This window comes from Rhodanobacter denitrificans, assembly GCF_003335105.1.
GTDB lineage: Bacteria > Pseudomonadota > Gammaproteobacteria > Xanthomonadales > Rhodanobacteraceae > Rhodanobacter > Rhodanobacter denitrificans_A.
Window position 1 is genome coordinate 1 of the sequence record NZ_QFWQ01000004.1, and the last position, 110,686, is coordinate 110,686.

At 69.0% G+C, this 110,686-nt stretch carries 108 protein-coding genes, 1 tRNA gene and 2 pseudogenes (1 of these 111 cut by a window edge); 72 read left to right on the forward strand and 39 right to left on the reverse strand.

The annotated features are described in order from the left end of the window. Positions 1-25 precede the first annotated feature (25 nt). The 11 genes from DEO45_RS05685 to DEO45_RS05730 all read right to left on the reverse strand — a co-directional run bounded on the left by DEO45_RS05685 (position 26) and on the right by DEO45_RS05730 (position 19,174). Positions 26-358: a hypothetical protein gene (locus DEO45_RS05685; protein ID WP_114341338.1), complete on the reverse strand. Its 333-nt coding sequence runs from the start codon at positions 356-358 to the stop codon at positions 26-28. Positions 359-465: 107 nt separating this feature from the next. Continuing rightward, positions 466-906: a hypothetical protein gene (locus DEO45_RS16480; protein ID WP_147269684.1), complete on the reverse strand. Its 441-nt coding sequence runs from the start codon at positions 904-906 to the stop codon at positions 466-468. Between the two features lie 164 nt (positions 907-1,070). Further along, complete coding sequence (locus DEO45_RS05690; RefSeq protein WP_114341339.1) at positions 1,071-2,762, reverse strand: alpha-amylase family glycosyl hydrolase; 1,692 nt, start codon at positions 2,760-2,762, stop codon at positions 1,071-1,073. 42 nt (positions 2,763-2,804) lie between these two features. Next, positions 2,805-4,277, reverse strand: a complete 1,473-nt coding sequence (locus DEO45_RS05695; protein WP_114341340.1) for an MFS transporter — start codon at positions 4,275-4,277, stop codon at positions 2,805-2,807. Next, complete coding sequence (locus DEO45_RS05700) at positions 4,274-6,472, reverse strand: Six-hairpin glycosidase-like protein (RefSeq protein WP_114341837.1); 2,199 nt, start codon at positions 6,470-6,472, stop codon at positions 4,274-4,276. Before DEO45_RS05700 ends, DEO45_RS05695 begins: the two co-directional genes overlap by 4 nt. A gap of 320 nt (positions 6,473-6,792) precedes the next feature. Beyond that, positions 6,793-8,346 (reverse strand): GH39 family glycosyl hydrolase, encoded by a 1,554-nt coding sequence (locus DEO45_RS05705; protein WP_114341341.1) that lies wholly within the window; start codon positions 8,344-8,346, stop codon positions 6,793-6,795. Positions 8,347-8,548: 202 nt separating this feature from the next. Continuing rightward, on the reverse strand, positions 8,549-10,573 hold the full coding sequence (locus DEO45_RS05710; RefSeq protein WP_114341342.1) for a glycoside hydrolase family 13 protein: 2,025 nt from the start codon (positions 10,571-10,573) through the stop codon (positions 8,549-8,551). A gap of 95 nt (positions 10,574-10,668) precedes the next feature. Continuing rightward, positions 10,669-12,990 (reverse strand): TIM-barrel domain-containing protein, encoded by a 2,322-nt coding sequence (locus DEO45_RS05715; RefSeq protein WP_223250797.1) that lies wholly within the window; start codon positions 12,988-12,990, stop codon positions 10,669-10,671. 11 nt (positions 12,991-13,001) lie between these two features. Next, positions 13,002-14,585, reverse strand: a complete 1,584-nt coding sequence (locus DEO45_RS05720) for an alpha-amylase family glycosyl hydrolase (protein ID WP_114341344.1) — start codon at positions 14,583-14,585, stop codon at positions 13,002-13,004. Positions 14,586-14,619: 34 nt separating this feature from the next. Next, entirely contained in the window at positions 14,620-16,137 is a 1,518-nt protein-coding gene (locus DEO45_RS05725; protein ID WP_114341345.1) for a tryptophan halogenase family protein, read from the reverse strand. Positions 16,138-16,258: 121 nt separating this feature from the next. Beyond that, complete coding sequence (locus DEO45_RS05730) at positions 16,259-19,174, reverse strand: TonB-dependent receptor (protein WP_114341346.1); 2,916 nt, start codon at positions 19,172-19,174, stop codon at positions 16,259-16,261. 432 nt (positions 19,175-19,606) lie between these two features. Here DEO45_RS05730 and DEO45_RS05735 point away from each other — a divergent pair, with 432 nt between their 5' ends. Then, a complete protein-coding gene (locus tag DEO45_RS05735; RefSeq protein WP_114341347.1) occupies positions 19,607-21,229 on the forward strand; it encodes an alpha-glucosidase family protein in 1,623 nt (540 codons plus the stop codon). Next, a complete protein-coding gene (locus tag DEO45_RS05740) occupies positions 21,229-22,206 on the forward strand; it encodes an alpha/beta hydrolase (RefSeq protein WP_114341348.1) in 978 nt (325 codons plus the stop codon). The genes DEO45_RS05735 and DEO45_RS05740 overlap by 1 nt, the downstream gene beginning before the upstream one ends. Before the next feature lie 203 nt (positions 22,207-22,409). Here the strand turns inward: DEO45_RS05740 and DEO45_RS05745 are convergent, their stop codons facing one another. Continuing rightward, positions 22,410-24,062: a M28 family metallopeptidase gene (locus tag DEO45_RS05745; protein WP_114341349.1), complete on the reverse strand. Its 1,653-nt coding sequence runs from the start codon at positions 24,060-24,062 to the stop codon at positions 22,410-22,412. A gap of 105 nt (positions 24,063-24,167) precedes the next feature. Next, positions 24,168-24,452: a PepSY domain-containing protein gene (locus DEO45_RS05750; protein ID WP_223250798.1), complete on the reverse strand. Its 285-nt coding sequence runs from the start codon at positions 24,450-24,452 to the stop codon at positions 24,168-24,170. 267 nt (positions 24,453-24,719) lie between these two features. Here DEO45_RS05750 and DEO45_RS05755 point away from each other — a divergent pair, with 267 nt between their 5' ends. After that, positions 24,720-25,817, forward strand: coding sequence for a glycosyltransferase family 9 protein (locus DEO45_RS05755; protein ID WP_223250799.1), 1,098 nt, complete (start codon positions 24,720-24,722; stop codon positions 25,815-25,817). Positions 25,818-25,877: 60 nt separating this feature from the next. On the opposite strand, the gene DEO45_RS05760 is transcribed toward DEO45_RS05755, so the two are convergent. The 5 genes from DEO45_RS05760 to DEO45_RS05780 form a co-directional block, all read right to left on the reverse strand. Then, the gene (locus DEO45_RS05760; RefSeq protein WP_114341352.1) at positions 25,878-26,312 is read right to left on the reverse strand and encodes a PepSY domain-containing protein; all 435 of its coding nucleotides are present in this window, start codon (positions 26,310-26,312) and stop codon (positions 25,878-25,880) included. Positions 26,313-26,526: 214 nt separating this feature from the next. Beyond that, positions 26,527-27,591 (reverse strand): ACR3 family arsenite efflux transporter, encoded by a 1,065-nt coding sequence (arsB, locus tag DEO45_RS05765; RefSeq protein WP_114341353.1) that lies wholly within the window; start codon positions 27,589-27,591, stop codon positions 26,527-26,529. After that, positions 27,581-28,090 (reverse strand): arsenate reductase ArsC, encoded by a 510-nt coding sequence (locus DEO45_RS05770; RefSeq protein ID WP_114341354.1) that lies wholly within the window; start codon positions 28,088-28,090, stop codon positions 27,581-27,583. The genes arsB and DEO45_RS05770 overlap by 11 nt, the downstream gene beginning before the upstream one ends. A gap of 7 nt (positions 28,091-28,097) precedes the next feature. Further along, the gene (locus DEO45_RS05775; RefSeq protein WP_114341840.1) at positions 28,098-28,565 is read right to left on the reverse strand and encodes an ArsI/CadI family heavy metal resistance metalloenzyme; all 468 of its coding nucleotides are present in this window, start codon (positions 28,563-28,565) and stop codon (positions 28,098-28,100) included. Continuing rightward, a complete protein-coding gene (locus DEO45_RS05780) occupies positions 28,565-28,903 on the reverse strand; it encodes an ArsR/SmtB family transcription factor (RefSeq protein WP_114341355.1) in 339 nt (112 codons plus the stop codon). Before DEO45_RS05780 ends, DEO45_RS05775 begins: the two co-directional genes overlap by 1 nt. A gap of 103 nt (positions 28,904-29,006) precedes the next feature. Here DEO45_RS05780 and DEO45_RS05785 point away from each other — a divergent pair, with 103 nt between their 5' ends. After that, positions 29,007-29,540 (forward strand): FHA domain-containing protein, encoded by a 534-nt coding sequence (locus DEO45_RS05785; protein ID WP_189339686.1) that lies wholly within the window; start codon positions 29,007-29,009, stop codon positions 29,538-29,540. Further along, positions 29,537-31,246 (forward strand): protein kinase domain-containing protein, encoded by a 1,710-nt coding sequence (locus DEO45_RS05790; RefSeq protein WP_114341357.1) that lies wholly within the window; start codon positions 29,537-29,539, stop codon positions 31,244-31,246. The genes DEO45_RS05785 and DEO45_RS05790 overlap by 4 nt, the downstream gene beginning before the upstream one ends. Before the next feature lie 8 nt (positions 31,247-31,254). Here the strand turns inward: DEO45_RS05790 and DEO45_RS05795 are convergent, their stop codons facing one another. Both DEO45_RS05795 and DEO45_RS05800 read right to left on the reverse strand, forming a co-directional pair. Beyond that, positions 31,255-32,175 carry a LysM peptidoglycan-binding domain-containing protein gene (locus DEO45_RS05795; protein WP_114341842.1) on the reverse strand — a complete coding sequence of 307 codons (921 nt, stop codon included), beginning with the start codon at positions 32,173-32,175 and terminating at the stop codon, positions 31,255-31,257. A 25-nt stretch (positions 32,176-32,200) separates the two neighbouring features. Further along, the gene (locus tag DEO45_RS05800) at positions 32,201-32,479 is read right to left on the reverse strand and encodes a 2-hydroxyacyl-CoA dehydratase (protein WP_114341358.1); all 279 of its coding nucleotides are present in this window, start codon (positions 32,477-32,479) and stop codon (positions 32,201-32,203) included. A gap of 541 nt (positions 32,480-33,020) precedes the next feature. On the opposite strand from DEO45_RS05800, the pseudogene DEO45_RS05805 reads away from it, so the two are divergent. Both DEO45_RS05805 and DEO45_RS05810 read left to right on the forward strand, forming a co-directional pair. Beyond that, positions 33,021-33,904 (forward strand): annotated as a pseudogene (locus DEO45_RS05805) (IS3 family transposase); the annotation flags it as partial. Positions 33,905-34,010: 106 nt separating this feature from the next. Further along, positions 34,011-34,919, forward strand: coding sequence for a tyrosine-type recombinase/integrase (locus tag DEO45_RS05810; protein ID WP_223250800.1), 909 nt, complete (start codon positions 34,011-34,013; stop codon positions 34,917-34,919). A gap of 14 nt (positions 34,920-34,933) precedes the next feature. On the opposite strand, the gene DEO45_RS05815 is transcribed toward DEO45_RS05810, so the two are convergent. From DEO45_RS05815 to ftsY, 5 genes are all read right to left on the reverse strand, one after another. Continuing rightward, a tRNA-Phe gene (locus DEO45_RS05815) sits at positions 34,934-35,009 on the reverse strand. Positions 35,010-35,091: 82 nt separating this feature from the next. After that, on the reverse strand, positions 35,092-35,370 hold the full coding sequence (locus tag DEO45_RS05820; protein ID WP_114341360.1) for an oxidative damage protection protein: 279 nt from the start codon (positions 35,368-35,370) through the stop codon (positions 35,092-35,094). Further along, a complete protein-coding gene (gene mutY, locus DEO45_RS05825) occupies positions 35,367-36,482 on the reverse strand; it encodes an A/G-specific adenine glycosylase (protein WP_114341361.1) in 1,116 nt (371 codons plus the stop codon). Before mutY ends, DEO45_RS05820 begins: the two co-directional genes overlap by 4 nt. Continuing rightward, on the reverse strand, positions 36,479-37,537 hold the full coding sequence (locus DEO45_RS05830; RefSeq protein ID WP_114341362.1) for an AsmA family protein: 1,059 nt from the start codon (positions 37,535-37,537) through the stop codon (positions 36,479-36,481). Before DEO45_RS05830 ends, mutY begins: the two co-directional genes overlap by 4 nt. 23 nt (positions 37,538-37,560) lie before the next feature. Continuing rightward, positions 37,561-38,703: a signal recognition particle-docking protein FtsY gene (gene ftsY, locus DEO45_RS05835; RefSeq protein WP_114341363.1), complete on the reverse strand. Its 1,143-nt coding sequence runs from the start codon at positions 38,701-38,703 to the stop codon at positions 37,561-37,563. Positions 38,704-38,777: 74 nt separating this feature from the next. On the opposite strand from ftsY, the gene rsmD reads away from it, so the two are divergent. The 7 genes and pseudogenes from rsmD to DEO45_RS05870 all read left to right on the forward strand — a co-directional run bounded on the left by rsmD (position 38,778) and on the right by DEO45_RS05870 (position 44,779). Further along, the gene (gene rsmD / locus DEO45_RS05840) at positions 38,778-39,359 is read left to right on the forward strand and encodes a 16S rRNA (guanine(966)-N(2))-methyltransferase RsmD (RefSeq protein WP_114341364.1); all 582 of its coding nucleotides are present in this window, start codon (positions 38,778-38,780) and stop codon (positions 39,357-39,359) included. A 39-nt stretch (positions 39,360-39,398) separates the two neighbouring features. Then, positions 39,399-39,938 (forward strand): pantetheine-phosphate adenylyltransferase, encoded by a 540-nt coding sequence (gene coaD, locus DEO45_RS05845; protein ID WP_114341365.1) that lies wholly within the window; start codon positions 39,399-39,401, stop codon positions 39,936-39,938. Next, positions 39,931-40,434, forward strand: coding sequence for a hypothetical protein (locus DEO45_RS05850; RefSeq protein ID WP_114341366.1), 504 nt, complete (start codon positions 39,931-39,933; stop codon positions 40,432-40,434). Before coaD ends, DEO45_RS05850 begins: the two co-directional genes overlap by 8 nt. A 99-nt stretch (positions 40,435-40,533) precedes the next feature. Continuing rightward, positions 40,534-40,842, forward strand: a pseudogene (locus DEO45_RS05855) (YfhL family 4Fe-4S dicluster ferredoxin); the annotation flags it as partial. Continuing rightward, positions 40,839-42,563 carry a gamma-glutamyltransferase gene (gene ggt / locus DEO45_RS05860; RefSeq protein WP_114341368.1) on the forward strand — a complete coding sequence of 575 codons (1,725 nt, stop codon included), beginning with the start codon at positions 40,839-40,841 and terminating at the stop codon, positions 42,561-42,563. The pseudogene DEO45_RS05855 and the gene ggt, both read left to right, overlap by 4 nt. Before the next feature lie 309 nt (positions 42,564-42,872). Further along, positions 42,873-43,745 (forward strand): MBL fold metallo-hydrolase, encoded by an 873-nt coding sequence (locus DEO45_RS05865; RefSeq protein ID WP_114341369.1) that lies wholly within the window; start codon positions 42,873-42,875, stop codon positions 43,743-43,745. A gap of 23 nt (positions 43,746-43,768) precedes the next feature. Then, positions 43,769-44,779, forward strand: coding sequence for a TMEM43 family protein (locus DEO45_RS05870; protein ID WP_223250801.1), 1,011 nt, complete (start codon positions 43,769-43,771; stop codon positions 44,777-44,779). A 42-nt stretch (positions 44,780-44,821) separates the two neighbouring features. On the opposite strand, the gene DEO45_RS05875 is transcribed toward DEO45_RS05870, so the two are convergent. From DEO45_RS05875 to DEO45_RS05895, 5 genes are all read right to left on the reverse strand, one after another. Beyond that, the gene (locus DEO45_RS05875; protein WP_114341371.1) at positions 44,822-46,120 is read right to left on the reverse strand and encodes an EAL and HDOD domain-containing protein; all 1,299 of its coding nucleotides are present in this window, start codon (positions 46,118-46,120) and stop codon (positions 44,822-44,824) included. A gap of 108 nt (positions 46,121-46,228) precedes the next feature. Continuing rightward, on the reverse strand, positions 46,229-46,675 hold the full coding sequence (locus tag DEO45_RS05880; RefSeq protein ID WP_114341372.1) for a flagella synthesis protein FlgN: 447 nt from the start codon (positions 46,673-46,675) through the stop codon (positions 46,229-46,231). Beyond that, a complete protein-coding gene (gene flgM, locus DEO45_RS05885; protein ID WP_114341373.1) occupies positions 46,672-46,995 on the reverse strand; it encodes a flagellar biosynthesis anti-sigma factor FlgM in 324 nt (107 codons plus the stop codon). The genes DEO45_RS05880 and flgM overlap by 4 nt, the downstream gene beginning before the upstream one ends. A 109-nt stretch (positions 46,996-47,104) precedes the next feature. Beyond that, positions 47,105-47,812 (reverse strand): flagellar basal body P-ring formation chaperone FlgA, encoded by a 708-nt coding sequence (gene flgA, locus DEO45_RS05890; protein WP_114341374.1) that lies wholly within the window; start codon positions 47,810-47,812, stop codon positions 47,105-47,107. After that, complete coding sequence (locus DEO45_RS05895) at positions 47,809-49,113, reverse strand: methyl-accepting chemotaxis protein (protein WP_114341375.1); 1,305 nt, start codon at positions 49,111-49,113, stop codon at positions 47,809-47,811. The genes flgA and DEO45_RS05895 overlap by 4 nt, the downstream gene beginning before the upstream one ends. Positions 49,114-49,308: 195 nt before the next feature. On the opposite strand from DEO45_RS05895, the gene DEO45_RS05900 reads away from it, so the two are divergent. The 44 genes from DEO45_RS05900 (at position 49,309) to DEO45_RS06115 (ending at position 90,927) form a co-directional block, all read left to right on the forward strand. Further along, positions 49,309-50,247: a chemotaxis protein gene (locus tag DEO45_RS05900; protein WP_114341376.1), complete on the forward strand. Its 939-nt coding sequence runs from the start codon at positions 49,309-49,311 to the stop codon at positions 50,245-50,247. A gap of 168 nt (positions 50,248-50,415) precedes the next feature. Next, positions 50,416-50,817, forward strand: a complete 402-nt coding sequence (gene flgB / locus DEO45_RS05905; protein WP_114341377.1) for a flagellar basal body rod protein FlgB — start codon at positions 50,416-50,418, stop codon at positions 50,815-50,817. Next, positions 50,817-51,236 carry a flagellar basal body rod protein FlgC gene (gene flgC / locus DEO45_RS05910; protein WP_114341378.1) on the forward strand — a complete coding sequence of 140 codons (420 nt, stop codon included), beginning with the start codon at positions 50,817-50,819 and terminating at the stop codon, positions 51,234-51,236. The genes flgB and flgC overlap by 1 nt, the downstream gene beginning before the upstream one ends. Positions 51,237-51,261: 25 nt before the next feature. Further along, positions 51,262-51,909, forward strand: coding sequence for a flagellar hook assembly protein FlgD (locus tag DEO45_RS05915; protein ID WP_114341379.1), 648 nt, complete (start codon positions 51,262-51,264; stop codon positions 51,907-51,909). Positions 51,910-51,946: 37 nt separating this feature from the next. Then, entirely contained in the window at positions 51,947-53,170 is a 1,224-nt protein-coding gene (gene flgE, locus DEO45_RS05920) for a flagellar hook protein FlgE (protein ID WP_114341380.1), read from the forward strand. Positions 53,171-53,290: 120 nt separating this feature from the next. Continuing rightward, a complete protein-coding gene (gene flgF / locus DEO45_RS05925; protein ID WP_114341381.1) occupies positions 53,291-54,028 on the forward strand; it encodes a flagellar basal-body rod protein FlgF in 738 nt (245 codons plus the stop codon). Positions 54,029-54,077: 49 nt separating this feature from the next. Continuing rightward, positions 54,078-54,863, forward strand: coding sequence for a flagellar basal-body rod protein FlgG (gene flgG, locus DEO45_RS05930; protein WP_114341382.1), 786 nt, complete (start codon positions 54,078-54,080; stop codon positions 54,861-54,863). Between the two features lie 11 nt (positions 54,864-54,874). After that, positions 54,875-55,555: a flagellar basal body L-ring protein FlgH gene (gene flgH, locus DEO45_RS05935; RefSeq protein WP_114341383.1), complete on the forward strand. Its 681-nt coding sequence runs from the start codon at positions 54,875-54,877 to the stop codon at positions 55,553-55,555. Between the two features lie 38 nt (positions 55,556-55,593). Continuing rightward, positions 55,594-56,688, forward strand: coding sequence for a flagellar basal body P-ring protein FlgI (locus tag DEO45_RS05940; RefSeq protein ID WP_114341844.1), 1,095 nt, complete (start codon positions 55,594-55,596; stop codon positions 56,686-56,688). 14 nt (positions 56,689-56,702) lie between these two features. Further along, positions 56,703-57,773 (forward strand): flagellar assembly peptidoglycan hydrolase FlgJ, encoded by a 1,071-nt coding sequence (flgJ, locus tag DEO45_RS05945; protein ID WP_114341384.1) that lies wholly within the window; start codon positions 56,703-56,705, stop codon positions 57,771-57,773. Between the two features lie 72 nt (positions 57,774-57,845). Further along, positions 57,846-59,720: a flagellar hook-associated protein FlgK gene (gene flgK / locus DEO45_RS05950; protein ID WP_114341385.1), complete on the forward strand. Its 1,875-nt coding sequence runs from the start codon at positions 57,846-57,848 to the stop codon at positions 59,718-59,720. A gap of 3 nt (positions 59,721-59,723) precedes the next feature. Then, on the forward strand, positions 59,724-60,923 hold the full coding sequence (gene flgL / locus DEO45_RS05955) for a flagellar hook-associated protein FlgL (protein WP_114341386.1): 1,200 nt from the start codon (positions 59,724-59,726) through the stop codon (positions 60,921-60,923). Positions 60,924-61,046: 123 nt separating this feature from the next. Then, complete coding sequence (locus DEO45_RS05960; RefSeq protein WP_114341387.1) at positions 61,047-62,489, forward strand: flagellin; 1,443 nt, start codon at positions 61,047-61,049, stop codon at positions 62,487-62,489. 62 nt (positions 62,490-62,551) lie between these two features. Beyond that, entirely contained in the window at positions 62,552-63,949 is a 1,398-nt protein-coding gene (fliD, locus tag DEO45_RS05965) for a flagellar filament capping protein FliD (RefSeq protein ID WP_114341388.1), read from the forward strand. A gap of 12 nt (positions 63,950-63,961) precedes the next feature. Further along, complete coding sequence (gene fliS, locus DEO45_RS05970) at positions 63,962-64,378, forward strand: flagellar export chaperone FliS (RefSeq protein ID WP_114341389.1); 417 nt, start codon at positions 63,962-63,964, stop codon at positions 64,376-64,378. Continuing rightward, positions 64,375-64,653, forward strand: coding sequence for a flagellar protein FliT (gene fliT / locus DEO45_RS05975; RefSeq protein ID WP_114341390.1), 279 nt, complete (start codon positions 64,375-64,377; stop codon positions 64,651-64,653). The genes fliS and fliT overlap by 4 nt, the downstream gene beginning before the upstream one ends. Continuing rightward, on the forward strand, positions 64,619-65,293 hold the full coding sequence (locus DEO45_RS05980; RefSeq protein ID WP_223250814.1) for a PilZ domain-containing protein: 675 nt from the start codon (positions 64,619-64,621) through the stop codon (positions 65,291-65,293). Before fliT ends, DEO45_RS05980 begins: the two co-directional genes overlap by 35 nt. 345 nt (positions 65,294-65,638) lie before the next feature. Further along, entirely contained in the window at positions 65,639-67,063 is a 1,425-nt protein-coding gene (locus DEO45_RS05985) for a sigma-54 dependent transcriptional regulator (RefSeq protein WP_114341392.1), read from the forward strand. A gap of 127 nt (positions 67,064-67,190) precedes the next feature. Further along, the gene (gene fliE / locus DEO45_RS05990) at positions 67,191-67,520 is read left to right on the forward strand and encodes a flagellar hook-basal body complex protein FliE (RefSeq protein WP_114341393.1); all 330 of its coding nucleotides are present in this window, start codon (positions 67,191-67,193) and stop codon (positions 67,518-67,520) included. Between the two features lie 47 nt (positions 67,521-67,567). After that, on the forward strand, positions 67,568-69,268 hold the full coding sequence (gene fliF, locus DEO45_RS05995; protein ID WP_114341394.1) for a flagellar basal-body MS-ring/collar protein FliF: 1,701 nt from the start codon (positions 67,568-67,570) through the stop codon (positions 69,266-69,268). 16 nt (positions 69,269-69,284) lie between these two features. Then, positions 69,285-70,274 (forward strand): flagellar motor switch protein FliG, encoded by a 990-nt coding sequence (gene fliG / locus DEO45_RS06000; RefSeq protein WP_262982186.1) that lies wholly within the window; start codon positions 69,285-69,287, stop codon positions 70,272-70,274. After that, positions 70,274-70,903 (forward strand): FliH/SctL family protein, encoded by a 630-nt coding sequence (locus DEO45_RS06005; RefSeq protein ID WP_114341396.1) that lies wholly within the window; start codon positions 70,274-70,276, stop codon positions 70,901-70,903. Before fliG ends, DEO45_RS06005 begins: the two co-directional genes overlap by 1 nt. Continuing rightward, the gene (fliI, locus tag DEO45_RS06010; RefSeq protein WP_114341397.1) at positions 70,900-72,279 is read left to right on the forward strand and encodes a flagellar protein export ATPase FliI; all 1,380 of its coding nucleotides are present in this window, start codon (positions 70,900-70,902) and stop codon (positions 72,277-72,279) included. Before DEO45_RS06005 ends, fliI begins: the two co-directional genes overlap by 4 nt. Beyond that, positions 72,276-72,701 (forward strand): flagellar export protein FliJ, encoded by a 426-nt coding sequence (fliJ, locus tag DEO45_RS06015; RefSeq protein ID WP_114341398.1) that lies wholly within the window; start codon positions 72,276-72,278, stop codon positions 72,699-72,701. The genes fliI and fliJ overlap by 4 nt, the downstream gene beginning before the upstream one ends. A 64-nt stretch (positions 72,702-72,765) precedes the next feature. After that, the gene (locus tag DEO45_RS06020) at positions 72,766-73,848 is read left to right on the forward strand and encodes a flagellar hook-length control protein FliK (RefSeq protein ID WP_114341399.1); all 1,083 of its coding nucleotides are present in this window, start codon (positions 72,766-72,768) and stop codon (positions 73,846-73,848) included. Positions 73,849-74,133: 285 nt separating this feature from the next. Next, entirely contained in the window at positions 74,134-74,637 is a 504-nt protein-coding gene (locus DEO45_RS06025) for a flagellar basal body-associated FliL family protein (RefSeq protein WP_114341400.1), read from the forward strand. Between the two features lie 14 nt (positions 74,638-74,651). Next, positions 74,652-75,668 (forward strand): flagellar motor switch protein FliM, encoded by a 1,017-nt coding sequence (gene fliM / locus DEO45_RS06030; protein ID WP_114341401.1) that lies wholly within the window; start codon positions 74,652-74,654, stop codon positions 75,666-75,668. Beyond that, on the forward strand, positions 75,665-76,012 hold the full coding sequence (gene fliN, locus DEO45_RS06035; protein WP_114341402.1) for a flagellar motor switch protein FliN: 348 nt from the start codon (positions 75,665-75,667) through the stop codon (positions 76,010-76,012). The genes fliM and fliN overlap by 4 nt, the downstream gene beginning before the upstream one ends. A 4-nt stretch (positions 76,013-76,016) precedes the next feature. Continuing rightward, positions 76,017-76,433: a flagellar biosynthetic protein FliO gene (fliO, locus tag DEO45_RS06040; protein ID WP_223250802.1), complete on the forward strand. Its 417-nt coding sequence runs from the start codon at positions 76,017-76,019 to the stop codon at positions 76,431-76,433. Then, on the forward strand, positions 76,430-77,176 hold the full coding sequence (gene fliP, locus DEO45_RS06045; protein ID WP_114341403.1) for a flagellar type III secretion system pore protein FliP: 747 nt from the start codon (positions 76,430-76,432) through the stop codon (positions 77,174-77,176). The genes fliO and fliP overlap by 4 nt, the downstream gene beginning before the upstream one ends. A gap of 775 nt (positions 77,177-77,951) precedes the next feature. Beyond that, the gene (gene fliQ / locus DEO45_RS06050) at positions 77,952-78,221 is read left to right on the forward strand and encodes a flagellar biosynthesis protein FliQ (protein WP_007506969.1); all 270 of its coding nucleotides are present in this window, start codon (positions 77,952-77,954) and stop codon (positions 78,219-78,221) included. After that, positions 78,218-78,988: a flagellar biosynthetic protein FliR gene (gene fliR / locus DEO45_RS06055; protein ID WP_114341404.1), complete on the forward strand. Its 771-nt coding sequence runs from the start codon at positions 78,218-78,220 to the stop codon at positions 78,986-78,988. Before fliQ ends, fliR begins: the two co-directional genes overlap by 4 nt. Before the next feature lie 3 nt (positions 78,989-78,991). Continuing rightward, positions 78,992-80,128, forward strand: coding sequence for a flagellar biosynthesis protein FlhB (gene flhB, locus DEO45_RS06060; protein ID WP_114341405.1), 1,137 nt, complete (start codon positions 78,992-78,994; stop codon positions 80,126-80,128). Positions 80,129-80,143: 15 nt separating this feature from the next. After that, complete coding sequence (gene flhA / locus DEO45_RS06065; RefSeq protein WP_114341406.1) at positions 80,144-82,237, forward strand: flagellar biosynthesis protein FlhA; 2,094 nt, start codon at positions 80,144-80,146, stop codon at positions 82,235-82,237. 124 nt (positions 82,238-82,361) lie between these two features. Then, positions 82,362-83,639, forward strand: coding sequence for a flagellar biosynthesis protein FlhF (flhF, locus tag DEO45_RS06070; RefSeq protein WP_114341407.1), 1,278 nt, complete (start codon positions 82,362-82,364; stop codon positions 83,637-83,639). Between the two features lie 14 nt (positions 83,640-83,653). Further along, positions 83,654-84,589, forward strand: a complete 936-nt coding sequence (locus DEO45_RS06075; protein WP_114341408.1) for a MinD/ParA family ATP-binding protein — start codon at positions 83,654-83,656, stop codon at positions 84,587-84,589. Further along, positions 84,586-85,314 carry an RNA polymerase sigma factor FliA gene (locus tag DEO45_RS06080; protein WP_114341409.1) on the forward strand — a complete coding sequence of 243 codons (729 nt, stop codon included), beginning with the start codon at positions 84,586-84,588 and terminating at the stop codon, positions 85,312-85,314. Before DEO45_RS06075 ends, DEO45_RS06080 begins: the two co-directional genes overlap by 4 nt. Before the next feature lie 67 nt (positions 85,315-85,381). Beyond that, positions 85,382-85,789: a chemotaxis response regulator CheY gene (locus DEO45_RS06085; protein ID WP_068095690.1), complete on the forward strand. Its 408-nt coding sequence runs from the start codon at positions 85,382-85,384 to the stop codon at positions 85,787-85,789. Continuing rightward, positions 85,786-86,427, forward strand: coding sequence for a protein phosphatase CheZ (locus DEO45_RS06090; RefSeq protein ID WP_114341410.1), 642 nt, complete (start codon positions 85,786-85,788; stop codon positions 86,425-86,427). The genes DEO45_RS06085 and DEO45_RS06090 overlap by 4 nt, the downstream gene beginning before the upstream one ends. Continuing rightward, positions 86,428-88,272, forward strand: coding sequence for a chemotaxis protein CheA (locus DEO45_RS06095; protein ID WP_114341411.1), 1,845 nt, complete (start codon positions 86,428-86,430; stop codon positions 88,270-88,272). 5 nt (positions 88,273-88,277) lie between these two features. Then, the gene (locus DEO45_RS06100; protein WP_114341412.1) at positions 88,278-89,018 is read left to right on the forward strand and encodes a flagellar motor protein; all 741 of its coding nucleotides are present in this window, start codon (positions 88,278-88,280) and stop codon (positions 89,016-89,018) included. Continuing rightward, positions 89,015-90,076: a flagellar motor protein MotD gene (motD, locus tag DEO45_RS06105; protein WP_114341413.1), complete on the forward strand. Its 1,062-nt coding sequence runs from the start codon at positions 89,015-89,017 to the stop codon at positions 90,074-90,076. The genes DEO45_RS06100 and motD overlap by 4 nt, the downstream gene beginning before the upstream one ends. 28 nt (positions 90,077-90,104) lie before the next feature. After that, positions 90,105-90,584, forward strand: coding sequence for a chemotaxis protein CheW (locus DEO45_RS06110; protein WP_114341414.1), 480 nt, complete (start codon positions 90,105-90,107; stop codon positions 90,582-90,584). Then, the gene (locus DEO45_RS06115) at positions 90,574-90,927 is read left to right on the forward strand and encodes a DUF2802 domain-containing protein (RefSeq protein WP_114341415.1); all 354 of its coding nucleotides are present in this window, start codon (positions 90,574-90,576) and stop codon (positions 90,925-90,927) included. Before DEO45_RS06110 ends, DEO45_RS06115 begins: the two co-directional genes overlap by 11 nt. A gap of 37 nt (positions 90,928-90,964) precedes the next feature. Here DEO45_RS06115 and DEO45_RS06120 read toward each other — a convergent pair whose 3' ends face one another. Then, the gene (locus DEO45_RS06120; protein WP_114341416.1) at positions 90,965-91,219 is read right to left on the reverse strand and encodes a flagellar biosynthesis protein; all 255 of its coding nucleotides are present in this window, start codon (positions 91,217-91,219) and stop codon (positions 90,965-90,967) included. Next, complete coding sequence (locus DEO45_RS06125) at positions 91,216-92,358, reverse strand: flagellar hook-length control protein FliK (RefSeq protein ID WP_114341417.1); 1,143 nt, start codon at positions 92,356-92,358, stop codon at positions 91,216-91,218. The genes DEO45_RS06120 and DEO45_RS06125 overlap by 4 nt, the downstream gene beginning before the upstream one ends. A 160-nt stretch (positions 92,359-92,518) precedes the next feature. On the opposite strand from DEO45_RS06125, the gene DEO45_RS06130 reads away from it, so the two are divergent. From DEO45_RS06130 to DEO45_RS06175, 10 genes are all read left to right on the forward strand, one after another. Further along, positions 92,519-92,878, forward strand: a complete 360-nt coding sequence (locus tag DEO45_RS06130; RefSeq protein WP_114341418.1) for an STAS domain-containing protein — start codon at positions 92,519-92,521, stop codon at positions 92,876-92,878. A 13-nt stretch (positions 92,879-92,891) separates the two neighbouring features. After that, positions 92,892-93,254, forward strand: coding sequence for a response regulator (locus tag DEO45_RS06135; protein WP_114341419.1), 363 nt, complete (start codon positions 92,892-92,894; stop codon positions 93,252-93,254). A gap of 17 nt (positions 93,255-93,271) precedes the next feature. Continuing rightward, entirely contained in the window at positions 93,272-95,236 is a 1,965-nt protein-coding gene (locus DEO45_RS06140; RefSeq protein WP_114341420.1) for a chemotaxis protein CheA, read from the forward strand. Between the two features lie 115 nt (positions 95,237-95,351). Then, entirely contained in the window at positions 95,352-95,879 is a 528-nt protein-coding gene (locus DEO45_RS06145; protein WP_114341421.1) for a chemotaxis protein CheW, read from the forward strand. Positions 95,880-95,897: 18 nt separating this feature from the next. Next, the gene (locus DEO45_RS06150; RefSeq protein WP_428992429.1) at positions 95,898-97,613 is read left to right on the forward strand and encodes a methyl-accepting chemotaxis protein; all 1,716 of its coding nucleotides are present in this window, start codon (positions 95,898-95,900) and stop codon (positions 97,611-97,613) included. Between the two features lie 2 nt (positions 97,614-97,615). Next, positions 97,616-98,500 carry a CheR family methyltransferase gene (locus DEO45_RS06155; protein ID WP_114341423.1) on the forward strand — a complete coding sequence of 295 codons (885 nt, stop codon included), beginning with the start codon at positions 97,616-97,618 and terminating at the stop codon, positions 98,498-98,500. Further along, positions 98,500-99,150 carry a chemoreceptor glutamine deamidase CheD gene (cheD, locus tag DEO45_RS06160; protein WP_189339687.1) on the forward strand — a complete coding sequence of 217 codons (651 nt, stop codon included), beginning with the start codon at positions 98,500-98,502 and terminating at the stop codon, positions 99,148-99,150. Before DEO45_RS06155 ends, cheD begins: the two co-directional genes overlap by 1 nt. Before the next feature lie 78 nt (positions 99,151-99,228). Continuing rightward, positions 99,229-100,320 (forward strand): protein-glutamate methylesterase/protein-glutamine glutaminase, encoded by a 1,092-nt coding sequence (locus DEO45_RS06165; protein WP_114341424.1) that lies wholly within the window; start codon positions 99,229-99,231, stop codon positions 100,318-100,320. A gap of 17 nt (positions 100,321-100,337) precedes the next feature. After that, positions 100,338-101,516 carry a methyl-accepting chemotaxis protein gene (locus DEO45_RS06170; RefSeq protein WP_114341425.1) on the forward strand — a complete coding sequence of 393 codons (1,179 nt, stop codon included), beginning with the start codon at positions 100,338-100,340 and terminating at the stop codon, positions 101,514-101,516. A gap of 10 nt (positions 101,517-101,526) precedes the next feature. Further along, positions 101,527-101,826 carry an STAS domain-containing protein gene (locus tag DEO45_RS06175; protein ID WP_114341426.1) on the forward strand — a complete coding sequence of 100 codons (300 nt, stop codon included), beginning with the start codon at positions 101,527-101,529 and terminating at the stop codon, positions 101,824-101,826. 70 nt (positions 101,827-101,896) lie between these two features. Here DEO45_RS06175 and DEO45_RS06180 read toward each other — a convergent pair whose 3' ends face one another. Continuing rightward, positions 101,897-102,259: a hypothetical protein gene (locus DEO45_RS06180; RefSeq protein ID WP_114341427.1), complete on the reverse strand. Its 363-nt coding sequence runs from the start codon at positions 102,257-102,259 to the stop codon at positions 101,897-101,899. 196 nt (positions 102,260-102,455) lie between these two features. On the opposite strand from DEO45_RS06180, the gene DEO45_RS06185 reads away from it, so the two are divergent. After that, complete coding sequence (locus tag DEO45_RS06185; protein ID WP_114341428.1) at positions 102,456-102,806, forward strand: hypothetical protein; 351 nt, start codon at positions 102,456-102,458, stop codon at positions 102,804-102,806. A 78-nt stretch (positions 102,807-102,884) separates the two neighbouring features. Here DEO45_RS06185 and DEO45_RS06190 read toward each other — a convergent pair whose 3' ends face one another. The 6 genes from DEO45_RS06190 to DEO45_RS06215 all read right to left on the reverse strand — a co-directional run bounded on the left by DEO45_RS06190 (position 102,885) and on the right by DEO45_RS06215 (position 108,284). Next, entirely contained in the window at positions 102,885-103,448 is a 564-nt protein-coding gene (locus DEO45_RS06190) for an NUDIX hydrolase (RefSeq protein ID WP_114341429.1), read from the reverse strand. A 68-nt stretch (positions 103,449-103,516) separates the two neighbouring features. Further along, a complete protein-coding gene (locus DEO45_RS06195; protein ID WP_114341430.1) occupies positions 103,517-104,533 on the reverse strand; it encodes a magnesium and cobalt transport protein CorA in 1,017 nt (338 codons plus the stop codon). A 72-nt stretch (positions 104,534-104,605) separates the two neighbouring features. Continuing rightward, positions 104,606-105,814, reverse strand: a complete 1,209-nt coding sequence (locus tag DEO45_RS06200; RefSeq protein ID WP_114341431.1) for a DUF4105 domain-containing protein — start codon at positions 105,812-105,814, stop codon at positions 104,606-104,608. A gap of 6 nt (positions 105,815-105,820) precedes the next feature. Continuing rightward, positions 105,821-106,660, reverse strand: coding sequence for an HlyC/CorC family transporter (locus tag DEO45_RS06205; protein ID WP_114341432.1), 840 nt, complete (start codon positions 106,658-106,660; stop codon positions 105,821-105,823). Between the two features lie 185 nt (positions 106,661-106,845). Then, positions 106,846-107,307: an rRNA maturation RNase YbeY gene (gene ybeY / locus DEO45_RS06210; protein ID WP_114341433.1), complete on the reverse strand. Its 462-nt coding sequence runs from the start codon at positions 107,305-107,307 to the stop codon at positions 106,846-106,848. Beyond that, positions 107,304-108,284, reverse strand: a complete 981-nt coding sequence (locus DEO45_RS06215; RefSeq protein ID WP_114341434.1) for a PhoH family protein — start codon at positions 108,282-108,284, stop codon at positions 107,304-107,306. Before DEO45_RS06215 ends, ybeY begins: the two co-directional genes overlap by 4 nt. A 109-nt stretch (positions 108,285-108,393) precedes the next feature. Here DEO45_RS06215 and DEO45_RS06220 point away from each other — a divergent pair, with 109 nt between their 5' ends. The 3 genes in view from DEO45_RS06220 to DEO45_RS06230 are tightly spaced (at most 23 nt apart) and all read left to right on the forward strand, a layout consistent with a single transcriptional unit that may run on beyond the window. Beyond that, positions 108,394-109,068: a TetR/AcrR family transcriptional regulator gene (locus DEO45_RS06220; protein WP_114341852.1), complete on the forward strand. Its 675-nt coding sequence runs from the start codon at positions 108,394-108,396 to the stop codon at positions 109,066-109,068. Then, a complete protein-coding gene (locus DEO45_RS06225) occupies positions 109,065-110,039 on the forward strand; it encodes an HlyD family secretion protein (RefSeq protein ID WP_114341435.1) in 975 nt (324 codons plus the stop codon). Before DEO45_RS06220 ends, DEO45_RS06225 begins: the two co-directional genes overlap by 4 nt. A 23-nt stretch (positions 110,040-110,062) precedes the next feature. Beyond that, positions 110,063-110,686, forward strand: the 5' portion of a protein-coding gene (locus DEO45_RS06230) for an ABC transporter ATP-binding protein (RefSeq protein WP_114341856.1). The gene runs 309 nt beyond the window's last position; only the first 624 of its 933 coding nucleotides appear in the window; its start codon is at positions 110,063-110,065; its stop codon lies off the right edge, out of view.

Below are 110,686 nucleotides of genomic sequence, written 5' to 3' on the forward strand. Positions count from 1 at the left end.
GACGGGGAAGTCTCCTACGGAATTGTTAGGCGCGCGGCCCGTCTAGTGCAACGAACGCCGGCGAGGCCTGAAGAGCAGCATAGATTGCTTCGGGCATGGGTTGATCTTCCGAATAGATCAAGACGCCCTCGCCCATGCCCTCGAATTCTTGGCTGAGCATCAGGTCGCCGCAATTGGTCACGAGCCGACTGATTGTTTGGGCCGGAGCGACAGAAGCCAGCACTGGCTCTTCCGCCCGGACAACAATGCCCACGCCGGCCAGCGCCGCCAACAACGCCGACTTGTCGAAGCCCGCGATCTCGTTGATTGCGATGGCGCCCGAGTGCGAAACGATTTGGTAGTGGCACGGAAGACTCAAAAGTTCGCTCCTATAGCTCGCGAGAACCGAATGGCTGCACCCGCCGCCTAACGCTGGAGTTAAGCGGCGGCGTAGCCGTCCGCCTTGAACGACTGGTTAGGTGCAGCCTACATTGCCTCGGGCTCGTTGAGCACCCACGGCACTGCAGTTGCATGGAACGCAACCTCAACCAGGGGAAGACCTTGGAGGCTTGCGAGAGGTGGCGCGCTCTTGCTCGCAAGCCAAGCCTCGAAATTTTCGGACATTGCTACTGCAGCAAAATCGCCGGTCTTTTCTAGCGTACCCACAAAGTGAAACCAGCCGCCATAGTCGTGACGCCCTGGACTGAGACGCGCGTTGTGGTACGCCTCACCGTCTTTGTGAAAGTCGATGCCTAGCGACTCAAGGAATGAAAGGAAAGCCGGCGGGTATATAGAATCGCGTGCGATGGTGAAATTGCGGCAACCTTCGCAGCTACAGCTGGCTGAACCGCCATGCTCGGCGCGCGCGTACGCGGCTGCCGTGGCTTCGCGATCGACTGTAAATTCCCACTTTCCGAAGGTAGTCACCGCGGCACCTAACGCTGGGTAGATTTCAAAACGCAGTCTAATCCCGCAGCCTATCCCGTGCCATCGAGACAGACATCGTTGCGCCGAGCCTGAGAAATCAACCTATTAGCTTCTTGTTGCCGCCTAATCCGGCCGCCTAATCCCGCAGTGTCGAACCGGGTGGATCAGTGCGTGGGATGCCCACGCTCCTGCATCAGCCGCGTCAGCTCCGCCGCCAGGTCCGCCCGCTTCGCCGTGGCATCCAGCAGATAGACCTGCACATCGTGCGCGGGGACGCTGGCGTGCAGGCTGCCGCCTTTGGCCACGTCGATCGCGGCGCCGCCGAGCGCCGGTGTCCAGCGGCCGGGCTGCAGATACTCGCCGATGTCGAATGACGCGACGGCATCGCCCTTGTTGAGCAGCACCAGGGCGATTTGGTGCGTGTCGCCTTTCTGGTACACGCGGTAGAACGCGGCCTGGTTGCCGGCGAAGCGCAGCGGCAGCATCAGGCCGCGCTGCAGCGCCGGCGTCTTTTCGCGCAGCAACGCGATGCGTTTCAGCTGGCGATAGATCGGGCTTTTCGATGCCGCGTCTATGCGCTGTTGACCGTAGTAGTTGCGGTTGCCCTGGTGTTCCGCCTTGCCGCGTTCGAAGCCGGTTTCGGAGCCGTAGTAGATGGCGGGGATGCCGCGGGCGGTGAACAGGAAGTTGTTGGCGTCGATGAAGCCGGCGTCGGTGGCGTTCAGACGGGCCATGTCGTGGTTGTCGTAGAACGTGACCAGCTCGTACGGGTTCTGGTACGGGCCGTTGGTGAGGTAGAGGCGGTCGAGCAGGTGGGCGTAGTCGCTGTCCGGGTGCTCGAACACGTCGCCGAGGCGGCCGCGCAGCGGGAAGTCGAGCACGCTGATGGCGCCGTTCTCGGGCCAGGTGTACTGGCCGATGTTGTCCGGGCTGTAGTCGAACGCCTCGCCGAACATGAAGAAGCCGGGGTGCTTTGCGCGGATGCGCGCGCTGAACTGTTTCCAGAACGCGGTGGACATGTGGCTGATGGTGTCGATGCGGAAGGCATCGGCGCCCTCGCCGATCCACTGCTCGTAGGCGCCCACGAAGTAGTCGAGCACGGCCGGGCTTTGGTCGTCGTTGTTGGACAGCTGCACCAGGTCGTCGTAGGCGTGGTAGAAGCGGTGCAGCGGGTTGCGTGCGGGATCGAGCTGGTATGGCGGCAGGTTCTGCTCATCGGCGATCAGCCTGCCGTCCTTGTCGAAGATCTGGCCGTACTGCGGCTGCCGCACCGGCATGCTGAAGGCGGGCGAGCCGTGGTTGACCACGATGTCCTGCACCACCTTCAACCCGGCCGCATGCATCTTCGCGGTGAACTGGCGGAAGTCGAGGCCTTTGCTGGGCAGGTGTTCGTCGAGCTTGTAGAAGTTGACGCCCCAGTAGCCGTGGTAGCCGGTCTTGCCGCGGTCGGTGAACTTCGAACCCCAGCTCACCGGGTCCCCGCCGGTGAACGCCTCGTCGGGGTTGTCCACGATCGGGGTGATCCATACCGCGCCGAAGCCCATGCCGCGGATGTAGCCGGCGTTGTCGAGGACGCCCTTGAAGTCGCCGCCGAGGTAGCCGATGTTCGCGCTCTCGCCCTTGGGCGCGCCGGGCACCGGGATGTCGAAGGTGCGGTGCGGGCCGCCCTGGTCGCGGTGGTCGTTGCTGGGATCGCCGTTGACGAAGCGGTCGGTCATCACGAAGTAGATCGCGTTCGACGCCATCGGCGCATCGGTGCCGACGAATTCCGGCACCGATGCGGCCGGCGCGGCGGCATGGGCGAGGCCGCAGGCGAGCGCGGCGACGAGGGCGGTGAGCAGGCGTGACTTGGGCATGGTTCGGGATCCGCGATGCAGGATGGGTGGCGGGCGGCGCGGTTACGCGGCGTTTTCGGGCAGCGGCACGCGCAGCGTGCACAGGCCGGCGACGAGCAGGCTCACGCCGCCCAGGCCCAGCGCCCAGATCGGCTGGTTGTGGAAGAACAGCTTCAGAAGCACGCCCAGCACACTGGCGGCCAGCAGCTGCGGGATCACGATGAAGAAATTGAAGATGCCCATGTAGATGCCCATCTTCGCCGCAGGCAGGTTGTCCGACAGCATCGCGTAGGGCAGCGAGAGGATCGAGGCCCAGGCGAAGCCCACGCCCACCATCGAGGCGACCAGCCAATGCGGGTCGCGGATGACGAGGAATGACAGCAGACCCAGCCCACCCAGCCACAGGTTGACCAGGTGGCTCATGCGCAGCCCGCAGGCGCGCACCAGCAGCGGGATCAGGATAGCGGCCAGCACGCCCACGCCGTTGTAGGTGCCCATCAGCACGCCGGCCCAGTTGGCGCCTTCGTTGTAGGCGACCGAGGTGGTGTCGCTGGAACCATAGAACGTCTGCGACACCGCCGAGGTGGTGTTGATCCACATCGCGAACATCGCGAACCAGGAGAAGAACTGCACCCAGTTGAGCCGGCGCATCGGCAGCGGCATGCCGTGCAGGTCGCCCATGATGTGGCGCAGCGGGCCGTCGCTGCGGGTGCCGCTGAGCCACACGAACAGCGCGCCGAAGCCGGCCAGGCCGCCGGCCAGCAGATACAGCTCCTGCTCCAGCGCGAAACGCCGGATCAGGCCCAGCAGCACGAGCCCCAGCACCAGCAGCAACGCGCCGATCTTCCACGCGCCGGCCACGCTGCCGGGCGCCTCCTCGATACGGTTGTCGGAGAACGACTCCAGCTGCTCCGGCGGGTACTCGCGGGTGCCGAGGATGGTCCACAGCATCGCGCCCAGCAGCACGAACGCGCCGGCGTAGAAGGCGTACTTCACCGAGTGCGGCACTTCGCCGGCCGGTGCCGTGTTGGCCACGCCGAAGTGGGTGAGCACGTAGGGCAGGAACGAGGCGACCACCGCGCCCACGCCGATGAAAACACTCTGCATCGCGTAGCCCAGCGGGCGCTGCTTCGGCGGCAGCTGGTCGCCGACGAAGGCGCGGAACGGCTCCATCGACACGTTGAACGAGGCATCCATGATCCACAGCAGCCCCGCGGCGATCCACAGCGTGGGCGAGTTCGGCATCGCCAGCAGCGCGAGCGTCGCCAGCACCGCGCCGGCGAAGAAGTACGGCCGGCGCCGGCCGAAGCGGTTCCAGGTGCGGTCGGAGAAATAGCCGATGAGCGGCTGCACGATCAGCCCGGTGAACGGCGCGGCGATCCACAGCACTGGTATCTGGTCCACGTTCGCGCCCAGCGTCTGGAAGATGCGGCTGACGTTGGCGTTCTGCAGCGCGAATCCGAACTGGATGCCGAGGAAGCCGAAGCACATGTGCCAGATCTGCCAGAACGACAGCTCGGGTTTGGCCTTGCTCATGGTGCGCTGTCCCCGGTGGTGCCGGCGCCCAGCGGCGCGATGACGAGGCCGCCCACGTCGGCGGCGTTGAGCGGGCCGTTGCTGCCGCCGACGCCCCCGGTGTAGTGGGCGAAGTGGCCGAGATAGCTCATGTTGAAACCGTCCTCCAGCGCGAAGCGGCAATGGGCGCCGGCGCGGGCGGCGAACTCGCCCCAGGTCGAGCGCTGCTGGCGCACGCTGTGCGGCATCACGATCGGCAGGCGCTGTTCGGCGCCGCCGTCACAGGCGACGGCCAGCATCTTCACCGCAGCGGTGATGCCGGTGTTGATCGGGCCGTGCTCGTTCGCGTAGTCCAGCGACACCCGGTAGCGGCCGTCGGCCGGGGCCGTCCAGGTGCGCGGCCAGGCGCCGGTGACCGGGGCGAACTCGCCGCCGCAGGTCGCGGGGCTGTGCAGCGATTCGAGGCCGTCTGCCGACATGCGCGTGGCGCTGACGCAGGCGAGCGTGCCCTGCCTCGGCAGCGTGCCGCTGCCGTCGATCGCCTGCGCGCGCCGGCCGTTGACATACAGCTGCACCTTGCCGTCCGCCCGCACCTTCCAGTGGTCGCCGTCGGCGGCGAGCACGGGTGCGGGCGGCGCCTCGGCGGCGAACAGCGGCGCGTCGGTGCGCAGCGGAACGTCCTTCACCGTGATCGCCTTCAGCGTCACCGTGGTTGCCGTGCCCCGGGTCGTCACGCGGTCGGCGACCAGCAGGTTGCCCTGGCGCTGCTTCGGCAGCTCCAGCGTGATGGAGCGGTCGGGCAGGGTGAGCGAGATGGCGGTGCGGTCGCCGAACAGCATCGGCAGCAGCGACGTCGGCAGCTTCGGCTGCACGGTGCCGTTCTCGTTCAGGCCGAACACGCCTTCGGTGACCACGGCGAAGTACGCGGCGACCGACCACAGCTGGCGCGGCGAATTCACCACCGGTCCGCTGAGCCTGCCCTCGTCCACGTGCTGGCCCTGGGTGAGCAGCTCGTAGTTTTCCATGTTGGAGCCGTACAGCGCGGCGCCGCGCATCACCGACGTGATCTCGTGGGCGATGCGCGCGGGCTGCTCCACCTCGCGCGCGGCACGCAGCGCGTAGGCGCTGACGAACGGCCAGATCGCGCGGTTGTGGTAGATCGGCTGGTCCTTGCGCTCGGGCCACATCACCGGGCTGCCGGCGGGCCAGGTCGGATAGTTCGCCAGCGCCTCGGCGGCGCGCGCGCCATCCGCCACGCCGCCGGTGATCGCCAGCGCGATGCCGAGCAGGTCGTAGCTGTCGTTGGGCGTGCCGTCGCCGCCGAGGAAGCTCATGTACATGCCGCGGTCGGCGCGCCAGAAGCGGGCGTTGATCGCGGCCTTGAGCGCTGCCGCCTTCGAGCGGTAGTCCGCCGCGGCCTTGCCGTCGCCATGTTGCCCGGCCAGCTGCGCGGCCATCGCCAGCGCCTGGTAGTGCAGCACGTTGGTGGACAGGGCGAACGACTGGCCGATGAAGGTGACCTCGTCGAAGGTCCAGGCCGGGTAGCTCTGCTCGCGCCAGTCCATGAACGATGTTTCGCCGCGGTACAGCCCGAACGCCGGATCGAAGGCGTACTGGCGGTCCTGCGCCAGCGTGTCGCGCAGCGCGGCGTAGACGTCGGCGGCGAACGCCCGGTCGTCCAGCAGGTGCCGCGCGCCGAGGAACCACACCACGCGGTCGGTGCTGATCGGCCAGCTGCCGCCCGAGCCGGTGTCCTGCATCACATAGCTGCCCTGCGGCGCGGAGGGCACGCGCACGCCGGAGAGCTTGAAGGCCAGGCCGTTGCGCGCGCGCGCGGCGTCGAAGCGCCACAGCCCGAGGTCGATCGCGTACGAGAGGTCGCGCGTCCACACGTACGGCCACTTGAGGCCGGTCACGAAGCAATGGCAGGGAATCGGCTGGCCGTGGTCGAAGGCGCCGTCGCGGATCGCGTCGACCGAATCCTGCGCGAGGTCGTCCTGCGCCATCGCGAACAGGCCGTCGAACAGCAGGCTGGCGGTTTCCGTGCGCAGCGGCTGCGCCGCGACCTCGCGCTGGCCGTAGGGCCAGGCCAGCGTGTAGCGCTGCTGCGCATCGTGGCTGATGGCGACATGCACGCCGTGCCAGTCCAGTCCGTCGTGCCAGGCCGGCGCCGCCGTGGCGGAGGCCAGCATGGCGGCCGCGACGATGCTCAACATGCGCGTGCCGCCTGCGGCCCGCATTGGATGATGTGCCCGGTCGGCATGCCCCCTCCTGCAACTGATGTGGTGTCACGCCTGCATGTTGCCGACGGATGCAACAGGCCGGTGCGTGCTGGTGATCGCAGCATGGTAGATAGCGTCGCACCGCAGCAACCAGCCCATGCATACGTATTCATGGGGGAATGGGGCGGGGCGCCGGCCCGACGCCACCAGCGCCGTTCCGTAGGGCGGACATTGTCCGCCGGCTTTTGGCCGAGGCCTGGAGCGGCGGGCGGTGCCCGCCCTACCGAGCTGCCAGGGGCGGTGCGCAAGGCGGTTCAGCGCAACTCGACCACCACTAGTCCCTGCACCGGCACGTCGATCGCGAACTTGCCGTCGTGCACGTCAATCGACTCCGCCGCGGCCAGTTGGCCGGCTTCGCGCAGCTGGATAATCTGCGCGCGGCTGGGGGAATCTGGGCGGCCCATGCGGTCGAACGCGGCGACGGCGTTGCCGTGGGTTTCGTCCACGCGCCAGACGGTGGCGCGGGCGGCGACGGGCAGGTTCTTCACCGCGATCTCGAAGCGCTTCGGCGCGCCGGCCGGCTTGCCCGGCGTGTAGCTGGCGGTGTCGCCGACCGGCGGTGCGTAGTTCCACAGCGCGATGATGACGGTGCCGTCGTCGCGGCGGGTGACCAGGGCGGAATCCGACTTCGTCGCCAGCTGCCGGTCGCCCAGCTTGTGCAGGATCGCGAACGCGTTGAACGCGGGCTTGGCGATGCGGTTGGCGGCGATCAGGCCGAAGCCGCCGTAGAACGGGTTGCGCACCACACCCTGTTCCTCGAACACGTCGGAGAACGACCAGTAGCTCATCGCCTCGACCTTGCCGGCGCACTCGCGGATGGTGTTGGCCAGCCACGGGCCCATGAACACGGTGTCGGTGACGTTGGGCAGGTTGGCGTAGCTGGCGTTGTACTCGCTGAAGATCAGCGGCAGGTGCGGGTACGGCGAGGCGGCGATCTCCTTGTGCACCTTGTCGACCGAGCGGCAGACCATGTCCGCGCGCGGGATCTTCTCGCTGGTGTGGAACACGTTGTCGGCGGTGTCGTCGCCGTAGACGTGCGTGCTGACGAAGTCGACCGGCACGTTGTTCTTGTGCACGTGCGCGAGGAAGTCGGTGGCCCACGCGGCCTGCGCCGTGGCCGGGCCGCCCACGCGGATGCGCGGGTTGACCGCCTTGAGCGCGCGCACGGTGTGGTCGTACAGGGTGAAGTAGGTGGCCTGGGCGGGCCTGCCGGCCCAGAAGCCGATGTTCGGCTCGTTCCACACCTCGAAGTACCAGCTGGCCACTTCATCGATGCCGTAGCGCTCGACCAGGTGCTTCGCCAGCGCGCCGATCATGGCATCCCACTCGGCATAGTCCTTTGGCGGCGCGACGTTCGGGTGGTACCAGAATTCCTGCAGCGCGGCCGGGTTGGAGGTGAATTCCGGCGGCATGAAGCCGAGTTCCACGAACGGCTTGAAGCCGTGTTCGATCAGGCCGTCGTAGATCTGGTCGATGTAGGAGAAGTTGTAGGAGATCTTCCCTTGCGCGTCGCGCTGTACCAGGCCCACGTCGTGGTCGAGGATGCCGTGGAAGCGGATGTAGCCCACGCCGGTGGCCCGGTGCACGGCGTCCAGGTCCTTGCGGTAGTCGTCGCGCAGGGCCAGCGAGGCACGGCCGGAGCCGAGCATCTGTTCCCAGAAATGCGGGAAGGGCGTGCCTTTCGCGCTGGCGTCGACCTGCAGCCGGGTGGCGGTCGCCGCGGGCGGAGCGGCGGCCGCCGTGCCGGCGAGCAGCAGGGCGGCGCAGACGCCCAGAGCGAGGTTTCGTAACTGTGCGGAGAGAGACATGGCGGGGTCCTGTTCGACGCATGGGGTGGCGCGGAAGCGGGCCGGGCAAGGCCGGCGATGGCCAGGATGTAAACGTTTACATCGAGGCGCAGTTTCCTACACGCCGGAGGCCGAGTCCAGCGGTTTGCCGGTAGTGTCCGCAGGTTCCGGAGCGAAGTGCGGCGACGGGGCGCGCTCGCCCCGCCGCCGCCGCGAAGCGGGCCTACTGCGCCAGGATCGCCCCGTAATGGCCGTTCACCGTCACGCTGACCTGGCCGTTCTGCACGGTGTACTTCGTGCCGGAGATCAGTTCGGTGAGCGTGCTGCCGTTGGTCACGCTCAGCTGCCACACCGGTATGGTGACGGTGTGCGCCACGCTGTCGTTGTTCAGCGCCACGGCGATGCGGTTGGTCGCGTCGAAGCGGCCGTAGGCAAACAGCTTGTTGGTGTCGTCGGTCAGCAGGGTCAGGAACGAGCCGGTGCGCAGCGCCGGATAGCTGTTGCGGATAGCGACCAGCTTCTGGGTCAGCGCCACCGCGCTGTTGGTCGAGGTGCCCACGGTCCAGTCGAAGGTGCGGCGGTTGTCGGGGTCGGCGCCGCCCTGCATGCCGTACTCGTCGCCGTAGTAGATCGTGGGCGTGCCCACGTAGGTCATCTGGAAGAACAGCGCCAGGTAGGTCTTCCAGATGTCGCCGCCGGCGCGGTTGCCGAAGCGGGTGACGTCGTGGCTGCCCAGGCCGTTGCTCATGACCTGCTGCACGTTGGTCGGGTAGTTGGCGCGGGTACCGTGCAACCAGCTGTCGAACTGGCTGGAGGGAATCGAGGCGGCATTGCCGTTGTAATCCTGGCCGGTGATCCACTCAGATACCGGCTGCATGAAGCCGTCGTAGTTCATCGCGCCGTCCCATTGGTCGCCACCGTCGGTCCACGGACCGGCGTTGCCCCAGAACTCACCGAGGATGTCGGCGTTGGGGTTGACCGATTTCACCGCGTTGCGCAGCTCGGCCATGATCTGGTGGTTGGTGGTGTCGCTGCCGTTGTTGCCGCCGGCGTCCAGGTATTGCGCCGCGTCGAGGCGCCAGCCGTCGATGTTGTACGGCGACTTCAGGTAGGTCTGCACCACCGAGGTGCTGCTGCCGTAGATCGCGTTGCGCACCGCCGAGCCGCTGGCGCCGTAGTCCAGCTTGGGCATGCTGGAGATGCCGAAGAAGGCGGAGTACGTGTTTGGCCAGGTCTGGAACGTGTAGTAGCCGTACCACGGGCTGGACTGCGACTCGTAGGCGCCGGTGGTGGTCCACCAGTTGTACTTGTCGAACCACTGGTGGGTGTCGCCGGTGTGGTTGAACACGCCGTCGAGGACCAGGTAGCCCTTCGGCCCGTTGGCGGTGCCGTGGATGTCGGCGGCCAGCGTCTGCAGCAGCGTGTTGCTGCCGAACGCCGGGTCGACCTTGGTGTAGTCCTCGGTGTCGTACTTGTGGTTGGTCGGCGAGAGGAAGATCGGATTGAGGTAGATGATGTCGGCGCCGATCGTGTTCTTGATGTAGCCGAGCTTCTGGTCGACGCCGGCCAGATCGCCGCCGAAGAACACTGCGCTGTTGCAGCCGCCGACGTTGGACACCACGCTCGAATCCCACGCGTGCTGCTCGGTGGCGCAGCCGGCATAGGTGTACTGGCCGTTGGTCACGTCGTTGCTGGCGTCGCCGTTGTAGAAGCGGTCGGGGAAGATCTGGTACATCACGCCGTTCTTCATCCAGTCCGGCGTCTTGAAGCCGGGGATGATATAGAAGTCGCCCGAGGAGGGCTCGCTCGAGGTGATGCCCGCCGCGTTGTACCAGGCGGTGGCGGTGCCATCGTTGATCTGCAGCCGGTAGTACTTCTCCGAGGCGCTGGCCGGCACCGTGCCCTGCCAGAGATCGAACGTGCCGGTGGCGTCGTTGGCGGTCCAGTGCATGGCCACCCAGTGGTAGGTGCCGTCGGCGCTGTCGTAGTACTTGATGTTGGCGCTGGTGATGTCGTTCTTGAAGGTACGCAGGGTCAGGGTGACCGCCTGGGTCGCGCCCGGTTCGGGGTTGCTGTCATAGAGCGTGCCCTGGTCGTGGAACAGGCCGTTCCATTCCACGTTGTTGTCGTTGCTGGCAGCCCGCGCCTGCTCGTGGATGGCCGGCAGTGCATAGAGCGCCAGCGCGGCCGCGAGTGCGCACGCCAGGGTGGGTTTCGAGCGGTGCTTCGTGTCGCCTTGATTGCCCATCGAACATTCCTCCGCGGTTGGGTGGATCCGGCATGCCGTGTGGCATGCCGGGGTTCTTGCGCCTTCAGGAAACTTTCGGAACTGACGAGCCGGAGCTAACGGGTGAGCGTGATCTGCGCGGCGCGCGCCGCGGCCACGCGTACCCAGGTGACTTCGCCGTAGCGGTCGTGGCCGCGCGCCCAGCCTTCGCCGCCGCCGCGCTGCAGGGTGTCGAGGCTGTCGAACGCCGGCAGCTTGCCGCTGACGCCGGTGGCCGCGTCACCGTGGATTTTCAGCAGGTAGAAGCGCAGCGCCGGCTTGAAGCTGCCGCTGGCGGCGCCGAGCTCGATCTGCACCGCATCGCCGCGGCGCTGCACCGAGAGCGACTGCAGGAAGTACGCGCCGTGCTCGTAGCCGTAGGTGGCGCCGTCGTCGTCGTAGTAGTCGAACGTGCTGCGCTGCGCGGCGGGGAACACGTCGACGCCGAGCTCGGTCAGCGGCCGCTCGCCGACGTAATCCATCGGCGGCTGGGTGGGAATGATCGCGCCGTCGCGGATGAACAGCGGGATGTCGCCCCAGCCCTTGCTGTCGATCGCCAGGTGCACGGAGCGGCCGCCCTCGTAGGCCTTGCCGCTGAACCAGTCGATCCAGCGCCCGGCGGGCAGGTAGACGTCCTTCGCGGCCTGGCCCTGCACCACCACCGGCGATACCAGCAGCCAGTCGCCGAACAGCCAGCTGTCGACGTCGTTGCGCACGTTCGGGTCGTGCGGCCAGTCGAACAGCAGCGGACGCACCAGGCCCACGCCGGTGGCGCGGCGCACGTGTTCGTAGCTGTAGATGTACGGGATCAGCGCCTGGCGCAGGCGGATCGCGTCGGTGGCGGCCTTCTCGGCGAGCGGGCCGTACACCCACGGCTGGCGCTTCTGGCCGAGCTCGCCGTGCACGCGGAAGATCGGCGTGAACGCGCCGAACTCGATCCAGCGCGCGTAGTTCTCCGGCGTCGGCGTGCCGTTCTTGAAGCCGCCGCCGTCCATGCCCCACTGCATCGCGCCGACGTTGACCGCGCTGAGCATGCGCGCACGCTGGCCGGCCATGCTGGCGAAGCCGGTGGGGATGTCGCCCGACCACAGGCCGTAGGCATAGCGCTGGGAACCCAGCCAGAAGTTGCGGTTGATCGACCACACGCGCAGGTTGGAGTGCGCGCGTTGGCCGTCGTAGGTGGCGCGCTGCATGTTGAGGAACTGGGTGTTGCTCTTGGTGGTGTCGGCCTCGTCGTTCCACCAGCCGACGATACCGGTGTCGAAGCTGTGCGCCAGCTGCGGGTTGAACCACCACGCGCGCGCGGCCGGCTTGTCGAAGTCGATGTCCTTCACCGGCTTGTGCGAGAAGTAGTCGGGGCTGGTCTTCTCGCCGGGCAGCCACAGGTCGTGCGCGGTGGCGTAGCGACCTTCCACGGTGTCCACATGCACACGCGGCTTCATGATGCCGGTCATGTGCACGCCGAGCGCGGCCATGTCGGCTTTCAGCTTGCCGCTGGGGCCATCGGGGAATTTCACCGGGTTCCAGCTGAACTCGCCCCAGTCCTTGCCCCAGTCCTTCCAGTCGAAGTCGAAGGTGAAGGCGTCGAGCGGGATGTGCTTGGCGCGGTAGGTGGCGACGATGTCGCGGAACTCCTTCTCGTCGATGCCCCATTGGCTGTTGGTGAAGCCCATCGCCCACTTCGGGAACAGCGGCGTGCGGCCGCTGAGCTCGGCCACCGCGCCGAAGAGCCGGGCGGGCGTGCCGAGCAGGATGTAGACGTCCATCTCCTGGCGTGTATCGCTGGCGTCGATCGTGCCGGGCCGCAGCGTGAACGTCGCGCCATCGCTGTCCAGCAGCACGCCGTAACCGGCGGTGCTCCAGACGAACGGCGCGCCGGCGTGGCCCTGCTCGCCGGCGGTGGCCACCTGCCGGCCGCTGCGCAGCAGGCCGGCGGAGGCATCCTGCGTCGCGTTGTAGCCGCCGATGCCGTACAGCGCGTCGCCCGGAGCGTGGCTCAGCAAGAGATGGCCCTGTGCCAGCGCGGCGAGGTCGAGCGTGAGCAGCGGATGGTGTTGCGCGTCCTGCAGTTCCAGCGTGTTGGCGCTCTTGTGCCAGGTCGCCGTGAGCCGATCGCTGGCGATGGTGAGCGTGGTGCCGTCGTCGTGCACGCGTGCGTTGCCCGTGGCGGCCGGTTTCGCATCCGGATCGAGCACCAGCGTGTGCGTGTCGGTGGCGCCATTGGGCAGCGCCTGCACGTGCACCACGCCGGCACCGTCGAGGTGGATCGACACCTGTTCGGCACCCAGGCGGAACGCCACACCCTGCGTGTCGGCGCGCACGGTGGAGGCCATGGGTGCCGTGGCGGACAGCGCCGGTACGGAAACCGGCAGCCCGGCGGCCAGTGCGATGGCGAGCATGCGCCGGCCCATCACTGCAACACCACGCTGGTGTAGGCCGGCACGCTCAGTGTGCTGCCGTGGATCGCCGCGCCGGGGCCGGTCTGCTTCAGCACGCGGGTGTAGTGCGGCTCGCCGGGCACGTCCAGCGCCATCGTCTGCGGCTGATTGGAGAGGTTGTGCACCACCAGCACGGTGTCGCGGCCATCGCTACGTTCCCAAGCGGCGAGGTGGTCGCTGGCTTCGGGGTAGGCACGGAAGCCGCCGTCGCGCAGCGCGGGCACCTCGCTGCGCCAGTGGATCAGCCGCGTATAGAAATGCAGCAGCGAGTGCGGATCGGCCTGCTCGGCCTCGACCGAGACGGCCGCGCCGTTGGCGGGGTTGCCGGTTTTCCAGCGGGTCTCGCCCTTCGCCCTGGTCGCGCGCTGCCAGCGCATCGGCTCGCGCAGCGCGGGGTCGGGTTTCTTGCCCAGCGTGCCCAGCTCTTCGCCGTAGTAGATGTACGGCTCGCCCGGCAGGGTGAGCAGCATCGCGGCGGCGGTGCGCATGTGTTGCGGGTTGCCGTCGAGCTGGCTCATCACGCGCTCCTGGTCGTGGTTGGACAGGAAAGGGGCATCCTTGATCGCCTTGCCGCCGACGGCCTCATAGGCGGCATAGCTGCGGTCGAGGGTGGGACCGAGCCCCTGGTTGCGCTCGCTTTTCGCGGCGTCGATCAGTTGCACCGCCAGCGGGAAGTTGAACACCGCGTCCAGCGGCTTCAGGTAGGGCGCGAGCATGGTGGCCGCGGGCTGCGTCACCTCGCCCACCAGGTAGGTATGCGGGTTCACCGCGTCGAGGCCGCGGCGGTATTCGTTCCACCAGTCGAGGTTCTTCGCCAGCGCGGCGGGATCGTCCACGTCCCAGGGGAAGTTCTCGTAGATGTGCCGGGCGGCGTCGAGGCGGAAGCCGTCCGCGCCCAGCTTCAGCCAGAACTGGCCGGCCTTGATCATCTCGGCGCGCACGGCGGAGTTGTCGTAGTTCAGGTCGGGCATCTCCGCCGTGAAGATGCCGAGATAATGTTGTCCGGGAGCCGCTTGCTTGCCCGCTGCATGCCAAGCCTGGCTGCCGGCGGCGCTGCCGCTTTCCAGGTCGGTGTACTTGTCGGCCCAGCTGTACCAGTCGTGGTAGGGGCTGCTCGGATCCAGCGCGGCCTTGAACCACGGACTCTCGTTGCTGGTGTGGTTGATCACCATGTCGATGATGATCCGGATGCCGCGCTTGTGCGCCTCGTCCGCCAGGCGGCGGAAGTCGGCCAGCGTGCCGTATTGCGGGTTCACCGCCTCGTAGTCGGTGACGTCGTAGCCGTGGTAGCTGGGCGAGGGGTTGATCGGCATCAGCCAGATGCCGCTGACGCCGAGCGACTGCAGGTAGTCGAGCTTCGCGGTGACGCCGTTGAGGTCGCCGGTGCCGTCGCCGTCGGTGTCGTACCAGCTGCGCACGAAGATCTCGTACCACACGCCGGAGGGGGCCGCTGCGGCAGGGGCGGCGGGCGCGGCTGCGGCCGGCGCGGGGCTGCCCAGCGCCGGCTGCGCGGCGAGCAGGACGAACAGCAGGGATGAAGCGAGGGATCGGATCATGGTTGGCTCCGGCCGCGGCGGCATGCCGCGGCGCTCATGTGACGGGGCTGCCGGCCGCGCGCGCCACGAAGGCGTGGTGCGCCGGCAGCGTGTTCTTCGCGCGGCCGACCAGGGTGCGGATGTCGGCAAGGAAACCGTCCAGCTGCGGCGTGGTCAGCGCGTCGGCCAGCGGGTGGTGGCGCTCCGGTTCGATGCGCTGGCCCAGCAGCACCTGCACCCAGCCGGTTTCGGCGAACAACTCGTCGCCTTCGCGGAACACCATGCCGGTGCGGCGGAACAGCTCGATCCGGCGCGCCAGCGACGGCGGGATCTCCATCGCGCCGCACTGCTGCCAGAACGGCGTGTCGGTGCGTTCGGTGGCCTTGTAGTGCAGGATCAGGAAATCGCGCACATGCTCGTACTCGAAGCGCGTCTGGCGGTTGTACTCGTCCACCAGTGCGCTGTCGCAGTGGCGGTCGGGGAACATCGCCAGCAGGCGGCTGATGCCGGACTGCACCAGGTGGATGCTGGTCGATTCCAGCGGTTCCATGAAGCCGGCGGCCAGGCCCAGCGCGAGGCAGTTGCGGTTCCACGCCAGCCGGCGCATGCCGGTGACGAAACGCAGCGGGCGCGGATCGCCCAGCGCTTCGGTTTCCAGGTTCGCCAGCAACTGGGCGGCAGCCTCGTCGTCGCTGATGAAGCGGCTACAATATACGTGGCCGTTGCCCACGCGGTGGCGCAGCGGGATGCGCCACTGCCAGCCGGCGGTGCGCGCGCTGGCCTGGGTGTACGGGCGCATCGGGCCGCCGGGGGCGCTGGCCACGGCCAGCGCGCGGTCGCAGGGCAGCCACTGCTGCCAGTTCTCGTAGCCGGTGTTCAGCGCGCCCTCGATCAGCAGGCCGCGGAAGCCGGAACAATCGACGAAGAAGTCGCCCTCGACGATCTCGCCGTTGTCCAGTTGCAGTGATTCGATGAAGCCGTCGCCGGCGCGCAGGCGCACGTCCACCACCTTGCCCTCGATGCGCTGCACGGCACCCGGCGCGATGCGCTCGCGCAGGTACTGGGCGTAGCGCGTGGCGTCGAAATGGTAGGCGTAGCGGATGCCGCCGAGCGGGTTGTCCGGTACGGTTTCCAGCGGTGCAAAACGGTTCTCGGCGGCGGCTGCGGCGTTGAGCGAATACGCCCACAGTCCCTGCGCGTCCGCGTGGCCGCGTTCCTGCACGGCGCGCAGCCAGTAATGGTGGAACGGCGTCAGCCCCAGCGGCAGGCCGAGGTCGCCGAACGCGTGCAGGTAGGAATCGCCCGGGCGGGTGAAGCCGTTGAGCTGCACGCCCAGCTTGTAGGTGCCATGGACGAAGCGCAGCAGCTCGTCCTCGTCGATGCCGAGGAAGCGGTTGATGTGGCGGATCTGCGGGATGGTGGCCTCGCCCACGCCGACGGTGCCGATCTCGGCCGACTCGACCAGGCGGATGGCGACGCCCGTTCCGAGCGCCTGCGCCAGCAGCGCCGCCGCCATCCAGCCGGCGGTGCCACCGCCGACGATCACCACCTGGCGGATGCGGGAGTCGTTCATGTCATCGTTCCTCGGCACCCTGTCGATATTGCCGCGCCACTCTCGCCGCGCGGATGATGAAAAAAAAGCCCCGCTGGAAAAAACACAGCGGGGCACCATGGGGAGGTAATGTCGATACGGCTTACTGGAACTTGTACGAGGCACCCAGGGAGTAGGTGCGACCGTAGCGTTCCCACATCTGCACCTGACGCGGGTCGTTGTTCTGGAACGTGGTGAAGATCTTGTTCGACAGGTTCGAGCCCTGCGCGATCAGGGTCAGGCCCTTGAAGCGGCCGCTGTCGAACGTGTAGCTCACCTGTGCGTCGAAACTGCTGCCGCCCTTCAGCGTCTGCTCGATGCGCGTGGCGCTGATGCCCGACACCTCGCCCAGGAAGTTCGAGCGGTAGTTGTCGCTGATGCGCGCCTCGAAGCCGTTGTGCTGGTAGTACACGGTGCCGTTGGCGACCCACTTGGACAGACCCGGCACGGTGATCGGGGTGGCATTGCCAGGGTAGACCAGCGAGCTCTTGGTGCGGTTGGCGGTGAGGATCGTGCCAAAGCCGTCGAGCACCGGGGTGAGCAGGTTGAACGGCAGGTTCAGCGTGCCCTGCAGGCCCTTCACGTAGCCGCGGCCTTGGTTGGTCGGGCCGCTCACGATGCCGTAGGGGGTGCCCAGCTGGCTCAACTGCGCCGGGCTGAGGGTGAACGGCAGGAAGGAGCTGAAGTTGTACAGGAAGGACGAGTTCGGGTTGATGTAGTCGTGCAGGCCGATGAAGTAGCCCGACACCGAGAAGTAGCCGCCACCGCCACCGCTGCGGCACAGGTCCGAGTTCTTCTGGTCGGCGGAGTTGCACTCGTAGCCCGATGCGGGGCCGGAGAAATAGTGCTCGTAGCTGACGTTGAAGTTGTCGGCCATCGTCGGCTTGAGCTTCGGGTTGCCGCCCGAGGCGCTGAAGTAGGCCTGGTTCGGGTCGGTGCTCGCCAGGTGCGTGACGTTGCCGCTCACCCCGAGGCCGGCGTTCATCTGGTCCATGCGCGGGCGGGCCAGGGTGCGGGCCGCGCTGAAGCGCAGGTTGTCGTTGTCGGTGAAGCCGAAGATCAGGTTCGCGCTGGGCAGGTAGCGGGTGTAGCTGGTGCTGCCGGTCACCGGGATCAGGGTGATCCCGTTGCCGGTGATGGTGCTGCCCGGCGCCACGCGCTCGCCGGTCGCACTCTGCGCGGTGTGCTGCGCCTGCATGCCGAAGTTGCCGCGCAGGCTGACGTCGCCCAGGTGGGTGTCGATGTTGAACTGCACGTACGGAGTGAAGACGTTCTCATGCGTCTTCCAGTCCGGCGGCGTGCCGGTGTTGGAGCCGAACGTCGGCACGTTCACCAGGGAGCCGTTGTCGATCAGGGCGAACGGGTTGTAGCAGATCTGCGAGCCGATGCCCATCCACGACAGCGGATCGCAGCTGCTGCCGCCCTGGATCGGTGCGGTCTTGACCGCATTGCCGCCGCTGAGGGTGCCGCCACCCAGCGTGAGGAAGGCCTGGTCGATGTGGTAGGTCTTGTTGCGGCGGCTGTTGCTCACGCCGAACTCCACGCTGGAGAACGGACCGCTGGTGAAGCTGCGCTCCACCGCCAGGCGCACGTTGGCGAGGTAGTCGACGGTGCGCGGCGCGTTGATGAAGCCGGCCTGCACCACATCGTTGCCGGCGCCCCAGCCCTGCGGATCGGTCAGCACCACGCCCTGGGTGTAGTTGAGCGACGGGCTGAGGTTGAGCAGGCGATTGCCGAGTTCGCTGAAGCCCACGGTGTCGAGCGCGCCGTTGGCCGGGGTGTAGCCGGTGCCGGAATAGCTTTCGAGATTGACGCTGTGGTTGGTGGCACGCGAATAGTTCGCGTTGGCGTTGATCGTCCAGTTCTCGTTGATGGTGAACTTGTTTTCCCAGTTGAAGTTGTAGACCCGGGCGCTGGTGCTGTTGTAGTCGTTGCGGATCACCGGCTTGACGTTGCCGTAGGTGCCGCTCTGCACGAAGCCGTTCTGGGCGACGGCGCCCGGCAGCAGCTTGGCGGAGCTCCACCACAGCGGGAACTCCATGCCCTTGGCCTGCTGGGTTTCCTTGAAATTGTCGTAGGTCAGGTCGATGGTGCCGGTGTAGAACTCGTTCGGCTGCCACTGCACGGTGGCCAGCGCACCGTTGCGCTTCATCGAGTCGGTGATGCCGTAGTTCTTCGAGCCGCCGATCACCGCATCACCGTTCGCGTCGGAGGGGTAGCCCCACGGCGCCTGATGCTGGATTTGCGTGGGGTTGTCCTCCAGGTCCACGCCCAGGGTCACGCCGAACGTGTGGTCGGCAAACTGGTTCACCCATACGCCGTTGACGTTGTGGCCCGTGTTGCCCACGCCCTTGCCCGGTGCCAGCTCGGACATGCTGTTCCAGATGTACTTGGCATTCACCGCCGCCTCGGGGCCGCTCTTGTCCAGCGGACGGATGGTGTGCATGTCGACCGTGCCGGACAGGCCCTGGCCGATCAGGTCGGCCTGGGGGCTCAGGTGCACCACCACGTTGTCGAACCAGCTCGACGGGTACTGGTCGAACTGCACGTCGCGGTTGTTCGAGGTCGACACCTGCTGGCCGCCGTTGATCAGGGCGGTGGAGAAATCGGGGCCGAGGCCGTGGATGGTCAGCACCTGCGGGCGGCCGTTCAAGGTCTGCACGGCGAGGCCGGGCAGGCGGCCCAGCGTGTCGGCGATGGAGGTGCCGGGCAGCTTGCCGACCTGTTCCGCCGAGACCGCCTCGACGATGGAGTCGGCGTTCTTCTTCAGCGCGGTGGAGTTCTCGATGCTGCTGATGAAGCCGTTGACCTCGACGGACTGCAGCTGCTTCTGCGACTTGCGCTTGCCGTCGGCGTCCTTGCTGTTCTGGTCGGCCTTGTCGGTCGACGCCGCCGGCGCCTGATCCTGCGTGCTCTGCTGCTGGCCGGACAAGGGCGCGGTCGCGGCGTAGGCCGTGGCGCACATGCCAAGGCACACCGATGCGATCGCCATCGCCAGCACGTTATGTTTCAGAACCATGTAATCCCCTCCCACAAAGGTGTGTCGCCGTCGATCTTGATGGATAGATGCCCCGCGCTTCCGTCGGCGACGACCGTCGGCAGGTGCGCAGCCGAGGTTTTCGGCGGCGTGTATCCATGGTAGGCCGGGGTTTCTGCAGCGAAGCATTTCCTGCATACGTATTCATGCCGGGTGCCATCGAACGTTTATTGCGTTGCAACATCACATGTGTATGGAACCGGGCCACGCGGCGTGGCCCGCGGTGCGGCTTGACATGCACCATGGCGTATGCACCGCGGCCGCTCGTCACGCCGATGTCGCATGTCGCACCTGCAGCACGAATGAATACGTATGCACATCCGTGCAAGTCGCAACAGGGCTGCGGCTAAGCTGATCCGCATTCAACGACGGGCGATGGAACGCGCCCGCATCATGTGCTGGGGACACGTTTAAATGACCGATGCACCCTGGTGGCGCGGCGCCGTCACCTACCAGATCTATCCGCGCAGTTTCCTGGACACCAACGGCGATGGCGTGGGCGACCTGCCGGGCATCATCGATCGGCTCGACTACGTGGCCGGCCTCGGCGTGGACGCGATCTGGATTGCGCCGTTCTTCAAGTCGCCGATGGCCGACTTCGGCTACGACATCGCCGACTACCGCGACGTCGACCCGCTGTTCGGCACGCTGGCCGACTTCGACCGGCTGCTGGCGAAGGCGCACGCGCTGGGCCTGAAGGTGATGATCGACCAGGTGCTCAGCCATACCTCGGCCGAGCACGCGTGGTTCCGCGAAAGCCGCGAGAGCCGCGACAACCCTAAGGCCGACTGGTACGTGTGGGCCGACGCGAAGGACGACGGCAGCGCGCCGAACAACTGGCTGTCGCTGTTCGGCGGCAGCGCCTGGCAGTGGGAGCCGCGCCGCGGCCAGTACTACCTGCACAACTTCCTGACCTCGCAACCGGACCTGAACTTCTACCACCCGGATGTGCGCGCGGCGATCCTCGACAGCGTGCGCTTCTGGCTGGACAAGGGCGTGGACGGCTTCCGCCTGGACGCGATCAACTTCTGCTTCCACGACCGCGAGCTGCGCGACAACCCGCCCAAGCCGAAGGAAAAGCGCACGGGCCGCGGCTTCAGCCCGGACAACCCCTACGCGTTCCAGTACCACTATTACAACAACACCCGGCCGGAGAACCTGGCGTTCCTCGGCGAGCTGCGCGCACTGATGGATCGCTACCCGGGCGCGGCCACGCTGGGCGAGATCTCCTCGGAGGATTCGCTGGCGACGATGGCCGAATACACGCGCCCCGGCCGGCTGCACATGGGCTACAGCTTCGAGCTGCTCACCGACGATTTCAGCGCCGCGCACATCCGCGGCACGGTGCAGGCGCTGGAAGCGCAGATGACCGACGGCTGGCCGTGCTGGGCGATCTCCAACCACGACGTCGAGCGCGTGCTGACGCGCTGGGGCAGGGGCCGGCCGTCGGCGCAACTGGCCAACCTGCTCACCGCGATGGTCTGTTCGCTGCGCGGCTCGGTCTGCGTGTACCAGGGCGAGGAGCTGGGCCTGACCGAGGCCGAACTGCCCTACGAGGCGCTGCAGGATCCCTACGGCATCGCGTTCTGGCCGCAGTTCAAGGGCCGCGACGGTTGCCGCACGCCGATGCCGTGGAGCGACGTCGACGCGCAAGCCGGCTTCAGCGGCGGCATGCCGTGGCTGCCGGTACCGGCGGAACATCACGCGCTGGCGGTGAGCCGGCAGGAGGCCGACCCGCATTCGGTGCTGAACGGCTTCCGCCGCTTCATGCACTGGCGCAAGTCGCAGCCGGCGCTGCGCTGGGGCGACATCGCCTTCATCGACACCGCCGAGCCGGTGCTGGCATTCACCCGCCGCCTCGCCGGGCAGACCGTGCTGGTGGCGTTCAACCTGGCCGATGCCGAAGTTGCGATCGACCTGCCCGCGGAGCTCGGCGAGCAGCAGCCGCTGGACGGCCACGGCCTGGTCGCCGGCCGCCTCGACGGCCGCCGCCTGCATCTGCCTGGCCACGGCGCATGGTTCGCCAGCGTGGCGTGATGACGCTTCGCCTCGTCGTCCTGCCGTGGCTGCTGCTCGGTGCCTTGATCGTCGCCGGCAACGCGGTCGCGTCGGAGGGCGGCGCCGCTGACGCACCGGTGCAGCTGCAGCTCGACGCGCCGGCGTTCGCGCCGGAGCGGATCAAGCTGGCGGTCTACCTGCCGCCCGGCTACGCGGACGCCCCGCGCCGCCGTTACCCGGTGCTGTACGCGAACGACGGCCAGGACATGGCCGCGGTGGACCTGCAGCCGACGCTGGCGAGGCTGTACCGCGAGCGCGCGATCGAGCCGGTGATCGTGGTGGCGATCCGCATGCTGGACGACCGCGCCAGCGGCTACGGCCTGTTCGATCGCGCCAGCGCGCGCAGCCTCGTCGGCGGTTCGCGGATCGGCCCGATCGGCGTGCGCGCGCAGGACTATTCCGCCTGGGTCGCCACCGTGCTGGTGCCGTATGTCGACGCGCACTACCGCACGCACCGCGCCGCGCGCGGACGCACGATGCTAGGCTGGTCGCTCGGTGCGCTGAACGCCTTCAGCCTCGGCTGGCAATATCCGGAGGTGTTCGGCCGGGTGGGCGCCTTCTCGCCCTCGTTCTGGCTGGCGGCGGACCGCAGCAGCGCCACCGCGATCCAGCACACGCGGCTGGCGCAGGCGATGGTCGATCGCGGCCCCCGGCGCGCCGGCCTGAAGTTCTGGTTCGCGGCGGGCACGGCGGAGGAAACCGCCGACCGCGACGGCGACGGCGTCAACGACACGATCGACGACGTGCAGGATCTGCTTGAAGGCTATAGCGGTGCCGACGGCTTTCGCGCGCGCGGCCTGAGTCAGCTCGGTTATTCGATCAACCTGGACTACGCGGGACATCCGTCGCGCAGGGCGGATGCCTCGCTGTTCCTGTTGCCGGGCGGCCAGCACAACCAGGCGTCATGGAAGCAGATGTTGCCGCTGTTCCTGCGCTGGGCCTACGGCCGGCGTTGATCCTGGCCTTGCTCCTCCCTGCGTATAGCGGGAGGTCGTGACGGAGAAGGTCAAGGGTTGAACCCACCTCAGCCTCCCCTGCGAAGCAGGTCCGTAGGGCGGGCACCGCCCGCCGGCTCTCCGGCATGCCGGAAGTGCGGCGGGCGGTGCCCGCCCTACTTCGTCAAGGCGGGTTCGCTACACGAACCCGGCGACAGCGTGGGTTACTTCCGCTCGGCGGCGCTGGCGTCGCGGATGCCGCGGAACTCGGAGTCCTTGCTCCAGTCCGGCCACTGGTCGGAATTCGCCAGCTGGCTGCCCACGGTATAGAGCAGCCGCAGGTCGCGCGCCATGCCGGTGAACGACCAGCTGGCCTGCCATTCGTCGGACGGCTGGTGGTAGTGCCTGGCGACGTACTCGTCCTCCGCCGCCTTGCCGGCCTTCAGGCCGCCATTGCCCCAGTCGTTGCCGGAGCCGAACGAGATCGCCGGCACGCCGCGCTTGGCAAACGAGAAGTGATCGGAGCGGAAGAAATGGCCGGCTTCCGGCTTCGGGTCGGCGGTGTAGCTCATGCCGTACTGCTTCGCATCGGCGATCAGGTCGTCCAGCAGGCCCAGCTTGGCGCTGCCGGAAATGGTGAAGTTGCGTGCCGGGCCGTGCGGGTCGAGTGCGTCCATGTTGAGCACGCCGGCGGTGGTGGCCAGCGGGTACAGCGGATTGGCGGCGTAGTACTCGGAGCCGAGCAGGCCCTTTTCCTCGGCGGTGACGTTGAGGAATACCACCGAGCGCTCGGGACGCGGCCCCTGCGCGAAGGCGCGGCCGAGTTCGATCAGCGCGGCGGTGCCGGTGGCGTTGTCGACCGCGCCGTTGTAGATGCGGTCGCCCCTGGCGTCGGGCGCGCCGACGCCGAGGTGATCCCAGTGTGCGCTGTAGATCACCGTCTGCTCCGGGTGCTTGCTGCCCTCGATGCGGCCGACGATGTTGTGCGAGGTGATCACGCTCTTGTCGACCTTGAAGCTGGCAGACAGGCTCTCGCCCCTCAGCGTCACCGGCTTGAACGCGCGCGTCTGCGCCTGTTTCTTCAGCGCGTCGAAGTCCAGCCCGGCGTGCTTGAACATCGCGACCGCCAGGTCGCGCTGGATCCACGCTTCCAGCTGCGGATGCACGGCGGCCGGCTGGTCGCGCACGATGTCGAACATCGTGTTGATGTTGGAATTCTTCACCGTGGCCCAGCCGTACGAGGCCGGTGCGGTCTCATGCACGATCAGCACGCCCAGCGCGCCCTTGCGCGCGGCTTCCTCGTACTTGTAGGTCCAGCGGCCGTAGTAGGTCATCGCCTTGCCGCCGAAATCGCCCACGCCGGTCTCGAAATCCGGGTCGTTGATCAGCACCACGGCGATCTTGCCGTGCAGGTCGACGCCCTTGAAATCGTCCCAATGCCGCTCCGGCGCCTCGACGCCGTAGCCGACGAACACCAGCGGCGCATCGGCGATCGCCACCGCGGTGGAGCCATCCATCGGAGCGCGCACCGCGATCTGCTCGCCCTGGGTCAACGCCTCGCGCTTGTCGCCGAGCGCGAGCGTGAGCTTCGGCGCACCGACGATCTCGCTGCGGAGCAGCGGCACCGCCTGGGTCCAGCTGCGCTTGCCGTCCTTGAGGTCGCCGCCGGGCTGCAGGCCCGCGGCCTTCATCTGCGCCACCACGTAGTCGATGGTCTTCGCCTCGGCCGGCGTGGCCGGGCCGCGACCCTCGAACGCGTCCGAGGCGAGTGTCTTCACGTCCGCCGACAGGCGCTCGGGGCTGAAGGTCGGGGCATCGGTTGCCTGCGCGGCGGCGCAGGCGGACATGATCAGGGCGCACAGGAGCAGTCGCTTCACGGGCAGTCACCAGTCGGGGATGAAGGGTCCGCCGATAGTAGTCAGTCCGGTGGTGCCGGTCCATTCGCGCACCGGCGACCGCGCCGTGCGGTGCCCGCTGCGTCTTCAATCGCTGTCCTTGCCCTCGACGGAGTTTTCCAGGAGCTGGCCGGTCACCGCATCGATGCCGACCTCATGGGTGGCGTTGCCGTTCGCGATGTCGAACGAATAGCGCAGGCCGCTGCCTCCCTTCTCCTTTTCCAGCTCTTCCTTGACGATCTTTCCCGGATAGGCCTTGAGTGCGATTTCGCGCGCCTGTGGCAACTTGACCCGGGCGTGGGTCTCCGATGGGGTGGCCGGTGTGGCGTTGGCGGCGAAGGCGCCCGCGGCCAGGCCGGTGGAGGCAAGCATGCAGAGGAGTTTCTTCATGTCGATTCCTGCAGTAGGCGGCGGGCGTCGCCGCACGACCTTTTTGCCTCAGTTCACTTAGCGCGTGCTTAGGGATCGGCGGCCGGTGAAATCTAAGTGTTGGCTAAGTGAATCCGGCTAGTATGGCGCCATCCCCATGGGGCCTGGTGCGCGCAAATGGTTCCATCCGCTTTGCTTCCGCAAGATGCTCCCGCTCCCCCGCGCATCGCCTCGCGGTGGCGGGATGTCTTTCGGCGCCGGGTCCTTTCGTTGTTTCTGGGGCGTCTGTTCGCGGCTGTCGAGCGCCAGTTGTGCGAGCCGGGCCAGCTGCCGGCGCGGGGAATCCACCGCATCCTGATCTGCCGGCCCAACCACCGGCTCGGCAACGCGATCCTGGTCAGCCCGCTGCTCGCGGAGGTCGAGGCGCTCTATCCGGGCGCCGAAATCGATCTCGTCGTCGGCGGCGAGGCGGCCAGCCACCTGTTCGCGAACCGTTTCCAGGTCCGCCGGATATTCAGCCTGCCGCGGAAGATCGCGCGGCACCTCTGGCGCACGAGGGGGCTGTTGCGGGAGCTGCGGCGGAATTCCTACGACCTGGCCATCGACAGCAGCCAGGGTTCGCAGTCGGGCCGCTTGCTGCTGCTGATGGTCAAGGCCCGCTTCAAGCTGGGGTTTCCCGACCCGGAGACCAAGCCCGGATCGGCGTGGCACGGCTTGCCTTGTCCCGACCACCTGGCCCAGCGAGGCGTATTCCTGCTGCGCGCGGCGCGGGGGCAGGAGCAGGGCCGTCCATACCCTCCGCTCAACCTGGATTTGTCGGACGGCGAGAAGCAGCAGGCGCGACGGGCATTGGCGAACATTCTCGGCACGTCGCCGTTGCTGCCGGCCGGACGCACGATCGTCGGCATCTTCGCCAACGCCACCGGCGCCAAGTGCTACGGCGAGGATTGGTGGCAGCGCTTCGTCGGCGCGCTGATGGAGCAGCGGCCGGACGTGCTGCTCGTCGACGTGCTGGCAGAGCATGGCAGGTCGCAGCTGGGCGGGGACTTCGCCCCGTACTACACGCGCGACCTGCGTCGCCTTGCCTCGATGGTGGCGAACATGGACGGCTTCATCAGCGCCGATTGCGGCGTGATGCACCTGGCGGCCGCCAGCGGAACGCCGACGCTGGGCCTGTTCTCCGTCACCGCTCCGTCGAAATATGCGCCCTACGGTGGACTCAATGGAGCCATCGATACCCATGGCATGAGCGCCGCCGAGGTCGCCGGCATGGCGGCCGACTGGCTCGGCGGGGTAGTGCCTGCCGCGCAGCCGCAGCCAGCCGTGCCGTCGATGCGCGACGGTGCAGCCTTTCCGTTTCGCGGATGAGCCGGCGGGCGCGCCGGATCGCCGGTGTGCCCGCCGCGCAGGTCGTCCGCCCGCCGCAGGCTAGTCGATGCCGATCACCTTGCCGCTGCGGGGGTCGACCTTCAGCCTGACGTGGTTGCCGGAGGCATTGTCGGCCTTGGCCTTCCACATGCCGTCGCGAAAATCCAGGTCGTGCACGTGCGTATAGCCCTGGGTTCCCAGTGCTGCGCGCACGTCCTGTTCGCTCAGCCGCGATACCTGCTCGTCGGGGTAGATCTCGCCGCTCTTCGCGTCGATGCGCAAGTCGACGCGATCGCCGTTGGCGCTCTTCGCCTTGGTGTACCACATGCCCTGCTTGAACTTCAGGTCATGCACCTTGGTGTAGCCCTCCGCAGTGAGCTTGTCGTGCACCTGCGGCTCGGTGAGCGCCTGCTGGGCCAGGGCGATGCCGGAGACTCCCTGTGCCAGCGTCCCCAGCGCCAGCGCAAGAGTCAGTGAAGTGAGCTTGTTGGTCATGGGGCGCTCCTCGTTGTGTGGAAGCCCGAGTCTTGGAGCGTTCCGACCAACGTCCGATGAATAGGCCGACCGGAACCCGCGCCCGTTCAGCTGCATTCGCGGCGTATGCGGCCCATTGCCCGGCGTTTCGCGGGTTTTCCGCGAGTAACGCCATCGCGAGCGGCTTTGCGACCGCCGACGGCCGCGCTGGTGCGTCGGCGTGCGCCGCGCCGGCTCAGGCGTGTTGGCGATCGAACCAGGTGGCGCTGCGGTTGACGATGTGCACCACCGACAGCATCACCGGCACCTCGACCAGCACGCCGACCACGGTGGCCAGCGCCGCGCCCGAGCGCAGGCCGAACAGGCTGATCGCGGCTGCCACCGCCAGCTCGAAGAAGTTGCTGGCCCCGATCAGTGCGGCCGGGCCGGCCACGCAATGCGGCACCTTGAGCCGGCGACCGAGACCGTAGGCGATGCCGGCGTTGAGATACACCTGGATCACGATCGGCACCGCCAGCAGCGCGATCACCAGCGGCTGCGCGAGGATCGCCTCGCCCTGGAAGCCGAACAGCAGCACCAGCGTGGCCAGCAGCGCGGCGGTGGACCATGGGTCGATACGGCGCAGCAGCGCTTCCAGCGCATGCGGCCCGCGCCGGCGCAGCAGCCAAACGCGCCAGAGCTGGGCCACGACCACTGGCACCACGATGTACAGCAGCACCGAGAGCAGCAAGGTGCCCCACGGCACGCGGATCGACGCCACGCCCAGCAGCAGGGCCACGATCGGCGCGAAGGCGACGATCATGATGGTGTCGTTGAGTGCCACCTGGGCCAGCGTGAAGTTCGCGTCGCCGCCGCACAGCCGCGACCACACGAACACCATCGCCGTGCATGGCGCCGCGGCCAGCAGGATCAGGCCCGCAATGTAGGCGTCGTGCTGTTCCGCCGGCAGCCACGCGGCGAACACGTGGCGGACGAACAGCCAGCCCAGCAGCGCCATCGAGAACGGCTTGATCGCCCAGTTCACCAGCAGGGTGATGCCGATGCCGCGCGCCTGGCGGCGCACGCCGGCCAGCTGCGCGAAGTCGACCTTCAGCAGCATCGGCACGATCATCAGCCACACCAGCGCGGCGACCGGCAGGTTGACGTGCTGCAGCTCGATCGCCGCCAGCATCTCGAACGCCGCCGGCAGGACATGCCCCAGCGCGATGCCGGCGGCGATGCACAACGCTACCCAGACGCTCAGATAGCGCGCGAAGAAGCCAAGTTGCGCCGGTGCCGGCGCCGCGAGCTCAGCGTTCATCCGCAGCCGCCGTCTGGCCGATGGCGCGCAGCTGCTGCTGCAGGGCGAGCCGGTCGAGCTTCTCCAGCGGCAATGCCAGCAGCAGGTCGATGCGCCTGCGCAGCCTCAGCCAGGCCGCCTCGAACGCGCGCCGACGCGCCTCCTCGTCGCCTTCGGCCGCCACCGGGTCGGGCACGCCCCAGTGCGCGGTCACCGGCTGGCCGGGCCACACCGGGCAGACCTCGCCGGCGGCGTTGTCGCAGACCGTGATCACCATGTCGATCGCCGGCGCGCCCGGTTGCGCGAACTCGTCCCAGCTCTTGCTGCGCAGCGGCGCGTGGTAGCCGAAGGCCTGCGCCAGCTCGGCGGCGGGCGGCTGCACCTTGCCGCTGGGGAAGCTGCCGGCGCTGAAGGCCTTGAAGCGGCCGTCGCCGAGCACGTTGAGCATGGCCTCGGCCATCACGCTGCGCGCGGAGTTGCCGGTGCACAGGAACAGCACGTTGTACGGAGGAGCGTGCATGTCCATCTCAGCAGCAGTTCGCGGCCGGGCCGCAGCAGGCGGCAGCGGAATCGCCGGAGGGCGCCGGGCCGCAGCAGGCGGCGCCGCTTTCCTGTGCCGCGCCGGCATACGTGGTGGCTTCGCCATGGGTGCGGAAACTTTCCCAGCGCACGCCCTGCGGATCCTCCGCCCAGAACTTGTCCGAGCGTGCGTAGCAGCAGGTGGTGGCGCGTTCGGCCAGCGCGACCGCATCGGCCGCCTGCAGCCGGGCGCCGATCGCGGCGAGCTCGGCGTCGTCCTCGGCCTGCACGCCGAGATGGTCCACGCCGGCCTGGCGGCCGCGCTGCGAGATGGCGAAATTGACGCGCGGATCGTCCAGCATCCACTTCGCGTAGTCCGGCTTCAGCACGCTCGGCGCGACGCCGAACAGCGTGGTGTAGAAACGGATGCTGCGGTCGAGCTGATCGACGTTCACGTGCACGTGGAAGCGTTTCATCATTTTCTCCGGGTGGGTCGGCAGGTGGAGGCCGGCACGCAACCCGCGGTGGCCGAGCCTGCGCAGCAGCTCTCGGTGAGGAAGCCGAGCAGGTCGTTCATCTGCAGATAGTTCGCGCGGCACTGGATCACCCGTCCCCGCCGCTCGTCGCCGACCAGGCCGGCGCGCCTGAGGACATGCAGATGGTTCGTCAGCGTCGCGCCGGCCAGACCGGTCGCGGCGGCCAGCTCGCCCACGGCCATCCCTTCTTCGCCAGCCTGCACCAGCAGGCGGAACAGGGTCAGGCGGTGCTCCTGGGCGAGTGCGTTGAGACAGGCGAGGGCATCTATTGATTCCATGTTTCCAGAATTATGGAAATAAATATCTAAGTCAACGTCCAGTCACAAGAGTCGCACGCCGGTTGGTTATAGTTCGGCCTGGTCCACAGGGGACGAGTTTTCGATGAGTGATCGTGGTCAAGCAACGCCGAGCCAATCCGGTGATCGCACGCCGGGGCCGCAGGGCACCCGGATTTTTTCCACCGAGGCCTTGCGGCAATACGCCAGTGATGCGCAGGAGGGGCAGGCGGGCCGGATCAGTGCGCACGAACCGGTGCTGGAAGGCAGCAGCCACGGCTTCGTGGGGCGCCGCTTCGTGCTTCGCCCGGGCCGGCACACCATCGGTCGCCGGGTCGACAACGAGATCGTCGTCGACGACCTGAGCGTGTCCGGTTGCCACGCCTGGATCACCAACCAGCAGGGCCACTGCGTCATCATGAACACGCTGTCCACCAACGGCACGTTCGTGAACGACCGGCGCATCCACGAGGTGGTCCTGCGTCATGGCGACCACGTCAGGCTGGGGCAGGTCGAGTTCGTGTTCCTCACCCGCGAGCACGGCAAGCGGGTCGACGCATCCTGGCGCCGGATCGCCGGCATCGCAGTGGCATTGGCCGGGCTCGGCGCGATCGCCTGGTGGGTGCTCGGGTCGCCGTGAACGAGGACACCATCCCGGCAAGCGTCGGCCGCTACCGCATCGAGGGCATCCTCGGCCAGGGCGCGATGGCGGTCGTCTATGCAGGTTTCGACCCGGGCATCGAGCGCAAGGTGGCGATCAAATGCCTGCATCGCGAGGTCGCCGCCGACCCCGCCTACCGGCGCCGCTTCCTGGTCGAGGCGCGTGCGGCGGGACATCTGACCCATCCGCACATCGTCACCATCTTCGACGTGGGCGAGACGGTGGACGGCCGCTCGTACATCGCGATGGAGCGCCTCTCGGGCGAGACGCTCGCCAGCAAGGTCAGCCGCGAAGGTTTTCCGCCGCTGCCGGCGATCATCGAACTGGCCGGGCAACTCGCCGCCGCGCTCGACTACGCGCATGCCCGTGGCATCGTCCACCACGACGTCAAGCCCGAGAACGTCATGCTGGCCGATGGCTGGAGCTACGCCAAGATCAGCGACTTCGGCATCGCCGAGCGCCGCGGCTCGCCACATGATGGCGGCGGGCTGTCCGCGGAAATCGGCGGCACGCCGGCCTACATGGCGCCCGAGCGCCTGCGCGGCGAGCAGGCCGATGCACGCAGCGATCTGTTCTCGCTGGGCGTGGTGCTGTATTGGCTGGTTACCGGCAAGTTGCCGTGGCCGGACATCGGCAACGTGGAGCAGCTGATCAGGAAGCGCCTGCGTTCGCCGCGCCCGTCGATCCGCCCGCGCGATCCGGCGACGCCGTCGATCCTGATCAGCATTGTGCGCACCTTGCTGGCGCCCGCAGCGCAGTCGCGCTACCAGCGCGGCGCGGAGGTCATCGACGACCTGCGCCTGGCGGCACGCGAGTACGAGCGCGAGCGCGAAAACCCGCTGGCGACCCGCATCATTTCATTGCGCCTGCGCTGGGCCAGCAGCCTGGGTGCGATCCTGAGCCTGGTGCTGGCGCTGGGGCTGGCGGCGATCTACGCCAAGCAGAACACCGCGGTGACCGGCGTGGCGCTGGATTTCGGCAGCTCGATGGGGCGCATGATCGCCAGCGAATCGGCCGAGAACCTGCTGCTCGGCGACGCCGCCGCCACCCGCGCCCTGGTCGGCGACATCTCGCGCAACCGGCAGATCCATTATCTGGCGATCGCCGATCGTGCCGGCAGCATCATCGCCAGTACGCAACAGGCGGAGATCGGCCACAAGTTGCCTGCCCAGGACGGGATGAAGGACTTGTCGCGGCCCGGCGATATCCGGACCTATCTCGGCCAGGACGCGGGCAACCGCGATCAAGGGGGGATGCTGCTGTTCGACGTGCCCATCCAGTACCAGGAAAAGACGGTGGGCGACCTGCGCCTCGGCGTCAGCAATGCGGCGCTGCGTGCGGCGCAAAGGACCACGCTGTGGGTGATCGCCAGCGTGCTGGTGCTGACCCTGGTGGCCGTCGTCGGCGCGGCCTACTGGCTGTTCCGTCGGCCGCTCAATACGCTGGAGCTGCTGGGCGACGCGATGCTGCGGGTGGCGCGGGGGGACTTTCGCCATCGCATAAGGCTGGCCCGCCGCGACGAGCTGGGCCGGCTGTTCGCCGCCTTCAACGTGATGAACGGCGCGTTGCAGGCTCGCCAGCGCCAGCCCGGGGAGCCTGCGCCGGCAGCCGCCGCCGATGACGTCAGTCGACCGACCCAGATCATCCTGGCCGCGGCCGATGAAGGCGGCGCCACCAGGGCCTGAGCCGCAGATCAGTATTGCTTGAGCCGCTGCTTGAGCTCGCGCGCCCGGGTGCGGTAGACGATCGCCGGTTCGTAGTCCGGCTCGATCGCCAGTATCCGGTCCCACAGCGCGATGGCCTTGTCCAGCTGCTGGTCGCGGTACAGCACGATCGCGCGCTCGTGGTACGAGTCGAGCAGTTGCGTCCGCAGCGCGGCCGCCCCGGTTCCGGCCGGCTTCAGATGAGGGTCGATGGCCAGCGCCTGGTCGAGGCGGGCCAGCGCCTGCTGCTGTTGCCCCTGACCGAGCAGTGACACGCTCTCCTCCTGCAACCGCCGCGCGGCAGCGGCCGGTGCCTCGGTGCCGCGCACGGTCGCCGCCGGCATCGTCGCGGCGGCCGGCGCCGGCGCTGGCGCCGCGACCGCAGCCGCGGTATCGGCAGCGGACAGCGGCATGTGCAGCGTCTCCCCCACGCGCAGCCGTGAAGGGTTGGTCGAGCCGTTGTAGCGGGCCAGGATCAGGAACAGGTTCGGGTCGCCGAGATAGCGTTCGGCCAGGGTGCTGTAGGAATCGCCCGGCTGCACCACGTGCGTGCGCCAGCGCTCGCCCAGCACCTGCCGCGGATCGGCGGTGAGCTGGCGCAGCATGGCTTGCGCCGCGCGGTCGCCCGGGTGCTGTTCCAGATACTGCCGCAGGGCCTTTTCGCCTTCGGCGTAGTGGCCGGACTGGAGCCGATTGCCGATGGCGGTCAGCGGCGGTTCCCTGGATGCACTCGCCGACGATGATGCCGGCGCTGACGATGGAGTGACCACCACCGAGGAATGTCCACCGCGCAGCGTGGCGCAGCCACCTACCGCCAGCGTGGCCAGGGCCATCAGCGTCGCCAGTGTCCGCCGCTGCCGGCGGGCGGCATCGGGCGACGTGGCGCGGGTGTCGATCGGCATGCTTATCATGTAGCGGTCCTTCGTCAGCATTCGTTTACGCCTTCCGCGTCCGCCGCGGCTTCGCCTGCGCCGCCGCAATCAGCTGCTGCAGGTAGGCAATGCCTTCCTCCTCCGGGAAGAACGCCACCACATCAGCCACGCTCAGCTCGTGCCGCTTGCGCAGCGCCAGGAATTCCTCCCGCGCCATCGCCAGCCGCTGCGCCGCCGCGGCTTTCTTGCCGAGTGGCTTGGCCGGTTTCGGCTGTTCGACCTTGCGTTCGAGTCTGGCGAGTTCTTCCTGGAACTGGCGGAAGTCGTATTTCTGGGCAGTCATGAAGTGGGAAGTATCGGTGGGTGGCCCGATTTTCGCACGTTGACCGGAGATTCGCGCTGCCGCCGCGCACGCCACGCGCACCCGGCAGAACAAAAAAGCCCGCTCGTGGGAGCGGGCTTCTGCTGTTGCACATGGTGGCGGGGACGTTACCGAAAAGTCAGTTTATCTTATTGATATTAATAGATATATATATCAATATTTTGCATCAGTATCCCTAACCGTATCCCCACGGCGCAAGGCTTACGCCATCTGGGTTGATTCCTCGTTGGTTGTCCAGCGCGAGCTTGTGCGAAGGGTGACAAACGATGGGCTTGCATAGCCCCTCCCCATGCGGACCAAGCCATCAGAACACCCCCTTGATGTCATCGCGGCACACCAAGGGGCATGCATGCGTGATAGCCCCAAAATTTTCCGACCCCTCAAAAATTTAGGCTACCTTATCGCCGCCTTTACTCGTCCCTTGGGCTGTCTTCTTGGCTTGGACTGCTGCCGGTTTCACGGACACCGAGTTTAGGTGTGATGATGAGGCCGGAGGTGGTTCATGGCGACACGACGGACATTCAGTGGTGAGTTCAAGCGCGAGGCCGTGCGGCTGGTCAGGGAGCGTGGTGTAACGATTGCCCAGGCGGCACGCGATCTGGATCTGCACGAGAACGTGCTGCGCAAGTGGGTGCGGGAGCAGGCGGGTGATCCGGAGCACGCGTTTCCCGGGCAGGGGCAGATGAAGCCCGAGCAGGCAGAGATTGCGCGCCTGAAGAAGGAAGTAGCCAAGCTCAGGATGGAGCGTGACATCCTGAAAAAAGCCGCGGCCTATTTCGCCAAGGAGTCGACGTGAAGTTCGGCTTCGTGGCGAAGCACCGAGGGGCCTGGCCAGTAGGGATGATGTGCGGGGCGCTCGGTGTCTCCCGCAGCGGGTTCTATGCCTGGCTGGTGCGTCCGCGGAGCCGGCACAGCTTGAGCGACGAGGCGATCGGGCGGCAGGTCCGCCAGAGTTTCCTCGACAGTGATCGTACCTATGGCGCCCGCCGTGTCTGGCGGGATGTGCTGGAGTCGGGTCACCCGTGTGGTTTGCACCGCATCGAACGCCTGATGCGCGTTCAGGCCCTGCGGGCACGGCCGCGACGGCGCGGTTTGCCGGTCGACCGTGGTGAGCGCACCAGCACGGCCGTTGCGCCCAACCTGCTCGATCGCCAGTTCCAAGCAGCGGCGCCAAACCAGAAGTGGGTGGCCGACTTCACCTATCTGTGGACGGCCGAAGGCTGGCTCTACATCGCGGTGGTGTTGGACCTGTACTCGCGACGTGCTGTGGGTTGGTCGATGCAGTCGCAGATGACGACCCAGCTGGTCACCGATGCCTTGATGATGGCGATCTGGCGCCGAGGTCAACCCGACGCCCTGCTGCACCATTCCGATCAGGGTATCCAAGCGGGGTGATGTCTGGTGGGTCAGCTTCACCACACCACATGGGCAGCGAATACGCCGCTCTGCTGGGACTGACGACAAGACGCGGGCACTCGAATACCTCGACCGATTGAAGGTCCAGTATTGGGAGCAGCAACGCCTTGGCGTCAAACCGGATCGGAGTTGGCAGGACGCGGCAGTGCGGTGGGTGAAGGAGACCAGCCACAAGAGGACGCGCGAGAAAGACATTGCGAAGTTGCGGCGGTTGGATCGCTACCTGGGTCACTTGATGCTGAGTCAGGTGACCCGCGACGTGATCGACCAGATTGGCGAACGCTTGGCTCAAACATCGAGTCCCAGCAACGCCAATCGCTACCTCGCGGTGATTCGTTCGATCCTTCGACGGGCAAGGGATGATTGGGAGTGGGTGAGTCACATTCCCAAGGTCCAGCTCTACCGGGAACCGAAGCAGCGCATCCGCTTCCTGACCCCGGACGAAGCTCGGCGGCTCCTGACGGAGTTGCCCGAGCATCTTCGGGAGATGGCGCAGTTCGCCCTGACGACGGGACTACGGCAGCGCAACGTGTCGTACCTGCAGTGGAGCCAGGTCGACATGAGCCGTCGGGTGGCGTGGATCCATCCAGATGAGGCCAAGGCCGGGAGGGCCATTGGCGTTCCATTGAACGAGGACGCGCTCGACGTGTTGCGTCGGCGTTTGGGCCGACACGGGGACTACGTGTTTACCTACCAAGGTAAGCCCGTCGACCGGTGTTCGACCAAGGCATGGAAGCGTGCGTTGGAGCGGGCAGGGATCGAGCAGTCGTTCCGCTGGCACGATTTACGCCACACGTGGGCCTCGTGGCATGTGCAGAGCGGCACGCCGCTGCAGGAACTGATGGAGCTGGGCAGTTGGGCCAGCTACGACATGGTCCTGCGGTATGCGCATCTCGCGGCAGATCATCTGCGCGGGGCAGCGAGCCGGATCGATGGCACGTTTCTGACACACAAACAAAAGCCGCAACTGGTGCGGCTGTCGTAAGGTACTGATAAACATGGTGGCCGGGGACGGAATCGAACCGCCGACACGGGGATTTTCAATCCCCTGCTCTACCAACTGAGCTACCCGGCCGGGAACCTGGCGATCAGGGGCAGCCGCGAAGCTTGCCGATGATGCGTGGAGCCGCGCATTAGACCGAATGCACGGCTTTTCGTCAAGACTCCAGGTCGGGCGGGGTAAATCCGGCAGCCTGGTCGACGGCGCCGCCGAACAGGAATTTCTCCATCTGCTCGCCGAGGTATTTGCGCGCCTTCGGGTCGAGCGGGTTGAGCCGGTATTCGTTGATCAGGGTGGTCTGGTGGGCCAGCCACTGCTGCCAGGCGGTCCTGGATATCTCGGCGTAGATGCGCTGGCCGAGCGGGCCGGGCCAGGGGGCGAAGTCGAGGCCTTCGGCGTCGATGCCGAGCTTGGCGCAGTGGATGGTACGGCTCATGGTTCGAATCCTGATGGGACCACAGTAATGGATGCAGCTTGCCGCTCCGCTGAGGCGCTGTCGCTGACCTGCAGCAGGAGGCTGCGCACCGGGGCGGGCAGGCCGAGTGCGCCCAGTTCGCCGGCGCTGCACCAGCGCAGTTGCGGATTATCGGCGATGCCGCGCTGCGGCGTCGCGCGGTCGAACAGCAGCGGCTCGATGGCGAGCCGGTAATGGCTGAATACGTGGGTGAACGGTGCGAGCGCCCGGGCGTCGTCGACCTGCGCGTGCTGCTGCGCGAGGCGCCAGGCGCCATCCGGGTCGGTGGCTTCGGGCAGGCTCCACAGGCCGGACCACACGCCCTGCGGACCGCGCCGTTCGAGCAGCACGCGGCCGTGGCGGTCGCGCAGGATCAGCATCACGGTGGCGCGGGTGGGAATGGATTTCGCCGGCTTGCGGCCGGGCAGCTGCGCGGTGAGATCGTCGCGAAGGGCGATGCAGTCGGCGGCCAGCGGGCAGGCGTCGCAGCGCGGGCGCGAGCGCGCGCAGACGGTGGCGCCCAGGTCCATGATCGCCTGGGTGTAGTCGGCGACACGAGTGGTCGGCGTATGCGCCCCGGCGTGTTGCCACAGCTGTTTTTCCACCGAGCTTTCGCCGGGGTGCCCATGGATGCCGTGGTAGCGGGCGAGCACGCGCTTGACGTTGCCGTCGAGGATGGGAAAGCGCAGGCCGTGGGCCTGCGCCAGGATCGCGCCCGCAGTGGAACGGCCGATGCCGGGCAACGCGCTCAACGCGGCGAAGTCGCGCGGCAGCTCGCCGCCGTGCCGCTCCACGCAGAGTTGCGCGGCGCGATGCAGGAAGCGCGCGCGGCGGTAGTAGCCGAGGCCGGACCACAGCGCCAGCACGGTGTCCTCGTCGGCGGCGGCGAGGTCGCGCAGGGTGGGCAGCGCGGCGACGAAGCGCTCGAAGTAGCCGACCACGGTGGCCACCTGGGTCTGCTGCAGCATCACCTCGGACAGCCACACGCGATAGGCGTCGCGCCGGCCGTCGTCGAATGCACGCTGCCAGGGCAGGTCCTTGCGGCCGTGCCGGTCGAACCAGCGCAGCAGGCGGGAGGCCACTGTCGCGCTCATCGCTGCTTGCCGGCGGCGGGTTTCGCCGTGGTGCTGGCGGATGCCGGTGCGGCATCGCCGGCCTGGATGGTGAGGCCTTCGATGGCGACGCCGCCCACCTCGAGCCGGGCGATTTCCGCATGGCCGTTGCCCGGCGGCGTGCTCAGCTGCGGCCCCTGCGGATCGCCCAGCTGGCTCCACCAACGGGCCAGCGCCAGCGGCGGCAGGCGCAGGTCGGCGTGGTTGCCGGGGCCGTCGAGTTTCAGCGCCAGCAGCAGCGGGTCGTTCTGGTCGGCCGGGGTCAGCCGCAGCGAGATGTCGTATTGGCCGGCATTGGCCTGGTCGAGGCGGCCGGCGAGGTTGGCGGCGGCATCGGCGGCGCCGTGCCAGCGGGCATTGCCGGCGAGCGCCAGCGTGGTCGTGCCGCCCTGCGCCAGGCGCAGGCTGACGTTGTCCAGTTGCAGCGTGCTGCCTTCGATGCGTGGCGTGGCGGACAACCGCAACTGCAGCGGCGTGTGTGCCGCGGTGGTGGCGGACATGTTGAGCGGGAACGGCTGGCCGGAGATCAGCCGGCCGGCTTCGAGCGAGACGTTGTCGAGCAGCACGGCGTTGCCGCGCACCAGGCTGCCGTGGCTGATGCCGACGCCGGTGTCGATGCGCGGGATGTTGGGCGGCGAGCCCGCGGGATGCGGGGGCAGCGCGGCGAGCCATTCCTGCAGCGCGTCGAGGTCGACCCGGGGCGAGTCGATCTGCAGCTGCGAGATCACGGTGGGACCGCCGAACAGGGTATGCCACGGCAGCACGAGCTGGCCGCGCGCGGCCAGCAGGATCGGCGCACTGGCGCCCGCGGCGTTGAGCGTGATGCCGTCCAGGTCCAGCGCCGGCCGCGGGAACAGGGTGGGGCTGGCCGGGCTGGACAGGTTCAATTCGAGCCCCGCGCTGCGCGCCTGTGTCTGCAGCATGCGGGTGAAGCGCTCGGGCTGCAGCAGCAGGTAGACCGCGATCACCGCGGCCAGCACGGCCGCCAGCGCCAGGCCGCCCAGGATCAGCAAGGTCAAGCGCAGGCGGTGCGACATCTGCTCAGCCTCGCCAGCACGGTTCAGTCATGGCCGGGCGCCTCGCTGCCGAGGCTTGCCGGCAGCAGGCCGTCGACGAACGCCTCGGCCTCGAACACGCGCAGGTCGGTGGCGCTCTCGCCCAGGCCGACGAAGCGGATCGGCAGGCCGAATTCGCGCGCCAGCGCGAACACCACGCCGCCCTTGGCGGTACCGTCGAGCTTGGTCACCACCAGGCCGGTGACGCCCACGATCTGGCGGAACTGGCGCACCTGGTTCACCGCGTTCTGGCCGGTGGTGCCGTCGATCACCATCAGCACCTCGTGCGGCGCGTCGGCGTCGAGCTTCTTCAGCACGCGGGCGATCTTGCCCAGCTCGTCCATCAGGCCGCCCTGGGTGTGCAGGCGGCCGGCGGTGTCGGCGATCAGCACCTCGGTGCCGCGCGAGCGCGCCGCCTGCAGCGCGTCGAAGATCACGCTGGCGGCGTCGGCATCCTGGCCCTGCGAGATCACCGGCACGGCGTTGCGCTCGCCCCAGGTCTTCAGCTGCTCGACCGCGGCGGCGCGGAAGGTGTCGCCGGCGGCCAGCATCACCGCGTGTTTCTCATCGCGCCAGCGGCGGGCCAGCTTGCCGATGGTGGTGGTCTTGCCGGCGCCGTTGATGCCCACCACCAGCACCACGAATGGCTGCCGGCCGCGTACGTCCAGCGGCTGCCCGACCGGCTTGAGCAGGGCCACCAGCGCCTCGCGCAGCGCGGCCAGTAGCGCCTGGGCGTCGGCGAACTCGCGCCGGTGCATGCGCTTGCGCAGGTTCTCGACCAGCTCGGTGCTGGCCTCGATGCCGACGTCGGCGGTGATCAGGGTGGTTTCCAGCTCGTCGAGCAGGTCATCGTCGAGTTTCGGGTGGCGCACGAACAGCGCGCCGAGGCCGCGCGCGAACGCATTGCCGGAGAGCCGTTCGCGCCAGCTGCGCCTGGCCGGGGCCGGCGCCGTGGCGGCGGGCTCCCCGGCCGGCGCCACGAAGCGTTCGTGGTCGGGCCGGGTCTCGGCGGGCGCGGCGATTTCCGCCAGCGCCTCGTGCAGCGTCGCCTCGTCGCCTTCCGGTGCGACGGCATCGGCCGCCGGGGCCTTGGCGGCAGGCTGCCCGGCGTCCTTTCCGGTGGGCTTCTTCTTCCAGAATTTGAGCATTGCGGCGGCGATTCAAAGACAATGGGCGGCATGCTAACACTCCAACCTGTACCGCCCGCTGAGGGCGCGGCGGCATGAACGGCGGGCGCAAGGGCGCCCCGGGGCGGGTCCGCATCATCGGCGGCAGCCTGCGCAATTCGCGGCTGGAGGTGCCGGACCTGGCCGGCCTGCGCCCCACTCCCGAGCGGGTGCGCGAAACGCTGTTCAACTGGCTGGCGCCGGTGCTTGACGGTGCGCGCTGCCTGGACCTGTGTGCGGGCACGGGCGCGCTCGGCATCGAGGCGCTGTCGCGCGGCGCCGCCGGCGTGCAGTTCGTGGAGCGCGACGCCCGCGCGGCGCAGTCGCTGCGCGCGAACCTGGCGCGGCTCAAGGCTCCGGGTGGGCAGGTGGCGGAGCTGGATGCGGGTCTGTACCTGCAGGGTGCGGGGCGGCGGCACGACCTGGTCTTCCTCGATCCCCCGTTTGCACTGGACCTGTGGCCGACTTTGGCACGGCAGCTGGAGCAGGGCGGCTGGCTGGCCGCGCAGGCGTGGATCTACGTGGAATCGCCCCGTGGCCATGTGCCGGCGTTGCCGCCGGCCTGGCAGCCGCATCGCGAAGGCCATGCCGGCGAGGTGCGTTTTGCGCTCTATCGGCGCGCGCTTCCGTTAAGCTAGGGTCAATCCATCCGTCGTGTCCGTCTCGTGAGCAAACCTTTGGGCAACCCGCGCCTGGCCGTGTACCCGGGCACCTTCGATCCGATCACCAACGGTCACGCCGATCTGGTGGCGCGCGCCGCGCCGTTGTTCGACCGCGTGGTGGTGGCGGTGGCCGACAGCTCCAGCAAGGGCCCGGGCTTCAGCATGGCCGAGCGGATCACCCTGTCGCGGCTGGCGCTGGCCGACCTGCCGAACGTCGAGGTGAGCGGCTTCGATTGCCTGCTGGCCACCTTCGTCCAGCAGATCGGTGCGGGCGTGATCATCCGCGGACTGCGCGCGGTGTCGGATTTCGAATACGAGTTCCAGCTGGCCAGCATGAACCGGCACCTGATTCCGCAGGCCGAGACGCTGTTCCTGACGCCGGCCGAACAATACAGCTTCATCTCGTCGTCGCTGGTGCGCGAGATCGGCCGTCTAGGCGGCGATATCTCCGGCTTCGTGCATCCGGCGGTACAACAGGCCATGCGGCAGCGCTGGCAGAAGGGCCGGACCGGCTCCAACAAACAACCCGAAACAGAAGGTGATAACCATGCGTAAGTTCGTCCTCATTGCTGCCGTCGCACTGACCGCCTGTCTCGCCCTGAGCGCCTGCGGCAAACACGAAGCCACCGGGCCGGCCGGCCCGCAGGCCAGCCAGCAGGCGACCAAGCCGACCGATCCGAACGACAGCAAGGCGTGGAACGCCTACTTCGGCCAGATCGTGCAGAACAACATGCAGGGCATGAAGGCCGACCGCCCGTATCCGTACCTGGTGCCGGCGGGCGATTCCGAGGATGCCGTGGCCGGCCGCGGCCGCCAGCTGTCGAACGTGCAGGATGCCGTTGCGCGCGGCGTGTTGCCGGGCAACATGCTGGTGTTCGCCGGCCAGGATTCGGCGAAGACGGCCGACCTGGTCGTCGCGGCGTTCAAGGATGCCAAGCCCGGCTCGTTCAAGGACGTGATCGTCCTGTTCATCGGCGCCACGGCCGACCAGCAGCGCGTGGACGACGTGCTGAAGCCCACCGGCGCCACGATCCGCTTCGTCGCCATGTAAGCACGGCGCTGCGCCGGCCCCGCCGGCGCGGCTTCGCGCCGCCGCCCCGCGTCGCGGGAGCGGCGGCCAGGCGCTCGCCGCGGATTTCCCGGCGCGCCGGCGCGCTCCCTCCGGAGCGCCGCACTCCAGCATGTAGTATCGGCAGCCATGTCCCTGAAAATCCTCGACACCTGCGTCAATTGCGACGTCTGCGAGCCGGCCTGTCCGAACCACGCCATTTCGCTGGGTGAGGAGTTTTACGTGATCGATCCGGCATTGTGCACCGAGTGCGTCGGTCATCATGACGAACCGCAGTGCGTGGTGGTGTGCCCGGTCGAATGCATCATCGGCGACCCCGATCACGCCGAATCGCACGAACAGCTCGAACTCAAATACCGCCAGCTGATGGCGAAGGAATCCGCGGCATGACGTTTTCCCTGAACTGGCGTGTGCTGTCGTTGAGTCTGCTGCTGGTCGGCGGCAGCGCGTTTGCCGCCGACGGCGCGCCGAAGACGGCTCCGGTTGCGGCAGCCCATGCCGCTTCGTTGCGCCCCGGCCATGCGGCCGTCGCCAGCGCGAACTTCCATGCCACCGAAGCCGGCCTCGAAGTGCTGGCCAAGGGCGGCAACGCGTTCGACGCGGCGGTGGCGGTGGCGGCCACGCTGTCGATCGTGGAGCCGGAGAGTTCCGGCACCGGCGGTGGCTTCATGGCCGTGCTGCACCGGGCGAAGGACGGCCGCAACATCTTCATCGACGCGCGCGAGACCGCGCCGGCCGCGGTGAACCCGAAGGATTACCTCAATCCGGACGGCAGCCCGAACCGCGACACTGCGCTGCGCGGACCGCTGTCGTCCGGCATTCCCGGCCAGCCGGCCGGGCTGGTGCTGCTGTCCAGTCGCTACGGACGCCTGCCGCTGGCGCAGTCGCTGGCGCCGGCGATCCGCATCGCGCGCGACGGCTTCCAGCCGGACGAGCGCCTGCGCGGCGCGATCGCGGGCACGCAGAAGGATCTCGAGCGCTGGCCCGCCTCGGCCGCCAAGTACCTGCCGGGCGGCAAGCCGCCGGCGGAAGGCGCGGTCTGGCGCGACCCGGACCAGGCGCGCACGCTGGAACTGCTCGCTGCGCACGGCCACGACGGTTTCTATCGGGGCGAGGTCGCGCAGAAGCTGGTCAAGGCGGTCCGCGCCGCCGGCGGCAACTGGACGCTGGCCGACCTGGCCGGCTACCAGGCCAAGGAGCGCACGCCGATCAGCGTCGACTATCGCGGCTACAAGATCGTCACCGCGCCGCCGCCGTCGTCCGGCGGCGTGGCGATCGCCGAGATCCTCAACATCCTGTCAGGCTACGACCTGACGAAGATGGATGCCGCCACGCGCGCCCACTACATCATCGAGGCGATGCGCCGCGCGTTCCGCGACCACAACGATTACCTGGGCGACCCGGACTTCGTGCAGATGCCGCTGGACATGCTGCTGTCGCCGTACTATGCCGCCGGCCTGCGCCAGGGCATCCTGCCCGACAAGGCCACGCCGTCGTCGATGCTGCCGCGCGCCGAGGCGCCCGAGCCGGGCATGCATACCACCCATTTCTCGATCATCGACGCCGACGGCAACATGGCTGCGGTGACCTCCACGGTGAACTACACGATGGGCTCGGCCTTTGTCGCCGCGGGCACCGGCGTGCTGCTCAACGACGAGATGGACGACTTCGCGCTGGTGCCGAACAAGCCCAACGTATACGGCCTGCTCGGCAGCGCGGCGAACGCGCCGGCGCCGGGCAAGCGCATGCTGTCGTCGATGTCGCCGAGCATCGTGATCGGCGCCGACCGCACCGCGGTGATCGGTTCGCCCGGCGGCTCGACCATCATCACCCAGGTGCTGGAAGGCATCCTGCACTTCATCGACGGCGAGAGCGCGCAGCAGATCGCCGCGCACAAGCGCTTCCACCACCAATACCTGCCGGACGTGGTGAACGTGGAAGAAGGGACCTTCGACGCCGCCACCGGCGACGCGTTGACGAAGATGGGCTACACGCTCAAGCCGCGCGAATCGTGGGGCTTCATGAACGTGGTGACCTGGGACCGCAAGGCCAACCAGCTCGATGCCGCCAGCGATCCGCGCCGGCCGTCGGGGCTGGGCAAGGTGCAGTAGGCCCTTCGAAAAACTGGCCTTTGCTCGTCATCCCGGCGAAAGCCGGGATCCAGCGCCAAGGGTTTCGGTGAGCCAGAGTCACTGGGTCCCAGCTTTCGCTGGGACGACGGTCCAAATCGAGGTTTTTTCGAAGTTCCCAACAAGGTCAGACCATGGAATTGTTCTCGCTCATCGGCAATTCTCAGCAACTGGATGGTGGCGCCATGTTGTTCGGCCCATCCATGGACCTCACCCCGCGCGTTGCGCGGGGCCGCCTGCGGCGTCCGGATTCGCTCCCGGCGAATCCGTCGGCAACGCGAGATATCTGATATGGAACTCTGGTCCCTGCTCGGCAATTCGCAGCAACTCGATGGCGGTGCGATGTTCGGCAACGCTCCCAAAGCGCTGTGGTCGCGCTGGATCGCGCCGGATGCGGAGAACCGGATTCCGCTGGCCTGCCGCTGTTTGCTGGTGAAGGATCTGGACGGGCGAAACGTGCTGTTCGAGACGGGCATCGGTGCGTTCTTCGAGCCGGCGCTGCGCGAGCGCTACGGCGTGGTCGAGCCGCGGCACGTGCTGCTGGATTCGCTGGCCGAGGCCGGGCTCACCCACGAGGACATCGACGTGGTGGTGCTGTCCCACCTGCACTTCGACCATGCCGGTGGCCTGCTGGCGGCATGGGAGGCAGGCCAGCCGCCGCGGCTGCTGTTCCCGCACGCGCATTTCGTGGTGGGCGCGGAGCACTGGCGCCGCGCCACGCACCCGCACCCGCGCGACCGCGCCTCGTTCGTGCCGGAGCTGCAGCCGCTGCTGGAAGCGAGCGGCCGGCTGGAGCTGGTCGAGGGCGAACATTCGCGGACGCTGGGCGAGTCGGTGCGCTTCTTCTTTTCGGACGGCCATACGCCCGGCCTGATGCTGGCCGAAGTCGGCGGCGTGGTGTTCTGCGCCGACCTGATCCCCGGCCGCTTCTGGGTGCACCTGCCGATCACCATGGGCTACGACCGCTGGCCGGAGAAGCTGATCGACGAGAAGCGGGTGTTCCTGGAAGACAAACTGGCGCGCGACGTGCGGTTGTTCTTCACGCACGACCACGATTGCGCGCTGGCAACGGTGACGCGCGACGAGCGCGGCCGTTTCAGCACTGCCGACGAGCAGCGCGCGCTGCGCGGCATGCCACCGTCCACCCTGGCGGGAGCGGCCTGATGAGCGGACGCGGGGGAACGGCCATGCGCAGCCTGGCGCTGAACGTCGTCGGTACGCTGCTGGTGCTCGCCGGCATCGGGCTGGCGGCGATGACCGCTCGCGGCCTGCTCCATTACCGCGCGGTAGCCAGCCAGCACGGCGGCGAGGTGATCGATCTCGGTGCGGATGGGCTTGCGCCAGCCGGCGGGCATGGCGGCATGGTTCGCGTGGTAGGCACCCCGAAAGTGGTGGAGGCGCCGTACGACCCGGAGTTCAACCAGCGTGTGGACACGCCGGTGCTGGTGCGCCACGTGGAGATGTTCCAGTGGCGCGAGGTGCGCTTCGGCGGCAGCGTGCACTACGAGCTGGACTGGCTCGACCGACCGGTCGATGCCAGCCGTTTCGAGGACCCGAAAGGGCACGCGAACCCGGGGAGCTTCCCGGTCGGCGGCAAGCAGTTCGACGCCGGCCTGGTGCGATTCGGCGCCTTCACGCTCGGCCCGGTCTTGTTGCGCGCGCTGCCCGGCACGCAGCGGGTCGAGCCGGATGCGGCGGCCCTGCCGGAAAATCTGGCGGCCAGCTTCAGTCGCTACCAGGGCTACCTGGTGACCAGTGCACGGCCGGGCGATCCGCGGCTCGGCGACGTACGGGTGAGCTGGTCGGCCGTGCCGCTGCAGCAGCTGACCGTCATCGGCCGCCGGGACGGCGACCGGCTGGTGGCGGCGTCCGATGCCGCCGACGGCAAGGGCTACATGGTGCAGGTCGGCGACGTGCCGGTGCTGGACGTCTTCCCGGACTTGCCGGTACCGCCGGAGTTCGTCTGGGTACGCCAGCTCCTCGCCGTGTTGCTGGCTTCGCTGGGCGCCTTCCTGCTGCTCACCACGCAGCGCCGCCGCCCCGACGGCTGGCTCGCGCTGGGCCTGGGTGCCCTGGTCGTGGGTATCGTGGCCGGCGTGTTGTGGCTGGGCAACGACCTGTGGGCCACCTGCATGTGGCTGACGCTGGCGGCGTGCGGTGCGGCGCTCACCGGGTGGCGGCTGCGGCGCGGGCGTTGAGCCGGCGCCGGCGAATACGCGGGGAAAGGTGACGCGCAGCCGCTACTCGGCGGCCGCTTTCCCGCTGGCGTTGGCGTAGACTTGGTCGGCCCACTGCGTGGCGCCCAGGTAGATCGCGGCCATCCGCTGGATGCGCTGGGGCATGACGTGCTCACTGGTCAGCTCGCCGGCCTCCCAGGCGAGCATCTGCTGCAGCAGCGGCGCGAAGGGGCCGCCGCGGCCGGTCAGTGCGTCGCTGATCTCCGGCACCAGCCGCAGATGGGTCAGCAGGAATTCCATCGGCGCGCACATCAGCGTGTCCAGCAACGAGAACAGGCCGACGGTGAAGGCCATTTCCGCATGACCGGGGGGCATGCCGGCGGCCAGCTTCTCGCACATGTGGGCGCGGATCAGCGCGGCGCGCAGCAACTCCGGCGGGCGGTCGTCCATGCCGCACATCGCCATCGTGTCGATCCAGTTGCGCATGCGCGTGACGCCGAAGAAGATCGCCGCCTGCTGCACCGACTTCAGCTGCCGCGGCAGCGCGAAGTAGGCCGAGTTGACGCAACTGAGCAGCTTGTAGCTGAGCACCGCGTCGTCCCGGATGATGTTGCCCAGCTCGACCGGTCCCGGATTGCTTTCCTGCAGCACCCGCATCAGCCGCAGCATGCTCAGCCGGTTGGCGGTGAGCACGGGTACCGCCACCGGTTGCGGCACCAGCAGGTAGCGTCCCTGGATCGCCTGCAGCGGCAGTTCCAGGCAACGCTCGTAGGTCTGGTGATCGTTGACCTGGCCCGCGATCACGCGGATCCCACGCGCGTGCAGGTGTTCGGCGCGTTCTTTCAGGCACTCCGGCGAAAGCCGGCTGGCGTCCAGTCGAACGAGCTGCACCATGTGCAGCAGCGTTTCGAGCGGCAGGGTGCTTTCCGGGTCGGTGTCGGATGCATCGAGCACGAACTGGCAGCCACGCTGCGCCATCTGCTGCAGGCGCTTCATGAGCGGCGCGTCGTTTGCCGTGTGCGGCTGCAGCACCACGCCCAGGCGCGGCTGGTGCAGCAGCACGTCGAAGTCTTCCGGCAACAGCTCGGACGGCAGGTTGAGGAAGGCGCGGTTGCCGCGTACCAGCCTGGTCAATGCGCCGTCGGTGATGGTCGCCAGCACGTTCTGCAGCAGGGTCTGCTCATCGCCGGCTTCGCGGTGGAAGACGATCTCGTAGGCGAACAGCTGGCGTTCGCGATCGAGCATCGGCACGCGCAGCACCGGCAATGGAGCGGCGCTTGCGCCCTCGTAGCCTTGCACGCCGGGAACGGAAACGGGAGCGGTGGCGGCTGCGGGGGAGTGGGAGGCGTTGGGTGTGCTCATGATCAGTCAGTCGTCGCGATTAACGCCGAAGCATGCCGTGGCCCGCTTCGCAGTCAGTGGGAGGACCGTCTGCGCAGGCAGGCGGCGACGGTCTTGCTCATTGCCGTGTCATGCCGCGGCCAATGCGTGCGAACGCAGGCTCGCGTGAAGTTCCCCGGTGCGGCCGTAGAGTCCGCCCTCGCCGGCATGTCCGGTCAGCACCGCCAGCGCCTGACGCACCAGATTCAACCGCTGGTTGACCGCCTTGCCGTTGCGCTGGTTGAGCTGCTGGCAGAGGCGCAGCGACTGCACGATGCCGGCCCAGGCCGGCTCCAGCGCGGAGTTCGCCGGCGGCAGTTCGCGGGCCAGTTGCCGGCGTTCGGCGTCGAGCTGTTCGAGTTGCAGCAGGATCGCCTGCTTGTGCGCGCCGGCCTGGTCCAGCGCGGTGCTGTCGCCGTCGTCCAGTGCACCGCGCTCGGCTTCGAGCACCTGCGCGAGGCGGGTGACGGCCTGCTGCATGTCGCCCAGCACGGCCGCCAGCGCGTCGTCGAGTTCGTGCTGCAGCGGCTGGCTCATGCCTTGCCTGTGCCGCCGAGCTGCTGGTCCAGCGAAATCATGCGGTCGGCGATGCGCCCGGCGTCGATCCTGTAGCTGCCGTCGGCCAGCGCCGTGCGCAGCCGTTCCACCCGCTGCGGGTCGATCGCGGCGCTGTCGTCCGTCCGCGCAGCCTGCTGCAGCGCCAGCGCCGAATCGGTCAGCTTGAGCTGATCGTCGGCCTTGGCGGCGGGCGCGCCGGATGCCGCCGGTGCGGGCGCCGGCGTCGCCGCACCGTTGCCCGGGCTGTTGGCGGCCTGCGGGAATTTCGGCAGGCCGTTGTTGGAAATGGTCGTGTTCATGCGTCCGTTCTCGCTGGGATGTGGCCCTGTAATCAGGGGATCGGCCGGATTCGCGGAAACTTTAGGGTGGACAGGGATTATGGCGGAGGCGATGCCCACCGCGACCGGCTCATGGCAGGGCGAGCACCTCGCCGGGAGCGCTGACCATCGCATCGACCACCTTGCCCGAGCTTTCGTTGCGCACCCTCAGGCGGGCACCGTTGTCGCCGCTGCCCAGCGCCACGCCAGCCATGCGCACCTCGATGCCGCCAAGCCTGGCCACCATCTGCACATGGTCGCCGGCGCGCACCATGCGCCGTCCGCCGAGCGCCCCTGGGGTGAGCACGCTGCCGCTGGCCACCGCACGGTTGAGGGTGCGGCCGGCCACCTGGTCGAGATTCTCGAGGTAGCCGTAGCCGAGCCGGGTGACGTCGCGTTCCTCGGCGTGCACGTCGGCGGCGCCCAGGCCGTCGCCGCGCAGCAGTGGCCGGTTGGTCACCAGTACGGTGCGGAACAGCTGCAGTTGCAGCGGCACGCGCACGATCCAGCCGCCGGGCTGCGGGCACTGCACTTGTACGGTCATGCGCGGTGCGGCCGCGGCATGTCCGGCGACGATCGCGCGCAATGGTTCGGCGCAGGCGGCCAGTTGCAGGCGCGGGTCGAGCGGCGCCGCGGTGACGGCGATCCGGCTGCCCGGCAGCGCATAGTGCGCGCGCACGGCCTGTTCGGCCGCGGCGCGCACGCTGTCGGGCGATTGCATGGCGACGGCGGCGTGGGCAACGCCGAGCCACAGCGCGCCGAGCCAGAGCAGGCGGATGGCGGTCCGGCAGTCGCTCATGCGTCCGCCAGCAAGGCGCCGAGTTGCCCGAGCAGGGCTTCGCGCCCGGATTCGAGCTGTTGCGACAACCGCGCGGCCTGGTCGAGCTGGCCATCGCACAGCAGCGCGACGAAGCGGCTGCCCTGCTCGCGCAACTGCTCGCCGACCTCGGCCAGGCCGGCGCCGGCCGGCTTGCCCTGGTGCAGCGAGGCCAGCCGGCCGATGCTCCGATGGATCGCGTGGGTGTCAAACCAGCGCCGGTCCAGCGCGCCGGGTTCAAGCAGGGCCAGTTCCGCCGCCTGGCGCAGGTTCAGCGCGGCCTCGCGCACGGTCAGGCTGAGGCTGGCCGGGTCGTCGCCGCTGATGCCTTCCAGCCAGTCCAGCCCCAGCCGGTGGGCCAGCAGCGCGGCGCGGTGCAGCGATTCGGATTGGCGTCGCGCCTCGCTGCCGCGGCGCTGCAGCGCGCCGAGCGCGGCCTGCGCCGCGGTGGCGCGCGCATGCTGCGTATCGTGGCTCTGCTGCAGCTTGCGGATGCGTTCGCCGGCCGCGCGCAACGCGGTGCCGCCCTGGTCGAGGATCGCGCCGGATTGGCCGACGCCGGCCTGCGCCCGTTCCAGCTGCTGCAGGCCATGTTGCACGTCGCCGTTGAGCTGCAGCGAAAAATCGCCGATCGAGCCGGTGACGGCTTCGATTTCGGCGGTGGTGAGCGTGGTCTTCTCCGCCAGCTGCTTGACCTCGTCGGCAACCACGGCGAAGCCGCGGCCCGCCTCGCCCGCGCGCGCGGCCTCGATCGCCGCGTTCAGCGCCACCAGGTTGGTCTGGTGCGCGATCTCCTGCACCACGCCGGTGAGCTTGCGGATCTGCGCCACCTGCTCGGCCAGCTTGCTCTGGTTGCGGTTCATCGCGGCCAGCGCGCTGCGCAGCATCCGCAGCTGCCCGTCGAGCTCGCTGACGGTGCCGGTGCCGGCCAGCCCGGCCTGGCTGGCCTGGTCCAGGTCGGCGCCGACCTGGTGCAGGGCCGTCGAGATGCCGGCGCTCCCATCCGTCAAGCGATCGACGCTGCCGCGGCTGTCGGTCGCCGCCTTCTCCAGCGCCACCTGCTCGCGCGACAGCTGCTGCACCGCGCCCAGCACCAGGCTCTGCTGCTCCACCGTCTGCAGCGCCACCGCTGCCGGCGGCCGGCCGGCGACGCGGGCCAGCAGCGGCGCCAGCGCCTGCGCCGCGCGTGGGTACTTGCGCCGCAGCACGGCAACCTGCGCATCGTTGCCGGAGGCGGCGGCCTCCGCCAGGGCGGCGAGGTGCTGGTTCCAGATCAGGCTCATGGGGCGGACATCACCTTTTGTATGGCGCGGGAATGCAGGAGCTGCATCGTCAGGAATCCTCGAAACTTGAGGAAGCAAGTCGCATGCCACTCCGGCCGGACGATGTCGGTGGCCAGCGGCGCTCAAGCGCGCCGCATCGCGGCCGATAGCCTGCGCGTAGGGCCGCTGCGCGCGGTACGCCATCGAGGAGCCCGCATGGGCGGCACGCTGCTGGAAAAGGTGGAACGACATACCCGGCTGGCCGGTCACAACCGCGTGGCGATGCTGCTGTTCCGGCTGGGCGACGAGCAGCTGTTCGGCATCAACGTATTCAAGGTGCGCGAAGTGATGCGTCGCCCGCCGCTGGAACGCATGCCGGGCGTGCACGCGCTGCTGGCCGGCAGCTGCGACTATCGCGGGCAGACCATCCCGGTGATCGACCTGGCTGCTGCGCTCGGCTATGCGCCGCTGCGCGACGTCGAGTCGGCGCACCTGATGGTCACCGAGTTCAGCCGCTCGATGCAGGGCTTCCTGGTGGCCGACCTGCAGCGCATGGTGCAATGCGAAGGCGACACGCTGGTGGCGCCGCCGAGCGCGCTGGGCTTCGGCACGCGGGTGAATGCGGTGACCCGGGTCGACGGCATGCTGCTGGCGGTGGTGGATGTGGAGCACGTGCTGGCCAGCATCGATGCCGCGCCGGCCGAACTGTCCGAGCAGATGCAGCGCGTCGCCGGCGCCCGCTCGCTGGCGCCGCGGCGCGTGCTGGTGGCGGACGATTCGCTGATCGCCCGCCGCCGGCTGGTCAGCCTGTTCAAGCAGATGGATATCGAGTGCGTGGTGGCGAAGGATGGCCGCGAGGCGCTCGACCGCCTGCAGGAACTGGCCGCCGGCGATCCGGCTGAAGGTGTACGGCTGGTGGTCTCCGACATCGAGATGCCGCGGCTGGACGGCTATGCGCTGACCCGTGCGATCCGCGAGGCGCCCAACCTGCACCGGCTCAAGGTGGTGCTGCACAGCTCGCTCAGCGGCATCTTCAACGAGGCGATGGTGAAGGAGGTCAAGGCCGACCGCTTCGTCGCCAAGTTCCAGCCGGACCTGTTGGCGCAGGCCGTGCTGGATCTGCTCCCGGAGCCGCCGCAGGTGCCGGCGGACTGACCGTCGCACGGCGCGCGCCAGGCAGCGTCAACAAACCGTCTTTTCGCCGGCGCCATCCTCGCGTCGCCGCGGCGGCTGGCCTGCCAGCCCAGTCGCGACAAGGGTTTCCAGGTGGTGGCATGCAATTTGCTGCCAGCTCCGTGCGGCAACTGCACGCGGAGCGAAGCGATGAGCCTGACCCCTGACAACCTGTTCGGCATCCACACCCAGGCGCTGGACCTGTGGCAGCGCCGTACCGAGGTGCTGGCCAACAACCTGGCCAATGCCGACACGCCGGGTTATCTCGCCCGCGACATCGACTTCCGCAAGGTGCTGGCTGCCGCGGGCGGAAGCCCGGAGGGCCTGCCGCTGCAGACGACCGACCCGCGCCAGATCGGTTCGGCGGGGCAGGCGGCGGACGGCCTCGCCTACCGCGTGCCGACCCAGCCGAGCATGGACGGCAATACCGTCGACGCGCAGGCCGAGCAGGCTGCCTTTGCCGCCAACGGCGTGCATTACCAGGCCAGCCTTTCCTTCATCACCGCGCAGATCCGCATGCTGCGCACCGCCATCACCGGGGGGCAGGGCTGATGTCGCTCTTTTCCATCTTCAGCGTGGCCGGCTCCGGCATGGCTGCGCAATCGCTGCGCTTGAACACGGTGGCCAGCAACCTCGCCAACGCCGACAGCGTGGCCGGCACGCCCGATGGGGCCTACCGCGCCCGCGAGCCGTTGTTCGCGGCCGTGCAGAACCAGCTGGCCGGCAGCGGCGACGCGTCGGGCGGGGGCGTGCAGGTGCTCGGCGTCACCGAGAGCCAGGCTGCCATACCGAGCCGCTACGAGCCCGGCAACCCGCTGGCCGATGCCGACGGCTACGTCTACAGCAGCAACGTCAACCCGGTCGACGAGCTGGTCAACATGATCTCGGCCTCGCGTTCGTACCAGAACAACGTCGAGGTGATGAATTCGACGCGCCAGCTGATGCAGAAAACACTGGACCTGGGCAAATGAGGCATGAATCCGTGAGGTGCATGGCATGAGCGACATGAGTGTTTCCGGCGTGGGTGCGAGTGCCGCGCAGGCGGCCAGCCTGGGCAAGGAGAAGACCCTCGGCCAGGCCGATTTCCTGAGCCTGCTGGTGCAGCAGATGCGCAACCAGGACCCGACCAAGCCGGCGGATTCGTCGCAGATGGTCAGCCAGCTGGCGCAGATCAGCCAGGTCTCGGCCACGCAGGCGCTGCAGAGCTCGTTCGACAGCCTGAGCAAGTCGCTGCAGGGCAACCAGCTGCTTCAGGCCAGCAGCCTGGTCGGCCGCGGCGTCACCGTGCCCTCGGCGGCGGGCAATCTGCAGGCCGGCGGCCTGGATGGCGCAGTGAACGTTCCCGACGGCGGCGGCACGGTGCTGGTGCAGATCACCGATGCGGCCGGCAACGTGCTGCGCACCTTGAACCTGGGCAAGCCTGCGTCGGGGCTGGCGGCGTTCCACTGGGACGGCATCGGCGACAACGGCAGTGCCCTGGCGCCGGGCACTTACGGCCTGAAGGCGCAGGCCGGCAACGCCGCCGCGGCGACCTATGTCAGCGGCAAGGTCGCCGGCGTGGGCATGACCGGCAGCGACGGCGCCTACCTGGATGTGGATGGTTTTGGCGGGGTCCTGCTGAGTCAGGTCGCACAGATCAACTGATGGCCCCGCGGGGCTTCAATACAGAGGAATTACTCCGATGCCTTTCAATATCGCCTTGAGCGGTCTCAATGCCGCCTCGAAGGATCTCGAGGTCACCGCCAACAACATCGCCAACACGGCCACTACCGGTTTCAAGGGCTCGCGCACGCAGTTCGCCGAACTGTTCAACGCCGCCGGCCCCAACCTCAGCAGCAGCGAGACCGGCAGCGGCGTGCGGCTGACCAACGTGGCGCAGCAGTTCACCGCCGGCAGCATCGAGACGACCAACAACAGCCTGGATTTCGCCATCAGCGGCGACGGGTTCTTCACCCTGCGCGACGGCAAGGGCTACTCCTATACCCGCGCCGGCGCGTTCCAGAAGGACCAGGACGGCTACGTGATGAACGCCAACGGCCAGCGGTTGCAGGTCTACCCGCCGGTGGCCGGCGGCGGCTTCGACAACAGCACGCTGAGCGACCTGCAACTGGTCACCTCGCAGAACGCGGCAAAGGCCACCGATCTGGTACAGATGTCGCTGAACCTGCCCTCCAGTGCCACCCCGCCGGCCGCCGCGTTCGATCCCCTCAACAATCCGCTGAGCTACAACCAGGCCACTCCGTTCACGGCGTACGACTCGCTCGGCGCCACCCACAGCGGCGTCGTGTATTTCGTCAAGGATCCGGTCGCCAATGTGTGGAACGCGAACCTGTATGTCGACGGGGTCTCGACCGGCGCCTCGCAGCAGCTGACCTTCAACAGCAGCGGCGCGCTGGTCGCGCCGGCCAACGGCAGGCTGAGCTTCCCGGCGGTGTCGGTCAGCCCCGGCGCCAACCCCATGCAGCTCACCCTGGACATGAGCAAGGCGACCCAGTTCGGCAACACCTATGCGGCAAGCGCGATCAACCCGAACGGTTTCCCGACCGGCATCCTGTCGAGCATCGACGTGTCCAGGGAAGGGGTGGTGCAGGCCAAGTACTCCAACGGCCAGACCGCCTCGCTGGGCCAGCTGGCGATGGCGCAGTTCTCCAACGAGCAGGGCCTGCGCCAGCTGGACAACACCAACTGGGCGGCCTCCTACGATTCCGGCACGCCGGTGATGGGCGCGGCCGGCAGCGGCACGTTCGGCAACGTACAGGCCGGTGCGCTGGAGGCTTCCAACACCGCCGACCTCACCGCGCAGCTGGTCAACATGATCAAGGCGCAGCGCAACTACCAGGCCAACGCGCAGGTGATCTCCGTCGACAACCAGCTGACCCAGACCGTCATCAACATCCGCAACTGACCTCGCGCGCAGCGCGAGGTCATCCCGGCGAAAGCCGGGATCCAGTGACTTCAGCCGGCGCAGCGCGAGGTCATCCCGGCTTGCGCCGGAATGACGAACCAGAGGAACGAGGTGTAAGCCGTGGACAGATCGCTTTACGTCGCCATGACCGGCGCCACGCAGATGATGCGCGCGCAGTCGGAGGTGGCGCACAACCTGGCCAATGCCGACACGGTCGGCTTCAAGGCGCAGCTGTCGGCGTTCGAGCCCCTGCCGGTGCAGGGACCGGGCCTGCCCACGCGGGTCAACGGCGTGGCACAGGGCCTGGGCGTGGACCTGCGCGAAGGTGGCCAGACCGAGACCGGGCGCGTGCTGGATGTGGCCGTGCAGGGGCCGGGCTGGATCGCGGTGCAGGGCGCCGACGGCAGCGAAGGTTATACCCGCGCCGGCGAGCTGCGGCTGACCCCCGACGGCCTGCTCACCGACGCCCGCGGCAACCTGGTGCTGGGCGACGGCGGCCCGATCAGCGTGCCGCAGAGCGCGCAGATGAGCATCGGCGCCGACGGCACCGTGTCGGTGGTGCCGATGGGGCAGGGCCCGCAGACGATCGCCGCGGTCGGCCGCATCAAGCTGGTCAACCCGCCGGCCGGCCAGCTTTCGCTGGGCAGCGACGGGCTGATGCACCTGGGCGCCGGCACGGCGGATGCCGACCCGGCGGTGACCCTGAAGTCCGGCGTGCTCGAGTCCAGCAACGTGAACCCTTCGCAGACGCTGGTGCAGATGATCCAGCTGTCGCGCCAGTACGAGCTGCAGATCCGCGCCATCCACAGCGCCGACGAAAACGCGCAGTCGGCCTCGCGCCTGCTGCAGATGACCTGATCGTCGCCATCCATACAGACATCCAGACGTCCAGACGGAGTCCATCGACATGTTCTCATCCCTGTGGGTAGCCAAGACCGGCCTCGATGCGCAGCAGACGCGCATGGACGTGATCTCGAACAACCTCGCCAACGCCAACACCACCGGCTACAAGAGCGCACGCGCCTCGTTCCAGGACCTGGTCTACCAGAACCTGCGCCAGCCCGGCGGCCAGACCACTGAGCAGACCCAGGCGCCGGCCGGCCTGATGCTCGGCACCGGCGTGCGCGTGGTCGGCAACGAGAAACTGTTCACCCAGGGCAACATCGAGCAGACCGGCAACTCGCTGGACGTGGCCATCCAGGGCCGCGGCTTCCTGCAGGTGACGATGCCCGACGGCAGCATCGCCTACACCCGCGACGGTTCGCTGCACATGGACCAGAACGGGCAGATCGTCACCGCCAACGGCTACGCGGTGGATCCCGCCATCAGCGTGCCGGCCAACGCGCAGAGCATCACCATCGGCAGCGATGGCACGGTCAGCGTGAGCGTGCCGGGCCAGGCCGCGACGCAGCAGGTCGGCACGGTGCAGCTTGCCGATTTCATCAACCCCGCCGGCCTGCAGCCGAACGGCGACAACCTCTACCTGGAAACCGCCTCCAGCGGCTCGCCGCAGATCGGCCAGCCCGGCCTGAACGGGCTGGGCACGCTGGCGCAGGGCGCGCTGGAAAGCTCCAACGTCAACGTGGTGGAGCAGATGGTCAACATGATCGAGACCCAGCGCACCTACGAGATGAATTCCAAGGCGGTGTCCGCCGCCGATTCGATGCTGCAGTTCCTCACCAACAAGACCTGAGGCACGCCGTGATGTTCGATCGCCGCCTTCTCTCCCTGCTGTGCGCGCTGGCCGTGATCGCCGGCTGCGCCAGTGGCCCGCGCACGCACGACGATGCCGAATGGGCGCCGACGCCGCCGCCCGCGCCGCAGATCGCGGCGGCGCAGGCCGACGGCTCGATCTACCACGACCAGCAGAACATGGAGCTGTTCGCCGACCCGCGCGCGCACCGCGTGGGCGACATTCTCACCGTGGCTCTGGTGGAAAGCACCCAGGCCAGCAAGAAGGCCAGCACGACCACCAGCAAGACCGACAAGGCCAAGATCGCGTCGCCCACCATCCTCGGCCAGGGCATCACGATCGGCGGCAAGGCGGCAAACATCGGACTGGATGGCGAGCGCAGCTTCGACGGCGCCGGCTCCAGCACGCAGAGCAACCAGCTCACCGGGCAGATCACCGTCACCGTGGCGCAACGCCTGACCAACGGCAACCTGCTGGTGCGCGGCGAGAAGTGGCTGACCATCAACCAGGGCCAGGAGCTGGTGCGCATCTCCGGCATCGTGCGCCCGCAGGATATCGGCCAGGACAACGTGGTGCCGTCCACCCGCGTGGCCGACGCGCGGATCAGCTACACCGGCCGCGGCACGCTGGCGGACGCGAATACGCGCGGCTGGCTGTCGCGCTTCTTCAATTCAAAGTGGATGCCGTTCTGATGAGCACGCCCCGATTCCTGCGGCGGTACGCGGCCGGCATGCTTGCCGGGCTTGCGGTGGCGCTGTGCGCGCTGAGCGGCCCCGCCCGCGCCGACAAGATCCGCGACCTGGTGCAGGTGGGCGGCGTGCGCAGCAACCAGCTGATCGGCTATGGCCTGGTGGTTGGCCTGGACGGCTCGGGCGACCAGACCACGCAGGCGCCGTTCACCACCCAGAGCCTGGAAAACATGCTGCAGCAGTTCGGCATCACCGTGCCGGCCAGTGCGCGGCCACAGCTCAAGAATGCGGCCGCGGTGATGGTGACGGCGGATCTGCCGCCGTTCGCCAAGCCCGGCCAGACCATCGACGTCACCGTCGCCTCGATCGGCAACGCCAAGAGCATCCGCGGCGGCCAGTTGCTGATGGCGCCGCTGCGCGGCGCGGACGGCAACGTCTACGCGGTGGCGCAGGGCAGCGTGGTGGTCGGCGGCATCAGCGCGCAGGGCAAGAGCGGCTCCAGCGTGCAGGTGAACATCTCCGCCAGCGGGCGCATCCCCAACGGCGCTTCGGTGGAACGCATCGTGCCCTCGTCGTTCGCCGGCGGCGGCGACCTGATGCTGAACCTCAACACCGCCGACTTCACCACAGCCACGCGGATCGCGACGGCAATCAACCGGGCCTACGGCGCCGGCACCGCGCAGCCGCTCGACGGCGGCTCGGTTTCCGTGCGCGGGCCGCAGGACCCGGCGCAGAAAGTGGCATGGCTGGGTGCGATCGAAAGCCTCGACGTGCAGCCTGGCGATGCCCCGGCGCGCATCGTGGTGAACTCGCGCACCGGCACCGTGGTGATCGGTTCCGACGTGCGGGTCAGCGCCGCCGCGGTGGCGCATGGCGCGATCCAGGTCACCATCAGCGAGCAGTCCCAGGTCAGCCAGCCCGCGCCGTTCGGCCAGGGGCAGACCGCGGTGGTGCCCAGCAGCAGCGTGCAGGTCAGCGAAGAGGGCGCGCACATGTTCAAGTTCGGTCCGGGCGTGAGCCTGGACACCATCGTGCGCGCGGTGAACCAGGTCGGCGCCACGCCGAGCGACCTGATCTCGATCCTGCAGGCGCTGAAGCAGGCCGGTGCGCTGCATGCGGACCTGGTCGTGATCTAGGAGGCAGGATCACCATGACGCCGATCGGCAGCCCTACGCCCGCGCTCGATACCTGGACCGAACTGTCCGGCTTCCAGCAATTGCGCGCGCAGGCGCGCAGCGATGGCGGCAAGAGCGCGCTGCCGGCCGTGGCCAAGCAGTTCGAGGCGATCTTCACCCAGATGATGCTGAAGTCGATGCGCGACGCCAACGCCGCCATGGGCAGCGACATCGCCGGCAGCGAGCAGGTCGACTCGTACCGCGACATGTTCGACCAGCAGCTGTCGCTGAGCCTGGCCAACGGCCGCAACGGCCTCGGCATCGCCAAGATGCTGGTGCGCCAGCTGGGCGGCAAGCCGGAGGCGGCCGCCGTCACGGCAGGGCACGGCCTGCCGGTGCCGACGGCCGACGTGTTCAACGCCAACGTCCGTGCGCTGCTGCAGCTGGGTGCCGCCCGCGATGCGGCCGGCGGCGAAGCGGGCCCGGCCGACGGCGTCGCGGCGACGCCGTCAGTGTTCGACGCCGCTTCGCCCTGGGGCGATGCGCTCGACCGCCTGGCGCAGGGCGCGCTGGACATGGCCGGCACGGCGGCGAAGCTGTTGCCGGGCGGCGATCCGGTAAATTTCGTGCGCGCGCTAGCGCCGCATGCCGAGGTGGCGGCGAAGAAACTCGGCGTGTCGGTGCGCGCGCTGCTGGCGCAGGCGGCGCTGGAAACCGGCTGGGGCCGGCACCTGCCCAGCCACGGCGACGGCAGCAGCAGCTTCAACCTGTTCGGCATCAAGGCCGGCAGCCACTGGGACGGCGACAAGGTCAGCGTACCCACGCTGGAATACGAGAACGGCGTGGCGGTGCGCCGGCGCGACCAGTTCCGCGCCTACGGCTCGCCGGCCGAATCGTTCGCCGACTACGCCCGCCTGCTCAGCGACAGCCCGCGCTATGCAAGGGCGCTGGGCCAGGGCGAGAACGTTGCCGGCTTCGCGCGGGCCCTGGTACGCGGCGGCTATGCCACCGATCCGTCGTACGTGGCCAAGGTCACCGCGATCGCCAACAGCCCGCAGATGCGCGAGGCACTGGCGGCGCTGCCGCCGCCGGGAGAATTCAAGTGAACGACGCCGCGGCCGTTACCGCTTCCATGCACCGCGCCAGTCGCGCGGTGCCTCCCGCATTGAGGGTGCTTCATGGCTGACATGCTATCGACCGGCGTATCCGGGCTGCTGGCCGCGCAGATCGGGCTGAGCACGGTGAGCCACAACGTGGCCAACGTGAATACCGACGGCTACAGCCGCCAGCTGGTGTCGTACGGCACTCGGTTGCCGGAAGGGCAGAACGGCTATTACGTCGGCACCGGCGTCAACACCGTGGCGGTGCAGCGCGCCTACAGCCAGTTCCTCAACAGCTCGCTGTGGTCGGCGAGCTCCAGCAAGGGGCGCGCCAGCACCATGGCCAGCCTCACCGGGCAGATCAACAACCAGCTGTCCGGCAGCAGCAACCTGCAGACTTCGCTGGACAGCTTCTTCGGCGCGGTGCAGGACATGGCCAACGCACCGTCGGATATCGCCTCGCGTCAGGTGCTGCTGGCCCGCGCCGGCGGGCTCGCGAGCACCTTCCGCGCGTTGTCCGGGCAGTTCAGCCAGCTCTCCGGCCAGGTGCAGCAGCAGATCGGCGACACCGTCGACTCGATCAACAGCGACAGCCAGTCGATCGCCAGGTTGAACGGCCTGATCCGTTCCTCGGCGGCTACCGACGGTTCGCCGCCAGCCGACCTGCTCGACCAGCGCGACGCGCTGGTGAACAAGCTGGCGGGCGAGGTCGGCGTCAGCGTGGTACCGCAGAACGACAACACCATCAGCGTCTTCGTGGGCAACGGCCAGGCGCTCGTCACCGGCACCGAGGCACATGCGCTTGGCACCGCGCCCAACGTCTACGACGCCACCCGCAAGGAGGTGGTGGGCGCGGATTCGGGTGCGGTGCTGAGCGGACGCATCGGCGGCGGCACCCTGGGTGCGCTGCTGGACTTCCGCGGCAACGTGCTCGACCCGGCGCAAGGCCAGCTGGGCCGCACCGCGCAGGCGCTGGCCAGCGCGTTCAACGCCCAGCACATGCAGGGCGCGGATCTGCAGGGCGGGCTCGGCGGCACGTTCTTCAACGTCGCCGGGCCGACCGTGCAGGCGGCCAGCAGCAACCGTGGCAGCGGCACGCTGGGCGCCAGCATCACCGACATCGGCATGCTGACCGGCAAGGATTACGTACTGAGCTACGACGGCAGCAGCTGGAGCATGCGCGACACCAGCGGCAACAGCGTCGCGCTGAGCGGCAGCGGCACCAGCGCCGATCCCTTCAAGGCCGCCGGCCTGAGCCTGGTGGTGGGCGGCAGCGCCGGCGCCGGCGACAGCTTCCGCGTGCAGCCCAGCCGCGACGCCGCCGCCGGCTTCTCGGTGGCGATCGACGATCCGGGCCGGGTCGCCGCCGCGGCGCCGCTGAAGATCACCGCCGCTGCCGGCAATACCGGCACGGCGACACCTGCGGTCAGCATCAGCGACGGCAGCAATCCCGGCCTGTTCAACAGCAGCTCCATCGTGTTCAGCTCGCCGACCAGCTACAGCATCGACGGCGGCGCGGCACAGGCGTTCACGCCTGGCCAGCCGATCGTCCACAACGGCTGGAGCGTGCAGCTCGGCGGTACGCCGCAGGCCGGCGACAGCTTCGGCGTCCAGGCCAACAGCAATGCGCAGGGCGACAACAGCAATGCGCTGATGCTGGGCAAGGTGGCCAACCTCGGCGTGCTGGACGGCGGCGTCACCAGCGCCGGCCGCGCCTACAGCCAGCTGGTGAGCCAGGTCGGCAGCGCCGGCGCGCTGGCCAACGACGACCTGACCACACAGACCGCGGTGTACAGCCAGGCGATGAGTTCGCAGCAAGGCGTCTCCGGCGTGAACCTGGACGAGGAAGCAGCCAACCTGCTGCGCTACCAGCAGGCCTACCAGGCCTCGGCCCAGGTCATCAGTACCGCCAACACCATTTTCGGCGCGCTGCTTGGCGCCGTGCGAGGGTAAGCCATGCGCGTCTCCACCAGCTGGATGCAACAGCAGTCCGTCGGCAGCATGATCGAGCGCCAGGGCGACCTGTCCAATCTGAATACGCAGCTGAGCACCGGCAAGCGCATCAACCAGCCGTCCGACGATCCGGTAGGTGCGGCGCGCGCACTGGACTACAGCCATCTCACCGCCGACACCGCGCAGTACCAGCGCAACATCGGCACCGCCAACGCGCGGCTGGGGCTGGAGGACCAGAGCCTGGCCAACGCCAGCGGCGTACTGGGCCGCGTGCGCACCTTGCTGCTGCAGGCGGCCAACGGCACGCAGACCGACGGCACCCGCGGCGACATCGCCGCGGAGATGGTGCAGCTGCGCCAGCAGTTGCTCGGCCAGGCGAACAGCAAGGACGGCCAGGGCGACTACATCTTCGCCGGCAACCGCACCGGCGCGGCCCCGTTCGCCTCGCAGAACGGCGTCACCTACGTGGGCGACGACGGCCAGCGCATGGTAGCCGCCGGCCCCGGCCTGCAGGTGGCCACCGGCGATCCGGGCAGCGCGGTGTTTGCCGATATCCCCACCGGCAACGGCACGTTTGCGATCAGCGCCGGTGCGGCCAACACCGGCAGCGCGGTGGCAGGCGCCAGCAGCGTCAGCGACCCCGGCGCGAATCCCTCGGCGTGGGGCGGCAGCTACAGCATCGTGTTCACCGCAGCCAATGCGTACGAGGTGCGCGATGGCGCCGGCACGGTGCTCGACAGCGGCAGCTACGACGCAACCGTCGGGGGCAGCATCACCTTTCGCGGTGCGCAGGTGGCGTTCAGCGGCCAGCCCGACGCGGGCGACAGCTTCGCCCTGGGTGCCTCCGCGAAGCAGGACGTGTTCACCACGCTGGACAAGATCATCGCCACGTTGCGCCAGCCCAACGGCGGTGGCGCGGACATGCAGAACAGCCTCAACACGCAATTCGCCAATCTCGACCAGGCGATCGACAACATCACGCGCACCCGCGGCATGGTCGGTGCGCGCATGAACGCGCTTGACCAGCAGAGCGGACTCAACGACGACCTGACGCTGCAGTACAAGAGCGCGCTGTCCGGCGTGCAGGACCTGAACTACTACGACGCGATCAGCCAGCTCACCGCGCAGACCACGGCGCTGCAGGCGGCGCAGCAGACGTTCACCAGGATCCAGGGCTCAAAGCTGTTCGATTATTTGCGTTGACATCTCTCAAGTTTCCATGGTTGGGGTCGAAATAGTGACTGAGGCGGCGGTGTTCCCATCGGAATCCCCGCTGGCAACCACCGCCGACTACCGGCACCTACGACCCTTTCTGGAGATACTCCCATGGTCATGAGCGTCATCACCAACATCAGCTCGCTGAATGCCCAGCAGAACCTGGCCAAGTCGCAGAGCAAACTCGCCACCGCGATCGAGCGCCTGTCCTCCGGCATGCGCATCAACAGCGCGAAGGACGATGCCGCGGGCCTCGCCATCTCGACCCGCTTCACCACCCAGATCAACGGCCTCAACCAGGCGGTCAGCAACGCCAACGATGGCATCTCGCTGGCGCAGACCACCGAGTCGGCGCTGAACGAGGTGACCAACAACATGCAGCGCATCCGCCAGCTGGCGGTGCAGTCGGCCAACGCCACCAACTCCGACAGCGACCGCGCCGCGCTCGACGCCGAAGTGCAGCAGCGCCTGTCGGAGATCACCCGCATCTCGCAGCAGACCACCTTCAACGGCCGCCACGTGCTCGACGGCACCTTCGGCAGCGCCGCGTTCCAGATCGGCGCCAACGTGGGTGAGACCATCTCGGTCAACCTGAGCCAGGGTGCGGGTGCCAAGCAGGTCGGCCAGATGGCCAACACGGCGACCGGCGACCTGAGCGCGATGTTCACCGCCAGTGCGGCGTCGCCGGGTACGGCCGTCAGCCTGGCGGTCGGCGCGTCGACCACCATCGCCGCGGGCGACCTGACCATCGGCGGCACCGCCGTGGCCGCCGGTACCTACACCGGCGCCCAGTTTGCCGCCGCGATCCAGACGGCGGGTGGCGCCGGCGTCACCGCGACTTTCGACGGCACCAGCAACAAGATCACGATCAGCAATACCAACGCGACGGCCGTGGCGCTGGCCGGCACTGCCCGGGCCACCTATTTCAGCGCCACCAGCGTAGCGGCGCAGACGCCGGCCAGCACCGGCATCCTGACCCTGGCTGCCGGCGACCTGACGATCCAGTCGGCGAGCGGTGGTGCCGCGGTCGACATGGCCGGCACCTACAACAGCGCGCAGGACCTGGTCGACGCGGTCAACAGCAAGGGCATCACCGGCGTCTCCGCCTACTACGACAGCACCAGCCACGAAGTGCACCTGAACTCGCAGAGCGCACTCACCGTGAACGGTACCAAGGCAGGTGCGGGTGCGGGCAACCTGGGCTTTGCTGGGGCGGGCGCCACCGCGATCGCCGTGGGCGGCAACCTGGCGACCAGCGATGTGAAGACGGTGGCTGGTGCCAACGACACCATCAGCCGCATCGACGCGGCACTGAGCACGGTCAGCTCGATGCGCAGCGACCTGGGCGCGGTGCAGAACCGCTTCCAGTCCACCATCGCCAACCTGCAGACCATCTCGCAGAACCTGAGCGCGTCGCGCAGCCAGATCCAGGATGCCGACTTCGCCGCGGAGACCGCGAACATGTCCAGCGCGAACATCCTGCAACAGGCCGGCGTCTCGGTGCTGGCGCAGGCCAACGCTTCCACCCAGAGCGTGCTCAAGCTGCTGCAGTAAATGCCGCCGGAGCGGCCGCGACGCATCGCGGCCGCTCCATCCACTTTTGAGGAACCCCGCACATGGCGATCACCGTCAGCTCCACCAGCACGCCAACCACCGGCCTGCTGACTTCGCTGGGCGTGGGTTCCGGGCTCGACGTGGCCACCCTGGTCAGCCAGCTGGTCGCCGCCAGGAAGGCGCCGCAGCAGAACCAGATCACCAGCCAGACGAACGCGGCGAACACCCAGCTTTCGGCGTTGGGCCAGGTCAGCGCCGCGCTTTCCGCGTTGCAGTCGGCGATGGCCCCGCTGACCGACGGTACTGCCTTCAACGCCCGCGCGGTAAGCAGCAGCGACACCACCGTGCTCGGCGCCAGCGCCACCGGCACCCCGGTCAACGGCAGCTACAACATCGTGGTGACGCAGCTGGCCACGGCGCTGAAGGCCTCGTCCGGCGCATTTGCCAGCAGCACCACCGCGGTCGGCACCGGCACGCTGACCATCGCGGTCGGCAGCCAGTCGATGAGCCTCACCCTCGACAGCACCAACAATTCGCTGGCGGCGATCCGCGACGCGATCAACGGCGCCAGCAGCAACCCCGGCGTGAGCGCCACCATCGTCACCGGCAGCGACGGCGCGCACCTGGTGCTGAGCGGTACCCGCACCGGCGCGGCCAACGGCTTCTCGGTAAGCAGCAGCGGCGGCGACGGCGGACTGGCGGCGCTGAAGTACGACCCGGCGGCCTCCAGCGGCAACGGGCTGAGCGTGGTCACCGCCGCCGCCGATGCGAAGTACAGCATCGACGGACTGGCCGCCAGCAGCGCCGGCAACACCGTCAGCAGCGCGATCGACGGCCTCACCCTGAACCTGGTCAAGGCCGGCAGCAGCACGCTGAGCGTGACCAGCGACACCACCAAGGCCACCAGCGCACTGACCAACCTGGTCAACACCTACAACAGCTTCGTCGGGATCTACCAGAACCTGACCAACTACGACGCCACCAGCGGCACCGCCGGCGCCTTGCTCGGCGACGCCACGCTCAACGGCATCGACAACACCCTGTCGAGCATCGTCGGCGGCGCCGCCAACGGCGCCACGCTGTCCTCGATCGGCATCTCGCTGCAGGTGGACGGCACCCTGAGCCTGGACAGCACCAAGCTGGCGACCGCGCTATCCGACGGCGGCAAGCAGGTCGGCGACCTGTTCGGCGGCGCCAACGGCTTCGCCGCGAAGCTGAATGCCCCGCTGACCAGCTGGGTCGGCAGCCAGGGCGTGCTGGCCAGCCGCACCAGCAGCATCGGCCAGCAGCTGAGCGACCTGGCCAACCAGCAGACCGCGCTGAACAGCCGCATGGACAGCCTCACCGCGCTCTATCAGGCGCAGTTCACCGCGCTCGACACGCTGATGTCCAAGCTCAACAGCACCAGTACCTACCTGCAGCAGCAGTTCGACGCGCTTACCAACAGCAGCAAGAAGTAAGAGGACACGGTCATGGGATTCGGCTACGGCGCAGGCGCCTACCAGCAAGTCCGCTCGCACGGCGGGGTGGAATCGGCCGATCCGCACGGGCTGATCACGCTGCTGATGGATGGCGCACTGGAGCGCCTGGTGAAGGCCCGCGCGCACATGCTGCGCGGCGAGGTCGCGGCGAAGGGCGAGGCGATCTCGCGTTGCATCGAGATCATCGGCGGTCTGCGCGGCAGCCTCGAGCCCAAGGCGGACCCGGTGCTGGTCGGCCGGCTGGATTCGCTCTACGACTACATGAGCCGCCGCCTGCTGCAGGCGAACCTGCGCGACGACGCCAGCCTGATCGACGAGGTCAGCAACCTGCTGCAGCCGATCCGCGACAGCTGGGTGCAGATCGGCCCAGCCGCACAAGCTGCGGCAGGCGTGCAGGCACGGCCATGAGCCTGCTGGAACGTGCCCTCCAACTGACCCGCGACATGCTGGCCGCGGCGGGCGCGCAGGAGTGGACCCGGCTGATCGAGCTGGAAGCGGAGCGTGCCCCGCTCGTGTTGCGCGAGCACGGGCCGGATCCGGATAGCCGCGCCCGGCTGGGCGAGATTCTGGCGTACGATCGCCAATTGCAGGCGCTGGTGGGCAGCGCGCGGGACACGGCGGCCGGGCAGTGGCAGCGCGAAGTTGACCGTGCCCGTGCGATCGCCGCCTACCGGCAGCCGTGACGGGTACCGGCTGCTGATACCCGATTCCCGCAAGGCCGCCGGCGTGGCGGCTTTCGGCATCCCGTCCCCCCCGCGGAGCCACACCATGACCATCAGCAGCTGGGACGATTTCGAACAACGGCTGAGCAGCGAGGAAAGCCTGCACGCCGACAGCGAGCCGCTCGACTGGCCGCCGTCGCAGGCGCTGCTGCTGCGCCTGGCCGAGCGCAACGCGAACACGCTGGCGGCGATCGCCGCGCTGGAAGAGCGCCGCGCCGACATCGGCGAGGACGACAGCCCGCTGATGCAGGAAATGCTGCGGCTGGACGCCAAGCTCACCGCAATGGTGGACATCGTCAATCACCTGCTGGTGCCCGCCGGCACACTGCCGCCGCGCCAGTCGCTGCGCTTCAATGCGGCCGGCGCGCTGTTGCCCGCCATGCTGGTGCCGCCGGGCGGGGCAGTGTTGCTGCGGCTGCGCTTCGACGCATGCCGCAGCCTGCCGCTCGAGCTCGCGGCACGGGCGGAACGCCAACTCGACGACGGCCGGGTCTTCGTGGCGTTTGCGCCGCAGGGCGAGATGCTGGGTGACGCAATTGAGCGGTTGGTATTTCGCCATCATCGACGCAAAGTGGCAGAGGCCCGCCAGCTGGCCGGATGAACCATGGCATCGCCGGCGCACCAAGTGTGATGAGGTTCGCAATTACGAAAGACGGTTCGCACCATCCATGATGACCGTCACATCGCCTGCGCGATTGGCGTCACGTAAACGTTTCCATATAAACATTTTGCGTTTCATGCAGTTACATCCAGCCTTCACGTATGTGGAGGTGGACCTGGCACGGCGTTTGGCCGACATGTGACGTTTTGTTGCCGCGTCGGTCAGCGAAGCTGGCCTCCTTATTGCTCACGCTTCATCAGGCCGGCGACGGAAAGTCGGCACCGATGAAAAGGCCGTCCCGCGGGAAGCAGGGGACTGCCAAATGTGAGGCAAGGAGAAACTGCGATGCAAAAATTCGACTTCCTGGTCATCGAGTCCGATCAGGCACGCGCAAGCTCGGTGCTTTCGGCGCTTCACTTCCTGGGTTATCGGCCGCAGCACGCTGCCAGCTGCGACGGCGTGGACGAATCCACCCACGCCTGGCGCGCCGTGTATGTCGGCAGCATCGACGACATGGCCGAGGCCGAACGCCAGTTCGCCCTGCTCGGCGGCGCGGCGGCCCATGTCCCGGTGCTGCTGGCCAGCGACTCGCCTTGGCTCGAACGCTTCAGCGCCCCGGCATCGTCGTTTGCCGCGCGGATCGCCACCCTGGCGTTCCCGCTGCGCTACGAGAAGATGGCCGAGGCGATGCGCAACCTCTATGCGCGCCTGCTCGGCGGCCAGTCCGGCGCCTTGCGCTTCGTCGGCAACTCGACGCCGATGGTCCGCGTCAACGCGCTGATCCGCCAGGTCGCGCCGTTCGATTCGAGCGTGCTGGTACTGGGCGAATCGGGCACCGGCAAGGAGATGGTGGCGCGGGCGATCCACGAGCAGTCGCCGCGCCGCGACAAGCCGTTCGTGGCGATCAACTGCGGAGCGATCCCGGCCGAGTTGCTGGAAAGCGAATTGTTCGGCCACGAGAAGGGTTCCTTCACCGGGGCGATCAGCGCCCGCAAGGGCCGCTTCGAGATGGCCGAGGGCGGCACCCTGTTCCTCGACGAGATCGGCGACATGAGCCTGCCGATGCAGGTGAAGCTGCTGCGCGTGCTGCAGGAGCGCGCGTACGAGCGGATCGGCGGCACCCGGACCCAGCGCTGCGACGTGCGCATCATCGCCGCCACGCACCGCAACCTGGAGCAGTCGATCGCCAACGGCCAGTTCCGCGAGGACCTGTTCTATCGCCTCAGCGTGTTCCCGCTGGAGCTGCCGGCGCTGCGCGAGCGGCTGGAGGACCTGCCGACCCTGATCGACGAGTTCAACCTGCGGCTGGCCCGTCGCGGCCTCGGCGTGGTGCGCTTCAGTGCCGGTGCGATGCAGGCGCTGCGTGCGCATGCGTGGCCGGGCAACGTGCGCGAGCTTTCCAACCTGGTCGAGCGGATGGCGATCCTGTTCCCGCACGGCGAAGTGCGCAGCAGCGAGCTGCCGGAAAAATATCGCTGCCGGCAGGCGGCCGACGAAGCGCGCGGCGCGGCCCTGCTGGCGCTGATGGAGGACGAGCCGCAGTCGAATGACGGTGGCGTGCATCCGGCGGACGAAGCGCTGCGCCTGCTGCCCGAGGACGGCCTCGACCTGAAGGATCACCTGGCCGACATCGAGGTGAGACTGATCCGCCAGGCCCTCGACGCCGCCGGCGGCGTGGTGGCGCACGCCGCGCGCCTGCTGCACATGCAACGCACCACCCTGGTGGAGAAGCTGCGCAAGTACGGCCTGCAGAACAGCCTGGCGGCATAGGCCGCGGCCGGAGGCGCGGATCGGCGCAGCAGCAGCGTCGCCATCCGCATCGCCATGGCACGGCTCGTGCATTTATCCCTGGCAAACCCGTCACGCGCCGGGATTCCGTCACGAGGCAACCATCGACATGAGCACCATCGACGTCAACAACCTGCTTGCCCAGATGCGCCAGATGACGGCGCAGGTGCGCCTGCCGGAAACCGCCGTCAAGGCGGCGCCGGCAGGCGGCGGGCAGGCCGACTTCTCCGCGCTGCTCAGGCAGTCCATCTCCGCGGTGGGTCGCAGCCAGATGGAGGCGGGCAACATGGCCGCGAGCTTCGAGCGCGGCGACCCCGGCGCCGATCTCGGCCGCACCATGATCGCGGTGCAGAAGGCCGACCTCTCGCTGCGCACGATGGTCGAGGTGCGCAACAAGCTGGTCGATGCGTACAAGGACATCATGAACATGCCGGTCTGACGCGCCCGCGCCGACCTTCGACTCCGCCCTAGCCAACGAGCAGCAGCATGGCAGACAACGCCATCGCGACTACCGCAAACAACGGTACGCGCCTGGATCCCTTCAAGCAGATCGCCAGCAATCCGGCAACGCGCCAGCTCATGCTGCTGGTGGCGGTGGCCGCGGCGGTGGCGCTGGGCGTGGCGGTGGTGCTGTGGTCGCGCGGACCGAGCTATGGCCTGCTGTATGCCGGGCTGGAGCAGAAGGACGCCGCGGCGATCACGCAGGAACTGCAGGCCAGCAACACGCCTTACCAGCTGGGCAACGACGGCGCGTCAATCATGGCGCCGGCTGCCGACCTTGCCGCGCTGCGGCTCAGGCTGGCCGCGAAGGGACTGCCGCAGGGCAGCGCCGCCAGCAGCGCGCTGCCCGCCGCCGATTCGCCGTTCGGCATGAGCGATCTGGCCGAGCGTACCCGTTACCAGCAGCTGCTGGAGACCGATCTGGGCACCACCATCGGCGGCTTGCAGTCGGTACGCGCCGCGCGCGTGCACCTGGCGCTGCCGAAGCCCTCGGCCTTCATCCGCGACAGCCGCGAGGCCAGCGCATCGGTGCTGGTCACGCTGTATCCGGGGCGCCAGCTCGATGCCGGCCAGGTGGCGGCGATCGTGCACCTGGTCGCGGCCAGCGTGCCGGAACTGGACCCGCGCCAGGTTTCGGTGATCGACCAGCAGGGGCAGTTGCTGACCAGCGACCCGGACAGCCCGGGTGCGGTGGGCGACAACCGCCTGCGCATGACGACGCGCATCGAGAACACCTACGCCCAGCGCATCGAGGAACTGCTGACGCCGCTGGTCGGCCCCGGCCGCGTGCGCGCACAGGTCTATGCGGACCTGGATTTCAGCCAGAGCGAGAAGGCCACCGAAACCTTCGGCCACGATCATCCGGCCCTGCGCAGCGAGCAGACCAGCAGCGAGCAACGCGGCGGCGGCGCCGCTGCGGCAGGCGGCGTGCCCGGCGCACTCAGCAACCAGCCGCCGGCCCTGGTGGCGCAGCCGACCGCGGCCAGGCCGGAGGCCGGCAAGCCCGGCAGCGCCGGCGCGGCGGCGACGACCACCAGCGGTACCGGCGAGAACTCCAGCAGCGCCACCCGCAACTACGAACTCGACCGCACCATCAGCCATGTCAGCGACCCGGCCGGCCGCCTGGCCCGCCTCACCGTGGCGGTGGTGCTGGACGACAAGCTGGTCGCTCCCGCCACCGATTCGGCCAGTGGCGCGGCCACGGAGGCCAAGAGCGTGCCGTTCAGCGCGCAGGAGCTGCAGCGCCTGACCGAGCTGACCAAGAACGCGGTGGGCTTCAACGCCGCGCGCGGCGACAGCGTCAGCGTGGTCAACCAGGCATTCCATCGCGACCCCGCGCCGGATGCGCTGCCGGCGATGCCGCTGTGGGAGCGGCCCGGCGCGATGGAGCTGCTCAAGCAGGGGCTCGGCGTGCTGGTCGCGCTGCTGGTGGCGTTCGGCCTGCTGCGCCCGCTGCTGAAGGGGCTGCTGCGCGGCGAGGCGACGACGCGCGCGCTGCCGGCGCCGATGCCGAAGATATCGGTGCGCGTGGAGGACGAGCCGGCGGCCAACGAGCCGGCCCGGCTCGATGCCGCGCCGGCACTCGCATACGAGCAACGCATCGGCCAGGCGCGGCGGATGGTGGGCGAAAACTCCAGGCAGGTGGCGCAAGTGGTGAGGAACTGGGTGAGCGAAGATGGCAACTAACCGTTCCGACGCAACCATCAGCGGCGCGCAGCGCGCGGCCATCCTGCTGCTGACGCTCGGCGAGCAGGACGCCGCCGAGGTGCTCAAGCATCTCAGCGCGCGCGACGTGCAGGCGGTGGGCACCGCCATGGCGGCACTCTCCAGCGTATCGCGCGAGCACGTCGAGCACGTGCTGGAGAAGCTCAACGAGGACATGGGCCGGCAGACCTCGCTGGGCGTGGGTACCGAGGAATACATCCGCAAGATCCTGGTCAACGCGCTGGGCGAGAGCAAGGCCGGCGGCCTGATCGACCGCATCCTGCTCGGCCGCAGCAGCAAGGGATTGGAATCGCTGAAGTGGATGGAGAGTCGCGCCATCGCCGAGATGATCAACCAGGAGCATCCGCAGATCATCGCGCTGGTGCTGGCGCATCTGGAGCCCGACCAGGCGGCCGAGGTGATCGGCTACCTGCCGCCGCGCGTGCGCTCCGACGCGGTGATGCGCATCGCCACGCTGGACGGCGTGCAGCCGCATGCGCTGAACGAGCTGGACGAGATCATGGAGCGCCAGTTCTCCGGCAATACCAAGAAACTGAAGTCCGCCAGCGTCGGCGGCCTGAAGGCTGCCGCCGACATCCTCAACGCGATGGACAGCAGCCGCGAAACCGAACTGATGACCGCGATCCGCAGCCACGACGAGGCGCTCGGTGGGCGCATCGAGGACCTGATGTTCGTCTTCGACGACCTGGCGGAGCTGGACGACCGCGGCATGCAGCAGCTGCTGCGCGAAGTGCCGTCGGGCACCCTGGTCACCGCGCTCAAGGGCGCCGAGCCGGAAGTGCGCGAGAAGATCTTCGCCAACATGTCCAAGCGCGCCGCCGACATGATGCGCGACGACCTCGAGGTGAAGGGGCCGGTGCGCCTGAGCGAGGTGGATGCCGCGCAGAAGGAAGTGCTGGCCACCGCCAGGAAGCTTGCCGATGCCGGCCAGCTCAGCCTGAGTTCCGGCGGGGATGAGTACGTCTGATGGCGGCCGCGGTCCACAACGCGGTGGCGGATTTTCAGCGCTGGGAGCTGCCGAACGTGGGCACCCACCCGGCATCGTCGAACGCGGCGGACGCATCGCCGCAACCGACCGTGCGCGAGCTGGCGGCGCTCGAGCAGCAGGCGCGCGAGGAGGGTTATGCCGCCGGCCTCGCCGAAGGCCGCGAGGCGGCGCGGCTGCAATTGCACCAGCGACTGGCCCAGCTCGACGCGCTGTACGAAGCGGCGGCACGTCCGCTGCTGGCGCTCGACGAGCAGACCGGGCAGGAACTGGCGCGGCTGGCCACGGTGGTGGCCGGCCGGGTGATCGCGCGCGAGCTGCGGCTGTCGCCCGACCTGGTCGCGCGCGCCGTGCGCGAGGCGGCCGGCGCGCTGCCGGCGGCCACCCGCGAGCTTCGGGTGCACGTGCATCCGGATGATCTGGCGTTGCTGCGTGAGCTGGGAGCGGCCGAAAGCCATTGGCAGCTGCTGGCCGATCCGGCGCTGAGTCGCGGCGACTGCCGGCTGGAGAGCGAACGTTCGCGCCTCGACGCGCGGGTGGAAACCCGCCTGGCGGCGGTGATCGATGCCGTGCTCGGCGACGATGCCGAATCCCCCGGCGGTGACGCATGAGCGCCGGGGTCGATCGCGATGTCACCGATGGCGCGCGCCGCGCGCGCTGGCAGCGGCGGTTTGCCCGCTACGCCGCGCGCGCCGGTGCGGCGCGCACGCTGACGGTGGAAGGCAGCCTGCGCCGCGTGGTCGGCCTGACCCTGGAAGCTGAAGGCTGCGAGGCCGCGCTCGGCGCGCGCTGCCTGGTCGACACGGCCGACGGCGCCCGACTCGAAACCGAAGTGGTCGGCTTTGCCGACGAACGCCTGCTGCTGATGCCGGTGGGCGACATGCATGGCGTGTTGCCGAACGCCCGGGTCCGCCCGTACGCGCACAGCGGCGGCCTGCCGGTCGGTCGGCAGCTGCTGGGCCGGGTGATCGGCGCCGACGGCGTGCCGCTGGATGGGCTGGGCGCGCTGGAATCGGACGAGCACGCCGCGCTCAAGCGCGAACCGATCAACCCGATGGCACGCAAGCCGATCGACGCGCCGCTGGACGTCGGCGTGCGCGCGATCAACGCACTGCTCACCGTGGGCCGCGGCCAGCGGCTGGGGCTGTTCGCCGGTTCCGGCGTGGGCAAGTCGACCCTGCTCGGCATGATGACCCGCTACACCAACGCCGACGTGGTGGTGGTCGGCCTGATCGGCGAGCGCGGCCGCGAGGTGAAGGAATTCGTCGAGCACACGCTGGGCGAGGAAGGGCGGCGGCGCGCGGTGATCGTCGCCGCGCCGGCCGACGCGCCGCCGCTCAAGCGCCTGCGCGGCGCGCAGTACGCCACCGCGATCGCCGAGTGGTTCCGCGATCGCGGCCAGCGCGTGCTGCTGCTGATGGATTCGCTTACCCGCTACGCCCAGGCGCAGCGCGAGATCGCGCTGGCGATCGGCGAGCCGCCGGCGACCAAGGGTTACCCTCCGTCGGTGTTCGCGATGATGCCGGCGCTGGTCGAGCGCGCCGGCAACGACGCCGAGGGGCGCGGCTCGATCACTGCGTTCTACACCGTGCTGACCGAGGGCGACGACTATCGCCACGACCCCATTGCGGACGCGGCCAGGGCGATCCTGGACGGCCATATCGTGCTGTCGCGCGACCTCGCCGAAGCCGGCCATTACCCGGCCATCGACATCGAGGCGTCGATCAGCCGCGTGATGCCGGCGGTGGTTGCGCGCGGGCATCTGCGCGCGGCGCAGCGCTTTCGCCAGGTCTCTTCCGCCTACCGTCAGCAACGCGACCTGATCGCGGTGGGCGCGTACCAGAAGGGTTCCGATCCGCAGGTCGACCAGGCGATCGAGATGTGGCCGCAGCTGCGCGCCTTCCTGCAGCAGGAAGTCGACGAGCCGATGGCGCTCGATACCGCCATCGACCAGCTCGCCGCCCTCGCCGAACAGGTGACCGGATGAATTCGCGCACGAAACAGCTGGAACCCGCGGTGGAGCAGGCCAGGCAGCGCAGCGAGGATGCGCTGGCGAAACTGGCGGCGCAGCAGCAGCAACTGGCCAGGGCCGAGCTGCAGCTCAGCGAACTGCAGCGCTACCGCGGCGAGTACGCCGCCGCCGGCAATGCCGCGCTGGGCGTGGCGGCGCTGCTCAACCGCCAGAAATTCGTCGAGCGGATCGACCAGGCGATCACGCAGCAGAGCACCGAGGTCGGCCGCCAGAGCCGGCAGCTGGAACAGATGCGGGAACGTTGGCAGCAGGCGCACGCGCGCGAAAGCGCGCTGGACAGTGTCGTCGCCCAGCACCGGGACCGCGAGCGCCACGCCGAGGCCCGCCACGAGCAAGCCGAAATCGACGAACGCATGCAGCACCGGCGGTTGCGATGAACGGCCCGATCGTGCAGCCCTCGCCGCCACCCGCCGCATTCCCTCGTGCAGGAAAGTCCTTGCCATGACCACGCCAGCCGTCGCCTCCGGCACGCCCGCACCGGCACCCGCGCGCGCCGCACCCGCAGACAGCCCCCGCGAAGATGTCCCCGCGCCGGGCACGTTCGACCGCCAGCTGCACGCGGCACGCCAGCAGCACGATGCGGTGGATGCGGATGCCTCGCCGAAGGCGACGGAACTCCGCGAGCAGCCGGCGCCGCCGCGCCAGTCGGACGCCGCCGGATCTGCCGCCGATCTGCAGGTCGCGACAAAACCCCAGCCGGCATCGGCGCCGGGCGCCGTGGTGGAGACGACGGATGCCACAGCGCCGGCAGTGAAAGCGTCGGCGGAAAAAGATGCTTCAGGCGAGCCGGCAGCGTCCGCTCTGGCCGGTGCCATGCTCGCGCTGCTCGGCCCGGCGGTCGCCGGCGTGCTGCGTCCCGCCGTGACCAAGGCCGTCGACGTCGTGCTGGCGAACGGCAAGAGCGTGGCCACCGACGTCGGCGTCGCCACGTCGCCGCAGCTCGACGCCGCCGCTGCTGCCGACCTGCCCGCGACGGCCGTGGTGGCGGCGGTATCCGGGCGCAACCCGTTGCCGGTGGTCGATACCGGCCATGATCCATCGAAGGACGCCGTGGCGCCGATCGCGCTGGCGAGCCAGCCGCCACCCGTCGCGCCGCTGGTTCCGCATCCGCTGCAGCTGCAGGCGCCGCCGGGCACCCCGGCGTTCGGCCAGGAGCTCGGCCAGCATGTGGCCTGGCTGGGCGGGCAGGACATCAAGCAGGCGCGGATCCGGCTGCATCCCGAGGAGCTGGGCTCGCTCGACGTCAATGTCAGCGTGACGCACGGTCGCGTGGACGTGGTGTTCAGCGCACAACATCCGGCCGCCGTGGCAGCCGTGCAGCAGGGCCTGCCGCAGCTGGACCAGATGCTGGCCCGGCACGGCCTCTCGCTGGGCCACGCCGAGGTGGGACAGCACGATCGCGGCGATGGGCGCCGTCGCGCCGGACATGCCGGCGCGGGCGTGCCGGACGAGATCGCCGAAGTCCATGGCATCGGCCCGGCGGCATCGCCGGTGCGGGTCGGGCTGCTCGACGCGTTCGCGTAACGCGCGCGGATCCGCGCGCTTCGCTGCATCCGCCCTTTCCAGTTTTTTTCCGTGCGTGGAAATCGCCGGTGCGGGAGCGCGCCCGCGCCGCCGGCTCCCACGTCGCGAACGCGTCGCGACGGTGCGCCGGCAGGCGTCAAGAAAGCGCCGCGCGCCGTGCCGCGCTCGTATGCGATGCCCGCAAATCCAGCCGGGGCAACGTTTCCCGTGGATGGCACGTGGCTTGCTTCTGCTGGTTGGCGCTCACGCCGAGCGCATTCCGAACCATGGCAGACCGAGGTTTTCATGATCGACGACGAACAAGCCGGAGCGGTGGTCGACGCACCGGCGGAGCGCAACAGCCGCAAGCCGATGCTGATCGGCGTGGCCGTGGCGTTGCTGCTGGCGCTGGGTGCCGGCGGCTACGTCTGGCAGGCGCGCCAGGGCACGCACGCCGCGACCGGCAGGGCGAAGGCCCCCGACGTCGGCAAGGCCGAGCTGTACCTGCCGATGGATCCGGCCTTCGTGGTGAATTTCCGCGACGCCGAGTCGCTGCGTTACCTGCAGGTGGGGGTGACCCTGATGTCGCACGATCCCGAGGCGATCAACGTGGCGAAGACCGCCGATCCGGTGCTTCGCGATGCCCTGGTGGCGCTGTTCAGCAACCAGGACTACTCGATCATCAGCGACGCCGCCGGCCGCCAGAAGCTGCAGGAGCAGGCGCTGGGCGCGGTGCGCAAGATCGTCCAGGCCCGGCTCGGCCGGCCCGGCATCGACGCGCTGTATTTCACCAGCTTCGTGATGCAGTAACGGATGCCGCGCGCATGAGCGATCTGCTTTCCCAGGACGAGATCGACGCGCTGCTCGACGGCGTCGCCGGCGGTGCGGTGAGCACCGGCAGCGACGAGCCGTTGCCGCCCGATGCGGTGCTCACCTACGACTTCACCCAGCAGGATCGCATCGTGCGCGGTCGCCTGCCCACGCTGGAGATGGTCAACGACCGCTTCGCGCGGTTCTTCCGCGCCGGCGTGTTCAGCGTGCTGCGCAAGACCTGCGAGGTCTCGGTGCTGGGCGTGAAGATGGTCAAGTTCGCCGAGTATGTGCACGGCCTGGCGGTGCCGAGCAACCTGAACCTGGTGCGCATCAAGCCGCTGCGCGGCACCGCACTGGTGGTGTTCGAGCCGCGCCTCGTGTTCACCGTGATCGACAACTTCTTCGGCGGCGACGGCCGCTATCACGCCCGAATCGAAGGGCGCGACTTCACCGCCACCGAGAACCGCGTTATCCAGATCATGCTGGGCGAGTTGTTCGGTGCCATGGCCGAGGCGTGGGCGCCGGTGCTGGGCCTGCAGTTCGAGTACCAGAACTCGGAGATCAACCCGCAGTTCGCCAACATCGTCAGCCCGACCGAGACGGTGGTGGTATCGCGCTTCCACGTCGAGCTCGACGGCGGTGGCGGCGAGATCCACCTGACCCTGCCGTACGCGATGGTCGAGCCGATCCGCAACCTGCTCGATGCCGGCGTGCAGAGCGACCGCGCCGACCGCGACGACCGCTGGGCGGAGATGCTGCAGGAGGAGGTGCTCGATGCGGAAGTGGGCCTCAGCTCGCTGCTGCTCGACGTGCAGCTCAGCCTCGGCGAGTTCCTGCACTTGCGGCCGGGCGACGTGATCCCCGTGCAGCTGCCCGAACTGGCCACCGTCTATGCCGAAGACGTGCCGGTGTTCCGCGGCCGCTACGGCCAGTCCGGCGGCCGCAACGCCGTGCGTTTCCATGTCCAGGCCGGTCGGCGCGAAAGGCGCACGGCCGGCGAACTTTCCAGAGAGAAGAATCCCGCATGAGCCAGCCTACTGAAGCTGCGTTCGCCAACGCCGGCGAGCGCGTCGAGTTCGATTCGCTGCACGGCACCGCCGCTGGCAGCGGCGAGGTCAACCTCGACATGATCCTTGATGTGCCGGTGACCCTGGCGATGGAGGTCGGCCGCACCCGCATCAGCATCCGCAACCTGCTGCAGCTGAACCAGGGTTCGGTGGTGGAGCTGGACCGCGCCGCCGGCGAACCGCTGGACGTGTTCGTCAACGGCACCCTGGTGGCGCACGGCGAGGTGGTGGTGATCAACGAGAAGTTCGGCATCCGCCTGACCGACGTGATCAGCCCGGCCGAGCGCGTACGCAAGTTGCGGTGAAGCCGTGAACAGGGAATCGGGAATCGGGAACAGGTTCGTTGCGCTGGCGCTGGCGCCGACGGCGCTGCCGGCGGCCGACGTCAACGTTGGAGGCGAGCTGCTGCGCGTGGTGCTCAGCCTGGCCGCGGTGGTGGCGCTGATCTTCGTGGCGGGCTGGCTGAGCCGACGCCTGCAGGTGCGCGGCCGGCCGGGCGGGCGGCGCATCCGCTGCGTGGAGGCGATGGCGGTGGGCGCGCGCGACCGCGTGCTGCTGCTCGACGCCGATGGCAAGCGCCTGCTGGTCGGCGTGGGCCCGGGCGGCATGCGCACGCTGCACGTCTACGACAGCATGCCGGCCGAGCCCGTGGCGGTCGAACAACCCGGCGCTCTGGCGCTCCCCGCGTTCGGCGAGCTGCTGGCGCGCTGGAAGCGCGGCTCATGAGGACGTGGCGCTGGATCGTCGCCGTGTCGCTGCTGTTGTTGCCGCTGGCGACGCTGGCGGCACCGCCGGGGATACCGCTGGTGAACGTGCAGAGCGCGCCCGGCGGCGGTCAGAACTGGACGCTGTCGTTGCAGGTGCTGGCGTTGATGACGGCGCTGACCCTGCTGCCGGCGATCGCGCTGATGATGACCTCGTTCACCCGCATCGTCATCGTGCTCGGCTTCCTGCGCCAGGCATTGGGCACGCAGTCGACGCCGCCGAACCAGGTGCTGCTGGGGCTGTCGCTGTTCCTCACCCTGTTCGTGATGTCGCCGGTGCTCAATCGCGCCTATGTCGACGGCGTGAAGCCGTACATGGACGGCCAGCTCGCCGCCGAGCAGGCGTTGCCGGCGGCCGCGGCACCGTTCAAGCGCTTCATGCTCGACCAGACCCGCGAGGCCGACCTGCAGCTGTTCACCCGGCTGGCCCGCGAGAAGCCCTACGCCGGCAAGGCCGACGTGCCGTTCAAGGTGGCGATGCCGGCGTTCCTTACCAGCGAGCTGAAGACCGCGTTCCAGATGGGCTTCCTGCTGTTCATCCCGTTCCTGATCATCGATCTGGTGGTGGCAAGCGTATTGATGTCGATGGGCATGATGATGGTCTCGCCGATGATCATCTCGCTGCCGTTCAAGATCATGCTGTTCGTGCTGGTGGATGGGTGGACGCTGTTGCTTGGGACCCTGGCCGGGAGCTTCTACACGTGACCGCGCATCGTCTGGCGCATGGCTTTGCAGGAGCCGGCTCGCGGGCGATGCTCTCGCGTGCCTGTGCATTTAGAGCGAAGAGCTTTCGTGCGCCGTTGGCGCCCGAGTTACTTTCTCTTTGCGTGGCCAAAGAGAAAGTAACCAAAGAGAAAGGCCACCCCGCTTCCGCGCCTTGCGGGCATCCTGCCCGCAAGGTTCGCGGCCGGGCTACGGGGTTTTTCGACAGCACATCCTGTGCTGGCGAAAAACTGGCCGGCCACCCTGCGGGCTTTCCTGCGCCTGCCCGCCGCTGCAGAGGGGGCCCGGGTAGAGCAGCGGGCCATCGTGGCCCGCACCCGGTGATGAAGCTGGAAAGCAAAAGCGGCAGAGCAGAGCTCCGTGCTGCTGTTGCCTTGCTGCGGTTGTTGCCTTGGCTGTTGCTGTGGCTCTTTCGAGGAGTGCGGGCCACGATGGCCCGCTGCTCTACCCGGGGCCCCTGTGCGGCGGTGAGTCGGGGACGACAGGCCGCGCAGCGGGCATCGACATGGATGTCGATGCCTTTTCGCACGGGCAGGATGCCCGTTCGAAAAGCCCGGCCCCGGCTCACGGACTTGCCGGGCAGGATGCCCGGCAAGCGCCAAGCGGGGTGCTCTTTCTCTTTGGTTACTTTCTCTTTGAGCACGCAAAGAGAAAGTGACTCGCCCTCCGAAGGAGGACGAAAGCTTTTCGCTTTGAAACCAGCAAAAGCATTGCGACTGAAGTCGCTCCTGCAGATGAGCGCCACCGGAGCCTCCCCATGACCCCCGAATCCATCATGGAAATCGGCCAGCACGCGCTATACGTGGCCATGCTGGTGGCCGCGCCGCTGCTGCTCACCGCGCTGGCGGTGGGTCTGCTGGTGGGCGTCATCCAGGCGGCCACGCAGATCAACGAGATGACGCTCAGTTTCATCCCCAAGCTGATCGCGATGGCGCTGGTGGCGCTGATCGCCGGGCCGTGGATGTTGCGCCTGCTGGTGCAGTACACCACGCAGCTGATCGAGAGCCTGCCGGGCGCGGTCAGATGACGGCGCTGGACCTGGCGCAGTTGCCGGCGTGGCTGGGCAGCCTGTTCTGGGCGATCGGCAGGGTGAGCGGGCTGTGCCTGGTGGCGCCGGTGTTCAGTGCGACGGTGGTTTCGGCGCGGATCCGCATCGGCGTGGTGGTGGTGCTGTCGCTGGTGCTGGCGCCGCTGGCGCCGGCGACGATCGATCCGCTCAGCGGCGACGGCGTGGCGACGATGGCCGGGCAGCTGCTGATCGGCGCGGCAGTGGGCTTCGTGCTGAAGCTGGTGTTCGAGGCGGTCTCGTTCGGCGGCGAGCTGGTGGGACAGAGCATGAGCCTGGGTTTCGCCGAGGTGGTCAACCCGCAGGCCGGCGGCAGCGCGAACGTGCTGAGCGAGTTCTACCTGCTGCTGGTGACCCTGCTGTTCCTCGCGATGGACGGCCACCTGCGGCTGATCGCGCTGCTGGCCGACAGCTTCCGCAGCCTGCCGCCGGGCGCGCCGGCGATCGATGCGAACGGCCTGCACGCGGTGGCCGGCTTCGCGGCGGAGCTGTTCTCCGGCGCGGTGCGCGTGGCGCTGCCGGCGATGACCTCGCTGCTGGTGGTGAACATCGGCTTCGCCGCGATCAGCCGCGCGGCGCCGTCGATGAACCTGTTCGCGGTGGGCTTCCCGATCACCGTATCGCTGGGCTTCATCGCCCTGTGGCTGGCGCTGCGCAGCCTGCCGGGCGCGTTCGCGGCGTTGCAGGACGACGCCTGGTCGCTGATGCGCAACCTGCTGGGAGGTTGAGCCGTGAGCGACGACAGCGACCAGGAAAAAACCGAACAACCTACCGAAAAACGGCTGCGCGAATCGCGCGAGAAGGGCGAGGTTCCGCGTTCGCGCGACCTTTCCGGCGCGGTGGTGGTGCTGGCCGGCGTGGCGGCGCTGATCAGTGGCGGTGACGGCGCGCTGCGGCATGCCCGGCGGATCTTCGCGCTGGGCCTCGGCTACTCGCGCGAGGCATTGCTCTCCGACGCGTTGCCGGGCCGTGCGCTGCACGCGGCGGTGAGCGAGGCGCTCGGCCTGTTCGCGCCGGTGGCGCTGGCCACGCTGCTGGCCGCCGTTGCCGCGCCGCTGCTGCTGGGTGGGCTGAATTTCAGCGCGCAGGCGCTGCAGCCGAAGTTCGACCGGCTCGACCCGATCAAGGGGCTGGGCCGGATCTTCGCGATGCGCGGCCTGGTCGAGCTGGGCAAGGCGCTGCTGAAGCTGCTGTTCATCGGCGCGGTGCTGGCCCTGCTGCTGCGGCACTGGCAGGGCGAGCTGCAGGCCACCGGGCGCGGCCCGGTGATGGCGGGCATCGCGCAGTCGATCGGCCTGCTCGGGCGCGCCGCGCTGTGGTTCGGCTCGATGCTGGCGCTGATCGGCGGCATCGACGCCCTCTACCAGAAGTTCGACCACGCGAAAAACCTGCGCATGACCCGGCAGGAAATTCGCGACGAGATGAAGGAGAGCGAGGGCAACCCCGAGATGAAGGGGCGCATCCGCCAGGTGCAGCAGGCACAGGCGCGCCGCCGCATGATGGAGGAACTGCCCCGGGCCGACGTGGTGGTGGTCAACCCCACCCATTTCGCGGTGGCCTTGCGCTACGACGACGGGCGCATGGGTGCGCCGCGGGTGATCGCCAAGGGCGTCGACGTGCTGGCGCAGCAGATCCGCCTGGTGGCGGGCAGTCATCGCATCCCGCTGGTCGAGGCGCCGCCGTTGGCACGCGCCTTGTATGCAACCACTGAACTGGGCCGGGAAATCCCCGCCGCGCTGTACGTGGCGGTGGCCCAGATCCTCGCCTACGTCTACCAGTTGAAGCAGGCCGCGGCGCAGGGCGAAGCGCCGCCGCCGGCACCCACCCCCGAGATCGATCCCGATCTGATGGGCCCTTACCGCGAATAACGACGAGTCAAATCCATGACGGGTGCCGACGTACTGGGCAACTTCAAACAGCTGGCGCGACGCGGCGCCGGCGCGCCGGTGATGATGCTGGTGATGCTGGCGATGCTGATGTTGCCGCTGCCGCCGTTTCTGCTCGACATGCTTTTCAGCTTCAACATCGCACTGTCGCTGGTGATCCTGCTGGCGGTGGTCTACGTGATGCGCCCGCTGGAGTTCGCCGCGTTTCCCACCGTGGTGCTAATGGCGACCCTGCTGCGCCTCGCACTGAACATCGCTTCCACCCGCGTGGTGCTGCTGCACGGGCACGACGGCCCCGGCGCCGCCGGCAAGGTGATCGAGGCGTTCGGCGAGTTCGTCATCGGCGGCAACTTCGCGGTCGGCCTGGTGGTGTTCGCGATCATCACCATCATCAACTTCGTGGTGGTCACCAAAGGCGCCACCCGCGTGTCGGAAGTGACCGCACGGTTCACCCTGGACGCGATGCCCGGCAAGCAGATGGCGATCGACGCCGACTTGAACGCCGGCCTGCTGACCCAGGAGCAGGCCCGGGAGCGGCGCCAGGAAGTGCGCGAGGAAGCGGACTTCTACGGCTCGATGGACGGCGCCTCGAAGTTCGTGCGCGGCGACGCCACCGCCGGCATCCTGATCCTGATCATCAACATCGTCGGCGGCTTCTTCGTCGGCGTGATGCAGCATGGCCTGTCGGCTGCCGAGTCGGCCCGGACCTACACCCTGCTGACCATCGGCGACGGCCTGGTGGCGCAGGTGCCGGCGCTGATGCTGTCGGTGGCGGCGGCGATCATCGTCACCCGCGTGTCGAAGTCGCAGGACATGGGCAAGCAGGTGATCGGCCAGGTGTTCGGCCAGCCGCGCGCGCTTGGCGTGGCGGCGGCGGTGCTGACCGTGATGGGGCTGATCCCCGGCATGCCGAACGTGGCGTTCCTGCTGCTCGGCGCCAGCTGCGGCGGCGCGGCGTGGCTGCTCTTGAAGCGCGAGCGCGATACCCGCGCCAGGCTGGCCGAGTCGATCGCCGAGAAGCCGGCCGCCGCGGTGGCGCCCGAGCGCGTCGAGCTGGGCTGGGAAGACGTGGCCAGCGTCGATCCGCTGGGCCTGGAGGTGGGCTACCGGCTGATTCCGCTGGTCGACGTGCACCAGGGCGGCGAGCTGATGGGGCGGATCAAGTCGGTGCGCCGCAAGCTGTCGCAGGAGCTGGGCTTCCTGGTGCCGGCGGTGCACATCCGCGACAACCTGGACCTCGGTCCGAACACCTACCGGATCACCCTGATGGGCGTGCCGATGGGCGAGGCCGAGGTGCACAACGAACGGCTGATGGCGATCAACCCGGGCCAGGTGCACGGCGCGCTGCAGGGCATCGCCACGCAGGACCCGGCGTTCGGGCTGGAGGCGGTGTGGATCGAGAGCGGCCAGCGCGAACTGGCGCAAAGCTACGGCTACACCGTGGTCGACCCGGCCACGGTGATCGCCACGCACCTGTCGCACATCCTGCAGGGCCACGCGCACGAGCTGCTCAGCCACCAGGACGTGCAGCAGCTGCTGGACCGGCTGGCCGCCACCGCGCCGAAGCTGGTCGAGGACCTGGTGCCCAAGCGGCTGGCGCTGGGCGTGGTGGTGAAGGTGCTGCAGAACCTGCTGGCTGAGCGGGTGCCGATCCGCAACATGCGCAGCATCGTCGAATCCTTGGCGGAGCATGCGGGGCAGAGTCAGGATCCCGGCGTCCTGACCGCCGCGGTGCGCGTGGCGCTGGGGCGGCAGATCGTGCAGGAGATCACCGGCCTGGGCACCGAAGTGCCGGTGATCACGCTGGCGCCCGAGCTCGAACAGATCCTGCTGGGCTCGCTCTCCGGCGGCGGTGGCGTGGCCGGCGCAGCGGTGGAGCCGGGCCTGGCCGACCGCCTGCAGCAGAGCGTGGCCGACGCCGCGCGTCGCCAGGAGTTGAGCGGCGAACCGGCGGTGCTGCTGGTCGCGCCGCTGCTGCGGCCATGGCTCGCACGCTTCACCCGCCACGTGGCACAAAACCTGCACGTACTGGCTTACAACGAAGTGCCCGATAACCGTCGGGTGCGACTGGTACAGGCGCTGGGTCGATGAAAAGCCGGGATTCGGGATTCGGGATGGGGGATTCGCAAAAGCGGTTCGCGCCGGTTGGTGGCGCGCTTGCCCTGTCCGGATCCCCCGTCCCTAATCCCGCATCCCGCTTGCGGAGCAGGCACACATGAAGATCAAACGTTTCGTGGCGGCGGACATGCGCCAGGCGATGCGCGAAGTGCGCGAGGAGCAGGGCCCGGAAGCGGTGATCCTGTCCACCCGCCGGTTCGAGGAAGGCATCGAGGTGATCGCCGCGATCGACTACGACGAGGCGCTGGTGCGCGAGGCAGCCAGGCACGGCGCGCCGTCCACCGAGCCGTCGCTGGCCGCGGCCGATGCCGTGGCGGCGCCGATGCTGCATGCCGCCCGGGACGAAGCGGAGCCCGAGTCCCCGCCGCGGCCCTCGCCGATGCGCCAGGCCGTCGCCGCCCGCGCAGCGAAGAACCCGTCGGCCATGCACCCGCTGATGGAGCGTGCCGCGCAGGACACGGCGCAGCTGCGCAACGAGCTGGGCGACTTGCGCGCGATGCTGGAGGTGCAGCTGTCGAGCCTCGCCTGGAATGACATGGAACGGCGCCAGCCGCTGCGTGCCCGCGTGCTGCGCGAGATGACGCGGCTGGGCATCGAGTCCGACGTTGCGCGCGCGCTGGTGGCCGAGCTGCCGGAGAAGATCAGCGCCGAGCAGGCGCGCTACCTGCCGCTGGGCATGCTCAGCCGCAGCCTTACCGTGAGCGGACGCGGCCTGTGCGGCGACCGGCGCGGCGTCACCGCGCTGGTCGGGCCCACCGGCGTGGGCAAGACCACCACCATCGCCAAGCTGGCCGCGCGCGCGGTGATGCAGCAGGGCGCCGACCAGGTGGCGCTGGTCAGCACCGACCACTACCGCATCGGCGCCGCCGCGCAACTGGAACACTACGGCCGGCTGCTCGGCGTGCGGGTCTATCCGGCCTATGACGCGGCCAGCCTGCGCAAGGTGCTGGAGATGCTGCGCGACCGCCACACCGTGCTGATCGACACCGCCGGCGTGGGCGGCAGCGACCCGCGGCTCGCGCAGCAACTGGAGACCCTCGCCGACGCCGGCGAGCTGCGCGCCTGCCTGGTGCTGGTCGCCAACGCGCAGTCGCAGGCGCTGGACGACGCGGTGCGCGCCTACCTGCCGCTGCGGCCGCACGCCTGCATCCTGACCAAGCTGGACGAGGCGCCGAACCTGGGCGGCGCGCTGTCGGTGCTGATCCGGCACCGGCTGCCGCTGGACTACACCACTGACGGCCAGCGCGTGCCCGAGGACATCGCCACGGCGGATGCGCGCGTGCTGGTGTGCCGCGCCGCGCAGTCGCTCAGGGGCGAGGTGCCCGATGACGGCCTGATGGCCGAGCGCTTCGGCCTCGCGGTGGCCGAAGCATGAGCGGAGTACTTGCAATGGACCAGGCTTCGGGGCTGCAGCGGATGCTGTCGGCCATGGTCGGCCGGCCGGTGCCGGAAGCGGCGGGCAGCCACCAGGCCGGCGGCCTGCCGACCGCGGCGCCGGCGACCCGCCGCATGTGCCGCGCGATCGCCGTGGCCGGCGGCAAGGGCGGCGTCGGCAAGAGCACGGTGGCGGTGAACCTGGGCATGGCACTGTCGGCCGCCGGCCATGAAGTGATCCTGCTGGACGCCGACATGGGACTGGCGAACGTCGACGTGATGCTCGGCCTTACCCCGTCGCGCCACGTCGGCCACCTGCTCGACGGCGAATGCACGCTGGAGGAGTTGCTGCTGCCCGCGCCGCGCGGCCTGCGCGTGGTGCCGGCCGGTTCCGGCGCGCGCCGGCTGGCGCAGCTGGACAACGGCGAGCATGCCGCGATCATCCGTGCTTTCGACGAGCTGGCGCAACCACCCGAGTACCTGCTGGTCGATACCGCTGCCGGGCTTTCCGACAACGTGACCATGTTCGCCGCCGCCGCCGCGGAGGTGATCCTGGTGGTGTGCGACGAGCCGGCCTCGCTGACCGATGCGTATGGACTGGCCAAGGTGCTCAGCCGCGATTTCGGCGTGCGCCGCCTGCGCATGGTCGCCAACATGGTGCGCAACGAGGGCGACGCGCGGCAGCTGCACCACAAGCTGGCGCGCGTCAGCGACCGCTTCCTCGACGTGGTGATCGACTTCTGCGGATGGGTGCCGCACGACGAGCGCCTGCGGCAGGCCATCCGGCGGCAATCCGCGGTCGTCGACCTGTGGCCTTCCAGCCAGTCGTCGCTGGCATTCAAGAAATTGGCCGGTGCGGTCGATAAGTGGGCGGAACCCGAACGTACGGGCCTCGACCGGATTGCCTTCTTTGGTGGCCGGGAGACACCGGCGCAGGGGATGCCGAGATGAGCGTGGCTTCGGAATATCTGCAACTTTCCCGCGAGAGTGCCGACGAACTGGTACGTCGGCACGCGCCGCTGGTCAGGCGGATCGCCTATCACCTGATGGGGCGGCTGCCGGCCAGCGTCGACGTGGGCGACCTGATCCAGGCGGGAATGATCGGCTTGCTGGAGGCGGCGCGTCACTTTGCCCTCGATCGCGGGGCCAGCTTCGAGACGTATGCGGGCATCCGCATCCGCGGCGCGATGCTGGACGAACTGCGCCGCACCGACTGGACCCCGCGTTCGGTGCACCGCAAGACCCGCGAGGTGGCCGAGACGATCCGCCAGATCGAGACCGAGACCGGCGCCGAGGCGGACGACGCCGAGGTGATCCGCCGGCTCGGGATCAGCGCGGAGGAGTATCACCAGGTGCTCGCCGACGCGGCCTGCTCGCGCCTGCTCAGCCTCACCGCCTCGGACGACGGCGAGGAGAGCGGCGTGCTGGACGTGGCCGACGAGAACGGCCTGGGGCCGCCGGAGAGCATCGAGCACGACGGCATGCGCGAGGCGCTGGTCGAGGCCATCGGCGAACTTCCGGAGCGCGAGCAGCTGGTCATGTCGCTGTATTACGAGCAGGAGCTGAACCTGAAGGAGATCGGCGCGGTGCTCGGCGTGAGCGAGTCGCGGGTCTGCCAGATCCACGGGCAGGCCGTGATCCGGCTCCGCGCGAGGCTCGCCGGCTGGCGCGGATGAGCAGCCGGCCACACCCCATCAATCCCCGGGGCCGCACGCCGGCCCGCATCGCACGCGGAGAATACGTTTGGACAAGAACATGAAAATCCTGGTGGTGGACGATTTCTCCACCATGCGGCGGATCGTCCGGAACCTGCTGGTCGAGCTGGGTTTCAGCAACCCGCTGATCCAGGAAGCCGACGACGGCGAGGGCGCGATCGCGATGCTGCGCAGCCAGCCATTCGATCTGGTGGTGACCGACTGGAACATGCCGAACATGACCGGCATCGACCTGCTGCGCGCGATACGCGCCGAGGCCTCGCTGAAGGGCCTGCCGGTGCTGATGGTGACTGCGGAGAACAACCGCGACCAGATCATCGCGGCGGCGCAGGCGGGCGTGAACGGCTACATCGTGAAGCCGTTCACCGCGATCACGCTGCAGGAGAAGCTCACCAAGATCTTCGAACGGATCGCCGCCAGCGGAGTCAGCGCATGAACATCATTCCGCCCCTGGCCGCCGACGAGACGCTGCCGGTCGAACTGCGCGAACTGCTGAACAGCCCCGAGGGTCCCGCCTTCGAGCAGGCGCTGGATGCGATGGTGCGCCAGCGTGAGCAGCGCCTGTTCCGCGCGCTCGGCCAGCTGGCCCGCGACCTGCACGACGCGGTGCGCCGGCTCGGCGGCGAACTGGCCCAGGAAGGCATGCCCGGCATCGTCGCCGACGCGCGCCAGCACCTGCAGGATGCCCTGGAAATGAGCGCGAACGCCGCGCACCGCAGCCTCGATTTCGCCGAGCGCATGCGGCCGCAGGCGGAGTCGCTGGGGCACAACGCCGGCGAGGTCCTGAAGTGGACCAACGGCAACGACGCCGCCGCCGTGCTGGCGCGCGAGGCAGTGTCCTTCGCCGGCAGCTGCCGCGACGGGCTGGCTGACATGGTGCTGGCGCAGTCGTGGCAGGACCTGACCGGGCAGCGCATCAAGAAGGTCGCTAGCTTCATCGGCACGGTCGAGTCGTCGCTGCTGGAACTGGTGCGCCTCACCGGCGCGCTGGCCGGCAGCGAGGCGCCCGCCGACGCGGTCAAGGTATCCAGCCAGGAAGACGCCGATCGCCTGCTCAGCGAATTCGGATTTTGAGTGGACGCGGACTTCGACAACGAGCTGCGCCAGGATTTCCTGGTCGAGGCCGGCGAACTGCTGCAGCGCCTGGGCGAGCAACTGGTCGGGCTGGAAGCGGCGCCGCGCGATAGCGAGCTGCTGAACGCCGTGTTCCGCGCCTTCCACACGGTCAAGGGCGGTGCCGGGTTCCTGGCGCTGGAGCCGATGGTGTTGTTGTGCCACCACGCCGAGGATCTGCTCAACGAGGCTCGCAACGGCAACGTGGTGCTCGGCGCCGGGCACATGGACGCCCTGCTGGAAACGCTCGACCGGCTCAACGACATGATGGCGGCGGTGGGCGCCGCCGCGCCGCTGGCGATGCCGCCGGTGGCGTTGCTGCAATCCCTGCTGCCGCGCGCCGCGCCCGTCGCGGCGCCGCCGGTTGCCGCGTCGCCCGCAGGCGCGGGCGGCGCGATCGACGACAGCGAGTTCGAGGCCCTGCTCGACAGCATGTACGGCGGCGCTGCGCCCGGTACCGTCGCGCCGGCCGCGCCACCGGTTGCGCCCAGGCCGGCCGCGACGATCGACGATGACGAATTCGAGGCGCTGCTGGACGCGCTGCACGGCCAGCCTGGCCAGGTAGCCGCGGTGACAGCGGCACCTGCACCCGCTGCGCCGGTGCCGCCGACCGCGCGCCATGCGGCGCCGGTGGAGAACACCGTGCGGGTCGACACCAGCCGCCTCGACGTGCTGGTCAACCATGCCGGTGAACTGGTGCTGGCGCGCAACCGCCTGCTCAGCCTGGCCGCGCGCCACGGCGGCGAGGCGCTGGCCGCCGCCGCCGGCGAACTGGACCGGATCACCGACGAGTTGCAGGCCGCCGTGATGGGCATGCGCATGCAGCCGGTGGGGCGCCTGTTCCAGCGCTTTCCGCGGATCGTGCGCGACCTCGCCCGCCAGCTCGGCAAGGAGGTGGAACTGGTGCTGGAAGGCGAGGGCACCGACCTCGATCGCAGCCTGGTCGAGGCGCTCGCCGACCCGCTGATCCACCTGCTGCGCAACGCGCTCGACCACGGCGTGGAGATGCCGGACCTGCGCGAGCAGGGCGGCAAGCCGCGCAAGGGCCGGGTATGCCTGTCGGCCAGCCAGCGCGGCGAACGCATCGTGATTGCGGTGAGCGACGACGGACGCGGCATGGATCCGGAAATCCTGCGCCGCAAGGCGGTGGAGAAGGGCGTGATCGATGCCGCGCAGGCCGCTCGGCTCACCGAGGGCGAGTGCTACGAACTGATTTTCCGCCCGGGTTTCAGCACCGCCGCGACGGTCTCGGACATCTCCGGCCGCGGCGTCGGCATGGACGTGGTGAAGACGCGCGTGACCGAGCTCGGCGGCACCCTGCAGGTGCGCTCGAAGCTCGGCCGCGGCAGCGAGCTGGAACTGGCCGTGCCGCTCACCCTGGCGGTGCTGCGCGTGCTGATGGTGCGGGTCGGGGCCCGCCTGCTGGCGCTGCCGCTGGGCAACGTGGAGGAGGTGTTCGAGCTCGCCGACGGCCAGGACTGCCTGCTCGACGGCCGGCTGGTGGCCCGCCATCGCGGCCGTGCCCTGCCGCTGGCCGACCTGGTCGCGTGGGTTGGCGCGGCATCGGCCGCGGGTCGGCACGTGGCGGTGCTGCATATCGGCCACCAGCGGCTGGGCTGCCTCGTGCACGAGGTGCTCGGGCGCGAGGATGTCATCGTCAAGCCGCTCGGGCACCTGTTCGACGGCGTCCCGGGCGTGGCCGGCGCCACCGTGACCGGCGACGGCCGGCTGGCGCTGGTGATGGACCTGGCCGGCCTGGCCGATGGCGCCGGGCAATCCTCTCCCCCCCTGCAAGCAAGCGGCTGACCTCCATGGATCTGGTAAGCATCGTCGGCACGATCCTGGCCTTCCTGGTCATCATCGTCGGCACCGTTCTCAAGGGCTCCACCGTCGGCGCACTGTGGAACGCCGCGGCGTTCGTGATCGTCTTCCTCGGCACCCTGGCCGCGCTGCTGGTGCAGAACCAGGGCAAGGTGCTCAGGCACGCCCTCAGGATGATGGGGATGGTCTACCGGCCGCCGCTGCACCGGCCGGACGACCTGATCAGCCGCATCGTCGGCTGGAGCGAGATCTCGCGCCGGCAGGGCCTGCTCGGGCTGGAGCCGCAGATCGAGGCGGAGCCCGACCCGTTCGTTAGCAAGGGGCTGCAGCTGCTGGTCGACGGCGGGGAGCCGGAGGCGATCCGCAGTGTGCTGGAAGTGGACCTGGAAACGCGCGAGTCGATCGACCTGGCCGGCGCCAAGGTATACGAGATGGCCGGCATCTATTCGCCCACGCTGGGCATCATCGGCGCGGTGATGGGGCTGATGGCGGTGATGCAGAACCTGGCCGACCCAAGCAAGCTCGGCCACGGCATCGCCGCGGCGTTCGTGGCCACCATCTACGGCGTGGCGCTGGCCAACCTGTTCATGCTGCCGATGGCGGCCCGGCTGAAGGGCCTGATCAGCAAGCAGACGCGGATGCGCGAAATCCTGATCGAGGGCCTGGTGTCGATCGCCCAGGGCGACAACCCGCGGCAGATCGAGGCGCGCCTGCAGGGTTACGTCCCATGAGGAAGCACCGGCACGAGGAGCACCAGAACCACGAGGCATGGGCGATTCCCTATGCCGACCTGATGACCCTGTTGCTGGCGTTTTTCGTGGTGATGTACGCGGTCTCGGTGGTCAACGAAGGCAAGTTCCGGGTGATGTCCGAATCGCTGATCGAGGCCTTCAACGGCTCCAGCCATGCGATCGCGCCGCTGCCGCCGACGCGCATCCGGCCGCACAACGTCGAGCCGGCGATCGCCGCTCCGGCCGGGCAGTCGGGCTCGGCGATCGTGCCGATCGCGGTGCCGATCCCGCCGCATCCGGTGCCGGCGAGCGGCGGCAGCGGGCGCGAGGCGGGCCACCGATCGAAGTCGCAGGAAAACCTGGGCCGCATCGAGGACCAGGTGCGCAAGGCGCTGCAACCGCTGATCGACCGCAAGCTGGTGGTGGTGCGCCACAAGCCGGACTGGCTGGAAGTGGAGATCCGCACCGACATCCTGTTCCCCAGCGGCGTGGCCCAGCTGTCGGACCCGGCCAATGCGGTGCTGCGCGACCTCGCCGCGATCCTGGCGCGCTTCGCCAATCCGTTGCGGGTCGAGGGCTTCACCGACGACGTGCCGATCAACACCTCGCTGTACCCGTCGAACTGGGAGCTCTCCGCGGCGCGGGCGGCGAGCGTGGCGCGCCTGTTCGCCACCAACGGGATCGCCCCGGACCGGCTCGGCATCATCGGTTGGGGCGAAGTGCGTCCGCTCGCCGACAACGCCACCGCGGAAGGCCGCAACCAGAACCGCCGGGTGCTGGTGGTGGTGATGGGCAATGGCCAGGCCGCGCAACGCGAGCAGAGCGACGTCGGGCATGTCGAGCAGGTTTCCGGACTGGTGCCAGCGCCGGCTCCCGACGTGCTGCCCACCGTGCGCGTGCTCGGCTCGTCCGAGGCACAGCCGGCGCGCGAAGGCGACCGGCAGCCAGCCCCGACCGCCGAGGTTTCCGCCGGCGCCGGACATCCGGCGGCGGCCGGCGCCCAGGGCATCCCCGAACTGGCCGGCCGCGCCAGGTCGACCCAGCCGTCGGTTCGATGAGCGGGCCGCCGGCCCGCGGAGCAATCGCATGAACGCCACCGCCCCCACTTCCGCGGCGCACGAGCAGCACTGGCTGTCGTTCCGCATCGGCGCGCAGCTGTACGCCACGCCGCTGGCCGATGTCAGCGAGGTCATCCGCGACGGCGACCTGACCCCGGTGCCGGGCGCCGCCGCCGACCTGCTCGGCGTGCGCCATCTGCGCGGACGCATCGTGCCGGTGATGGACGGGCGCCGCCGGCTCGGCCTGCCGCCGTCGCCGGCGGCGGATCCGCTGACGGTGCGCATCGTGATGCTGGCGCATGCCGGCCAGCAGGTCGGCCTGCTGGTGGATGCGGTCGGCGAATTGCTCGGCCGCGACGGCCGCGAGATCGCGCCGCCACCGCCGGGGCGGGCCGACCGCCGCGACGATCCGGTGAGCGGCGTGCTGGCCTGGCAGGGCGGGTTCGTGGCCCTGCTCGACGTGCGCCGGCTGTGCCGGCTGGGCGGGGAGAACGGCGATGTGGCTTGAAGCGGGCGTGGTCGTGTTGCTGCTGCTGGTGCTGGCGCAATCGTGCCTGCTGTTCCGCCTGTGGCGCCAGTCGCAGCAGTTGCAGCAACGCGTCGATGCGCTGTGGCGCGACACGGCCCGTGCCGCCACCGATGTGCCGACCTCCATGCTGGTGGCGGCATTGGGACGACTGGAGCGGCAGGTCGGCCTGATCGGCCAGCAACCGCCGCCGGTCCGGCAATCCTGGGAGCTGGCCCAGCAGCTGGCGCGCGAAGGCGCCGACGTCGAACAGCTGGTTGCCCGCTGCGGCCTGTCGCGCGACGAGGCGAAGCTGGTCCTGCAGGTGCATCCGGCCGGTCCGTGACGCAACGCGCCGGCGCCCGCGCGATCCGCTCCGGCGACTACCCTTCTTCCGCCGCGTCGTAGACGGCGGCCAGTACCGACGCGGCGGCGGCATACAGCAGCGCCGGCACATCGTCGCGCAAGCGCAATGCCGCCAGCAGGGCGGCGATCTGCGGATCGTGGTGCAAGGGCAGGCCCAGCGACTGCGCGCGTGCACGCAGAGCCTCCAGCGATTCGGGCGGCATCGCCTTCATCTCGCCGCTGCCGCTGGCCAGTCGCAGGCTGACCCGGCGGGGAACCGGCAGCGTGTTCATGCGGTCGCCTGCAGCAGCACGGCGCTGTGCCGGCCGGGCGGCTGCGGCAGGCCAACCTGGCAGCTCAGCTGGTCGAGCAGTACGCCGCACGCGGCCAGCCGCTGCCGCAACGCGGTGAACTGGCGCTCCAGCCTTTGCGCGGTTTCCGCTTGCGCCGCCCACAGCCGCACCGACAGGCGCGGTTCGCGCAGCTGCAATTCGCCCTGCAGCGGGCCCAGCGTCGGCAGGTCCAGCGCGAAGCCCAGCGTCCAGCCGTGGCCGCCATCGGCGGCATCGGCGACGAATTCCAGGTGCAGCTGAAGCACGTCGCGGCCGCCGTCGCCCTGCAGCGGGATTTCGATCATCCATGCCGGCAGCGGGCCGGCACCGGCTTCCAGCTGGGCCACCTCCACCCGCGCCAGGGCGGCCTTCACGTCGCCGTGCAGGCGGTCCAGCAACTGCTCCACGTTCTCGCCGGCGAGCAGCGGCGGCAACGGCGCCCGCGGCTGGGCCTGCAGGCCGCGCTGCAGCAGCGGTGGCGCCGCATCGCTGCGGCCGGGTGCCGGCGGCGTCGCCGCGCGCCGGTCGAGCAGGCCGGCCAGGCGCAGCAGCGCGCCTTTCCAGTCGTCTGCGGCCAGCGCCGCCAAGTTGCCGTGCGGGAGCGCCAGCCGGGATTCGAAAAACATGCCGCTGCGGTTGATCGCCTCGCGCAGGCCCTCGCCACGGGTGATCTCCGCCGGCGTGCGCAGGGACTGCTCGAGCAGCGCCAGCGCCGCGCGCAGGTCCGGCGGCAACTGGCGCAGCACCGGCCGCTGGGCCAGCGCGTCCAGCGTCGACAGCAGCGGCGCATAGCCGTTCTGCTGCGGCAGGCGCTCGCGCAGTGCGCGCTGGAGGGTCGGGTCGGCCGGGTGCGCAAGCATTTCGAGCTGCGGCTGCGCCCCCAGGCTGAGCACGCGCACCTGGAATTGCGCGGGCAGCTGGCCGCCGGACACGTCCGCCTCCACCGTCAGCGCCCCGATCTGCAGCACCTGCAGGCCGAGCGCACTCACGCCCAGCGGCCGCGCCGACAGCACGCTGCCGATGCGCCAGCTCTGTGCCGCGGTGCCGGAGGCGGCACCGGCCCAGGTCAGGGCGGCAAGGCTGGTCGGCTGGATGATCAAGAGGGTTCCTGCACGAAAGCGCAGCTGCGCGGATGGGATCGTCCCGGAGGGCATCGGCCGCAGGCGGGCAAACTTGAGGAATCCGCGCCGGCGCTAAAGCGATCGTGCCTCCGGTCGATAAACACACCGTCAGCGCAGATGGCGCGAGCGGAGTGGCGACATGGCCGGCAAGCAGGCGGCGAAGGGTAGCGGGCAGGCACAGGCGGGCGCGAAGGCCGTGGCGCAGGCGGATACCGGCGTGGCCGTGGTGGCGCTGCCGGCGGATTGCCGCATCGCGGCCCAAGCCGCGCTGAAGGCGCAGTTGGCCGGTGGGCTGGAGCACGGCGCCATCTTGCTCGACGGACAGCAGGTGGAGCGGGTCGACACCGCCGCCCTGCAGTTGCTGGTGCTGCTGCGGCGCGAACTGGACGAACGCGGCGGCACGCTGGCGTGGCGCGGCGCGAGCGATGCATTGAACGAAGCGGCCGGTCTGCTCGGGCTGGCCCGGATACTGGAACTGCCGGCCGCGAGGCCGGCCTGAACGAGGTGGCAGCATGGCAAAGATTCTTGCGGTAGACGATTCGGCCTCGATGCGCGGGATGGTGGCGTTCACGCTGCGCGGCGCCGGCCACGAGGTGACCGAGGCCGAGAACGGCCAGCTGGCGCTGGACGTGGCGCGCGGCGGCTCGTTCGACCTGGTGCTGGCCGACGTCAACATGCCGGTGCTGGACGGCATCGCGATGGTGCGCGAGCTGCGCGGGATGGACAGCTACAAGGGCGTGCCGATCCTGATGCTGACCACCGAGTCGCACACCGACAAGAAAATGGAAGGCAAGGCGGCCGGCGCCACCGGCTGGCTGGTCAAGCCGTTCGATCCGGAGCAGCTGCTGGCCACCGTCAAGCGCGTGCTGGGCTGAGCGCGGGGAGCAGGATCATGGTCAACGCCGCGCTGGCGCAGTTCCAACAGGTGTTCATCGAGGAGAGCCTGGAAGGGCTCGACACGATGGAGTCGTCGCTGCTGGCGCTGGACGATGGCGGCGATGCGGAACTGGTGCACACCATCTTCCGTGCGGCGCATTCGATCAAGGGCGGTGCGGCCACCTTCGGCCTTCCGGAGATGTCCTCGTTCACCCACGAGGCGGAGTCGCTGCTGGACGAGGTGCGCGGCGGCAAGCGCGCCATCGACGGCGGCATCGTCGAACTGCTGCTGCGCACGGTGGACTGCCTGCGCGGCATGTTCGCCCGGGCACGGGCCGGCGAACCGCTCAACGACGCGACGGCCGAAGGCCTGCGCGGCGAACTGGCGGCGATGATGGGTCGCGGCACGGCGGCCGGCGGGTTGCAGGCGCGGCGGCCGGCGGACCAGGCCGACGCCTGGACGATCCGCTTCCGCCCGCACGCGGGCATGCTCGCCGGCGGCAACGATCCACTGCGGCTGATCCGCGAACTGGCCGGGCTGGGCGAGCTGGCGGTGACGGCCGAGCTGGACCGCCTGCCGGCGCTGGACAAGCTCGATCCGACCGAGTGCCATCTGGGCTGGACCATCGAACTGGCCGGCCCGGCGAAGCGCGCGGACATCGCCGCGGTGTTCGACTGGGTCGAGGGCGAATGCGAACTGGCGATCGAACCGAAGCACGTGGTGGCGGCCACCGCCCCACCCGCCGCGGCGGCGCCGGTGGCCGACGTCGCCGTCGCCCGCGCGCAGCGGGAGACCAGCGCCGAGTCCGGCACGGTGCGCGTGGCGATCGACAAGATCGACGGCCTGATCAACCTGGTCGGCGAGCTGGTGATCACCCAGTCCATGCTCGACACCTTCCGCGACGGCGTCGACGCCTCGCGGCTGGCCCTGCTCGAACAGGGGCTGGCGCAGCTGGCGCGGCACACGCGGGAGCTGCAGGAAAGCGTGATGGGCATCCGCATGCTGCCGATCGCCTCGGTGTTCAACCGCTTCCCGCGGATGGTGCGCGACATCGGCCAGAAACTCGGCAAGCAGGTGCGGCTGGAGCTGGTCGGCGAGCACACCGAGCTGGACAAGACGGTGCTGGAGAAGATCGGCGATCCGCTGGTGCACCTGGTGCGCAACGCCATCGACCACGGCCTCGAGCTCCCCGCGCAGCGCCGCGCCGCGGGCAAGGGCGACATCGGCACGTTGCGGCTGGAGGCCTCGCACCGCGGCGGCAACATCGTGGTCGAGGTGAGCGACGACGGCGCCGGCCTCAACCGCGAGGCGATCGTGGCGAAGGCGGTGCAGCGCGGCCTGATCCGCAGCGGCGAAAGTCTCGGCGACGAGGCGGTGGCCGAGCTGATCTTCCAGCCGGGCTTCTCCACCGTCGCGGTCACCACCGACCTGTCCGGCCGCGGCGTCGGCATGGACGTGGTCCGCCGCAACGTGGCCGACCTCGGCGGCTCGGTGACGATCCGCAGCACGCCGGGCAAGGGCTGCGTGTTCACCATCACCCTGCCACTCACGCTCGCCATCATCGACGGCCTCACCGCCGCGGTGGGCGGGGAGCATTACATCGTGCCGCTGGTGTCGATCGTCGAATCGGTCCAGCTGAAGCGCGAGGCGATCAAGACCGTCGCCGGTGGCGGCGAGCTGTTCCGCTTCCGCGGCGAGTACCTGCCGGTGATCCGCCTGCATGAACTGTTCGGCTGCCCGGACGCGGTGCGGGCGATCGACGAAGGCCTGCTGATCGTGGTGGAAGGCGACGGTGCGCGGGTGGGCCTGTTCGTCGACGGCCTGATCGGCCAGCAGCAGGCGGTGGTGAAGTCGCTGGAGGCCAACTACCGGCGCGTCAACGGCGTCTCCGGCGCCACCATCCTGGCCGACGGTTCGGTGGCGTTGATCGTCGACGTCGCCGGCATGGTCCGCATGCAGAGCCGCCGCAAGGTGGCCTGAGCCGCGTCGCGCATCCCATCCGCACGCAGCACACAGCATCGGCATTCAAGAAACCCGCCCGGCGGCCGATAGCCATTCCAGGGCAATGGGGACAGCACGTTCCCGCGGAACGCACATGAGCCACTCAGCCAACACTGCAACCGCATCCGCTGCCGAGGCGACGGCGCCGGTGCAATACCTCACGGTGAACCTCGCGCACGAGGAGTACGGGATCGACATCCTGGCGGTGCGCGAGATCCGCGGCTGGACGCCGGTGACGCGGATTCCGCAGGCGCCGCACTACGTGCTCGGCGTGCTCAATCTGCGCGGCGCGATCGTGCCGGTGCTCGACCTGCGCCTGCGCTTCGGCGTGGTGCGCAAGGAGTACGGCGCCACCACCGTGACCGTGATCGTCACCGTCGCCGGGCGCCATTTCGGCGTGGTGGTGGATGCCGTCTCCGACGTGCTCGACGTCGCCGCAGCCGACGTGCGGCCGGTGCCGGACATGGGCACCACCGTGGACACCGAATATCTCAAGGGGCTGACCTCGCTCGCCGAGCGGATGGTGCTGCTCCTTGACGTGGACCGATTGTTGCAGCCGCAGGACGCGCAGATGCTGGAAGCCGCGTTGCCCGCGGCCGCCGACGTACAAGCCGTGGCCTGACAGGAACCACCCATGAAGATGCCCTCGTTCAAGTTCAAGATCCCCGCCCTCACCGTCCGCGGCCGCCTGCGCCTCGTACTCGGAATGCTCGTGTTCATGCTGATCGGCGGCGCCGTCATCGGCCTGGGTTCGATGCAGCTGCAGAACGAGGGCATGCGCAGCATGTACGGCGAGGCGATGGTGCCCAGCGACCTGGCCAACACGATCCGCGTGCGTTCGCTGATGGCCTTCGTGGAGCTGGGCGAGGCGGCTGCCAACGTCGGCAAGGCCGACCAGGTCAAGCAGAAGCTGGCCCAGGTGGACAAGTACCAGCAGGAAATCGCGACGATTAGCAAGCAGCTGGACGCGATCCCGCGCAGCGCCAAGGTGGCCGAGAAGGTCAAGGCCTACCACGCCACCGACGCCGACTATGCGGGCGCGCTGAAGGACATGGCCGATGCGCTCAGGCAGGGCGACGCCGGCGCCAGCGACCTGCTGGAACTGCAAGTGCGTCCGCTGCTGATGGACCGCCAGGCGCGCATGGCCGACCTGGTGGCGGCGCAGGACGCCGACGCGCTGGCGCTGTTCCAGGCGCAGAGCAGCCGCTTCCGGCTGATCCGCGCGGTCAGCATCATCGCCCTGATGCTGGGCGCGGCCTTTGCGCTGCTGATCGCCACCCTGGTGATCCGCAAGATCGTTCGCACCCTCAACCATGCGGTGCAGGTGGCCCACGACATCGCCGGCGGCAGGCTCGGCCACCATATCAAGGTGGGTCGCATGGACGAGCTGGGCCGGCTGCTCGACGCCTTCCGCACGATGGATGAGCGGCTGGGCGCGATCGTCAGCGAGGTGCGCCACGGCTCCGATGCGGTCAGCAGCGCGGCGCAGCAGATCGCGCGCGGCAACGACGACCTCAGCCAGCGCACCCAGGAGCAGGCCTCCAGCCTGGAAGAGACCGCCTCGTCGATGGAGGAAATGACCTCCACCGTGAAGCAGAACGCTGAGAACGCCAGCCACGCCAACCAGCTGGCGCGCGGCGCCCGCGAGCAGGCCGAGCGCGGCGGCGAGGTGGCGGGCAGGGCGATCGCGGCGATGGCCGAGATCGACGCTTCCAGCCGCAAGATCGGCGACATCGTGGGCCTGATCCAGGAAATCGCCTTCCAGACCAACCTGCTGGCGCTGAACGCGGCGGTGGAGGCGGCACGTGCCGGCGAACAGGGGCGCGGCTTTGCCGTGGTGGCCACCGAGGTGCGCAGCCTGGCCCAGCGCAGCGCCGGCGCCGCCAAGGAGATCAAGGGCCTGATCGCCGACAGCGAGGAGAAGGTGCGCAGCGGTTCGGAACTGGTCAACCAGTCCGGCAAGGCGCTGGCGGAGATCGTGGACAGCGTGAAGAAGGTCACCGACATCGTGGCCGAGATCGCCGCAGCCAGCCAGGAGCAGTCGGCCGGTATCGACCAGGTCAACAACGCCGTGATGCAGATGGACGAGATGACCCAGCAGAACGCGGCGCTGGTCGAAGAGGCTTCGGCTGCCGCCCGCGCCATGCAGGAACAGGCCGGTGATCTCACCAGCCAGGTGGGCTTCTTCCATCTGGCCGACGACGGGGCGGCCGCGGAACCGGTGACCTCGCCGGTGCGCGCGAAGAATGTGGCGGTCGCCACCGAGGCGGTGTTCGCCGCAGTGCGCAGGGCGCCGCCGGCGCGCGCCGTCGCCGAGGCGGACGCCGCCGCGGTCGGGGCCTGGAAGGAGTTCTGAGGATGAAGGCACTCGCCGGCGCAATGGATGGCGGCGTCGCCATGGCGGACGGCAGTGCCCCCTTGCTCGGGGATGCCGAGTTCAGGTTCCTGCGCGATTTCGTGCGCGAGCATTGCGGCATCTCGCTGGGCGACCACAAGCGCCAGCTGGTGCAGGGTCGGCTGGCGCGGCGCCTGCGTGCGCTCAGGCTGCGCCATTTCGGCGCCTACTGCGATCTGCTGCGGCAGGACCCGCAAAGCGAGCTGGGCGATCTGGCCAGCGCGATCAGCACGAACGTGACCGCGTTCTTCCGCGAGGCGCACCACTACGACCTGCTGGCCGAGGAACTGCTGCCCCGCTGGCTGCAGCAGAAGCGCCGCAGCGGCGACCGGCTGCGGATCTGGTCGGCGGGCTGCGCTACCGGCGAGGAGCCGTACGCGCTGGCGATGGTGCTGGCCGAGGCGCTGGAGCGTCACGATGCCACGGGCGTGGATGCGAAGATCCTCGCCACCGACCTGTCGCCGCAAGCGCTGGAAACCGCGCGCAACGGCGTCTATCCGCTGGAGCGGCTGGCGGGCATCAGCGACGGACGCCGGCGCCGCTGGATGCTGCGCGGTTCGGGCGAGTACGAAGGCCTTGCCTGCGTGCACCCGCGGCTGCGCGAGCTGGTGGCCGTGCAGCCGCTGAACCTGCTGCACGAATGGCCGATGCGCGGGCCGTTCGACGCGATCTTCTGCCGCAACGTGGTGATCTATTTCGACCAGCCGACCAAGCAGCGCCTGTTTCGTCGCTACGCGGGGCTGCTGCCGGCGGGTGGCCATCTGTTCCTTGGCCATTCCGAGTCGCTGCACGGCGTCAACGACGACTTCGAACTGATCGGCCGCACCGTTTACCGGAAGCGCGGCTGATGCCGGTGCTGACGGCCGACCGTCGGGTGGCGCCGGCGCTTTCCGCGGCACCGCCGGGCTTCGAGCACCTGCGGCGGTTCTGGGATCCGGCGCAGGGCTGCATGACCGTGAAGGTGCTGCCGGGCGAGTTCTACGTGAGCGCGCAGGAAGAGACGGTGAGTACCGTGCTCGGCTCTTGCGTGGCTGCCTGCATCCACGACCCGGGCCGCGGCATCGGCGGCATGAACCACTTCATGCTGCCCGAGCCGATGGGCGAGCGCGACGACTGGTCGTCGACCGTCGGACGCGCCGCGCGCTACGGCAGCGATGCGATGGAGCAGCTGATCAACGCGATCCTGAAGGCTGGTGGCCGGCGCGCCGACCTGAAGGTCAAGGTGTTCGGCGGCGGCCGCGTGCTGACCCAGCTCAGCGACGTGGGCCAGCGCAACATCGACTTCGTGCATCGCTACATCGAGACCGAGAAGCTGCAGCTGGTGGCGGCGGACCTGGGCGACGTCTATCCCCGGCAGGTGCAGTTCTTCCCGCACAGCGGCCGCGCCCGCATCCGCCTGTTGCGCCGTAGCGGCGACGTGGCGCTGGTGGCCGACGAGCGTGGTTACCTCAAGCGTTTGGCAAACGATCCGATAAAGGGTGAGGTCGAGCTGTTCTAGCGTCGGAATGTCCGGCGTGACGATCGACCGGGCCGCCGTCGCTGGCGACGGGGCCGCGGCTGCATGGCAGGGTAGGCAATGGAAAGAGTGCGTGTTCTGGTCATCGACGATTCCGCATTGGTGCGCAAGCTGATGTCGGCGATGCTTGCCTGCGATCCGGATATCGAGGTGGTGGGCACGGCGGCGGATCCGCTGATCGCCCGCGAAAAAATCAAGCAACTCGATCCGGACGTGCTGACGCTGGACGTCGAGATGCCGCGGATGGACGGCCTGACCTTCCTGGAAAACCTGATGCGGCTGCGGCCGATGCCGGTGGTGATGGTGTCGTCGCTGACCACGCAGGGCGCCGAGGTCACGCTGCGCGCGCTGGAGCTGGGCGCGGTGGATTTCCTGGCCAAACCCGGCAGCGACCTGGCCAACAGCTTCGGCGCGAACGCGCAGGAAATCTGCGCCAAGGTGAAGCTGGCCGCGAAGGCGAAGCCGCGTGCGCGCACCACGGTGCGCAAGCTGGACGTGGCGCCGCGCCTGTCGGCCGATGCGGTGCTGCCGCGGGCGCAGCCCGCGGGCAGCCGCGGCGGCAGCCCGATCATCGCGATCGGGGCCTCCACCGGCGGCACCGAGGCGGTGCGCGTGGTGCTCGAGGCGATGCCTCCGGACGCGCCGCCGATCCTGGTGACCCAGCACATCCCCGCCGCCTTCAGCGGCCCCTTCGCCGCGCGCATGGACCGCTGCTCGGCGATGCGCGTGTGCGAGGCGCACGACGGCCAGCCGATCCAGTCGGGGCACGCCTATATCGCGCCGGGCAGCCACCATCTGCTGGTGATGTGGGACGGCGCGAAGTACGTGTGCCGGCTGCACGACGGACCGCCGGTGAACCGGCACCGGCCCAGCGTCGACGTGCTGTTCCGCTCGCTGGCGGCCAGCGCCGGCGCCGCCACCATCGCCACTGTGCTCACCGGCATGGGCGACGACGGCGCACGCGGCCTGCTCGAACTGCGCCAGGCCGGCGCCGCCACCCTGGTGCAGGACGAGGCCAGTTCGGTGGTGTGGGGCATGCCCGGCGCCGCCTGGAAGCTCGACGCGGCGCGCGAGATGCTGCCGCTGGACCATATCGCGGCACGCCTGCTTGCGCTGGCGCGCCAAACCCATACCGGCGCACTCAGCGCCTGACTTGCGGATCCCGGATCATGTCATTCACTCCCGCCCTTTTCGCCCGACGCCCGGTCCTTGGCTGGCTGGCCAGTGCAGCGGCCCTGCTGCTGGCGCTGGCATGGCATCCGGCATGGCTGGCGCCGGTGCTGGTGGTCGCCCTGGCCGCAGTGTGGACCATCGAGGCGCGCCCCCGCGGAGAGCGGCCGGCACCTGCGGCCGCGACCGCCAACAGCGCGCCGGTGCGCGAGGCGCTGGAGGACGTGCGCGGCGCGCTGGTCGACGAACTCGGCCACGCCACCCGCGAACTGCATCAGGGTCTGGACCTGCTGCGCGACGCGGTGTCCGAGCTGGGCGGCGGCTTCGACGGACTGTCCAGCAAGACCGCGCTGCAACAGTCGCTGCTCAAGCAGATCATCGACGTGCAGGACGGCGGCGTCACCGTGCAGGATTTCGCCACCCGCACCGGCGACCTGCTGGAACACTTCGTCGGCATGATCGTGCAGATGTCGCGCGAGAGCCTACGCATCGTCTACCGCATCGACGGCATGGCGAAGGAGATGGATGCGGTGTTCGGCCTGCTGAGGAACGTCAACACCATCGCCGAGGAAACCAACCTGCTGGCGTTGAACGCCGCGATCGAGGCGGCGCGCGCCGGCGAGTCCGGCCGCGGCTTCGCGGTGGTGGCCGGCGAGATCCGCAACCTGGCCAGCAATTCCAACCAGCTCAACGAACAGATCGGCGGCCACGTCGAGCGCGCCCGCGCCGCGATGGAGCAGTTGCGCGGCCTGATCGGCGCGATGGCGTCGCAGGACCTGAACGTGGCGCTCTCGGCCAAGGGCGGCATCGACGCGATGATGGCCCACGTCACCGAGAGCGACGCGCGCACCAGCGCGGTGGCCGACCAGGTGGTCGAGATCAACCGCGGGCTCGGCAGCGACGTCTCCACCACGATCCGCTCGCTGCAGTTCGAGGACATCCTCAGCCAGCTGATCAGCCAGACCCGCACCCGCCTGACGGAGCTGCAGGAAGTCACCACCGAGTGCACCCGCGACATCGAGGAACTGGCCTGCGCGCCGCTGGAGGCCGGAGCGCTGGACGAACGCGCGCAGCGCGTGCGCAGCCGGCTGGCGATCCAGCGCGAGAAGGCGCGCCTGCGTTCGCGCGGCCCGGCGCTGCAGAACTCGATGGACGCCGGCGAGATCGAACTCTTCTGAGGATGGCACCATGATTGTCCACCACGACAACGAGCTCGACTGCCTCACCCTGCAGCTGGGCGAGCGCTTTGATTTCAGCATCCATCGCGACTTCCACGATGCCTGCCTGGGCAACGGGAGGGCGGCGCGCAGCTACGTCGTCGACCTGGGCGAGGTCACCCGCATGGACAGCTCGGCGCTCGGCATGCTGCTGCTGCTGCGCGAACATGCCGGTGCCGACCGCGCCGACATCCGCATCGTCAACGCCGCCGGGGAGCTGCGCAGCACCCTGCGCGTGGCCGGCTTCGACAAGCTGTTCGTGTTGCACTGACGGAATATGAGGCAGACGGCAAAAAGGCTCCTTGCGGAGCCTTTTTGCCGTCTGCAGCGGACGATCGCGGTTACCAGGTGCGCACGTCGACGATGCTGACGGTGAAGCTGCTCATGCCGGACTCGTAGTGGAACAGGCGGCCGAGGTCGAAGTTCACCCCGCTGCCGGGGGCGATGTTGGAGGTGCCGGCCGGCCAGCCCTGCTTGGTCTGCAGCACCTTGCCGTCGGCATCCTTGACGTCGACGCGCACCTGCGCGGCCGAAGGGGCGGCGCAGTTGTTGACCAGCTCGCCACGCAGGCTGATCCGCGTGGTGGAGCCCATGCTGTTGAACCCCGGCCGGAAATCCTTGATGGCGAAATCGGTGGGCGCACAGGCGGCGTGGGCGGCCAGCGGAGCGAGCAGCAATACGGTGGAGACGAGGAGTGTTTTCATGGGTATCGGCCATCCCGGTAAACGCTTTCAGCGCGGACATCGGGATCATCGGCAGCGCAGGCGGAACCTTTAAGGCCTCCTCGCGACCTCGGGCGCCTGCGCCGGGCTAAAGATTTCCGTGCGGCCGCCGACATGGAGAAGCCGACCATTACGTGCTTCCCGGTTTCCCTCACTCCCCACTGCCACTGGAGTCCCCATGAAAGCCTTCGCCGCTTCCGCCATGTTGCTGCTCGCCCCGCTGGCCGCCCACGCGGCCTGTGCGCCCACCGATTTCGCCATCAAGGACTTCCGGCCCGGCGTCGCCTCCTCGCGCCTCAGCCTGCGCGGCGAGCTGGTCAACAACTGTGCCGCCCCTTCGGCCGCGCAGATCCGCATCGAGATCAAGGACGCCGACGGCAAGGTGCTGCAGACCAAGCAGGGCTGGCCGGCCGGCACCTCCAACATCGCCCCCGGCAGCGCGGTGAATTTCGACCTGGGCCGCCTGTTCCGCTACGACACCAGCATGAGCAGCTACACCGCCAGCATCGTCGACGTGCGTTCCTGGTAAAGGGCGGGTCCACCCGACGAAAAAGGCTCCGCGGGGAGCCTTTTTCGTTTCGCGTGCCGGCGCCGCTGCGCCCGGGCGTCAGTGCCGGCCGTGCTCGATGAACCACAGCCCGGCGAACAGTTTCGGGTCGATCGAATAGCCCTCGGCGGCGCGGGCGAACAGCCAGCTGCCGGCTTCGCGGCGGGATACCTCGTGCACCACGATGTTCTCGGTTTCGTCGCCGCCGCCCGGGCCGACTTTCTCCAGGTCCCAGGCGCGCACGAAGGTGATCATCTCGGTGCTCATGCCGGACGAGGATGGCCCGCGATGGATGAACTCCACCCGCTGGCAGCGGTAGCCGGTCTCCTCCTCCAGCTCGCGCCGGGCGGCGAGCAGGGCGTCCTCGCCCTCGCGCCCCCGTTCGTCGCCGACCAGTCCGGCCGGCATCTCGATGGTGTTCTGCAGGATCGACACGCGGTACTGCTCGACGAACAGCACCTTGTCCTCGGGCGTCACCGCCAGGATGATCGCCGCGCCACCGGGATTGTTGCGCTCTGCATACTCCCAGCGGCCGCGCTTGCGCAGGCTCAGCCAGCGGCCCTCATGCAGGGTTTCCACCGGGGCATCGGCGTCGGCGGGGATGCGGCTTGCGGAGTCGTTCATCGGTGATCGCATGCGGGTGAAGGCTGGCGGACATCTTGAACGTTCCGCATGACAGCGACAACCGCCCGCTACAGCCACTTCGCGCGCTTGAGCCCGAGGTAGATGCCGCCGACCACGCAGCCCACCACCATGATGATGGTGGGGTAGGCCCAGGGCTGGGCGAGCTCGGGCATGTGGGTGAAGTTCATGCCGTACCAGCTGGTGAGGAGGGTCGGCGCGGCGAGCATCGCGGCCCAGCCGGCAAGTTTCTTCATCACCTCGTTCTGACGCAGGCTCACCAGCGAGAGGTTGACGTTGATCGCGGCAGTGAGCATCTCGCGCATGGCGCCGATTGCCTCGTTGACGCGGAAGGCGTGGTCGTAGACGTCGCGGAAATACGCGTGCAGCTGCTCCGGGATCAGCTCCTGGTGCAGCCGGATCAACTGGTTGACGATGTCCTGCAGCGGCGCCACCGCCAGGCGCAGCGTCATCAGGTCGCGCTGCATGTCGTACAGCCGGCGCACCGTGCTGCTCTTGAACGTCTCGCCGAAGATGTCGTGCTCGAGCTGCTGCACTTCCTCGCGGAAGTCACGCACGATCGGCAGCAGGTTGTCGACGATGAAATCGAGCACGCCGTACAGCGCGTAGCTCGGACCGTTCGCCAGCAGTTCCGGCGTGTGCTCGCAGGTGCGCCGCGCCGGCGCGTAGGACTGCGAGGCGCCGTGGCGCACGGTGACCAGGTAGCGCGCGCCGAAGAAGATGTGCGTCTCGCCGAACGCCAGTTCGCCGTTGACCAGCTGTGCGGTCTGCACCACCAGGAACAGCGAGTCGCCGTAGGTTTCCAGCTTGGTGCGCTGGTGCGCGGCATGCGCGTCCTCGATGGCCAGGTCGTGCAGGCCGAACTCGTCCTGGATCTTCTCCAGCAAGGCCTCGTCCGGCTCGTACAGGCCGACCCAGACGAAGGTGTCCGGCTCAGCCAGCACGTCGCTGATCCCGTCGATGGTGACGTCGCCGATCCGCGTGCCGTCGTTCCTGTAGGCGATGCAGTTGACCACCATCGGCTGATCGGTGGTCGGTGTCGCGGCCGGCGGCGTGGTCAGGTTCATGCGCGCATGATGCCCCGCGCCCGCAGACGGGGCAATTGAGCCATTGCGAACGCGACCCCGCTGCAGCCGCAGCTACCGGTTCCGGCGCAGGCTCCAGGCCAGTGCCAGCCAGCACGGCAGGGCGAACAGCAGCCACGGCTGGTTCTGCTGCACGGTGCCGGGCAGCAGGTGCAGCAGCACGGCGGCCACGCAGGCGAGCAGCTGCAGCGCGATCACGCCGTCGATGAAGCGCGAGGCGGCAAGACCGCGGCGCGAACGCCACAACGTCGGCAGCAGCAGGAAGGCCAGCGGATTGAACAGCAGCAGGTTCGCATTGGCCCACGCCGAGTGGTGGATGGTCAGCGTCCACAGCACCAGCAGCAGCAGGCCGGTCATGCCGGCCGCGAGCAGGTACAGCGTGCCGAGCAGGGCGTAGCCGGTCGGCCAGCGGCGTCGGGCGAGCACGGTCAGCGCGGCCAGCAGCAGGCCGGCCAGGGTCAGCGGCAGGCGCAGGTCGGGCGCGGTCGTCGGTGGCACGTCCAGCCGGTTCGGCGAGACGAGCTGCTCGTCCTGCAGCAGCGGGCGCAGGCCGCCATGGCCGTCGGCGACGCGCACCTCGCGCAGCTGCGCCTGCAGCACCTCGGGCAGGAAGCTTTCCTGCCAGGCATTCAACGGCTGGTCGGCATATGGCCCCAGTCCCAGGTCGAGCAGCAGCATCAGCCAGGGCTGCGCGCTCATCAGCCGCACCGTCTGCTGGCGATAGGTCATGCCGCCGGCGCGTGCCTTCAGGCGTGTTTCCAGCATGCCGCCGAGCGCCTTGTCCAGCGCGTCGCGCACGCGGGTGGTGCAGTTGTCGACGTAGTAGTCGTAGGCGTAGCCGGCGTTTTCCGGACGCAGGTTCCACAGCAGGAAGTCGCGCAGCGCGGCGGACTGTTCGGCCGTCAGCGCCAGCCGCTGGCGGGTGATCGAACGGCCGGCCTCGACGTAGTAGCGCTCGTCCTGGTCGCTCGGCGCCGCGTCCATCAGGTAATGCATGCGGCCGCGGGCGAAGTTCAGCAGGAAGTTCTTCTCGCTGAAATCGAACACGCCGTAGTTGAAGTTGACCGCTTCGCCCGAAACCGTGTCGCGCAGTTCGATCGCGTCGTGGCCGAAGCGTTCCCAGTAGGTTTCGCCCGGACCGTAGGTGACCAGCGATACCTCGAGGTTGGCGCCGGGCGCGTTGGCGACGCTGGCGTGGGCGGCCGGGAACGCGGCCAGCAGCAACAGCGCGAGCAGCAGGAGGTTGCGGCAGACCAGGTTCATGCGGCGCTACTGCTTGACCACGCGGAACGCCTGCACGCGGCGATCGTCGGCTTCGGTGACGTGGAACAGATAGTCGCCGATGCGGACCTCTTCGCCGGCTTCGGGCAGGTGGCCGAACTCGGCGGTGACCATGCCGCCGACGGTGTCGTATTCCTCGTCGGAGAAATCCGTGCCGGCCTGCTCATTGAAATCCTCGATCGGGGTCAGCGCGCTGACCAGCCAGTCGCCGCCGGGCTGTTCGTGCATCAGCTCGGGCTCTTCCTCGTCGTCGTGCTCGTCGTCGATCTCGCCGACGATCTGCTCCAGCACGTCCTCGATGGTGACCAGGCCGGCGACGCCGCCGTATTCGTTGACCACCAGCGCCATGTGGTTGCGGGTCAGACGAAACTCTTCCAGCAGCACGTTCAGCCGCATCGACTCGGGGATCAGCACGGCCGGGCGCAGGATCGCGCGGATGTCGAAGTGCTCGGCGGCGCCGAAGTACTTCAGCAGGTCCTTGGCCAGCAGGATGCCGAGGATCTCGTCCTTGTCCTCGCCGTGCACCGGGAAGCGCGAGTGGCCGGATTCGACCACGGCGGCGAGGATGTCGGGCAGCGGCGACTCGGCCGCCAGCATCACGATCTGCATGCGCGGGACCATCACGTCGTCCACGCTCAGTTCGGTGACCTTGATCGCCCCCTCGACCATGGTGAGGGTATCCACGGACAGCAGTCCGTTGGTCTGGGCGGAACGCAATTCCTCGATCAGCTCGTCGCGGTTGCGCGGCTCGCCGGAAAACATGTGGCCCAGTCGATCCCACCAGGTTCGGTGGGCCGGGCCGCTGGTACTGCCAGGGTCGTCGCTCATTACTCGTTGGGAATCTGCCCGAAACCGGGCGGAAGGCCGATTCTAGCGGAAATAACGTGACGGTTCAGGGCACAAGCGCGCTGTAGCTCATCCCCCCCTGTGTGGCAGGGGAGGGAGCCAGGGCGCTCAGGCGGGGCCGGTGCTGTTGCTCCTCCCCTGCGCTGCAAGGGACGGAGCAAGGCACGTCAAACGTACGGATCGGCGATGCCCAGGCCGGCGAGAATGCGGGTTTCCAGCGCTTCCATCGCCTCGGCCTCGGCTTCCTCGACGTGGTCGTGACCGAGCAGGTGCAGCACGCCGTGGACGGTGAGATGGGCCCAGTGGTCGCGCGGCGATTTGCCATGCTCGGCCGCCTCGCGCAGCACCACCGGGGCGCAGATCGCCAGGTCGCCGATCAGCGGCAGCGCCACCCCGGGCGGCAGCTCGGCGGGGAACGACAGCACGTTGGTGGCGTAATCCTTGCTGCGGTAGTCGCGATTCAGCGCGCGGCCTTCGTCGGCATCGACGATGCGGATCGCCAGCTCGGTGCTCTTGCGCCGCCTCGCGCCGCGCAGCGCCGCCTCGACCCAGCGGCGGAAGCTGGCCGGCGCGGGCAGGCCGGCGCGCGGCACCGCATAGCCGACGGCGAGCGTCAGCATCGCGCTCATTCGCCGCCCTCGTCCTTCTGCTCGAACGCCTCGTAGGCGCGCACGATCTTCGCCACCAGCGGGTGGCGCACCACGTCGCGCGAGGTGAAGAAGGTGAAGCTGATGCCGCCCACGCCGCGCAGCACCTCGATCGCCTGGCGCAGGCCCGAGCGGGTGTTGCGCGGCAGGTCGACCTGGGTGACGTCGCCGGTGATCACCGCCACCGTGCCGAAGCCGATGCGCGTCAGGAACATCTTCATCTGCTCGACCGTGGTGTTCTGCGCCTCGTCGAGGATCACGTACGAATCGTTCAAGGTGCGCCCGCGCATGTAGGCCAGCGGGGCGATCTCGATCACGTTGCGCTCGATCAGCTTGGCGACTTTCTCGAAGCCGAGCATCTCGTACAGCGCGTCGTACAGCGGGCGCAGGTAGGGGTCGACCTTCTGCGACAGGTCGCCGGGCAGGAAGCCCAGCTTCTCGCCGGCCTCGACCGCCGGGCGCACCAGAATCAGCCGCTGCACCCGGTTCGCCTCCAGCGCCTCGACCGCGCTGGCCACCGCCAGGTAGGTCTTGCCGGTGCCGGCCGGGCCCACGCCGAAGTTGATGTCGTGGCCGGCAATCGCATGCAGGTAGCGCGCCTGGTTCGGGCCGCGGCCCTTGATCACGCCGCGCTTGACCTTGATCGCCACTTCCTGGGCGCCTTCGGCGGCCGCCTCGTTGATCGCGTCGATGCCGGATTCGGCCAGCTGCAGGTTGATCCGCGCGCCGGTCAGCGCTTCGTCGCCGGTGGCGGCGTACAGCGCGCGCAGCACCTTCTCGGCGGCGCGCGCTGCGGCGTCCTCGCCGATCACCTGGAAGATGCCGCCGCGATGGTTGATCTCCACGCCGAGGCGCAGCTCGATCTGGCGCAGGTGTTCGTCGAACGGCCCGCACAGGTTGGCGAGGCGGGCGTTGTCTTCGGGATCGAGGGTGAAATCGCGCTGGTTGAGTTCGCTCATAGGGGCGCGAGAGTAGCGCGCCGCTGCCGGAAGAGCCACGACGACGGCCTGCGGCAAGGACGGCGGCGGGGTGGTTGCATATAATTAATTGTTGAATTAATTTATGTACATGACTACTCCCAACAAGCCGGCGAAACCCGGGCGTCGCGCCGGGCGTCCCAGCGGCGACGATCTGGACCTGCGCTCGCGGCTGCTGGATGTCGCGATCGAGCGGTTTGCGCAGGCCGGGATCGGCGCGACCCCGCTGCGGGCGATCGCCACCGCCGCCGGCGTCACGCCGGCGATGCTGCACTACTACTTCGGCGACAAGGCGCGGCTGGTCCGTGCGGTGATCGACGAACGGCTGCTGCCGGTATTCGTGCCGCTGCGCGCGCAACTGGAGCAGGCCGGCGGCGATCCGATGGCGCTGATCGAAGGCTTCGTGCACGGCATCGGCGTGGTGGTGGCGCGCCATCCGTGGCTGCCGCCGCTGTGGGTGTGCGAGGTGCTGTGCGAGGGTGGCGCGCTGCGCGAGGTGTTGTTCGCCGAGGGCGTGCCCGGCGTGCCGCAGCTGCTGGCCGGGCGCTTCGCGGCGGCGCAGGCGGATGGACGGCTGAACGCCGGCCTGGATCCGCGCCTGCTGGTCGTCTCGCTGGTCGGCCTGACCCTGTTTCCTGCCGCCGGCGCGCCGATCTGGCGGCGCGCATTCGGTGCCGAAGGGCTGGGACCCGAGGCGATGTCGCAGCACACGCTTGCGCTGCTGGGTGGGGGCGTCGTTGCCAGGGAACCGGGAGAAGCCGCATGAAAATCGCACGCACGATTTGCCGCCTGTCGCCGGTCGTCCTGCTTGCCGTCGCCGGTCTTGCCGGTTGCGGCAAATCGCCGCCGCAGGCACTGGGCACGCTCGAATACGACCGCATTACCCTGCCGGCGCCGGCCGCCGAACGCATCGTGGCGATCGACGTGCGCGAGGGCGAGCAGGTCAAGGCGGGCCAGTCGCTGCTGCAACTGGATCCCGCGCATACCCGCGCCGAACTCGCCGCGGCACAGGCGCAGGCGCGGCAGCAGCGCGAGGTATTGGCCGAACTCGAAACCGGGCCGCGCCGCGAGGACATCGACAAGGCGCGGGCGAACCTCGCCGCGGCACAGGCACAGGCACGCGAGGCGCGTGCCTACTACGCGCGGCTGGCTCCGCTGAAGGGCAACGGCTACGTGGCTGCGGCCGACCTCGACCGCGCACGCGCCACGGCCGGCAACGCCGATGGCCAGGTGGCGGCGGCGCAGGCCGCGCTGGACGAATTGCGGCACGGCACCCGACCGGAGCAGATCGCGCAAGCGCAAGCGGCGCTGGCGGCCGCGGACGCACAGGCAGGCGCGCAGCAGGTGCTGCTGGGCAAGCTGGCCGTCGTGGCCCCTCGCGCCGGGCGCATCGACAGCCTGCCGTACAAGCTCGGCGACCAGGCGCCGGTCGGCTCGCCGCTGGCGATCCTGCTGGCCGGCGATGCGCCGTACGCGCGCATCTACGTACCGGTGCAGCAACGCGCCGGCGTGCGCGTCGGCGACGCCATCCGGATTTTCGTGGCCGGCCGCGACCAACCGTATGCCGGCAAGGTGCGGATGATCCGCAGCGAGCCGGATTTCACCCCGTACTACGCGCTGATCGGCGACGACGCGGCGCGGCTGAGCTACCTCGCGGAAGTCGCGCTGGGGGCGGACGCGGCGGAACTGCCTGCCGGCCTGCCAGTGCATGCCGAACTCCGCGAGGCCGCGAAGTGACCGCCGCCGACGACAGCGTGGCGATCCGCGCGCGCGGGTTGACCCGGCGCTTCGGCAAGCTGGTCGCGGTGGACCATGTCGATCTCGAAGTGCCGATGAAGCGCGTGTACGGCTTTCTCGGTCCCAACGGCTCGGGCAAATCCACCACCATCCGCATGCTGTGCGGGCTGCTGACGCCGAGTGAGGGCGAGATCGAGGTGCTTGGCCTGCGCATCCCGGCGCAAGCCGACGAGCTGCGCCCGCGCATCGGCTACATGACGCAGAAGTTCTCGTTGTTCGAGGACCTCAGCGTGCGCGAGAACCTGGAGTTCCTCGCCGCGATCCAGGGCGTGCCGAAGGCGACCACGAAACGCCGCATCGACGAGCTGATCGCGCAGTACCATTTCGGCGATCGCCAGCAGCAGCTGGCCGGCACCATGAGCGGTGGCCAGAAGCAGCGCCTGGCGCTGGCCTGCGCGGTGATCCACGAGCCGCAGCTGCTGTTCCTCGACGAGCCCACCAGTGCAGTCGATCCGGAATCGCGCCGCGATTTTTGGGAGAAGCTCTTTGAGCTGGCCGATGCCGGCACCACGCTGCTGGTCTCCACCCATCTGATGGACGAGGCCGAGCGCTGCCATCGGCTGGCCATCCTCGATCGCGGCGTGCTG

What these genes read in the sequence shown, in the direction of transcription:
- DEO45_RS05690 (WP_114341339.1), bottom strand. Translation starts at nt 2,762, where the DNA reads ATGCCCAAGTCACGCCTGCTCACCGCCCTCGTCGCCGCGCTCGCCTGC.
- DEO45_RS05695 (WP_114341340.1), bottom strand. Translation starts at nt 4,277, where the DNA reads ATGAGCAAGGCCAAACCCGAGCTGTCGTTCTGGCAGATCTGGCACATG.
- DEO45_RS05700 (WP_114341837.1), bottom strand. Translation starts at nt 6,472, where the DNA reads ATGTTGAGCATCGTCGCGGCCGCCATGCTGGCCTCCGCCACGGCGGCG.
- DEO45_RS05705 (WP_114341341.1), bottom strand. Translation starts at nt 8,346, where the DNA reads ATGTCTCTCTCCGCACAGTTACGAAACCTCGCTCTGGGCGTCTGCGCC.
- DEO45_RS05710 (WP_114341342.1), bottom strand. Translation starts at nt 10,573, where the DNA reads ATGGGCAATCAAGGCGACACGAAGCACCGCTCGAAACCCACCCTGGCG.
- DEO45_RS05715 (WP_223250797.1), bottom strand. Translation starts at nt 12,990, where the DNA reads ATGCTCGCCATCGCACTGGCCGCCGGGCTGCCGGTTTCCGTACCGGCG.
- DEO45_RS05720 (WP_114341344.1), bottom strand. Translation starts at nt 14,585, where the DNA reads ATGATCCGATCCCTCGCTTCATCCCTGCTGTTCGTCCTGCTCGCCGCG.
- DEO45_RS05725 (WP_114341345.1), bottom strand. Translation starts at nt 16,137, where the DNA reads ATGAACGACTCCCGCATCCGCCAGGTGGTGATCGTCGGCGGTGGCACC.
- DEO45_RS05730 (WP_114341346.1), bottom strand. Translation starts at nt 19,174, where the DNA reads ATGGTTCTGAAACATAACGTGCTGGCGATGGCGATCGCATCGGTGTGC.
- DEO45_RS05735 (WP_114341347.1), top strand. Translation starts at nt 19,607, where the DNA reads ATGACCGATGCACCCTGGTGGCGCGGCGCCGTCACCTACCAGATCTAT.
- DEO45_RS05740 (WP_114341348.1), top strand. Translation starts at nt 21,229, where the DNA reads ATGACGCTTCGCCTCGTCGTCCTGCCGTGGCTGCTGCTCGGTGCCTTG.
- DEO45_RS05750 (WP_223250798.1), bottom strand. Translation starts at nt 24,452, where the DNA reads ATGCTTGCCTCCACCGGCCTGGCCGCGGGCGCCTTCGCCGCCAACGCC.
- DEO45_RS05760 (WP_114341352.1), bottom strand. Translation starts at nt 26,312, where the DNA reads ATGACCAACAAGCTCACTTCACTGACTCTTGCGCTGGCGCTGGGGACG.
- arsB (WP_114341353.1), bottom strand. Translation starts at nt 27,591, where the DNA reads ATGAACGCTGAGCTCGCGGCGCCGGCACCGGCGCAACTTGGCTTCTTC.
- DEO45_RS05770 (WP_114341354.1), bottom strand. Translation starts at nt 28,090, where the DNA reads ATGCACGCTCCTCCGTACAACGTGCTGTTCCTGTGCACCGGCAACTCC.
- DEO45_RS05775 (WP_114341840.1), bottom strand. Translation starts at nt 28,565, where the DNA reads ATGAAACGCTTCCACGTGCACGTGAACGTCGATCAGCTCGACCGCAGC.
- DEO45_RS05780 (WP_114341355.1), bottom strand. Translation starts at nt 28,903, where the DNA reads ATGGAATCAATAGATGCCCTCGCCTGTCTCAACGCACTCGCCCAGGAG.
- DEO45_RS05785 (WP_189339686.1), top strand. Translation starts at nt 29,007, where the DNA reads ATGAGTGATCGTGGTCAAGCAACGCCGAGCCAATCCGGTGATCGCACG.
- DEO45_RS05795 (WP_114341842.1), bottom strand. Translation starts at nt 32,175, where the DNA reads ATGATAAGCATGCCGATCGACACCCGCGCCACGTCGCCCGATGCCGCC.
- DEO45_RS05800 (WP_114341358.1), bottom strand. Translation starts at nt 32,479, where the DNA reads ATGACTGCCCAGAAATACGACTTCCGCCAGTTCCAGGAAGAACTCGCC.
- DEO45_RS05820 (WP_114341360.1), bottom strand. Translation starts at nt 35,370, where the DNA reads ATGAGCCGTACCATCCACTGCGCCAAGCTCGGCATCGACGCCGAAGGC.
- mutY (WP_114341361.1), bottom strand. Translation starts at nt 36,482, where the DNA reads ATGAGCGCGACAGTGGCCTCCCGCCTGCTGCGCTGGTTCGACCGGCAC.
- DEO45_RS05830 (WP_114341362.1), bottom strand. Translation starts at nt 37,537, where the DNA reads ATGTCGCACCGCCTGCGCTTGACCTTGCTGATCCTGGGCGGCCTGGCG.
- ftsY (WP_114341363.1), bottom strand. Translation starts at nt 38,703, where the DNA reads ATGCTCAAATTCTGGAAGAAGAAGCCCACCGGAAAGGACGCCGGGCAG.
- rsmD (WP_114341364.1), top strand. Translation starts at nt 38,778, where the DNA reads ATGAACGGCGGGCGCAAGGGCGCCCCGGGGCGGGTCCGCATCATCGGC.
- DEO45_RS05850 (WP_114341366.1), top strand. Translation starts at nt 39,931, where the DNA reads ATGCGTAAGTTCGTCCTCATTGCTGCCGTCGCACTGACCGCCTGTCTC.
- ggt (WP_114341368.1), top strand. Translation starts at nt 40,839, where the DNA reads ATGACGTTTTCCCTGAACTGGCGTGTGCTGTCGTTGAGTCTGCTGCTG.
- DEO45_RS05865 (WP_114341369.1), top strand. Translation starts at nt 42,873, where the DNA reads ATGGAACTCTGGTCCCTGCTCGGCAATTCGCAGCAACTCGATGGCGGT.
- DEO45_RS05870 (WP_223250801.1), top strand. Translation starts at nt 43,769, where the DNA reads ATGCGCAGCCTGGCGCTGAACGTCGTCGGTACGCTGCTGGTGCTCGCC.
- DEO45_RS05875 (WP_114341371.1), bottom strand. Translation starts at nt 46,120, where the DNA reads ATGAGCACACCCAACGCCTCCCACTCCCCCGCAGCCGCCACCGCTCCC.
- DEO45_RS05880 (WP_114341372.1), bottom strand. Translation starts at nt 46,675, where the DNA reads ATGAGCCAGCCGCTGCAGCACGAACTCGACGACGCGCTGGCGGCCGTG.
- flgM (WP_114341373.1), bottom strand. Translation starts at nt 46,995, where the DNA reads ATGAACACGACCATTTCCAACAACGGCCTGCCGAAATTCCCGCAGGCC.
- flgA (WP_114341374.1), bottom strand. Translation starts at nt 47,812, where the DNA reads ATGAGCGACTGCCGGACCGCCATCCGCCTGCTCTGGCTCGGCGCGCTG.
- DEO45_RS05895 (WP_114341375.1), bottom strand. Translation starts at nt 49,113, where the DNA reads ATGAGCCTGATCTGGAACCAGCACCTCGCCGCCCTGGCGGAGGCCGCC.
- DEO45_RS05900 (WP_114341376.1), top strand. Translation starts at nt 49,309, where the DNA reads ATGGGCGGCACGCTGCTGGAAAAGGTGGAACGACATACCCGGCTGGCC.
- flgB (WP_114341377.1), top strand. Translation starts at nt 50,416, where the DNA reads ATGAGCCTGACCCCTGACAACCTGTTCGGCATCCACACCCAGGCGCTG.
- flgC (WP_114341378.1), top strand. Translation starts at nt 50,817, where the DNA reads ATGTCGCTCTTTTCCATCTTCAGCGTGGCCGGCTCCGGCATGGCTGCG.
- DEO45_RS05915 (WP_114341379.1), top strand. Translation starts at nt 51,262, where the DNA reads ATGAGCGACATGAGTGTTTCCGGCGTGGGTGCGAGTGCCGCGCAGGCG.
- flgE (WP_114341380.1), top strand. Translation starts at nt 51,947, where the DNA reads ATGCCTTTCAATATCGCCTTGAGCGGTCTCAATGCCGCCTCGAAGGAT.
- flgG (WP_114341382.1), top strand. Translation starts at nt 54,078, where the DNA reads ATGTTCTCATCCCTGTGGGTAGCCAAGACCGGCCTCGATGCGCAGCAG.
- flgH (WP_114341383.1), top strand. Translation starts at nt 54,875, where the DNA reads ATGTTCGATCGCCGCCTTCTCTCCCTGCTGTGCGCGCTGGCCGTGATC.
- DEO45_RS05940 (WP_114341844.1), top strand. Translation starts at nt 55,594, where the DNA reads ATGCTTGCCGGGCTTGCGGTGGCGCTGTGCGCGCTGAGCGGCCCCGCC.
- flgJ (WP_114341384.1), top strand. Translation starts at nt 56,703, where the DNA reads ATGACGCCGATCGGCAGCCCTACGCCCGCGCTCGATACCTGGACCGAA.
- flgK (WP_114341385.1), top strand. Translation starts at nt 57,846, where the DNA reads ATGGCTGACATGCTATCGACCGGCGTATCCGGGCTGCTGGCCGCGCAG.
- flgL (WP_114341386.1), top strand. Translation starts at nt 59,724, where the DNA reads ATGCGCGTCTCCACCAGCTGGATGCAACAGCAGTCCGTCGGCAGCATG.
- DEO45_RS05960 (WP_114341387.1), top strand. Translation starts at nt 61,047, where the DNA reads ATGGTCATGAGCGTCATCACCAACATCAGCTCGCTGAATGCCCAGCAG.
- fliD (WP_114341388.1), top strand. Translation starts at nt 62,552, where the DNA reads ATGGCGATCACCGTCAGCTCCACCAGCACGCCAACCACCGGCCTGCTG.
- fliS (WP_114341389.1), top strand. Translation starts at nt 63,962, where the DNA reads ATGGGATTCGGCTACGGCGCAGGCGCCTACCAGCAAGTCCGCTCGCAC.
- fliT (WP_114341390.1), top strand. Translation starts at nt 64,375, where the DNA reads ATGAGCCTGCTGGAACGTGCCCTCCAACTGACCCGCGACATGCTGGCC.
- DEO45_RS05985 (WP_114341392.1), top strand. Translation starts at nt 65,639, where the DNA reads ATGCAAAAATTCGACTTCCTGGTCATCGAGTCCGATCAGGCACGCGCA.
- fliE (WP_114341393.1), top strand. Translation starts at nt 67,191, where the DNA reads ATGAGCACCATCGACGTCAACAACCTGCTTGCCCAGATGCGCCAGATG.
- fliF (WP_114341394.1), top strand. Translation starts at nt 67,568, where the DNA reads ATGGCAGACAACGCCATCGCGACTACCGCAAACAACGGTACGCGCCTG.
- DEO45_RS06005 (WP_114341396.1), top strand. Translation starts at nt 70,274, where the DNA reads ATGGCGGCCGCGGTCCACAACGCGGTGGCGGATTTTCAGCGCTGGGAG.
- fliI (WP_114341397.1), top strand. Translation starts at nt 70,900, where the DNA reads ATGAGCGCCGGGGTCGATCGCGATGTCACCGATGGCGCGCGCCGCGCG.
- fliJ (WP_114341398.1), top strand. Translation starts at nt 72,276, where the DNA reads ATGAATTCGCGCACGAAACAGCTGGAACCCGCGGTGGAGCAGGCCAGG.
- DEO45_RS06020 (WP_114341399.1), top strand. Translation starts at nt 72,766, where the DNA reads ATGACCACGCCAGCCGTCGCCTCCGGCACGCCCGCACCGGCACCCGCG.
- DEO45_RS06025 (WP_114341400.1), top strand. Translation starts at nt 74,134, where the DNA reads ATGATCGACGACGAACAAGCCGGAGCGGTGGTCGACGCACCGGCGGAG.
- fliM (WP_114341401.1), top strand. Translation starts at nt 74,652, where the DNA reads ATGAGCGATCTGCTTTCCCAGGACGAGATCGACGCGCTGCTCGACGGC.
- fliN (WP_114341402.1), top strand. Translation starts at nt 75,665, where the DNA reads ATGAGCCAGCCTACTGAAGCTGCGTTCGCCAACGCCGGCGAGCGCGTC.
- fliP (WP_114341403.1), top strand. Translation starts at nt 76,430, where the DNA reads ATGAGGACGTGGCGCTGGATCGTCGCCGTGTCGCTGCTGTTGTTGCCG.
- fliQ (WP_007506969.1), top strand. Translation starts at nt 77,952, where the DNA reads ATGACCCCCGAATCCATCATGGAAATCGGCCAGCACGCGCTATACGTG.
- fliR (WP_114341404.1), top strand. Translation starts at nt 78,218, where the DNA reads ATGACGGCGCTGGACCTGGCGCAGTTGCCGGCGTGGCTGGGCAGCCTG.
- flhA (WP_114341406.1), top strand. Translation starts at nt 80,144, where the DNA reads ATGACGGGTGCCGACGTACTGGGCAACTTCAAACAGCTGGCGCGACGC.
- flhF (WP_114341407.1), top strand. Translation starts at nt 82,362, where the DNA reads ATGAAGATCAAACGTTTCGTGGCGGCGGACATGCGCCAGGCGATGCGC.
- DEO45_RS06075 (WP_114341408.1), top strand. Translation starts at nt 83,654, where the DNA reads ATGGACCAGGCTTCGGGGCTGCAGCGGATGCTGTCGGCCATGGTCGGC.
- DEO45_RS06080 (WP_114341409.1), top strand. Translation starts at nt 84,586, where the DNA reads ATGAGCGTGGCTTCGGAATATCTGCAACTTTCCCGCGAGAGTGCCGAC.
- DEO45_RS06090 (WP_114341410.1), top strand. Translation starts at nt 85,786, where the DNA reads ATGAACATCATTCCGCCCCTGGCCGCCGACGAGACGCTGCCGGTCGAA.
- DEO45_RS06100 (WP_114341412.1), top strand. Translation starts at nt 88,278, where the DNA reads ATGGATCTGGTAAGCATCGTCGGCACGATCCTGGCCTTCCTGGTCATC.
- motD (WP_114341413.1), top strand. Translation starts at nt 89,015, where the DNA reads ATGAGGAAGCACCGGCACGAGGAGCACCAGAACCACGAGGCATGGGCG.
- DEO45_RS06110 (WP_114341414.1), top strand. Translation starts at nt 90,105, where the DNA reads ATGAACGCCACCGCCCCCACTTCCGCGGCGCACGAGCAGCACTGGCTG.
- DEO45_RS06115 (WP_114341415.1), top strand. Translation starts at nt 90,574, where the DNA reads ATGTGGCTTGAAGCGGGCGTGGTCGTGTTGCTGCTGCTGGTGCTGGCG.
- DEO45_RS06120 (WP_114341416.1), bottom strand. Translation starts at nt 91,219, where the DNA reads ATGAACACGCTGCCGGTTCCCCGCCGGGTCAGCCTGCGACTGGCCAGC.
- DEO45_RS06130 (WP_114341418.1), top strand. Translation starts at nt 92,519, where the DNA reads ATGGCCGGCAAGCAGGCGGCGAAGGGTAGCGGGCAGGCACAGGCGGGC.
- DEO45_RS06135 (WP_114341419.1), top strand. Translation starts at nt 92,892, where the DNA reads ATGGCAAAGATTCTTGCGGTAGACGATTCGGCCTCGATGCGCGGGATG.
- DEO45_RS06140 (WP_114341420.1), top strand. Translation starts at nt 93,272, where the DNA reads ATGGTCAACGCCGCGCTGGCGCAGTTCCAACAGGTGTTCATCGAGGAG.
- DEO45_RS06145 (WP_114341421.1), top strand. Translation starts at nt 95,352, where the DNA reads ATGAGCCACTCAGCCAACACTGCAACCGCATCCGCTGCCGAGGCGACG.
- DEO45_RS06150 (WP_428992429.1), top strand. Translation starts at nt 95,898, where the DNA reads ATGCCCTCGTTCAAGTTCAAGATCCCCGCCCTCACCGTCCGCGGCCGC.
- DEO45_RS06155 (WP_114341423.1), top strand. Translation starts at nt 97,616, where the DNA reads ATGAAGGCACTCGCCGGCGCAATGGATGGCGGCGTCGCCATGGCGGAC.
- cheD (WP_189339687.1), top strand. Translation starts at nt 98,500, where the DNA reads ATGCCGGTGCTGACGGCCGACCGTCGGGTGGCGCCGGCGCTTTCCGCG.
- DEO45_RS06165 (WP_114341424.1), top strand. Translation starts at nt 99,229, where the DNA reads ATGGAAAGAGTGCGTGTTCTGGTCATCGACGATTCCGCATTGGTGCGC.
- DEO45_RS06170 (WP_114341425.1), top strand. Translation starts at nt 100,338, where the DNA reads ATGTCATTCACTCCCGCCCTTTTCGCCCGACGCCCGGTCCTTGGCTGG.
- DEO45_RS06175 (WP_114341426.1), top strand. Translation starts at nt 101,527, where the DNA reads ATGATTGTCCACCACGACAACGAGCTCGACTGCCTCACCCTGCAGCTG.
- DEO45_RS06180 (WP_114341427.1), bottom strand. Translation starts at nt 102,259, where the DNA reads ATGAAAACACTCCTCGTCTCCACCGTATTGCTGCTCGCTCCGCTGGCC.
- DEO45_RS06185 (WP_114341428.1), top strand. Translation starts at nt 102,456, where the DNA reads ATGAAAGCCTTCGCCGCTTCCGCCATGTTGCTGCTCGCCCCGCTGGCC.
- DEO45_RS06190 (WP_114341429.1), bottom strand. Translation starts at nt 103,448, where the DNA reads ATGAACGACTCCGCAAGCCGCATCCCCGCCGACGCCGATGCCCCGGTG.
- DEO45_RS06195 (WP_114341430.1), bottom strand. Translation starts at nt 104,533, where the DNA reads ATGAACCTGACCACGCCGCCGGCCGCGACACCGACCACCGATCAGCCG.
- DEO45_RS06200 (WP_114341431.1), bottom strand. Translation starts at nt 105,814, where the DNA reads ATGAACCTGGTCTGCCGCAACCTCCTGCTGCTCGCGCTGTTGCTGCTG.
- DEO45_RS06205 (WP_114341432.1), bottom strand. Translation starts at nt 106,660, where the DNA reads ATGAGCGACGACCCTGGCAGTACCAGCGGCCCGGCCCACCGAACCTGG.
- ybeY (WP_114341433.1), bottom strand. Translation starts at nt 107,307, where the DNA reads ATGAGCGCGATGCTGACGCTCGCCGTCGGCTATGCGGTGCCGCGCGCC.
- DEO45_RS06215 (WP_114341434.1), bottom strand. Translation starts at nt 108,284, where the DNA reads ATGAGCGAACTCAACCAGCGCGATTTCACCCTCGATCCCGAAGACAAC.
- DEO45_RS06220 (WP_114341852.1), top strand. Translation starts at nt 108,394, where the DNA reads ATGACTACTCCCAACAAGCCGGCGAAACCCGGGCGTCGCGCCGGGCGT.
- DEO45_RS06225 (WP_114341435.1), top strand. Translation starts at nt 109,065, where the DNA reads ATGAAAATCGCACGCACGATTTGCCGCCTGTCGCCGGTCGTCCTGCTT.